Below are 110,487 nucleotides of genomic sequence, written 5' to 3'. Positions count from 1 at the left end.
CGATCGCTCTCAAATATGGGCAAGAATTCAGGTAGGCGCGCTCGAACATTTGCCCATAAGCGCCATGACGCTGAGTCCGAAATTGGCCCATCGCGACAAATCTAACATCCCGATGAGGTCCGCTCTCAGGCGAAGCCGACTAGATTTGCTCGTCGCAAGTATTGCGGCTCGTGACCCTTAACGGAAGTCGGCCTCTTGGCAATGGTGCGTCTAGTCGTGTCCCCTTCCGGCCATCCACCGTTGGCAGATATCGGACACCATTCGGCGGATCAGATGCCTCGCGGGTCGGTGCCTCGGTTCGAGGCAACGTAGTCAATCTCGCCGCGCGTAGTGCCGATATCCTTCAGCTCCCAGTCGCTCAGGTCGCACAAGGCGGTTCGTACCCTCTGGCGTTCACGCCGCTCCAGAAGCGCACCCCAATATCTATTGAAAAAGCTGAAGATGCGCCGCGTCGATGCGGTCGTCTGCCCCAACCCTGTTGCACCATAGGTTGTGCTCATCGCGGCATCTCCTGGGTGTTGCTCTACCCCGCCGAGGGTGCCAAGGCCTGACCGAGCGCGCTTAACATTCGGCTTACATTTTCCTCACCGGCGGCTTATTCTTGGTGCCCACCCAAGGGATCCGCAGCTTGCGCTATCTCTTCGAGGAGTACGCATTCGACACCGACCGGCGCGAATTGCAGCGCGGCGCGAACGTCGTCTCCGTCACGCCACAGGTATTTGACCTGCTCGATTATCTGATCCGCAACAGGGAGCGCGTCGTCAGCAAAGACGACCTCATCAACGCCATTTGGAACGGGCGTGTCGTGTCCGATGCGGCGCTTACGACGCGTCTGAATGTCGCCCGGAGCGCGATCGGCGATTGCGGCGAGGAACAGCGCCTCATCAAGACGCTGCCGCGCAAAGGCTTCCGTTTCGTTGGGACAGTGCGGGAAGCGCGGAGGCCCGCAGGCCCGGAAGTCGCCGAACACCCAGAAGAATCGCCGAAACCCGCTCTTGCACTCCCCGATAAACCCTCCATCGCCGTGCTGCCGTTTGAGAACATGAGCGGCGACGTTGAACAGGAATATTTCGCAGACGGCATGGTGGACGACATCACTACTGCACTCTCGCGATTCAAGACGCTGTTCGTCATCGCGCGCAATTCGAGCTTTAGTTACAAGGGAAAAGCCGTCGATATTAAGCAGGTCGGACGAGAGTTGGGTGTTCGCTACGTTTTGGAGGGCAGTGTTCGGAAGGCGGCGGGGAAAGTCCGCATCAGCGGGCAACTGATCGACGCCACGAATGGGGCGCACCTTTGGGCGGATCGCTTTGAAGGTAACCTAAGCGATATTTTCGCACTGCAAGACATGGTCACGGAGAGCGTTGTTTCCGCCATTTGGCCCCAATTGCTTCGAACCGAAATCGACTTGGTGTCGCGGCGGCGGCCTAATGATCTCAGCGCCTACGATCTCGTTATGCGCGCGACTCCGCACTTTAATTCAATGACGCTGGATGGCTTGGCTGAGGCCGCGCGGTTGTGCCATGCTGCTTTGAAAATCGACCCTCGGTATGGCCTTGCTGCGATATTGGCAGGCTACTTCCACATCGTAAATGCTATCCGCAGCCGGGCAATTGATCCGAAGTCGGAGATGGCAGAAGGGATGCGACTTTTACAATTGGCACTCAGTATCGACGAGAATGACTCGAATGCGTTGAGCTTAATGGGCCGCGTATCGGTTTTTCTGTACGGCGATTTCGATGCCGGGATAGAGATGGTGGACCGAGCGGTCGCGCTTAACCCGAATCTAGCCTTTTCCTGGGACCAGCGAGGTTGGACTTACTATTTTGCATGCCGGGGAGAAGAGGCCATTCGGAGTTTTGAGCGTGCCATTCGCCTAAGTCCAGTAGACCCGTTGATCTTCTCATCATTTACGGGAATGGGGCTTGCATTCCTCATTCTTGGTCGATTCGATGAGGCGGTTGCAGCAGCCAAGAAAGCCATCCATAAGAACCCGCAACTTCCGACACCTTATCGGTGCCTAGCGGCAGCGTTGGCTCATCTAGGTCGCGAAGGAGAAGTGAGAGATGCGGTGGCTCGATTGCTTGATCGTCGTCCCAATTTTCGCATTTCTGAGTGGGCGGCGGGCCACCGACCTGGAAGGCCTCACCAGTTGTATGTCGATGGTCTCGTCAAGGCAGGCCTTCCGGAATGACGCGGCCGCACTCCCGTTGTTGGCCCTTTTCGGACCTCACGCAATTAAGACTTGAGTCCGGAATGCGCACCAAAGCGGACGTCGGCCGACGTACTCTGATTTTATGGGTTCACGCCCTAGCCCTTTGAATTGAGCACGACCGGCGGCGGCATAGGTGGCACAGGCGGAGGCGGACGGACCGAGCCTTCGAGCTTCAGCCGCTCCTCGACAACGGCAGGACCCGGCTCCATCACGGTGCAGCCCTTGTAGCGCTGCAGATCCGCCAGCGCATCGAGCCGCCTGCGTTCATCGATGAGCTGCTTGGGCGCATCGAGCGGATAACGCTCGTAGCCGTAGCCCGCCAGCGGCCCCGCCGCCAGCCAGTATTCCAGCCGGGCGGCGCGCCGCGCCGCATAACGGAAGGACGCCGCGATGCCGCTGCAGCTCATGGATTCATCGACCGGCAAAACGGCATAGGGCGGCGGTGGTTCGACGATTGGATAGGCATAGGTCACGCAGCCGGCCAGCGAGCAGGCCAGGCTCGCCGACAGCGAGAAATTCCTCAAACAGGTTGCGGCTCGCTTCCTCACTGTGACGTTATCCGCTGAAAGGTGTTGGCCGGCGTCCGCTCGCGCGACGTCGTATGCGGCATGTAGACATGCATCTTGCGCCGGTACTCTTCGGTCACGAGGCGGCTTTCGGTGCCGTCGCGGACCACCTTGGGGGTGATCAGGATGACGAGCTCGGTCTTCTGAACCTGATCGCCGCGGCTGGAGAACGCGGCGCCGAGCCCGGGGATGTCGCCGAGCAGCGGGATCTGGTTGCTGGTCTTGTTGGCCTGTTCCTGGATCATGCCACCGAGCGCGAGGACCTCACCATCATTGACAACGACGGTGGTCTTGACGCGGCGCTGCTGGATGGTCGGCGAGTCGATGCCGGATGACGTGGTCTTTACGACAGCGCTGACTTCCTGCTCTATCTCGAGCTGTACTCTGCCGCTCTCGTTGATGCGCGGCGTCACCGAAAGGATCACGCCGGTATCCTGCATGGTGATCGAATTGACGATCGCCGTTTGCGCCGTCACGACGCTGGTCGCGGTCTGCGTGGTGATCGGCACTTGATCGCCGATCTGCAAGCGGGCCGTCTTGTTGTCGAGAACCATCAGCGATGGTGTTGAAATCACATTGACGCGCGTAAGCGCGTTCAGTGCGCTGAGCGTCGACGCGATGCTGGCGGCGTTGACGGCATAGTTGAAGCCGGGAAAGACCGACGCCACGCCACCGGTGAGGGCATTCGTAAAAGTGGCCGTCGGCGTACGATTTTTCTGTAGCTGCCATTGCACGCCATATTGCAGCTTGTCGTTCAGCGTCACTTCGGCGATGACGGCTTCGATCAATACCTGGCTGGCGACGACATCCAGCCCCTGGATCACGCGAAGCACGCGCTGGTAATCCCGGTCATTGGCCATGATGAGGAGTGAATTCTTGGTCTCGTCGGCCACGATCTTGAGCGGCGGCTCGCCGTCCGGTGTACTACCGCTGGACGACGGAGGCCGTTCCATCGGATCCGCCGTCGGTGCATCCGGCTCGTTGTTCAGCGCACGCTGCAGGCTCTGCAGATCATTGTTGCCGGGATTGACACCACCACGAAGCAGCCCGGCTGCTGCGCCCTGATCCATGTCCGTCACCGAGCCGCCCGGTCCGAGCGGCCTGGCCGAGCTTGCCGAAAAGCTTGCCTGCCTCGACCGCGGTGAAACGCTGCGCGTCGGCTGCTTCACCACTTTCATTTCGTTCGAGAACATCGATTGCAGCACGCTGGCGAGCTCGGCGACGGGCCGGTTCTGCACCTGATAGACGTGAAGCTGCCGCTCGGAGCCGGCGGCCTTGGCATCGAGCCGCCTGATCCAGGTCTGCGCGCGCGGCAGGTAGCTCGGCTGCGACGTCACGACCAGGATAGCGCCGAGCCGGGTGTTGGCGATGAACCGCACGCGCCCCTTGAGCGGCCCTTCCTTTTCAGCCGCGAAGATCGCCTTCAATTCGTCGACCATCTTTTCCGGCTGGGGGGTTTTCACCGGGACCACGGCGAACGACATGCCCTTCATGACGTCGACATCGAATACCGAAATCGAGTCGAGCATGCTTTCGATCTCCGCCGGAGAGCCCTTGAGCGCGAGAATGTTGCGCTGGTCGTCGGCCTGCACGATGGCGCCTTTCGGCACCATCGGCTCGAGCACGCGGGCGACTTCGGTGGCGGAAACGTATTTCAGCGAAACCACGCGAATGCCGTTGCCGGCGATGGCGCTATCGGCCGGACCGTCGCCGGTCGCGATCGCGCCCGTTGCGGCCTGGTCGGCCGGCGCAATCCGGTAGGTGCCGCGGCTTTGCACCAGCACCGCGCCGATCGGCACCAGCGCGGTCTGGAACATCTCCAGCGCCTCGGCCTTGCTGACCGGTCGCGTTGTCTGCACGGAAATGACGCCGTCGACGCGGGGATCGACGACGTAGTTCACGCCGATCATGTCGCCGAGGACGGTTTTGGCCGCTTGCTGCAGTGGAACGCTCGCCAGATTGAGAACCACGTTCCCGTCGGCGCCGGCGGCCTTCCGCTTCGAATAGGTCCCGCCGATCATGCTGCCGCTGCCGCCGTCCATGACGGCAACCGCCTGCGACGAGGGTGACGGAAGCGGCACGGCCCCGGTTGGACCGCCGGCCTGGGCGTAGGTCTCTTCCAGAGACACCGGCTGGCCCGAAGTCAGCCTGGGTTGCGACACCGTCGTCAGGGGCGTCGCGATGGGGGTGGTGGTGCAGCCCGACACAACGAGTATTGCCGCCCAGCAGGCGGCTAATCTCGTCGCGAGGCTACGAGAAAACGACAAAGGAAAACCCCCAAACAAACTTCGCGCCCTGAAATAAAATGGCGCGTAAATAATCGGTAAAACATCATGGTTAATCGACAGTAAATCGGGGCCGCGCTGCGGGAGAGGCGCGAATCTGCAACGCCGCCGAAAGCATCTAGGCGGAGAGGAAAATCAGGGGGAGCAATGGACCCGTTTCGACCGAATAATATACACCCAAGGTAGAGTGAATATTTCGGCTTTTACCTCGGCGAGCGCCTGTGACGCTGGCTGGATCAGGACAAAGCTGCTACATTTAATTCCGGCTTTTGAGCCTGAATGTCAGGGATGACGGTATGACGAACCTTGTCGCAGTTCCCGTGAACGAGACCTTCTCGATCGTTGGAACGTGCATCAACTGCACCGCGCCGGCCAGCCTGCTGGCGACGATGACCATCATCGCCATCGGTGTTACGCTGGCCCTTCGCGCCGAGCGTCGCAGCGGCTTGTCCCGCAGCACCTGAGCGATCGGCCAAACTTTCAAGTGAGGTCGTCGGGCTCGTATTCGACGAACTTCTTGTAGATCCAGCGCCTGCCGTCGTGGCGGCGCCATACCTTGCCCCACAACAGCCGCCCGGTAATCGAGCGCCTCGGCACCAGGACTTTCCAGAGATGCCAGGTGTCCGCCCACGCCCGCTCCGGACTGAACGACGTACTCTGAAACAGATTGTAGCGGCTCATCGGAACTAACTCCGGCACAAAAGTGCAGGCCGCGCCGGCGCTGGCGACGGCGTGCTCACGCCTCAATTTGTCTGGAACGAAGGGAAGACAGCGCGGCTGTAATGCATTCGAGTTTGCGCCGGAGCTCGCACACTTCCCGATATTTTTTCGCGAGATCCTCGGGCCGAGTCCGCGATTTACGTTTTGTGACAACCTTCTGTTGCGGGCGATTTCGCTTCATGCTTCATCATAGCTCCGTCCGTGAACGGTTCAATTAAAGCCGCAGATTAAGCTAACCCATCAACCTTACCTGGCTGCATTCAACCTCAACGCGCACGGTCCCGGCAATCGATTTATGCGTCTCTACCGCGAGGGAACCCCGCAAATTGACGGGCGAAATCAAATAAACCATTCTGCCACGAAATGACGACACGGCCTCGCGCCCTTTCCTCATTTCATGTAGTGATACCGGTAAACCCATTAATCTCAACGAATTGAATGGCAAATTAATGCGCGCTGTATTGCTGGCCGGCGGCCTGGGAACCCGGTTTGCCGAAGAGACCGACATTCGCCCCAAGCCGATGATCGAAATCGGCGGCAAGCCGATCCTGTGGCACATCATGAAGATCTACTCCAGCCACGGCATCAACGACTTCATCATTTGCCTTGGCTACAAGGGCTACGTCATCAAGGAATATTTTTCCAACTACTTCCTGCATCAGTCGAACGTCACGTTCGACCTTCGCGAAAACAGGATGGAGGTTCTGCAGAAGCACGCCGAGCCGTGGCGGGTGACGTTGATCGACACCGGCGAAGAAACCATGATCGGCGGCCGCATCAAGCGGATCCTCCCCTACATCGGCGATGACGACGCGTTCTGCCTGACCTACGGCGACGGCGTGGCCGATATCGACATCACCGAAAGCATCGCCTTCCATCGCCGCGAGGGACGGCTTGCGACCGTGACCGGCACGCAGCCGCCCGGCCGCTTCGGCGCCATCAACCATCAGGGCCCCCGCGTTACCGGCTTCCAGGAAAAGCCGCGCGGCGACGGCAACTGGATCAATGGCGGCTTCTTCGTGCTTTCGCCCAAGGTCGGCGACTACATCGAAGGCGACGCGACCGTGTGGGAAAAGGAACCGATGACAAATCTGGCGAATGCAGGCCAGCTCAGCGTGTTCCTCCACGACGGATTCTGGCACCCGATGGATACATTGCGGGACAAGCGATATTTGGAAGATCTTTGGTCAAGCAATAAGGCTCCCTGGAAAAAATGGTAAAGAAGAAAGATTCCATGCGTATTCTTATTACCGGTTCGATGGGCTATGTCGGCCCTATCCTGACGCGTCACCTCCGGCAGAAATTTCCAGGCGCCGAACTGATCGGCTTCGATACCGCGTTCTTCGCCCACAATCTTACCGGAACGACCAGGCTGCCCGAGTCGCTGCTGGATCGCATACACTTCGGCGATATCCGCAACTTCCCGCCGGAGCTGCTCGATGACGTCGACGTGGTCGTCCATCTGGCTGCGATTTCGAACGACCCGATGGGCAAGGAATTCGAAGGCGTCACCGAAGCGATCAACGAAAAGGCCAGCGTCGCGCTTGCGCAGATGGCCGAGCAGCGCGGCGTCGGCCGCTTCGTGTTCGCCTCGAGCTGCAGCATCTACGGCGCCGCCGAAGGCCGCCCCAAGCGCGAAAGCGATTCGCTCAATCCCCTCACCGCCTACGCACGGTCCAAGGTTGCGATGGAAAATGCGCTTCGCGCCAGCAACGCGGGCGAGATGACGGTCACGTGCCTGAGATTTGCGACCGCCTGCGGCATGTCGGACCGCTTGAGGCTGGACCTCGTTCTGAACGACTTTGTTGCCGGTGCGCTCGCCACCGGCGAGATCACCGTGCTCAGCGACGGCACCCCGTGGCGGCCGCTGATCGACGTGGCCGACATGGCCCGCGCCATTGAATGGGCAATCGGTCGCGAGGCCGACCAGGGCGGACGGGTCCTCGTGGTCAACGCTGGCAGCAACAAGGGAAATTATCAGGTCCGCGATCTGGCGGAGGTCGTGGCCGCGGAATTGCCCGGGACAAGGGTGAGCATCAACACCGCGGCGCCGCCGGATTTGCGCTCCTATCAGGTTGATTTTTCGCTTTTTGCCGAACTGGCTCCGGCGCATCTGCCTGCGGTCCCGCTCGCACAGTCCGTCCGGAATCTCCACGCCGGGCTGAACGGCATGAAGTTCTCGGACAAGGAGTTCCGCACATCCTCGCTGATGCGACTGAAGACGCTCAAGGACCACATTGCGGTGGGGCGCCTGTCCACCGACCTCCGCTGGCAATAATCCTCGAAAGGCTCTCATCGTGAAGTTTCACCCTACGCCGCTTCATGGCGCCTACACGATCGAACTCGAAAAGCGCGGTGACGACCGGGGCTTTTTCGCGCGCTTCTTTTGCCAGAAGGAATTTGAAGCGGCCGGCGTGCCGATGTCGATCGTTCAGATCAACAACTCCCTGAGCGCGAAAGCCGGCACCCTGCGCGGGATGCATTATCAACTGGCGCCGGCCGCGGAGATCAAGGTAGTGCGCTGTATTCGCGGCGCGCTCTACGACGCCATCGTCGATCTGCGTCCGGACTCCCCGACCTTCGGCAAATGGTTCGGCGTCGAGCTCACAGCGGAAAACCGAACGATGATCTTCGTTCCGCAGGGCTTTGCACACGGCCTTATCACGCTCACCGACGACACCGAGGCTTTTTATCTGGTGAACGCGTTCTATTCGCCCGAGCACGAGCGCGGCTTGCGCTTCGACGATCCACGGTTTGGCATTGAGTGGCCGCGGCAGCCGGTGGAAATTTCGGACAAGGACCGTAGCTGGCCGGACTTCGACCCCGTCTTCCATGGCATCGAATCCCTGCGAGGCCTGACGTGAGAATCCTTCTGACCGGAGGCAGCTCGTTCACCGGTCTGTGGTTTGCGCGCAGCCTTGCCGCGAAAGGCCATGCCGTCGTCGCTCCCCTCAGGGGCAGCGACTATTCCGGGCTGCGCGGCAGTCGCGTTGCCGAGCTTCGTCGTGTCGCCGAGGTCATCGAGGACTGTCCGTTCGGCTCGGACCGCTTTCTCGATCTCGCTGGCACCGGCTCATGGGACCTGTTGTGCCAGCATGCGGCTCAAACAGGCGACTACCGCAATCGGGACTTCGACGTCATCGGCGCCGTCACCGACAACACAAAAAATCTTGTTGCGGTCCTGAAGAAGATGATGGATCGCGGCCCGGTGGCCGTTGTGCTCACCGGCTCGGTATTCGAGCAGGACGAGGGAGCGGGAGATACGCCGCTCAGGGCTTTCTCGCCCTACGGACTGTCGAAGGGCCTTACCTGGCAACACTATCGCTTCCTGAGCGAGACCTTGCATTTCAATCTCGGGAAGTTCGTGATCGCAAATCCCATTGGCCCGTTCGAGGAGCCGCGGTTCTGCAACTATCTGATACGCTCGTGGTTCAAGGGCGAAGTGCCGGCGGTACGAACTCCTTTGTACGTGCGGGACAACATTCATGTCGATTTGCTGGCGCAAGCCTACGCAGATTTCGCTGAGCGCGTGCCTCTGCGTCAGGGCATAACGAAGCTCAATCCGAGCTTCTATGTCGAGAGCCAGGGCGCGTTCGCGCAACGCTTCGCCGCCGAGATGTCATCCCGCCTTGGGGTCCCCTGCCCCGTCACGCTGCTGCAGCAGCAGGAATTCACCGAACCGATGGTCCGGATCAATACCGATCGGACTGACGGGGCGGAATTCGGCTGGAGCGAAGCGTCGGCCTGGGACGCCGAGGCCGAATTCTACAAGCAGGCCGCAAGATAGTTGCGGACGTCGCGTTCGCCCCGGGGATGTCATTGCAACGAACCTGTTACTTGCTCCGGCAGCTCTCCCGGCAGGTCTGGGCCTGGCTGTCACAGGCGCTCTGGCAGGGCGCGCCGAGCGTGGTCGGACATACGCGCTTGCAGGCGTCGTTCTGGCTGGCGCAGTTGGCAAAGCAGGCGTCACTGGCGGCATCGGCCAGGCGCAATTTGCCGATCGAGACGTTGCCTTGGCCTGCAGCGGCGGTTCCAATCAGCAGCAGGGACAACGCGGCACAGAGCGCGAGCTTCATGGAGACCTCCGATGATCCGGCGTGCGCGGCCGCCAAGGACGCCTATGCGCGGCGGCGGCGAGAACCGTCGCCGCTGCCTTCCGGCTTGCCAATCACGAATTCCTCGATCTTGTGACCGGTCTTGAGTGCGGCTGTCAGCCAGCGAGGCTGCTTTCCGCGACCCGACCAGGTTTCGGAAGGCTCGTCCGGATTTCGATATTTCGGGAATACGCGAGGATATTTCCGGCGCTCGCGCGGCGCACTTCGCGCCTCCGCCGATTCCGGCTGCCGCATTTCCTTCTCGCGCCGAAGTTGCGCCAGCCGCTTCTCCAACTCACGCTTTTCCGACGTCAATCGAACCGACAACACCTGACTGAGCTCCTCATGGAGCTGCCACAACTCGTCTACCGACATTCCATCGAAATTTGGCTTCTTGTTCATCCCGCTCGCGACCATCACGATTCGTAATGAACTATAAGTCCAGCGCCGGGCCTTTCCAGCAAAATTGTAGATTCGGCGGAAAATCTCCGCAGAACGCGAATTAACCGAACGTCGAGCCTAAGCCTTTCAAATATCTCTCAAATCGCGATATACGTCGGGAACTTTGCTTAAGACTTTCCTCAATTTTCGCAAGCGCAGCGATAATCACTAGACCGCAGGTAGCAAAGTTTCCTTTCGCTATCCTTCGGAACCAGCCAGTGTTTGAAAAGTCGTCAGCGAGCGCCCGGCACCTCACTTCGATCAATATGCGTTGCGCTTACGCAATACCTCGAAAAAGGTCTTGATCACGATCTGGATGTCCAGCCACAGGCTCCAGTTGTTGATATACCAGAGATCTAGTTTTACGCGTTCGGAAATGTGCTCAATCGTAGGTGTACCGCCCCGCGCTCCGTTACATTGCGCCCAACCGGTCATGCCGGGCTTGACGTGATGCCGGAAAGCATACTCGCTCAGCACCGTCTCGAAATAATTGTCGTGGGCCAGCGCATGCGGCCGCGGACCGATCAGCGACATATCTCCCTTGAGGACATTCAATAGCTGCGGCAGTTCATCGATGCTTGCCGATCGCAACAGACGGCCGATGGATGTCACCCGGGGGTCGTCGCGGGTGGCCTGCACGACAGCGGGCCCGTTTTCCTGCACGATCATGGTGCGGAACTTGAACATCATGAATTGCTTGCCATTAAATCCCTTTCGGAACTGCCGGAAAATAACCGGCCCGGGACTGTCAAGCTTGATGGCGATCGCCGTGAGCGCCATGATGGGCAGAAAGAACACCAGCGCCAGCGATGCGATGACAATATCCATCACGCGCTTGACGAAGCGCTCCGCGGCACTGAGCGGCGCGCGCTGAATTTCGATGGCCAGGACGCGCTGACGCGCCGATGACGCGTAATTCGTCAAGGTCCGAACCCGGATGTCGGGCAACAGCCGTACCGCAACCGGAAGCATCTTGACGTGCTCGCGAATGAACTCCAGCCGGCCCGCATCCTCCCAAGGCACAGCAAGCATAACTTCCCGGCAATTGTTGCGCCTGATGAAGTTTGCGGCTGCGTTGATGATGTTGACGTCGGTCGACTCCCGCGTCTCGTGGTCGTCGTCCGAACTGAGCGTGAAGCGACTGACTTCAGACGTTCCGAAGAAGACCAGGAGATCCCGCGGCTCCAATGCCGCGATCTCCTCGAAATCGCCGATCAGCACAATGTCCCGTCGGCCGATCACCCCGCGTGACACGGCGGCCGCCAGGGCCAACTTGGTCCCCTTCCTGACCGCGAGCAATCCCACCGGCGCGACAAAATAAAATACCACAAAGGCGCCGCGCGAATAATCGACACCGATCTTGAGCAGAAACGCAAAGAACGCGAGCAGCAAACCCGTCGTGAACCAGCAAATCAGTATTTCGCCGATCTCGACGCGCGGTTTGGCGCTGTCAGGAAAATCGTAATAGCCGTTCCCGCTCATGCGCAGGATGTGAATGAAACTCGCCAACAACCCGACTGCGCAATGCGGGAGAATGTTCGGCACCGAGTTTCCGACGGAAAGCTGATAACCGATGCCCCCTGCCACACTGGACAGCAGGATCACGAAGGCGTCCGCCGTCGACAAGAGATAGGGCACGGCGTTGCTGGAGAAACGAGTCGGAGGACCGCCAGCGGATTGGTCGAGTTGGCCCACCTTGTTGCCGATATCCGCTCCAATCGACATACGAAAATGCCCGCGCAGTATTACTGAAACCAACTGCCTGATTATCGGCAGGAGCCGATAAATCCGACAGACCTTCAAAGGTCTAAGTAACTCTTCGTTAATACCGGTGACCATACACTCGGCCGGAGTGCAACGCAACATTTAATCAGATTGAATGGGCCTTTAACCGTTACGGAGCGAGTTGACAAATGTTGCCCATCCTCGCCTGCGGTGCCGGCATCTATGTGGGCCTTCATTTTAATATTCTGGCGCTGCTTCCGCTCATTGTACTGGGCGCCGGCGCGTATATCGTCTCGGCCTGGGCCAACGGCCAAGGTTTGCTGGACAGTATAACTGCGGTGCTGCTTCCAATACTCACCGTTCAGGTGGGGTATTTTCTAGGCCTGACCAGTCGGCCGGCATACTTTCATTTGCGATCCCGGCTCAATATTAGGCACTCAGAGCGAGTATAATTCCAGGACTGCGATTTAAAGGCGGATTATCGGCATTTTCCGCGGCAGGCGAGCCTATTGCACCTTGCCGGCGAAATACTGCTTGAAGGCTTCCTGAACGGCGCCCAGGCCCCCCAGCTGACGATCGAGTTCCTGCGTGCGCTTTTCGCCAGTCGCCATCTGCTGTTCGTATTCCTTGATCCTGGCCGCATCCTTGGCGTCGCGCGTCAGATATTCGTCGTAGTCGGTGCCGGTAGCAAAGGCAGCCTGATCGCGCGCCGCATCGACGCGCGCACGCAAGGCATCCCTCTCCTTCCGGATTGAAGCGACCGCGGCCTCGATCGCCGCCGAAATCGAGCCTAGCCGTTCGCTGTCGGTCTGAGCATCGCGCTCCGCGGAACGAACCTTGAAAGCTCGTGCCATATCGAGTCTCCTTAGGCTTAACCGGTCTCGCTGCACTGCTCGCCGGACCGGCAGACCGCGAGACCAACGTTGGAAAAGAAGTTGTGTGCAGCCTACCGAACTGCTGTCCAATCAACAACGTTGCTTTTTTTTGGAAGAACAAAAGGCTAAATTTCCGTATGATTCGGACACTCCGGAATAGCGACGAGCGTGCAAGCGTGTAGGATTTGCCAAGCATATGCCGAGGTGACGACCGGACCGACGCAAGATGAGATTTCGACACACGTTGAAATTTGCTCTCGAACTGTTCGTGCCTGAAAGGCTCATGCACCCAGGCGGGAGCCTTGCGTCCGATCCGAAGCACGAAGCCTTGCAAGCCCCCGCGACAAGTCCCGAGATCGCGGAACACGCACCGAACGGAAAGGCTCGCCGGATCATCGAAGAGCTGGACCACGGAAAATTTGGTGGCCCCTCGTTTGGTCCGCGAACTATCGAACTGATGTCGAAAGCCCTGGAGGATGCCGAGGCTTCGTTGCAGCAACCGGCGTCCGACCACCAGCTTCGCTTGATCGCCGCAACCCTTCTGAAGGTAGCCGGCGATGGCGAGCGCGATCCGATCCGGCTGAAAGCGGCGGCAATGTCCGGCCTCGAGCCGGACGTTGGCGACGCCGATGGAACGCCGTCACCGACGATTGACGCCGAGCGCTCGCCGTAAAGGCTGGCTGCGGAGATCGCTGGTCCCGCGTGGTCAGTCGGGGCGAGTGATTTGCCACTCAAGCAGGTGGCAAGCTATAAGCTGGCCGGGCGGCTGCCTGAGCGTCTCGCCCGCTCAGCCTGGGGACAATCAAAGTGGTTCATCGTGAAGCTCCTAAATCGATCCTGGTTCACGTGCTTTTTGGGCTGAGGAAACTTCTGGGCGTTGCAACCTTTGCCCTGATCGTCGTTCTGCTCGGCCCAAAGCTGTTTGTCCTGTTCGACAATCCAAAGAACGCAACGGTTCCGGCCAAGCTGTTCGAGGCGCGCGAGTACGTCCTTGGTAAATCGGTGCCGGTGCTGCATCGCTATGTGCCGACCAACATTGCCGGCAGCGATCGCTCGGACTGGATCCTGATCGGTCTCGCCATTGTCGTTACCATTTTTTCCGGCGCCGTCGCGCAGCGCGCGCAGACCGCGCAGAACCGGCGGCTGCTGCGAAAATCGGCCCAGGCCTGGCGCCGGAAAGAGGGCGTGAAGCCGGGCTCCAGGCTCGACGCCGAACTGGAAACGACGCTCCGAATGGCGGAAAGCGACAAGGCCGTGAACCGTCAGGAGCTGTTGCGGGTATTCGCCGAAACCAAGAAGAAGCTCGACACCTTCGGCCGCGAAGTGGCTTTCCTGGCCATCGACGTGGTCGGCTCCGTGGGAATGAAGGCCGGCGAGGATCCTGCTTCCATTCAATATGACTTCGAGGAGTATCGAAAGCTCGTCGAGCGCATCTTCCGCGCCAGGGGCGTGTTGAAAACGGCATGGACGCCCGACGGCGTGATGGCATGCTTCGCCCATGTGGAAGACGCCTGCCAGTCAGGCAAGGACGTCATCAAAAGTCTCAAGGTGTTCAATAGCGAGGTAAAGCTGTCGAAAGCGGATTTCACCGTTCGCTGCGGCGTGAATGCGGGCCTGGTCTACTTCGACGATTCCACGCCGCTCGAGACGATCTCGGACCGCGTCATCGACGTCGCCGGGCACATGCAGAAAAATGCCGAGCCGAACACCGTGCTGGTGGCGCGCAAGATCATCGAGCCGTTGCGTCAGCTCGAGGAGTTCACCCACACCTCGCAAGTCATCGACGGCTACGAGGCCAGCGTCTGGCGGGATAAGGCGGCCTGAGCGAAGTCGGAGGCCGATACCGGCAAAGCCCAGAAATCATGATCGCCCCCGCCTGGACGGCCCCGAGGGCGGCCGATGGCCTGCAATAGAAGCGCATTCCCGCCTAATCTCCGCAGCCGCGATTTAAATTGAAGGCCCGCTTCGTAGAGGCGTTCTTTCCTGGCGCGCACATCAGCGCTGACCGAATGCGATGGATGAGAGCCCGGAAATATCGGCTGGAAAGAATGCGCGAGCAGCGCATTCGCGCGACCAAGAGCTGGACGATCGAACACCAACAGCATCATTAAAAATACATTCACGTGTCATATTAAAACACTAGATCGGTTGGGGGCTGGCAAACTTCGAATAAGAGCTCAGGCCAAGCCTCGGGATGCAGTCATCTACCGAGCCGTAGCGGGCCATTCAGCGCCGCCGCAGGTTCTCAACTGGAGCATACTTAAATGGTTGGCACTATCGCCAAACTATCTTGCGCTGTTCTTCTTGTTGTATCCACCGTGCCAGCCAAAGCTGTCGAGGTGACCACGAACGGCGACTTTCAATCAGGTCTGACGGGATGGACCTCGTACACCACCGCGAATGGCACGATCGCTGAGAATCCGAGCATGCCGGGCGCTCCGCAGCCGCAGAGCGCCTCTGTCGTCTCTTTCAACACGACGGGCTCCGGCGCGTCGAACGCGTTGTTCCTGAACGCGGGCAAGATCAATGGTCCCTACAATTCCTTGCCCCAAGAAGGTGGTGGCGTCTTCCAGACGTTCACGACGGCAGGCGGCTTGGCAACGTTCTCTGCCGATATCGCGCTACTTTACACCCGCACGAGCGGCACCTTCAGCCTCGGCTTGATGAGCGTCCTGCTCGACGGTGTCGTGATGGACACCTTTGACTTCGGCGCAGTCAGTTCCGGGCCGGCCACGCTGCGCAACACGCTGGACTTCACCACCAACCTGACATCAGGCCAGCACACCCTCTCGCTCCAGGCCACGCGTCTCTTCGCTCCGGCGCGTGGCGTTACCTCGCAGTACTTCGATAACGTATCGCTGGACGTGACGGCCCCCGTTCCGGAACCCTCGACCTGGGCGATGTTGATCCTTGGCTTCGTTGGTGTGGGTTTCGTGGCTTATCGCCGCCGCCGTGGCGCAACTCTTGCGGCCTGATCAGCGCTCCGATCGGGATTGAGAAGCCGCCGCACGGCGGCTTCTTTTTATGGGCCGGACGCGGCCGCGCAGCGGGTCGGGGTCGCGCCGTCGTGCCCCGCCAAATCCCCTCAGACCATATAAAAATGGCGCCATGCCGGGGTTTTACGGGGGTAACCTCCTAAAATCGCTCAAGACTTTCAATTGTGGCACATTGACCGCCGTAATATTATATTCTAGCTTTAACCTTTAATTGTTTAATTCTGTTTCCAGCGGTGGCGGCCGTGGATACCAAACACAGTTCCGATTTGAGGCGATTGCGATACGCTCTTGAGGCAGTTTCGGCGGATTTGGACGCCATTGAACAACGGCCACACCCCTCCCTGCGCATGGCTGCTGAAAACCTCGAGGGAAACCGGCGCGACGGGCTCGAGACATTCGTCAACCACTTTGTCTTCGCGGTAAAGAGCGGCGGCGTCCTGCGGTAAACCACCGGCAGCCAGCAAAGCATCGACCCTTCCACCGCCCTCGCGAAAGCGACGAAAATCCGCGGCAAGCCCCATTTCATGGCATGGCATCTTGGGCCATTACCGGTTTCCTGACTGCGCTGGGACCCGACCAAGGGGGCGGGTCCAGGCTGTTCGGTTGAGATCACCCTATGCCGGTCGATATTGTAGATATCTACCTTGAGATTCAGCAGCTTCGCAAAGCTGTCCGCAAGGCGGAACTTGACCTTGTGATTTCGCGCGCGCGTCCGCCTGACCGCTCGCTTCACACCCAGCCCGTGGATGTCCGGGGTTTGCAGACGACGGGTTCACAAACGCTTCCTTCAAAGCGGTGGATTAACTGACTGGGCTCTGGTGCGAGATCCGCCGCCGCACCGAGCTCGAAGCCTCCACTGCCAGAATGGCTTCCAGCCCGATGGTTAAACATCATACGCAAGCCGAAAAGAGCCTGCGCCAGCATTTACCATGCATCCAAGTCCGGCTCCGCATTTCCACGGTAATCTCTGAAAATCCATTTAAATCAATTGTCTGATTTAGGGTTGCGAGCTAGATTGCCGCCGATTTCTAATCGTGCCGTCCGGGCAGGGATGATGGGACGGGTATTTCGGTTGGTATTTCGTGTCGTGGGGACGATGCGATCTGTTTTTGAAAGCAAGGTATGCATCACCCTCGCAGAGAGCATTTCAGCCAGTCGACCCCTGTCCGCACCTTTGTCTTCGTCGTTGGTACCCGTCCAGAAGTCATCAAGGTGGCCCCCATCGTCCGCCGGCTGCGCGAAGCCGAATGGGCGGTCGTTCGGGTCGTGACATCAGGCCAGCAGAGCGACCTTCTCGACAGCACCCTCGCCGAATTCGACCTCCGCCCGGACCTCTCGATCCGGCATCGCAGCAATTGTCACACGCCGGCGGCCCTCGCCAGCCAGCTCCTTCGCCGGCTCGACCGCTATTGCGGGCAGGTTCGCCCCGATTGCGTTCTCGCCCAAGGCGATACGACGACCGCCTACGCGGCGTCGATCGCGGCGTTCTACCGCAAGATCGCCTTTGTGCATGTGGAAGCCGGATTGCGCACGCCAAGCCTTGACGCGCCCTTCCCCGAAGAATTTCACCGCCGTTCGATTGCCGTGTCGACATCACTTCACTGCGCGCCAACATCGGCTGCGGCACAGAACCTCGTGCGCGAGAACATTGCGCGGGAGAAGATCATCGTTTCCGGAAATACGGTGATCGACTCCTTGCTGGAAGTCGCGGCCTCGAAACCGGCGCTGCCTGCCGATTTTCCAAGGCTGCGGACCATCCTTCTCACGGCGCATCGGCGCGAGAATTTTGGCGAACCGCTGCGCGACGCATTCACCGCGATCAGGGCCTTCGTCGATCTCACCCCCGACGTCGCCGTGTATTTTCCGGTTCATCCCAATCCAAATGCACGCGAAACGGCGATCGAGATCCTTTCGGGTCACCCCCGGATCAGGCTGGTCGATCCGCTCGGCTACCGCGATGTCGTCGCCGCGATACAGAATGCCTGGTGCGTGGTGACCGATAGCGGCGGCCTTCAAGAAGAGGCGCCCGCGCTTGGCAAGCCGGTTCTGGTGTTGCGCGACGTGACCGAGAGGCCCGAGGCAGTAGCATCAGGGGTTGTCGAACTGGTCGGGACCTCACGCGATCAGGTATTCGGCGCGTTGTCCGAGTTGAACAAGAACAGCGCGAAATACACCCGCATGGCCAGGCCGGTATTTCCCTATGGGGATGGCCACGCCAGCAAGCGGATCGTCGAGGCGCTCTACCGGCAATTCGTCCTGCCGCCGCAAATGCGCTCCGCCGAAATCATCCAGCTTCACCACGCGTCCTGAGAAATGACACAAGCCCCCGCCTTCATCTTCCAATACCTCTATGTCGTCGAGATTCTGATGTTGATCGCGGCTGTGATCATCACGATCTCCAGCTTCGACGATCTGTTCGTGGACCTGCTGTACTGGACCAGCCGGCTGATGGGCACGGCGGATGCCAAGTCGAGGGAATTGCCGAGCGTGGAGATTCTCGAGCAAATCCCGGAGCGACCGATCGCTATCATGGTGCCGTGCTGGAAGGAGCACGACGTCATCTTTTCGATGCTGTCATCGAACTCCCGGCTCGTGCGCTACGAGCAGTCGCACTACTTCGTCGGCGTCTATCTGAACGATCCCCTCACCCAGGCCGAGGTGCGCAAGGCGCAAGCGCTGTACAAGAACATCCACATGGTGCTGGTGCCGCATGACGGCCCGACCAGCAAGGCCGACTGCCTTAACCAGACGATCTCGGACATCTTCATGTACGAGGCCGAGCACAAGATCAGGTTTGCGGGAATCGTGATGCACGATTCCGAGGATCTCATTCATCCGCTGGAGCTCAAGCTCTTCAACAAGCTGGTCGACGTCTACGACTTCATCCAGTTGCCGGTCTACTCATTCTCCCGGCCGATCACTTCGATGATCGCGGGCCTCTACATGGATGAGTTCGCCGAGATGCACACCAAGGACCTCGAGGTCCGCCAGCGCATCAGCGGCGTCATTCCATGTGCCGGCGTTTCCGCATGCTTCAGCCGGGAGGCGATCCAGCATCTCAACGATCAGAACCAGGGCGAGGCATTCCGGACATCGTCGTTCACGGAAGACTATGACATCGCGTTCCGCGTCTCGGAGCTCGGATTCAAGTCAGCGTTCATCGCCTATCCGGCCAGCTACGCGATCGACATCGATATCGACAGTGGCAACCCCGGCATTCTGCACCGGACCCTACCGGTGGCGACCCGCGAATTCTTCCCGTCAGGTCTCGAGGCCGCCTATCGCCAGCGTGCGCGCTGGTTGCTTGGCATCGTGTTCCAGGGCGCGCAGGAGCACGGCTGGAAAGGCTCGCTCGGGACCAAGTATTTTCTGGCGCGGGACCGAAAGGGCGTGATCACCAGCCCGGCCGTCATGCTCGCCTATTTTGCGCTCGCCAATCTGACCATCTTCGAGCTCTATCGGGCGGTGTTCGATCCCGAAAGGCAGTTTGCTTATACGCTGTTGAACCAGAACTGGGCGATGTGGCTGTTCTTTGTGAACTTCCTGTTTCTGGTCTGGCGCCTGTTCAACCGAATGACGTTCACGGGCATGATCTACAATTTACGTCACGCCCTGATGGCCGCGCCGCGACTGGTCGTCGGAAATTTTGTCAACTTCTTCGCAACCTGGCGCGCCGTGCGCATCTATATGAGTCACCGGATATCCGGCACAGCGCTGGTGTGGGACAAGACTTCCCACTCCTACCCGGTGCACATGGGCGACCTCACCCTGCCCCGGCCGGCCGTGGCTGCTGATAGCGCGGGAGCCGAATAGCCTAAGCCGCCAGCAGCGGTTTACCTTCGCGCTGCTGCGCAGCGGCCGGGCTTGGACCAAGGATGAGACGCGCGAACGAACGCGTTCCCAGGAAAGCTGCGCACACCGCGAATGCAACGAGCTGAAGGCTGGGGTAGAAAACAACCGCGCCGAGAACCAGCCAGCCCGCGGCGATGGCAAGGAAGTCGGTCAGCCCGGAGCTTTTCCCCTTGGGGGAGTCCAAACCCTGATCGAGCGCATTGGCGATCGCATCGAAGCCATCGATCGCATCCCTGCTGGTCGCACCGGCCAGTTCACGTGAAAACATCAGACACCCCCAAAAGAGCCTCTTGCGGGCTCCGGGGGCATTTGGCGGGGAGACTATTGCCCGTCGCTCAAACCGACCGTTACAGTTTTATCCAACTAGCACTTTCGCGTGCGAAGGCATTGCGCCTCCCGGGGCATGAATAATTCCAGCCCAACGCATTCGTTAGGATTTTAATAATGGCCTCCTGGAGAGGATCCACCTGATGCTCCTGGGCTTCGCCGGTGTTGGCTTCGCATATCGCCGCCGATCAAGGCTTGCCGCCGCGGCAGCCTGAGCTCTGGCTGCCTGGATTTGCGTTGATCCTCGCAGCCATCGTCAGCGGGCTAGTTGCCGGTAGATGGCCGGAAGCGCCGCCGGCAAGCGGCTGATGTTGCCGACGATGGCGTAGCCGCCGCGCCCGAACAGGGCGGGAAAGTAGGATTGGGCGCCGGCGTCGACCGTGACGCCGAACACCGCAACGCCTAGCCGCCGGGCCTCACGCACCGCCTTGCGAGTATCTTCGACCGCAAAGCGGCCTTCATAGTGATCGACGTCGTTCGGCTTGCCGTCCGTCAGCACCAGCAGCAGCTTCTTGCGCTGCGGTTGGCCGGCAAGCTCGGCGGCGGCATGGCGGATGGCCGGGCCGATACGCGTGTAGTAGCCCGGCTTGAGCGCACCGATCCGTCGCTCAACGGCAGCTCCCATCGGCTCCTCGAACGACTTAACCCCCTCGATGCGTACCCAGGATCGCCGCCGCGATGTGAAGGTCAGGATGCTGTGATGGTCCCCGCAGGCGGAAAGCCCATGCGCCAGGACGAGCAGCGCTTCCTTCTCCACGTCGAGAACGCGGTGACCATCGACCCACGTATCCGTGGAAAGCGAGACATCGACCAATAGCGTTGCCGCGAGGTCGTGCCGCTGCGGACGCATCGCCAGATGGACCCGATCGATCGATCCGCTGCCCGCCCGCAGATCGCATCGGGCGCGGACGAGCGCATCGATGTCCAGGTCGAACCCGTCTGCCTGGCCACGCATCACGTCGTGCTGCGGCCGCAGCGCCTCGAAGCGCCGCCGTACATGACGGACGTGCCTCAAAATGTTCGCATCCGGGGTCCAGCTCTCGCCGATCTCCGCCGCCTGCCCCGTCAAAACCCGGCAATGGTCCGGCAGATAAGTGCCGGTGCGATAGTCCCATTCCGGATAAAGACGACCGCTGTCGAGGCGCGTGACGTCGATGGTTTGCGGCGGCAGATCCAGGTCGAATTTCAGCCTTGTGGCAGGCTTGCCGCTGCGGCGGCCGATCGCAAGCTCGTCGAGATCATCGGCCGCCTTGCGCGCATCCTCGTCCTCACCATCGTCCGAAGGGCGATCGACATTCACCATTTCCGCCATCGCGAGTATCTTCTCGAAGCGGTTCAGGATGAACGGATCGCGCTTTCCGCCGTCGTCGGCCTCGCGGACAGCCCTGCGCTTGCGCGTATCGGGCAAGTCCGTCCCATCGCCTGGCACAGGCGCATCGTCATCCTCGACCTCTGCAGGAACGGTCGCGCGTATCCAGCAATCGCCCCACAACGGACAAGGCAGCATTGGTCGGTATCCGGGCGGCGCTTTTGCCGGCAGATCGCTGGTGCCGATCACGACTGGCCACGGCTGGCCTTGAGGAGGCGCATCGGCGTCAAGCAGCGCCAGCACGACGCGCTCTACTGCCTGCTCTACCAGCGGCAGCGATCTGCGCGGGCGCGCTTGCGCGGTTGCCGCCGACAGACGCTCGTATGAAAGGACGAGGCCAGGAAACAGCAGCTTTATTTTTTCGACCGTCTCGCGGGCACGCCGCAAGGTCACGAGATCGCGCCGCAGCGGATCGGTCTCGTCGATCGTCATCACCGGCGCTGTGGCAAACCACGCCGCCAGCCAGCGGTAGAGCAAGGCGTTGAGCTTACGGTCCGGAAACAGGGCGATGCTCTCAGGCAGAAAGACGGTTGCGCGATCGCGGCCGGGATGGTCAAGGCTCTCGTCGCCAAGGCCGATGCGCTGTCGCCAGTTGAGCCGATGGCCAGATTTTCGTGACTTGGCGCCAGCGATCTGCACGCCCGCCTCTCCACCCAGCGCGCGGAACATGACCGCAATCTGTCCCTGCACTTCCGCAAGCGTCGCGGCTTTCCCGTCATGAACGGGATAGCTCGCCGTGGTCCCCACCAGCCGATGCCAGGCGCGGCCAACCGTCTCCTCCAGTTCGAGGAAGTCGAGCATGGCTCATCCGATCACGGCTCGGGCCACGTCGAGGAGCGCGGCCTTGACATCTGCATCATCCGTGAGCGGCTCGATCATGCCGGCAAGCACGGCATCCACGATCGGAACTCCGGCTGCAATCAACGCCGCGCAGTAGACGATCAGGCGCGTCGATACGCCCTCTTCGAGATCCTGTCCCTTGAGCGCTCGCAGCCGGCCTGCGAGCGCCACCAGCGGACGCACGCGCTCCGGCGCAAGTCCGCTCTCGGCAGCGACCACCTCGATCTCCTGCTCAGCCGGAAGAAAGTCGAATTCGATCGCAACGAAGCGCTGCCGCGTGGACGGTTTCAAAGCCTTCAGCAGACTTTGATAGCCGGGGTTGTAGGACACGACCAGCATGAAGCCCGGCGGCGCGACCAGTTCCTCACGCGTGCGCTCGAGCGGCAGGATGCGGCGATCATCCGTCAACGGGTGCAGCACCACGGTAACGTCCTTGCGCGCTTCCACGACCTCATCGAGATAGCAGATGCCGCCTTCCCGCACGGCGCGGGTCAGCGGACCGTCGGTCCACACCGTATCTCCGCCCTTGAGCAGATAGCGTCCGGTAAGATCGGCCGCCGTGAGATCGTCGTGACAGGCGACAGTGTGCAGCGGCAAGGAGAGCCGAGCCGCCATGTGGGCGACGAAGCGGGTCTTGCCGCAGCCGGTCGGTCCTTTCAGCAGAACCGGTAGACGCCGCCGCCAGGCGTGCTCGAATAGGGTGCACTCGTTGCCGCTTGGGACGTAGGCCGGAATCTTGAGTGGCGCTCCGACGGCGTGAAGTACGGCCTTCATATCAAATCTCCAGCATTAAAGCGGCGGCCGGCCACGTTTATGACCGGCCGCCTGAAGCCTATTCGGCGGGTTGGAGTGCACCGGGCGCGACCGCCGGACGTTGGCGGCCCGGCACCAGAACCGCCCACACGAACATCAGGGCCGAGATCAGAACGAACACGCCGGAGCCGAGCCGGACCCAGTAGAACACCGCAAGCTGGTCCTGCACCTCCATGAAGCCCTGACCCAGCACGCGTTGCAGATGAACCTGGATCACGCCGGCGAAGGTCAGCGCGAAGGTCATCGTCATCATGGCGGTGCACATGATCCAGAAGCTCGCCATGCTGAGCCACTGATTGTACGGCGCTCTCTGGCGCAGTTGCGGGATCGCGTAGGCCATGACGGCAAGGTTCAGCATCACGTAGGCACCGAAGAACGCAAGGTGTCCGTGCGCCGCCGTCACCTGCGTGCCGTGCGTGTAGTAGTTTACCGAGGACAAAGTGTGCAGGAAGCCCCACACGCCGGCGCCGAGGAATGCCATCACGGAGCAGCCAACCGACCAGAGCAGCGCGGCCCGGTTCGGATGTTTGCGGCCTGCCTTCCAGGTCATCTGCACGGTGAAGATGACCATGGTGAAGAACGGCGCGACCTCAAGCGTGGAGAACAGCGAACCGATCCACTGCCAGTAGCCGGGCGCGCCGATCCAGTAGAAGTGATGACCGGTGCCCAGGATGCCGGAGAACAGCGCAAGGCCAATGATGACATAGAGCCACTTCTCGACCACTTCGCGATCGATTCCGTTGAGCTTGATCATCAGGAAGGCCAGCACGGAAGCCATGATGAGCTCCCAGACGCCTTCGACCCAGAGATGCACGATGTACCACCAGTACATCTTGTCGACCGCAAGATTCTTCGGAGTATAGAACGCAAACAGGAAGAAGATCGCGACGCCCCAGAGGCCGAACAACAGGATGTTGGTGACTGTCGTCTTTCTTCCCTTCAAGGCCGTCATCGTCACGTTGAAGAGGAACATGAGGCAGACGACGACGATCCCGATCTTGATCACGAACGGCTGTTCGAGGAATTCGCGGCCCTCGTGGTAATGGAAGAGATAGCCGACCACGGCGGCGCCGGCAGCGCCGAAGAACATCCAGAACTGGATCTTCGCCAGCAACGGGCTATACAGTTCGGTCTCGGTCTCCTCCGGCAGAAGATAGTAGGTCGCTCCCATGAAACCGATGAGCGACCACACGATCAACGCGTTGGTATGTATCATCCTGACGATGTTGAACGGCAGGAGAACGGACAGGGTGTTCGGAAGGACGTAGATGGTGCCGGCCAAAACGCCGAACAGCACCTGAGCAAGGAAAAGCGTCAGCGCGCCGTAGAAATACAGCATCGCGACTTTCTGGGTTTCGTATCTCATCGTGAGGTTTCCTACGGGCTGTCGGGTGGGATACTCAGCCGGCCTTGTTCGGCGGCCAGTTCTGCGTCTTGATCTTGTTGGTCCATTGCAGGAAATCGGCGAGATCGTTGAGTTCCTGATCGGTGAGGTTGAACTGCGGCATCTGCCGGCGGCCGGGCGCGCCCGATGGCTGCGCCTGCATCCACGACTTCAGGATTTCCTTGGCGGTGGCGGGATCTTCATTGCCGCCCCAGCGATCCCAGACGTTGCCGATCTCAGGCGCGAAATACGCGCCCTCGCCCAGCAGGGTATGGCAGTTGATGCAGGAGTGTTTCTCCCAGACGTGCTTGCCGCGCGCCACGGAGTCGGTCAGCGTCTTCTCGTCCGTCGACGTGGTGACCATGTAATAGTGGCTGTGCGCCGTCAGCCCGAGGAAGATCGCGAAGAAAAAGGCCGATCCGCCGTAGAAGACGTTGCGGGCCGCCGACTTGGTAAGGCGTTCAGCCATTACGGGTCCTTTCCGGTTGGTGTGCTGAATAGTTGAGCGGTCGCGTCAATCTATTCACCCGCGTCCGGCGCTCTTTGTGCCGGCGCAAGGATCCCGACGATCCCAAGCCGTTCGCGGGATTTCTCAATCAGGACAACAGGACGGAGACGGCGGAGACCGACCAGGCGAAGCCGACGATGAGCATCAGCCACGCGGTTATTAGCCCGCGCCAGATCGGCGGTGCGGTCCGTAAATCGAGATAATCGAGCAGGATTCTCCGGCCCTTGATTGCCGCAATGGCGAGAACGGTTCCATTGGCGAGCGGCAGGCCGTGGGCAGCGCCTGTGAGTGCCATGGTCGCGAAGGCGAGCGCGATCAGCGCAAGCAACGTGAGGTCCAGGCGGTCGGGCTGATACCGCATGCTTCAGCGCACCAGGTAGACGATCGGAAACATCACGATCCAGACCAGATCGACCATGTGCCAGAAAATCGTTCCCGTCTCCACATGGACCGGATCGGCTTGGCTGCACACAACCGCAAGGATGATGATTCCGAGGCAGACGTGCAGCAGGTGAAAGCCGGTCAGGAGGAAGTACAATGTGAAGAACATGCTTGTCTCGAGACCGATACCGCTGCCGATCTCGTGCGCATATTCGAAAAACTTGATCGTCACGAAAGAGCCGCCAAGCACCATCGCGAGAAGGAGCCAAAGTCGCGCATGACGGCGCGCATTCGCGCGCGCCGATGCCACTCCCTTTGCCGCCGCCCACCCGCTCGTCACCAGGACAATCGTGTTGTATCCGGCAAGCGTCGCATCGAGTGAGGTCTGGCCCGAGGCGAATATGGCAGGCTTGACCGCGTGGGCGACGATGAACGCGCCGAGGAAGAGACCGAAGGCCACGAGTTCGCTGAAGACGAGAACCCACATCATCGGGTCACCGGGGAGTCCTTCAAAGACACCCCACCCCGCCTCTTCCTGTTCGCAATCCGCAATAGACATTCGATCTCCCGATCGACGCCTATCACATCAGGCAGCACGTGCTCTTTGTCGCCGAGCAAATACGGAGACTGGACGCGGCTCTCGCAAACGCTCCTTGCGGGAGCGCAACGTCAACGGCCCATCATGGCCGCTAGATACGGCGAACCTTGGAACAATGAGGACGGAGCGCCATGAGCGACGCACAATTGAGCCTGCTGACCGCCGCACCCATCATCATCGCCTTTGCCGGCGCGCTCAGGGCGATGGGCGTCCTGTCCACGACGGCGACCGCATCTGCCGTCGGGCTGTCGGTCGCAATCGCCCTGGTGCTGTTCACGACGCAGTAGCGTCGTGTCACTCGATGAGTATCGGGGCGGCTATATCGACCCGGTCGTCCTTCGCAAGGTCGATGCCGAGCGACAGCGACCACTTCCCGCTCGCCGCGGCCGTCAAGCGGACGCGCCAGCTATCCGCTGCCACGCGCTCGGCCGCCGCGGTGACGGAGGCGATATCCTTGTCCGGATTGGACAGGGTCACGGCAAGCGCATCGACCGCAAGCGGCTTCTCATCGCTATCTTCGAGCTGCACCAGGACCTCGATCGGCCCGCTGCGGCCAGGTGAGACCGTGATGTTGGCCATCACGCGCGTTCCGCAGATATGGGTGAAGAAGGCTTCGTCGGTTGCCGCGGCCGGCGCGCGAGACGCTGCTGGCGGTCCCGGCTCCGTCGAGGCGACCTGCAATCGGGGCCCCTTGGCACCGACGCTGCCGACCTCGAAGCTCGCATCGATCTGGCCGGCGCGCTCGAAATTGAGCGAACGGGGACGCGTTGCCCTTCCTCCAACGGCGCGATCAGCCCGACAAACATAATGTGGTCCCCTCCCGGCACGAGCGTCATTGTGGCGTCAGGAGGGATCACCAGGCCGTCGTCGAGAGCCCGCATCGTCATGATGCCGTCCTGCAGGCCCATCTGATGGATCTCGACCTTGGCGGCTGCGTTGCTCGACGCCGAAAGCAGCCGGTCAGGCTGGATTCCGCGGTTCTCGATCGAGAGGTATCCGCCCGCGACTTTCGCCCCTTTCGGCGTTGCGCGGCTCCAGGCCTGCTTCACGGCGATGTCGTGGGCGGCAGCCGGCGAGGAGCCGACGAACGTCGTCAGAGCGGCGGCGATCAGCGCGATTTTGCTGAGGCGGTAAAGCATGGTGGAATCTCCGATCAGGCCGGGTTACTGCGCAAATATGGCAAATCCCGGTTTCCCTCACTTTGATCGGGCGCAAGCTGTATGGCGACAATCGCGGCGACTTTTGTCTGCCTACACACACCGACCGCACTTCAGCGTTCAACGAATCGATCCTTTGCAGAGAGAATCGTGGTGCCGGTCTCGTCGCGCGCGGTGAACACCACGTCGGCTTCCCGCGGGCTCATGGCGGTAAGCGTGACCCGGACGGCTTCGGAGCCGTCGGCCGGCACCTCGATCGGAGCCAGGCCGTCGTTGCCGACGATGGCGATCTTGGCGTCCACGCCGCTGACCGAAAGTGCATAGGTGCGCGCGACCGACGACTTGTTCAGGAGCTTGACCGTGTAGGCATTGCGTACTGATCCGTCAGAAAGCCGGACCGCCAGGGGATCGCGATCATGCTGTACCGAAAGCGCGGCGTCGGTCCTGGCCATGAACGAAAAGACGATCGCCGCCGTCAACACCAGGCACGCCACCGTCAGCCCGACAGTCTTCGGACGCACCAGCCGATTGACCGGCGGCTCGGCGCGGCGGCCGCGCTCGATATTGTCCCAGCTTTCGTAGTCGATCAGGCCGCGCGGGCGGCCAAGCTTCGACATCACGCTGTCGCAGGCGTCGACGCACAGTCCGCAATTGATACAGGCGAAGTTCGGTCCTTCGCGGATGTCGATACCGATCGGGCAGACCGTGACGCACAGATTGCAGTCGACGCAGTCTCCCGCCGGCTTGCCCTGCAAGCGGAGCTCGGCCGCCTTCTTGGCCGACATCCGCTGCTCGCCGCGATAGTCCCGGTAGTTGACCGTGAAAGCTTCCGGATCCCAGATCGCGCCTTGCAGGCGCGGCCATGGGCACATGAAGGTGCAGACCTGTTCGCGCGCGAAACCCGCCAGACCATAAGTGGTGCCGGCGAAGACGGCGATCCAGCCAAGCGCATTAGCCGAGACGTCGCCGCGCGCAAAGCTTCGCAGGAGTTCCGGCGCGTCCGTGAAGTAGAAGATCAGCGTGCCGCCGGTCGCGAATGAGATCAGGAGCCAGGCCGAATGCTTCGCGACGATCTGCATCACGCGCTTGACGCCAAGCGGCGCGTCCAGGTTCTTCAGGCGCTGGCGCCTGTCGCCCTCGATCAGCCGTTCGACGAGCAGAAATAGGTCGGTCCAGACCGTTTGCGGACAAGCGAGGCCGCACCACAGCCGCCCCGCCAGCGCGTTGGTAAGGATCAGGATGGTCGAGGCAAGAACGAGCAGCCCCGTGACCAGATAGAGGTCCTGCGGCCAGATCTCGACGAAGAAGAAGTAGAGTCGTCCATGCGCGAAGTCGAGCAGCACCGCCTGATCCGGCGCGTTCGGCCCACGGTCCCACCGCAGAAACGGCGTGATGTAGTAGATCGAGAGCGTCAGCAGTAGGACGACCCACTTGATGCGACGAATCCGTCCCTTGACGGCCTGCGGCACGACCGGTTGGCCCGTCGTTGCTGCAGCAAGCCTGCGCGTCTTCGCGTGGTCGATCTCGATGGTAAGCGCCATTTTTCCGGACTTCAATTAACTGCGGCAAAACCAAGCGAGGCCCGGACCACCGGCTCGATGCAGGAAGGTGTCCACAGAGGCTCGAACGTCATCACGATGTCGATGGAGCGGACGCCTGGTACCCGTTCGGCAGCGTTCGCTACGCCTTCCCTTAGGAAATGGATCGCGGGACATCCAGGCGTAGTCGCGGTCATCATGATGCGAACGGCGCCGTCGAGGACCGAGATGTCGTAGACGAAGCCGAGATCGACGATGTTGTAGCCAAGCTCGGGATCGATCACGACACGCAGCGCGTCGCGGATCTGCTCAACGAGTTTGTCCGTCATGGCGCCCTGACGGTCAACTCGTACGTAGCGCCATCCGGCGAAAACCCGCCAAGCCAGCGATATCCGCGCTTCTCGAGTTGCGGGAACAGGAAGACGGGCTCGCGCCGGAGCAGCGCCGACAGCGTTTCACCCGGCGCCAATTTCTCGGCAGCCGCGAGGATGCGTACCATCGGCTCCGGCGGCTCGAGGTCGCGATTGTCGAGCTGGACCATCGGTTCAGGCCAAGCGTCGAAGGTCGATGCGCGGGGGACGAACGCGGTCTGTTGGGTTTCCGCCGGCGTGAACAGCACTTCCCACTCCCCGGCATCGAGCGCCTGTGCAGAATGCGCAAATCCCTTGTCCGCCATCACGGCGAACAACGGCACTGGCTTGAACGTGGCGTAGAGGCGAAGCCCCTGCCCGGGTTCGAGCCGTTCGAGCGCGGACATGATGACCGAGAACGGCTCGCCACCTGCGCGCAGGATCGGACGGACGTCGACATCGATATATTCAATCATGCTTCCTCCTTTCGTTTGATCGTCAACTTCTGGCAAACAGCAGATGCGGCGCGCAGGCGCCGTCCGGCAGCCGCAGCGGACTCTGGACGTCCGCAAGCTGGCGCGTTCGGATCACCTCGCGAATAATGCCGACGATGCCGATCATCATCATCGCCGAGGCCGCGCGGAATGCCCAAGCTTGATCGGCGAGCAACATCAGCGTGCCGAACCACACAGCCATGTGGTAGATTACGAACCACTTCGATGCCCTCTCCTCCGCAACCAGATCCTGAACGCGCGGTGTTGGCGCGCGTCCCATCACGGGCCCGTAGGTCTCGAGCCAGGTCAGGAACGCCACGATCTTGTAGAGCTTGGCAAGGACGAGACCCGACAGCCAGCCAAAGACAACGAGAAAGACGAAAGCGCCGACCTGCGCGGCGAAAGCGCCGGTCAGGATGAGCAGCACACCCAGCAATGCCGTCGCCGCGAGACTGACGAAGGACAGTACGGCCATCCGCGTGTTAAGCTCGAGTTGACGCCGCTTGCGGCTGCGGAAGATTCCGCTCACGTCGCGCCCATATAGAGCAATCGTCGCGAGGCCAAGGGCTGCGACCACCGACAACACGGCGTTCAATCCGGAAGAGAGCCAGATCGCGAAGATGCCTCCGACCACCGCGACGGTGATGGCAAATACACCGGCTGCCAAGGTCCAACTACTATTCCTGTCGTCGACATCGGGCGCGAGCATGAACATGGATAGCAGCCGATAGCTCACACCCATCGCCGTCAACGTCAGCCAGCCGCCAAGGCCGGCGATCGCATGCAGCGGAACCCCGCTCGCCAGTATCGTTTCCCCGATCGAGCCCGCCCATCCCGCATGCGCAAATGCGAAGATCGCGCCGAAGGTGACGGTGGCACAGAGCGAAGCCAACCCTGCCAGGACAAAGCGTGCCGGGCCGGCCGGCCGCTGCCATGCCGTCAATCCGAGATCGACAACGATCAGGCCGAACCCGGCGGTCAGCAGCACGGCGCCAACCGGTAGAAGCCAGTGCCAGGCGGGAAGCCGGCCGCCCAATCCCAAAAAACCCGCGAGCAGCGCGACCAGACCCGCGGTCAACAGGCCAAGCGCCGGCAATGCCCACTTCTCCGAATACAGCGGCTTTGCCACGAGCACAGGCACGAACTGGAGCAGCGCGCCGCACATCGCCAGGCTGAGCCAGCCGATGCAGACCACATGTACCAGAACGAGCGTATCGGGCGATGCCAGATGCGCCGCCGGAAAGCCGACGCGCGCGACCATCAGCGCCAGCGCCACGAACAACCACGCGAGCGCCATCGCGAAGTAGCTCATCGTCCATCGTGATATGCTGGCGCCGATCATCGTACCTCTTCAGAACTTGCGCGCGCGGCACAACAGCGGGGCGTAGACGACCGCGAAGCCGAGAAACGCCCCCGCCCAGGCAACGCCCGCAACCATCAAAAGCGGAATCGCATGGCTCGGTTCGAGCGCCGCACATATCCGCGCCAGCGCGGCGACGACGATCGACGCGTAGACGAGCTGGGTAGCGACGGACGCCGAAAGTGCCTGGCCCGTGTGGCCGAGCGATGCACGGGTCATCACCGCGATCGTCATCGAACCGATTGCGCCGCCGGTCCAGGCATGGATCCCGACGCTCGGGGCGACGAGGTCCACGGCAGCCAGCGCCGCGAGAAGGAAACCGGCCGGTACGAACGCGTAAGCCACATGTAGGATCAGCACGAGGCGGTCTGACACGGTGCGATGGCCGGCCCAGCGCGCCAGGCGCACGAGGTGGAGCAAACCGGCGCCGCCGAGCACGGCTGCGACGAAACGGTTCGAAGGCGCCGCGACCCACGCGATCATGGCGCAGACGCCCACAACCATCGTGATCGCATCGAAGCGATCGAAGGGCACGGGCAGCCGTCCCGGTTCACGGCGCGCCAGCCAATTGCGCGTAAAACTCGGAACGATCCGCCCGCCGATCACGCAGACCAGCGTGACCACGAGGCCGACACCGAGGCGCGTGGAATATTCCGTCACACCACCAAGATGCGCCTCGACATGAAACGCGATGTTGACGATGGCCAGCAGCGAGATGATGCCGACCACCTTCAGATTGTTCCACTTGCGGCCGGCAACGATCTCGCGCGCGGCCGCGCCAGCGAGCAACGCGAGAAAGGCAGCATCGACCGCCAGCGCGATTTCCCAGCCGATCAAGCCGGAGAATGTCACAGCCAACCGCCCGGCGAGCCAGGTGGCAAACAGGATCGCAAGCGGAACACCCTGGATCGGAAGCCAGCCCGTCCAGTTCGGCACCGCCGTCAGAAGAAAGCCCGCGATCACGGCGCCGACATAGCCGAACAGCATCTCATGGACATGCCAGTCTCGCGGCGTGAAGGCGCTCGGCAGCGCGACATGGCCGGCGAATACCGCAAGCCACAGGGGAACCGTCGCGCCGGCATAGATGGCGCCGAACAGAAAGAACGGCCGGAAGCCGTAGGAAAACAGCGCCGGTCCCCGATAGGCCCTCAATTTCTGCATCGTCGCCATGGGTGATCTCTGTTCATTCGCCGTAATCATAAGCCGTTCCGGCGCCCGCTCTTTGTCGAAGCACAAATTGCAGCATTGTTGGGCGGGGTGTTTGATCTCCGACAAAGACCGCACTGCTTCCCGCCTGCATTGTTGGTTCCACGATCAACGGAGGATGCGATGCGGATTTTCGAGAGATTGCGAGGGCGAAGTCGGAACGATAGCGCTATCGAACGCAAGCTTTTCGAGGTCATCACCGACGACCTTCTCCGGAAGCTGGAGGACGAAACCTCGATCCCGCCCCATGCCGGGAGCAAAGCTGATTGCTGTTCCTGTTGCTCGGCCGAAACGGGGGCGCCTCAGCAAGTGACCTTGCGCTAGATCAATATGCGCCCGCTGCTTCGGCGACAGATCATCGCCGATGTGCAGCGCTGCCTTGCGCGACGGCTGGCTTCCGATTGCGCTTGCCCCCGATGACTGCGACCTCGATCTCGGCCAGGTCTGCACCGCCGGGATCGAGGCGCTGCGTTTTCCATGCCGACGCAAATCAGGCATCTGGTACAATGTCTGGACGGATGAGCCCCTGCTCATCCATCCGACCCATTGGAAAAGCTGGCGCGCGTAGACCGCTATCTGGACGCGGTCTTGCTGGCCTCGAGCGTGTCGAACAGCTTCGCAAATACCTGCTTAGCCTTGCCGACCTGCGGAACAGCCTTGGCCTGATCGACGTTGCCGGGCTTACCGACCACGACCAACGCAACCATTCCCATGCCGTAATGAGGCAGGCACTTGATGCCGTAGACGCCCTCCTGCTCGAACTTGACGGCAATATCCTCGTTGTTCTTGCCGACGAACAGCGCTGCCCCCTCGGGCAGCATACCCTTGATGGACTCCGCGTTGTGGCCCTTATCCGTGGACACGAACTTGACGGTGTCGCCGGGCGCAATCTTCACGAAAGCCGGCTCGAACACCATCACTGCGCCGTCGCTTCCCTTGTTGAGAAGCTTGACTTCGACCTCCGCCGCCCGGGCGCCCCCGGTCAGAACCAGAGCAGCCGCCGCCGCGGCCAACATCGCAATCTTTCTCATGTTTTCCCGTTTCTTTCCGTTTTCCTGGAACCTGGCCCGGCCTCTACCGGGCTCCCGGGGATCAGATATCGCCGCCCGGTTTTGCCGATATTGCGCTAGCGCAATCTTCGCGCCGAATCCTGGATTAAGAGATTGGCAAGCCGTTGAGGCTTGCCGCGGCCGCGGATACTCTCCGCAGGCCTTGAAACGAGGATATCGATGGCCTCCGTCGACCGCTCCCTGGTCGCCAACTTGCCGATGTTCGCCGGCCTTGCGCCCGCCGAGCAGGACGAGCTGCTGCGCGAAGCGCGCTCGACTCGATATCCGAAGGGAAGCGCCGTGTTCGATCAGGGCGCGAAAGCCGATCACTTCTACCTTCTGCTTCACGGCCATCTTCGCGTCGAGAAGGTCACGCCGCAGGGACACCAGTCCGTCGTGCGCTATGTCTCGGCCGGCGAACTGTTCGGCGTCGCCCAGGCCATGAACCTGACGCACTATCCGGCAACCGCCGTTGCCGCCGTCGACAGCATCGCGCTCGCCTGGCCCTCATCGTCCTGGAATCGCCTGCTCGCCAAATACCCGAGCCTCGCCGCAAGCGCGCTGCAGACCGTCGGCAGCCGTCTGCAGGATACGCAGGCCCGCGTCATGGAGATATCGAGCGAGCAGGTCGAGCAGCGCGTCGCCCATGCGCTGCTTCGGCTGGCCAAGCAGGCTGGAAGGAAGGTTGCTGCCGGCGTCGAGATCGACTTCCCCATCAGCCGGCAGGACGTCGCCGAGATGACGGGGACGACGCTGCACACCGTCAGCCGGATTCTCAGCGCGTGGGAGCAGCAGGGATTGGTCGAGGGCGGCAGGCAGCGCATCGTGCTTCGCGATACGAGCAGGCTGCACGTCCTTGCTGAAGACGAAGCGGCCAAGCCCAGATCGAAGCTCTAGGCCGCCGCTTTCGTTTGCTGAAACTTCGACGGCCTTTCTCATGGAACGACGGTAACCCAGCGACGTCCAGCGCTCTTTGCTCCTGCGCAACTTTCCGAACGATCCGCTTCGTCGGCCAACAAAGCGTTTCTCCTTGTTCCAGCACAAAGAGCTTCGCGGCCGCGTCTCGCATGATGCATCCATCGAATTGGGACATTACAACGCGATGGAGAGCATCATGCTGACGAGAAGGACTGCTTTAATGGGCGCCGCAGTCGCGGCACTGATAATGGCCGCACCGGCCGTGGCGGGACCGGCAGACGATCTCAAACTGCCGCGCCAGAAAGTCGAACTGGTCGCCCCGCCTTTCGTCCACGCCCACGAACAGGCGACCAAAGCGGGACCGAAGATCGTCGAATTCAAGCTGACGATCCGCGAGCAGGAAGTCGTCATCGACGATGCCGGCACGAAATTCCACGCGATGACGTTCGACGGATCGATGCCGGGCCCGATGATGGTGCTCCACGAGGGCGACTACATGGAGCTCACGCTGGTCAACCCCGCGACCAACAGCATGCCGCACAATATCGACCTGCACTCGGCAACCGGTGCACTCGGCGGCGGCGCACTGACCCATGTCAATCCCGGTGAACAGGTAGTGCTGCGCTGGAAGGCGACGCGGCCCGGCGTCTTCGTGTATCACTGCGCCCCCGAAGGCATGATCCCCTGGCACGTCGTCTCCGGCATGCACGGCACGGTGATGGTGCTGCCGCGCGAGGGCCTGAAGGACGCCGAAGGCAAGGCGCTGCGCTACGACAAGATCTTCTACATCGGCGAGAATGACCTCTACGTGCCGAAGGACGAGAACGGCAAGTACAAGACCTACGAAACCATCGGCGAATCCTTTGCCGACACCACCGAGGTCATGCGCAAGCTGATCCCGACCCACGTGGTTTTCAATGGGCGGGTTGGATCGCTCACTGGCAAAAACGCCATGACGGCAAAAGTGGGCGAGACCGTCATGCTCGTGCATTCGCAGGCCAATCGCGATACCCGGCCTCACCTGATCGGCGGGCACGGCGACCACGTCTGGGAGGCCGGCAAGTTCAACAATCCGCCGCAGAAGGACCTCGAGACCTGGTTCATTCGCGGCGGCTCGGCCGGCGCTGCTCTCTACACCTTCCGCGAGCCCGGCATCTACGCCTACGTCAACCACAACCTGATCGAGGCGGTCGAACTCGGTGCCAGCGCGCATATCAAGGTAGAGGGCAAGTGGAACGAAGACCTGATGAAGCAGGTCTCGCCTCCCGGTCCGACCCCGCCTGACAAGGTCGGTGCCGCCGACCCGGTGGCCGTCACCCGCTAGGTAGCGCCGAAAATGACGGCCCGCGGTTATCGCCGCGGGCCGTCGCACGAAGAGGAGGTTATATCGTGCTCATCGTGATGAAAGTGAAGGTGGCAATGCTCGCAGGCGCGCTGGCCACGCCGATTGCGGCAACCACCTTTACACCCGCTCCATCTCCACAAGACCTGGACGGAGCCCAGCGCCTGGTGTCTACATCCTTCAGCTACCGCGCCGCCGGCGATTTCTCACGGAACGGCCGACCGGTCGAAGGACCGTTGCACGAACTCCGCCTGCCAGCTGATCTCGTCATCATGAAACGGCAAGTCACGGCCGCCGAATACGCGCGCTGTGTCGACGAAGGGGCCTGCCCGCGCGTCAGCACTTCCGCTGGTGCGCCGAATCTTCCCGTCGTCGGCGTCAGCTGGCACGATGCCTCGGCTTACGCCGCCTGGCTGTCGCGCAAGACTGGCGCCACCTATCGTCTGCCGACCGACGAAGAATGGACATTCGCGGCCGCCGAAAAGTCGCGCGACGAAGCTATGCCTCTGGTGGATCCCACTGATCCCGCACAGGCCTGGATCGCCCGCTATGAAACCGAATCCGCCCGCGACAGGCCCACCGCGACGGCCGCGCAGCCCGGTGGCACGTTCGGGACCAACAGCAACGGACTGGACGACCTAGCCGGCAATGTCTGGGAGTGGACGAACAGCTGCTTCGTTCGCGTTTCGCTCGATGGCGTACAGGAGCGCACCACCAACAGCAATTGCGGCGTCCGCGTCGTGCAGGGCGCCCATCGCTCCTACATGACCGACTTCATCCGCGATCCAAGATCCGGCGGCTGCGCAGCGGGCGTCCCGCCGGCCAATCTCGGCTTCAGGCTCGTCATGGAACCGTCTCAGCCGACCGTGACCGCGGCCGCCCGCAACATCGCGAAGCTGCTGCGGCGGAGCTAGCGGTTTGGCGACAGACCAGCGGGTTGAGCTAGAACAAAGTCCTTCCGCGCCAAGTCCGGTAGTTGATCTGAAGACGGAAGGAGAACAGCAGATGCGATCGGACTTGGCGCAATCCTACGGGCAGGACAGACTCCCGCGCTACACCAGCTATCCCACGGCCCCGCATTTCTCGCCGACAATCGGCGAAGAGGAATATCGGAGATGGCTGAAGTCGGTGCCGGTCCAGCAGCCCGCCTCGATCTATTTGCATGTGCCGTTCTGCCGGTCCATGTGCTGGTATTGCGGTTGCCACACGTCAGTCACCAAGCGCGACGATCCGATCGCAACCTATACAGCAGGCCTGCGCACTGAAGTACGGCTTGTCGCGGAAGCGATCGGTCAGAGAATGCCCATCTCGCACGTTCACTTTGGCGGCGGCACGCCGACGATCATGCCGCCCGAAACCTTCGTGGATCTCGTCGGCACGCTACGCTACTCGTTCTTCGTGCTGCCGGATGCCGAGATCGCCGTCGAGATCGACCCACGTACGCTGACGGAGCCGATGACGGAGGCGCTCGGCTTCAGCGGTGTCAACCGCGCTAGTCTGGGTGTCCAGAGCTTCGACCCTGCCGTGCAGCAGGCCATCAACCGGCTGCAGAGTTTCGAGCAAACCGCGGCCTCCGTCGAGCGCCTGCGCCGGGCGGGTGTCGGCCGGGTCAATTTCGACCTGCTCTACGGGCTGCCGCAGCAAACGGTCGACTCGTGTCTCGATACCGTCGCCAAATGCGTCGAGCTCCGACCGGATCGCTTTTCGGTGTTCGGCTATGCCCACATTCCCACGTTCAAGAAGCATCAGCGCAAGATCGCAGAAGCCGCCTTGCCTGACAGCGTCGAGCGGCACCTTCAGTCTGAGGCGATCGCCGAAGCATTGCTGGACGCAGGCTACGTCCGCATCGGCCTCGATCATTTTGCCCTTCCAGGCGACAGCCTGGCCATTGCCAGACAGGATGGCAGGTTGAAGCGCAACTTCCAGGGTTATACGGACGATTCCGCCGACACACTGATCGGCCTCGGCGCCAGCGCCATCGGCCGCATGCCGCAAGGCTTCGTACAGAACGCGGTTTCGACCCGCGACTACCTCGCGCGCATCGCCAAAAGCCGGTTCGGCACCGCCAAGGGATATGCGTTCACCAGGGAAGATCGCTTCCGCGCCGACATCATCGAGCGAATCATGTGCGATCTTGCCGTCGATCTGCCCCTCGTATCCCGGTTGCACGACCGCGACCTGCGGTCCGCGATCGTCGATCGGTCGCGGATCGAGAGCCTGATCGCCGACGGCGCCGTGACGATGATCGACGATCGGCTTTCCATCAGCGACGGTGCGGAATTCCTGGTGCGAAGCGTTGCATCGGCGTTCGATGCTCATCTCGCCCATTCCGCGGCAACACATAGCCGCGCGGTCTGACCCGAACATTCCCATAGCGCTTGCGGCCGCATTCACTCGACCCGCCCGTACGCCCCCTGCGCAACGGCTGACGCCCTCGGCCACATCTCGAACGGCAATCCACGCGATCGCCGTTGCTCCGTTCTCTCATTGACGTCAGCCCTGGCCGGTGCAGCCTCGAAACCGGCGCTGACAAGCATCCGCGCAAGTTGCTTGCGTGCGTAGAACATCCGGCTCTTTACGGTAGCACAAGGAATGCCTGCGATCCGGCTGGCTTCGGCGACGGAGTGTTCGTGATAATAGATCAGCTCGATGATTTGACGTTGCGCCGGAGACAGCTGGTCGATGCATGAACGTAGCATCGCGCTCGCTCTTTTGCGATCGAGCGCGGCTTCCGGCGTATCCACGGCATCGGCGATCCCGACGACATCGTCTTGATCGATATCCTCATGCTTTCGTTCCCGCAGCGAGTACAATGCCTTGAGACGGGCAATCGAGAATAGCCACGTGGTAACCCGCGCGCGGTTTTCGAACCTGTTTGCGGATCGCCAGACATCGAGGAATACCTGGCTGACGAGATCTTCGGCAATGGCTGCATTCCGAACGATCCTCTGAATGAAACGAAACACCTTGGTGCGGTGACGGGCGAACATGATGTGCATCGACGCCTTGTCGCCTTCCGCAACCCCCTTCAGAAGCATCTCGTCGGAAACACCCTCCTCCGCTTCCGTCGCGCTGCCGACAGCATAGGCCAGCTTGTCCTGGCACCGAACCGGCCTCGTCACTCCCTGCCGACACTCGCACATCTTTCTCTCCCACTTCCATTGACGAGATTGCGTCAATGATGCGTCGCGCGGCGTGGTCCGGGCTACCCTACGGGAGGATCGGATTTCTAATCCGCTGGTCCAGGGTGAATTCGCCTGAGGGCGGAAAGACGGGTTCGCTGCCGGGGTTGCCGGGGCGCATGGTGCCTCGCGGATGGGCAGCCGGCAGCAGGATCGGACAAGGCCTGATCGTTTTGAGGAAGACACAGGGTCTGTCCGGCGCAAAAACGCACATCGAACGCTCACGCCCAAGATTTCAGCATGTCCGAGTTCCCAACCGGCGCCGCCACACTCGCCTCCATCGTCGACGCCCTGAAAGGGGTAGCCGGCGATCCGAAGGCGCGCGCGAGCTTTGCCAAAGGCCGGTGCGTTCGCGGCACCTATGCCGCCTCGGACCGGGCGAAAGAGATTACAAATTCCCACAGCTTCACCAGGCCATCGCGCGTGCTGGCGCGCTTTTCGGTTGGCGGCAGCGATCCGCGCGTGGCCGATACCGACAGATTCGTGCTGCGCGGCTTGAGCTTCAGGCTCGGTGACGAATACCATCGCTCGAATATCCTCCTGCAGAGCGCACCGGTCCATTTTGCGAGGACGCCCGACCAGATGCTGGCTTTCCTCAAGGCGCGCATGGTGGGGACGAACGGCAAGCCGGATACGGCAAACATCATGGCATTCTCTGCCGCCAATCCCGAAACGCTGCATCAGGCAAACTATATTGCCGCGCATCCGCTGCCCGCGAGTTTTGCGGCCACGACCTATTGGGGCGTGCACGCCTTTCCCGCGACAAATGCAAAGGGCGAGACGCGGTTCATCAAGTTCAAGGCCGTTCCGGTGGGCGAACACCCCACGCTGACCGACGAGGAAGCAAGAGCAAAGCCTGCCGACTTCCTGCATGATGACCTCGAAAGCCGGATCGCTGCAGGTGATGTCCGGTTCAACGTGATGGCGCTGCTTGACCGTCCCGGCGATCCCACCACGGACGTGACCATCCGATGGCCGGATGAGGACAGTCGCGACACGGTGCGGCTGGGAACGATCGTCATCACCGGTGTTGAAGCGGATGACGCGTGCGACGCGTCCGTCTTCGATCCGGCAAATCTCGCCGAAGGCATCGGTCATCCGCCGGATGAGATCTTTGCGATACGCCGGGCCGTCTATGCCATTTCACTGGCAAAGCGCCGCTGACCGGATGAGGCCGGCATTGCCCATAGCGATCTCGAGATAAAGATCCGGATCACGTGTCGCCTTCCGGACCACCCTGCGCTTCGCGGCGCCATGCTCCCGGGCTGACGCCGACCACGGCCGAAAACACCCGCGTAAAATGGCTTTGATTGGCGAACCCGGCCGAGATCGCAATTTCCGACAGCGGCAGATCGCGGACACTCATCAACTGCTTGGCCGTTTTCACGCGCTGGCGAAGCAGCCATTGGTGCGGCGGCAGGCCGGTGGAAGTTCGAAATGCGCGTGAAAAATGGCTGACAGAGAGGCCAAATTCGGCCGCGATCTGCTCCAGCGAAAGCTTTCCGCCGAGATCTGCCTCGAGCCTTTCGCAGGCCTGCTTCGCCTGCCACGGCGCAAGACCGCCGCGGTTCGTCTTATTGTCGGGACGTAGTCCGCCATAGGCCTGCGCGACATGCGCCGTGAGCGCAAGCATCATATGGTCGATGAAAAGCTGGTTGGTCTCGTCCGACCGACGTAGCCCCTGCTGCAGCGTCGCACCGATATGGCGGACGACCGCGTCGTCATGGCCGACGCCGAGTTCACAGGCGAGTTGATCGACGCGCGGCGCGCGGGACTGTTCGGCAAGGCCATCGAGCGCCGAGCGCGGCAGATAGAAAAACAGGGAGTGGAACGGCTTGTTGATCACGTAGCGCGGATCGGTCTTGAGGTCGTACAGATAGGTTGCGCCCGCCGGGACATCGGCTTTCATCACGCACTTGCCGTTCTCCCAGAGTTCGCAGTCCGGGTAATCGTGCAGTTTCAGGCTGACGAGAAAGGCATCCTCTGGGGTGAACGAGCCGGAAAGACCCGGCACGGGGTTGTCATCCCGGGTTTCGGTAACGGCAAGTTCCGCGCCGCGCAGTGAACGCGTGATCAGCGACGGCGGCGCATCTGTCAGGTGCAGGAACTGCCCGAGCCTCTGTACGAAGACGCCCGTCTGGGTCATCGGAATTGATCTCGTGGATGGATTTGGACGGGGAACTCATCGTCGCCCGCGACGCCGTGACGTATTATCTGTCACCAGGGAACCAACGTCTAGGCATACTCGTGAACCGGGAAGCCATTGTGACGGCAACCGGCTCGATCGTGCTGGAACGATTTTCTGAGCGACTTCAATGTGATTAGGCGTTGATCCTCCAGTCGCGAGTTCGGGGCGCCTAGACAGTTCGTATCACAATTGCGCGCTTGCAGCAGGTTCCGACAAATCACGGCGACTTTAGGAAAGACGCCGTACTTGTACGGGGTCTAGAACACGCCCTGAACGATCGACCCGGATGAACGACCGCGACAGACAACGGAGCAGAAGCGAAGGAGGCTACGCCCATGCTTGGTACCACTGCACTCGCTGACTCATCTGCCCTGCCTCCCTTACCGCGCTATCCCATGAGCATCGCTGCCGACAATATCGAGCGGCCTCTCGTCCTGATCGTGGACGATGACGAGGAGATCCGGTCCGCACTCGAAGAGTTGTTGCTGTCGGTGGGAATCGACGCGCGCTGCTTTGGATCAACGCAGGAATTATTGCACGCCGACCTTCCGGAACGCCCGGGTTGCCTGATCCTCGACGTTCGCATGCCGGGGGCAAGCGGCCTCGATCTGCAGCAGCATCTCGCATCGAACGGCAATACGCGACCGATCATTTTCCTCACCGGGCATGGCGACATCGCGATGACGGTTCAGGCGATGAAGGCGGGAGCGATCGACTTTCTGACGAAGCCGGTAAGAGACCAGACACTGCTCGATGCGGTGACAGCCGCAATCGAGAAAGATATTTCGCTGAGAACTGCGGCCCGTCACGTCAAGCAGCATGTCGACCGCTACGCAAAACTGACGCCACGCGAACGCGAGGTTTTGCGCGAAGTGGCAAAGGGCCGGCTCAACAAGCAGATCGCGTTCGATCTCGGCATCAGCGAGGTCACCGTCAAGCTGCACCGCGGCAGCGTGACGAAGAAGATGCAGGCGACGTCGGTCGGGCAGCTCATTCGCATCTGGGAACTGCTGCCTGCGGAGATCCGGGAGGAAAAATCACCCTAGACCAAAGGATGGTTACGATCCGGCCGGCAATGGATCAGATGCGGGGGTGGTCACCCGGCCACTCTAGCGAGAGTCATCGGCTTGTCCAAAGCGCCTATAGTCGCGATCATAGATGACGACGAAGCAGTGCGAGAGGCCCTTTCCGACCTCCTTCTGGTGCTGGAACTATCGTGTCACACTTTCGATCGAGCGGAGGCCTTCATGGCGGATTACGTCCCGGGCAGGTACGACTGCCTGATCACCGATGTGAGCATGCCTGGCCATAGCGGGCTCGACCTGCTGCAGCGACTGCGAGACATCGGCTCCTCGATGCCGGTGATCATCGTAACCGCCGACACCAGGCCGGCGACCCGATCGCACGCGATGAGAGGCGGCGCCTACGCCTACCTGACCAAACCGATAGAAAGTGAGGCGCTGCTTCGGCATCTGCAGTCCGCCCTGAGACGGGAATGAGTGTCGATGTGGACTGACACGCTCAACAGCACGCAAGTACCTGCGGAAGTCATGCGAAAATGGCAGGAGATCGTAGATCTTCTGGCCGATATTCTGAATGTTCCCTCCGCCTTGATCATGAGAGTAGAGCCGCCAAACATCAAAGTTTTCGTTTCCAGCGAGTCCAAGGGAAATCCTTACGAACCGGACGAGGCCGCGTGTCTCAATACAGGTCTCTATTGCGAGACCGTAATGAATACCCGCCGACCATTGATTGTCCCGGACGCCCTGCAAGACGAGGCGTGGAAATCAAACCCTGACATCAAACTAGGCATGATCTCTTACCTCGGTGTACCGATCAGCTGGCCCGATGGCGAGATATTTGGAACGATTTGCGTTCTCGACAGGAAAAGCAACGAATACAGCGAGCTCTACCTCAGGCTGCTGTTGCAGTGGCGTGACGTGTTGCAGGCGGACTTGAGATCCATTGCAACCATGCAGCGAGAGATTGAGCAACGTGAGGCGAAAATTCGCCGCCTCGTCGATGCCAACATCATCGGCATCGTCACCTGGAATGTGGAGGGACAGATTCTTGATGCCAATAGCGAGTTTCTCCGCATCGTTGGGTATGATCAACACGATCTGCTGTCCGGTCGAGTGAGCTGGGTCGACATGACGCCCCCTGAATGGCGCGATCGCGATGCGCTGACGATATCCGAGCTAAAGAACAAGCGAGCGGTCCAGCCCTATGAAAAGGAGTATATCCGGAAGAATGGGGGCCGCGTCCCGGTGTTGATCGGCGTCGAGAACCTTGAAGGGACAGAGGGCCAGGGTGTCGCTTTTGTGCTCGATCTAACCGAGCGTAAGCGGGCAGAAACAGAAGCGCGTGAGAGCGAGCGGCGATTCCGCAACATGCAGACGGAATTGGCCCACGCCAATCGGCTGGCAACTCTGGGCCAGCTTACGGCGTCTATTGCGCACGAGGTCAAGCAGCCGATCACGGCCGCGCTCCTGAATACCCAAACCGCTCAGCGCTTCCTCACTCGCCAGCAGCCAGACATTGAGAAGGCGAAGAAGGCAATAGACCGAGCTGTGCTGAACGGCATGCGCGTCAGTGAAGTTGTCGACCGGACGCACGCGTTGGTCAGGAAGGAGCCCGTGCGAAAGGACCGCTTGGAGATTAATGAAGCCATTTCGGAAGTTATCGGACTGACGCGCGGGGAAGCGTTGAAAAACGGCGTTCAAGTGCGGACCCAACTGGCGGAGGGTTTACCTGTCATTCAAGGCAGTCGGGTTCAGATGCAACAGGTGATGCTGAATTTGATCGTAAACGCAGTCGAAGCGATGAGCCAGATGAGCGACGGCCGTCGGGAATTGCTAATCAGCACCCAGGCTGAAGCTGACTGTGTTCTCGTTGCGGTCCGAGACTCTGGCCCGGGTCTACCAGAAGACGCAATCGAGCGAGCCTTCGAGGCATTTTATACGACGAAGTCGAGCGGCCTGGGAATGGGACTATCCATCTGCCGTTCGATCGTCGAGGATCACGGTGGACAATTGCGAGCGGCCGCAAACGTCCCCAAAGGTGCGGCGTTTCAGTTCACAGTCCCTATTAATTCGGACTGCCCCGCCTGACCCCACGCATTGAGCCTTCAGGCCTCGCGCAATCTTCTCGAAGCACATCACCGTGTCCTCAAAGCTTACCTCCCGCGCTTCCCCGGATGATAGGCGACCGGGCCGCGATGACACGCTCCTATCGGTACTATCCCAAGGTACAGGTCCATCTATCCGCCGAACCTGCCAGACCAGACTCGCCGCATGATTCCGTCTGGCGACGCTGGCCGTCATTATCGCGAGCACAGAGGCAGCAGTGGCGCGCCTCATTGGTTCTGACGCCTGGCGCCACAACGTGAGCACAAGTCGATGACCAAGCAAATCTTGCGCGATCCGTCGGAAAATCTGCCAGCCGCGCCGGGGGCGCGCCAGAACGAGCTGCCACGCGCCGACCCACGTGCCGCAGACGCAGAGATGGCGCGCGTGCTCAAGACCGCACCGCTCCGCATGGCTTCCGACCCGTCCAACGGCGCGATTGCTCACTGGAAACATGGCGCCCTGCATGACGTAGTCGAGCCCATGACAGATCACGTCATCATGACTTACCCGACCGGCGTACAGCGGCTCGAACGGCGCAGCGGGAAATCAGCTGCGATTGGAACGGCGCGTTCCGGGGTCGTGACGATCATTCCGGCCGGCTCGAGCGCGCGTTGGGATATTCCCGGACCCGTCAACGTCGTTCAGCTCTACCTTCCGCACAAAACGCTCGAATGTGCTGCCCTTGAAGCCGGCGCGTCAGCTCCCGGCGATCTCCTGGAAAGAACGGGGCATACCGACATCATTACATCCCGATTGCTCCTGAGTGCGGCGGATGCGCTCGAGGGTAGCGCGGCCCTGGATGCACTGTTCAGGCAGCAGCTGACGGATCTTCTTGCCACGCGCCTGTTGGCGTCGCATACCGGTTCGCCAACCACGTTCCAGCCCACCCTCGGTGGCCTCTCGCCGACGGTGCTGCGCCGCGCCGTCGAACGCCTGCGCTCGGACAGCGATGCGGACGTCTCGCTCGGTGCGCTGGCTTCTGACGCCGGCCTGTCGCGCTTCCATTTCTGCCGCGCCTTCAAGGAAAGCACCGGGCTTTCGCCGCATGCCTGGCTGCGCCAGCACCGGCTCGAGCAGGCCATGAACATGCTGCGCGACGCCGACGCATCGGTCGTGTCGGTCGCAGCCGCGCTTGGCTACTCCTCGCAGACCGCGTTCGCGGCGGCGTTCAGGAAGCTGACCGGTGAAACGCCGAGCGATTGGCGACGGCGCATTCGTTAGCAGCAATTGCTCTACAGGTACGGCAATCGCTCTGGGGCGGATGACCATGTAGTTCGGTAAATCATCGCAGTGTCCACACAATGACGTACGGAGCCGGACGATGGACTGGAGATGCCTTGCAATTGCGCCACGACGACGAACCGTCGCGACCGCACTCATGTACGGACTTTCATTGACCGTGCGTTTCACCTCACCAACCGGCGAAGAAGTGCCGGTCCAAGGCAATCCAGGTGCCCATCCCATGACTTCGATCATGATCAACAACGGCGCCCCTGCAAGGCCCTCGCTGCCGATCGCCTTGCGCGGCTGGCCGCTGGCGCCGAGAAGCTGCAGCGCGACATGTGAAGGCCCCGCGCTGATGTTGTCACTGCCGAATTGCGCTGCCCCGTAAGGACCGCCGGCCCTCGTTTCAAAGTTCGCGTCATCGTCGATCGCAATGCTCGGCCGCCAACAGCGGCGGCGGTAACGCGTGCGCGCCTAGAAAATCCAACCCCAGGAGTAAACCATATGCGACTGATCATCATCGGCGCCGGCTTTGCCGGCATGTACGCCGCCCTTTCTGCCGCCCGCCTGCGCGATATCCAGGGCGTCTCGCCGGAAGAACTCCAGATCGCGCTGATCGCGCCCGAGCCGACGCTGGTCGTCCGCCCGCGGCTCTATGAGCCGAAACCGGAAACGCTGACGGCGCCGCTGCTGGACGTGCTCAAGGCGATCGATGTCGACTACGTGCAGGGCAGCGCGGAGACAATCGACACCAAGGCGCAGACGGTGCAGATCGCGACTCCCAAAGGCACGCGAAAAACGCTTTCTTACGACCGGCTGGTGGTAGCCACCGGCAGCCGACTGTTCCGCCCCAACATTCCCGGCCTTGCCGAACACAGCTTCAGCGTCGACTCGCTCGGTGACGCGATCGCGCTCGACAAGCATCTGCACAGCCTGGTTGACCGGCCGGCCGTGAACGGGCGCGACACGGTCGTCGTTGCCGGCGGCGGTTTCACGGGCATCGAAGCGGCCACCGAGATGCCCTCGCGCTTACGCAAGATCTTCGGCAAGGACGCCAAGACGCGCGTGATCATCGTCGACCGCAATAGCGCGATCGCTCCCGACATGGGCGAAGGCCCCCGCCCGCTCATCGAAGAAGCCATGCGCAAGCTCGGCGTGGAGACCAGGCTTGGGGCCGGCGTCGCCTCGCTCGACAAATCCGGCGTTACCCTGTCCAACGGCGAACACATCGAAACCGAGACCGTGATCTGGGCGGCGGGCATGCGCGCCGCGCCATTGACCCAGCAGATCCCCGCCGAGCGTGACAATTTCGGCCGCCTGCTCGTCGATCGCGATTTACGCGTGCCGACGGCGCCCGGTGTCTTCGCCACCGGCGATGCCGCAAGAGCCGCATGCGACGATGACGGCAACTACGCGCTGATGTCGTGTCAGCACGCCACGCGCATGGGCGCCTTCGCCGGCAACAATGCCGCCGCCGAGCTCCTGGGCGTTCCGACCAAACCCTACCACCAGAAGGGTTACGTCACCTGTCTCGACCTCGGAGGAGCCGGCGCGCTGTTCACGCGTGGCTGGGAGCGCGAGGTGTCGATGGTCGGCGACGTCGCCAAGAAGACCAAGCAGGAGATCAACACCGTCTGGATCTATCCGCCGAAGGCCGAGCGTGCCGCAGCGCTCGCCTCGGCCGATCCGGAGCGTGTGACTGATGTGAGCGGCTTCTTCTAGCCCCTTCGCACGAAACGGGCCGCGCTTGCCTCACCGAAGCGCGGTCCGACCAGGATCGAGCGCCAAGTTCGAACGTCAAGATCGAGCGCAAGAGTTTTCAAGGATGGATCAGATGATCCGCAACACTCGAGAGGAGACAAACATGAACTTGCACAACGCCTCACACATGAGTCTCGACAACCCCTCACACCTCGGTCGACCGGGACACGACGAGCTGGTTCCGTCGCGCTACGCGGTGGGTATCGGCGAGATTGACGTGCTGGTGATCAGCGATGGGGTGCTGTCGCTGCCAACCAAGATGTTGGCACACGACACCGACCCGGCCGTCCGGGCGGCCTGGCTGGAGGACATGTTCCTGCCGCCGGAAATGATCGATTGGCCGCTGAACGTGGTCGTGGTGCGTAGCGGCGAGCAGACCATCCTCGTCGACGCCGGGCTGGGGGTGAACCCGAACTTGCCGAAGGCCGGGCGGACGGTCCAGCGACTGGAGGCCGCCGGCATCGATCTTGGATCCGTGACCGACGTGGTGCTGACCCACATGCACATGGATCACATTGGCGGGCTGCTCATCGACGGCGTGAAGGAGCGGTTGCGTCCGGATCTGCGGATTCACGTTGCGGCCGCCGAGGCCGAGTTCTGGGCGTTGCCCGATTTTTCACAAACCTCCATGCCGGAGGGCTTCCCGGACGCGCTTCGAGCAACCGCCAATCAGTTCTTGAACGAGTACCGCAGCCAGTTGCGGCTGTTCGAGGAGAAGCACGAGGTGGCGCCAGGGGTGGTCGTCACTCGCACCGGCGGCCACACCCCCGGGCACAGCGTAGTTCGCCTGGCGTCCGGCGGCGACCGGCTGACATTCGCAGGCGACGCCGTGTTCACCGTCGGGTTCGAAAACCCCGACTGGCACAACGGCTTCGAACACGATCCCGAGGAGGCCGCCCGCGTTCGGGGCCGGCTTTTGCGGGAGCTGGCGGCGAGCGGCGAGCTATTGGTGGCCACTCACCTGCCGTTCCCGTCCGTCGGCCGGGTTGCGGTCACCGGCGACGTGTTTCGCTGGGTACCGGTCACCTGGGATTACTGACCGCTCGTTGGCTTAGGCCGAACCAGGGCGCGCAGTAAGCGCTTCATCCGATACGGGCCGCGTTTGCAGCACGCGAGTGCGGCCCGCTCACCTGAAATATTTTGGAGCTCGACCTCGATGAAACACGAGACCCCGCGCGCCTCGCAGCTCAACGGCTGCGCCTTCTGCGTGGACATGCATGTCAAGGAAGTCACCCTCCACGGCGATCGCGCTTCGAAGCCGCGCGACGAGAGCGTGTGATGAACGTCGTTGTCTTTGGTTCAACGGGGTCGACAGGCCGGCTCGTCGTTGAGTCCGCTTTGTCCGCGGGTCACGTCGTCACTGCCTTTGTCCGTGACCCAAAGCGCATGCCTTTGACCCATCCGAATCTCAGGATCGTCAAGGGCGATGCAATGGATCCAGCCGCGGTGGCGTCTGCGGTCCAAGGTACGGATGCGGTCATCTGCGCGTTGGGGGCGATACCTCAGGCGAAAGGGGACCGGGGTCGACGCCAGCCCAGTGTCCCGGTTTGCTCGGTGGGAACCAGGAACATTCTGGCAGCCATGCCTCAAGGCCGTGGCCGACTCATCGTTGAGAGTTCGGTGAGCGTCGGTGAGAGCTACCACACCGGGAGTTTCGGCGCAGGCTTCATGGTCAAGCTCGCACTCGGGGAGGTGATGGCAGACAAGGAGGAGCAAGAGGCAGCCGTCCGGGAGAGTGATTGCGATTGGACGATCGTTCGACCGGCAACGCTGACATTCAAGCGCGCTCGCGGAAACCTGAAGGCAGGGACCGATCTGCGCTGGAACATCATTTCAACAGCCACCCGCGCTGATGTGGCCGAGTATCTGGTCAAGATCCTCGATGACCCCGCGACATACAGGAAGGCCATAACGGTGCGCAACTAGGAGCGCGACCCGCTCACCCAAAACCCTTGGAGCTCGACCTCGATGAAACACGAGACTGTGCGCGCGAGCGCGTTCGCCATGCCGCTGACGAACCCGGCCTTTCCCGCCGGCCCCTATCGCTTCGTCAACCGCGAATACTTCATCATCCAGTATCGGACCGATCCCGAAGCGTTGCGCCGCATCGTGCCGGAACCGCTGGCGATCACCGAGCCGGTGGTGAACTACGAATTCATCCGTATGCCTGACTCCACCGGCTTCGGCGACTACACCGAAAGCGGCCAGGTCATTCCGGTGTCCTATCAGGGCGAGCGCGGCAGCTTCATCCATCAGATGTTTCTCAACGATCATCCGCCCATTGCAGGCGGACGTGAGCTGTGGGGTTTTCCCAAGAAGCTCGCGGAGCCGAAGCTCGCAGTCGAGACCGACACGCTTGTCGGCACCTTGAACTACGGATCGGTCCGCATCGCGACCGGCACCATGGGCTACAAGCACCGCGCGCTCGACGCCTCAGTCGAAGCGAAAAAGCTCGCCGGACCGAATTTCCTGCTTAAGGTCATCCCGCATGTCGACGGCACGCCGCGGATCTGCGAGCTGGTGCGCTTTCACCTCGAAGACATCACGGTGAAGGGCGCATGGACCGGGCCGGCCGCGCTGGATCTCTTCTCCCATGCCCTGGCCCCCGTCGCCGATCTGCCAGTCCTTCAAGTGCTGTCGGCGAAACACGTCGTCGCCGACCTGACGCTCGGGCTTGGCACCGTGGTCCACGACTATCTCGCCTCGAACGCGGCTGTGCGGCGACACGGCTCCGGGTCCGAAATCCTGATCGAAGCGAATGCCGGCTGACCGGATCAGTCGCAATGCAAGGAGTATTGGCAATGCTGAACGTAATACGCGAGCAGACTGATCCTGTGCCGCAGCCGCACAACAAGGCGCTGCTGCCTTATGATGTTGTCGCGCTGGTGCTGCAAGGCGGCGGCGCGCTTGGCGCCTACCAGGCGGGCGTCTATGAGGGCCTGCACGAAGCCGGCATCCGGCCGAACTGGCTGGCCGGCATCTCGATCGGCGCGCTCAATGCCGCCATCATCGCGGGCTCGCCCGAAACCGAACGCGTCGCGCGGCTGCGCGAGTTCTGGGAAACCATCTGCGCTTTCTCGATAGAGTGGCCCGCCGGCGAAGGGCTGGCAAATGCCCTGCCGTTCGCGTTCGACATCAGCTCGGTGCGCAACGCGCTGGCGGCGGCGAAGGCGTTGGTCCATGGCCAATCCGGCTTCTTCAAGCCGCGCTTCCCCTCGCCGCTCTGGTCGCCGTTCTCGGGTGACGCCGCGACCAGCTTCTACGACACGGCACCGTTGCACCAGACCCTGGAGCGGCTCGTCGACTTCGACCGTCTGAACTCGGGCGAGGTGCGCGTCAGCGTCGGCGCGGTCAACGTCCGCACCGGCAATCTGACCTATTTCGACACCGCCGAGCGCCGGCTGGGGCCGAAGCATTTTATGGCTTCCGGCGCGCTGCCACCGGGATTCCCCGCCGTCGAAATCGAGGGCGAACACTACTGGGATGGCGGCGTCGTTTCGAACACGCCTCTCTCCCGCGTACTGTCCGGCGAGCCTCGCGACACCCTGACATTCCAGATCGATCTGTGGTCGGCCAGGGGCCGCGTTCCCTACGACCTGATGGAGGTGTCGAGCCGGCAGAAGGACATTCAATATTCAAGCCGCACGCGCGCCGTCACCGACCAGGCACTGCGGATCCAGAAGATGCGTCAGGCACTGCAACGAACCCTCGAGAAGCTGCCGGCGAGCGCAAAGAGCGATCCGGAACTCCGTGCGATCGCGGACCTCGCCCGCCATCGCTCCTACAACATCGTCCACCTGATCTATCAGTCCAAGGTCCATGAGGGCCATTCAAGGGACTACGAATTCGGGCTGAGCGCGATGCGCGCGCATTGGCAGAGCGGACTGGAAGACATCCGCCGCACGCTGGCCGATCCGCGGCGCCTGGATCCGCCGGCTCCCGAAGTCGGCATCGTCACCCATGACATCCATCGCCCGGAATGAACAGCGACTGATTTCACTTCCCAGAACATCGAAAGGACTTCCCATGTTGAAGGGCAAGGTAGCCATCGTCACCGGATCGACCAGCGGCATTGGATTGGGAATCGTCAGGGAGCTGGCGAGGGCCGGCGCCGATCTGGTGTTGAACGGTTTTGGCGACGTCGGCGAGATCGAGGCGATCCGCCGCGGGATCGAGCGCGACCACGACGTCCGTGCCGTCTACGATGGCGCTGATATGTCCAAGGGAGAAGCCGTGCGTGGATTGATCGCCGCGACGGTCGAGAAATTCGGACGCCTCGACATTCTGGTGAACAATGCCGGCATCCAGTTCACGGCGCCGGTGGAGGAATTCCCGGCTGCCAAGTGGGATGCAATCCTCAGCATCAATCTGTCGGCCGCGTTCCACGGCATTGCCGCCGCAGTACCCCAGATGAGAAAGCAACGCTGGGGACGGATCGTCAACATCGCCTCCACCCACGGCCTTGTCGCCTCGACCCACAAGGCTGCTTATGTCGCGGCCAAGCACGGGCTGGTCGGCCTGACCAAGGTGGTCGGCCTCGAGACCGCCGGAAGCGGTGTCACCTGCAATGCCGTGTGTCCCGGCTGGGTGCGAACGCCCCTGGTCGAAAAGCAGATCGGCGATATCGCCGCGCAACGCGGCATCAGTCAGAAGGAGGCCAGCGAGGAGCTTCTTGCCGAGAAACAACCATCCCTGCAGTTTGCTTCGCCGGAGCAGCTTGGCGGCACCGTTGCGTTCCTGTGCTCCGGCGCGGCGGATCAGATCACAGGCACCACCATCTCCGTCGATGGCGGCTGGACAGCGCGGTAGGCAAAACCATGAGCATTCTCTCGCCGAAAACGAGAAAGATGATCGGCCTGCTGCTGTGCCTCGGCGCGGTGGCGGTCGTCGCGGCCGGATGGACCTGGGTTCATTCCGGCGGCGAGGCATCTACCGATAACGCATATCTCCGTGGGGACGTGACCTCGCTCGCGCCAAAGGTTGCGGGCTACGTCATGGCCGTAGAGGTCGAGGACAACCAGACCGTCAAGGCGGGTGACGTCCTGTTCCGGATCGACGATCGGGACTATCGCGCACGGCTTGCGCAGGCCGTGGCCAATGTCGAAGCGGCACGAGCTCGCCTTACCAATGTCGATGCCGACATGCAGCTTCAGCATGCCGTCATCAGGCAAGCCGAGGCGCAAAAGCGCTCGAACGTTGCCGAAATGATCCTGGCGACCAAGGCCTCCGATCGCCGTCGTGAACTGATCCGCACCAGCGCGGTCAGCCAGGCTCAGGTCGACGAAAGCGACGCCGCGCTGGCGAGAGCGGAGGCCGGCGTATCGGCGGCGTCGGCAACGGTAGAGGCTCAGCAACAGCGCATCGCCGTGCTTGCTACGCAGCGCGAAGCTGCCGTCGCCGCCCTGGCGCAGGCAACGGCCGCGCGCGATCTCGCCCAGATCGACCTCGACAACACCGTCGTACATGCGCCCGTCAACGGCGTCATCGGCAACCGCCAGGTCCGCGTCGGCCGACTTGTCGCGCCGGGCGCCTCCCTGATCGATATCGTGCCGGTAAACGACGTGTGGGTAGTCGCGAATTTCAAGGAAACCCAGATCGAGCGTATCCGGCCCGGTCAGCGCGCCCGCATCACCGTCGACGGCTATCCGAACCAGACGCTGGAAGGCGTGGTGGACAGCTTTGCGCCCGGCAGCGGGTCTGCCTTCAGCCTGCTGCCAGTGGACAATGCGACGGGGAATTTCATACGCGTCGTTCAACGCGTGCCGGTGAAGATCCGGTTTGCCGGCAATCCATTGCCCGGCCGTCTCGTGCCCGGACTGTCTGCGCGTGTCGAAATCGATCTGGGGAGCGGCTCATGACTACGGCCGTCGCCGCCACGCCGAGCCACGCTGGACCGGCGACGGGCTCCCTTCTCGTCGCGGGCGTTGTGGTTGCCGCCCTGACCGAGGCAATCGCCAGCACCGTCCTGTCGCTCGGGCGCAACGATATCATCGGCGACACCTATGCAACGCCGGACGAGTTTGCCTGGCTCGATATCGGATACACCGCGCTGAAGCTGATCGGGTTCATGACCGCCCCCTGGGTTATGAGCCGTGTCAATCCGCGCAGCCTGATTATCGGCGCAACGCTGATCATGGGCACGGCATGCGGCATCGCCGCCATTACAGCCCGGTTGGACGTGCTGGTCGCGCTCCGCATGATACAGGGCTTCTCCGGTGGCGCCTTGCTCGTCGGGGGCCAGGCCATCATCTTTCTCGTCTATCCGCGATCCCACCAACCGATCCTTCAGGCTCTGTTCGCAATGGGATCGGTCGTCGCTCCGGCGACGATCGCCCCGGCTCTCCAGGGCTGGTTGATCGACAGCCAGTCCTGGACATGGATTTTCTTCAGCGTTGTTCCGGTGGCGCTGGCGGCTGTCGGACTGCTGGTGATCGCCGATGGCCCGAGCCCCGTCCCGACCGAGCGCCGTCGGTTTGACTGGATCGGCTTCTCACTGATTTCAGTCACGCTCTTCTGCTTCACCTATGTCCTCAGCCAGGGCAGCCGATGGCTCTGGTTCGACGAACCCCGCATCCTCTGGCTGACGGTGATCGGCGCGGCCGCACTGCTGGCATTTCTTGGCCAGCAAGTGATGGCCAAAGGCCAAGGCCTTCTCGATTTCACCCTGTTCAGATCCGAAGACTTTTGCTTCGCCTTCATTGTCAGCTTTGTCGCCGGTGCCGCGTTGTTCGGCAGCGCATTCCTGATTCCGTCGTTTGCCGTATCCGTTCTCGCGTTCAGGCCTACGGACGCCGGCCAGCTCTTGCTGCCGAGCGGCGCGTTTTTCATCGGCACGCTCCTGATAGCCGCCTTTCTCATGCAGGTCCGCCGCGTCCCTCCGGTCGCCACCGTGCCCGTTGGCATCCTGATGATCATGGTTGCGATGTGGATGCTATCGGGCTCGACCAGCGAAAGCGGTGCGCACGACATGATGGCGGCCATCCTGTTGCGCGGCCTGGGCCTCGGCTTCCTGTTTCTGTCGATAACCCTGATCGCTTTCAGCGAACTCAACGATCGCAACCGCGCGTTCGGGATAGGTCTCTTCGATACGGGCCGCCAATTCGGCGGTCTCATGGGAGTAGCCGGACTGCAGACGCTGATCGACCATAACGTCACCGGCAATGTCGAAGTGCTCGGCGCCAGCGTCACCGCAGGCGTTCCGGCGGTCAGCGAGCGGCTGGCGGCGACGACGGCTATGCTGACCGCAAAAGGAATGGACGCGGTGGCCGCCAGCCGGGCTGCCACGAGCCTGCTTGGCAAAGCCGTGACCGGTCAATCCACGGTGATCGCATTCGACACGGCGTTCAATGCCGTCGCGCTCCTCTTCGTAGTCGCCGCGCCCATCCTGGTCACCATCAAGATTGGATTGGCCCGATACGCGAAAGCGCACGGCGCGCACCACCCTGGACCGAGGAGCCCCGACATGAGACATCCTACGCCCAACCCCGCTCGGCCGGACGGTACTCAATCGAGGCCAGACGTCCGCACCTCAGACCCCGCTGGCCATCAGCCGAACGTCGCGGCACAACGAGATGCCGGTCACGGGGAAGCGCTGAAGGCCTTGCTGGCTGGCAAACAACCGTCGGCAGCCTGAAGATACCAAGACAGTCAAACACGCAGAATGACGGGGTCAAGACGCGCCTGATAGATCTGGCAGGCCCTGGCGCTATTCCTCGCGAAACGCGCGACTGATCTGATCCCGCAGCGGCTTGACCAGATAGGAGATGACCGTTCGCTCGCCGGTCTGAACAAATGCCTCGGCCGGCATCCCCGGCACCAGCGCGAGCTTGCCGAGCCGCGCGAGTTCCTGCGGTGGCACGGCAATGCGAACGACATAATAGGATAATCCACTCTTTTGATCCTGCGTCAGATCGGCGGCGATGCGGCTGACCTCACCGTTCAGCTCCGGCGTGGTTCGCTGATTGAACGCCGACATGCGCAAAACCGCCCGTTGGCCCGGCCGGATCTGGTCGATATCCTGCGGCTGTATCTGCGCTTCCAACGCCAGTTTGTCGCTATCAGGCACGATCAGCATGATCGTATCGGCCGGAGAAACGACGCCGCCCACCGTATGAACTGCAAGCTCGTGCACCAGGCCGCTTTGTGGCGCGAGCAGATCGATACGCTTCAACTGATCCTCGGCAGCAACCTTGCGTTCCACGTACTCGGCGGTTTGCGCTTCGATCTCACGCAGGCTGTTGGCCACCTCGCTGCGGAGGTCCTGATCGATCTGGATGATCTGCAGCTGCGTCTCCGCGATCTTGCCGCCGGACTGGGCTTGTGCCGCCGCGAGCCGGCCGCGCTCGCCGTCCAGATTGGTGCCTTCACGCTCCAGCGCCATCATGCGTTGGATCGGCACGAGCCCCTTCTCCCAGAGTTCACGCACACCCGTGAGCTCGCGCTCAATCAGCGCGATGCTCCGTACCTTGGCCCCTTCCTGGGAAACCAGGCCGCGAATTTCCTTCTCGTACTGAAGGATGCGTTCGCGCAACTGCGCCTTCTGTCCCAATCGCGCTTCGCGGCGAAGTTCGAACAGCCTGCGTTCTCCCGCCAGTAGCTGTGCGATCTCGCTGTCGCCTGCGCGCATCACCAGCGCCGCGGGAAACGAGATCGCCGGCGCTTCGTCGCGCTCGGCTTCCAGCCGCGCGCGCCGCACGGCGAATTCGTCCAGCCGCTTGGTGACGATGGCGAGATTCGACCGCGTTTGCGTCGCATCCAGCCGCATCACGATGTCACCTGCCGTGACGCGCTGGCCGTTGCGCACCAGGATTTCACCAACCACGCCGCCGGTCGGATGCTGCACCTTCTTCACGTAGGAATCGACGACGAAATGCCCTCCCGCGACCACCGCGCCAGCCAGGCTGGTTGCCGCCGCCCATCCACCGATGCCTGCCACGAGAAACAGACTTGCGAGGCCGCTGACCAGGAGATGGCGCCGGATCGAGCGCGCGAGGCCCGCGTGATCAGCGTTCGACATCGGCTTGTTCCGTGTGCTGGTCAGGTGATCCCGTGGCCTCCGGTTCGGCCGCAGCGGTTGCGACAACGCGAAACGGGGCGGTAGCCCGGAAGCCGGTTGAGTAGCCCGCGGTCGTTGTCATGGTGGCTGGTGGAGGGCTTACACCTTTCAACGCGCGCGACAGTACCTCGTCACGCGAGCCGAATGCCTTCATTCTTCCTGCCTCGATGACGGCCACAAAATCCACCACGCCAAACGCGCTGGGACGATGCGCAACAACGACGACGATGCCCCTGCGTTCGCGCACGGACGTCATCGCCCCGACGACGGCCTTCTCGCCTTCCGCATCGAGGTTCGCGTTGGGCTCGTCGAGCACGACGAGAAACGGATCGCCATAAAGCGCGCGAGCAAGACCGATGCGCTGGCGTTGCCCCGCCGACAACGCCGAGCCTGCCTCGCCAATCCGGGTCTCATATCCGCTATCGAAGCGAAGAATGAGATCATGCACGCCAGCCGCACGAGCCGCAGTGACGATAGCGCCCGCATCTGCGTTTGCTTCAAAACGGGAGATGTTCTCGGCAATGGTACCGTCGAACAGTTCGACACCTTGCGGCAGATAGCCGATGTGGCGACCGAGCGCTTCCCGATCCCATTGATCGAAGCTCGCACCATCGATGCGCACCTTGCCGCTTACCGGCGCCCAGACCCCGACCAGCGCGCGCGCGAGCGTTGATTTTCCTCCGCCGCTGGGCCCGATGATGCCAAGCGCACTTCCCGCCGGGAGCGCAAAATTGACGCCCGTGAGGGTGGGCTTTTTCTCACCGGGAGGTGTGATGCTCATCGCTTCCGCGCGCAACTCGCGTTCCGGCTTCGGCAGCGCCATGACCGCGCCGTTCTCAGGCATCAGCGCGAACAGTTCCACGAGCCGGTCCCAGCTCTGCCGCGCCATCAGGAACGGCTTCCAGCTGGCAATCGCGAGATCGACCGGCGCCAGCGCACGACCCATCATGATGGAGCTCGCGATCATGACGCCCGCGCTCGCCTCTTGCCGGATGACGAGATAGGCCCCAACGGCAAGCATGCCCGATTGCAAAACCATACGCAGCGATTTGGATACGCCGCCGAGCCCGCCGGCGATATCGCCGGTGCGCCGGTTTGCGGCGAGATAGTCCGTATTCGCGGCCTGCCAGCGTTCCGCTGCACGAGCGCCGAGCCCCATGGCGCGAACGGCTTCGGCGTTGCGGCGGGCAGCCTCCATCAGCGCATTGCGGGCCATTGCGTGTTGCATCGCCGCGCGCGTCGGCCCACGCGACAGAATATCCGTGACGACCGTAAGCGACACCAGCACGATCGCTCCCACAAGTGCGGTGATTCCGATCCAGAAATGGAACAGGAAGCAGATGCCGAGATAGAGTGGCATCCATGGCAGATCGAACAGCGCCGTAGGCCCCTGCCCGGACAGGAAACCGCGGACATTGTCGAGATCCCGCAACGGCTGCAGGCCGTCGCCCGGCATCCGGGCCTCGAGTGGCAGACGAACGATCGCTTCATGCACGCGACCGGATAGTTTGCGATCGACGGTTTCTCCAATCCGCAGCAGGACGCGACCTCGGATCACATCCAGCATCGATTGAAATGCGAACAGAACTCCGGCCAGCATCGCAAGGCCGACCAGCGTGGACACACTGCGGCTCGCCAGCACGCGGTCGTAAACCTGGAGCATGAACAGCGGCGACGTCAGCGCCAGGATATTGACCACGCCGCTGACCACCGCAATTCCGGCAAGCGCCGGCGCCAGCGGCGACACGACCGCCGCAGCCAAAGGCTGCGACGGCTGGCGATGCGGGATCTTGAGCACGGACCGCTCTCAGACCACGATATTGCCGCAGAGAATCAGGCGGGCAATGTCGGTCCCGACGTACCCCTCCAGCTCAAGGGTGTTTGCGCCATCGGAGATGGTGAGAACGCCGCTATTGTCCCACCAATTGCTGTGGTTGAAGAGCAGATCGACATAGTTCGAGATGCCGGTCACCCCCTGCAGATCGATGACATCGTTATTCCCGGTGTCGGTGCCGAAGTCGGCGATGACGTCGTCGGCCCAGCCGTCGGCAAAAGTGAACGTATCGTCACCGAGATTGCCGGTGAACGTGTCGTCGCCGGCAAAGCTCAGCATGACATCGTTGCCGACAGTGCCGTTCTGGATAGTCCCTTGCTCGGCAAAGTAGCCGTAGAGGCCAGTCAGGCTGCCATTCTGCGACAGATCGGTGATCGCAGCATCGAAAGCCGGCGTCAGCGTCGCGCCGCTGAAGTTGATCGACAGGCCCTCATCCTGCACCCACTGATCGGTAGACGAAACGTAAGCGAGGTTGCTACCCAGCGTGAGCGTCGAGACCGCGCCGTCGACGACGCCCGGCGTGTAGCTGAAATCGTTTCCGTTCACGATCACGGACGACTTGCCATTGTCCACGCCGCCGACGGTACGCGTTCCAGCATACCATTGGTCCGACACGTTCCTGACGGCGTTGAATCCGCCCGTGCCGCGGTACTCGAAATTGTCGACCCAGTTGTCGAGGAACGCGGGAAGGTTGCTGCTCGCGCTCGTGTAGTCCAATACCAATGCCATTCTCTAACTCCTCGGATATTCTTGACGACGATGATCGAAATTATTGCAGGCTCCGCCGCGTTCACGGATGAACGCGGCGCTGCCTTCAGAAGTCGTGGAATCCCTCACGCAAACTCGAAGTTCGTGACCGTCAGACCCGTCACGCCCGTCACTTTGATAATGTCGGTGAAATCCGAGCTGCTGACATAGGTGTCGCTTCCGACGGTAGAAATCGTCAGATCACCGAGCCCCGTCGCACCCCATGCCGACACGTCAAGGACATCGGCAGCAAGATCGAAGCTATTGACGGTGTCGAAAGCAGACCCGTCCTGAAACACGAACGTATCGGTCCCGCCGAAGCCGAGCAGCGTGTCGTTCAGCCCGAGATTTCCGACCTGGGTCGTACCTTGCTCGGCAAAATAGTCCGTCAGCCCCGGGAAGGTCCCCAAACCGTCGACCGCTCCGCCATGCGACAGGCTGTAGATCGCATAGGCGAACGTGGTCGTATCCGGCATGTAGCCGCCGCCCTCATTGGTGATGATGAGTTCTTCATCCTGCACCCAAAGGTCCTGGCCGGCGTCATATTCGAGGTTTCGGCCGAGCGTGAGCGACGTGACGTCGCCATTGAACAGGCCCGGCGAATAGCTGTAGTCGTTGATCTCCATGATGACCGAGGGAATGTTGTTGTCGACGCCTTCGGTATCGAAGCCGGCGGACCACTGATCCTGGCCGGAAGAGAATGACCGGGAGAACCAGCCATTGCCGTTGTAGGAGAAGTTCGTGTCATAGGCGGCCAGATAGGACGGGAGGTTGCTGCTCGCGGCGGTCAGTTCAATTAACAGCGTCATTTGTCGTTCCTTTTGCCTGTTTCATCGTTCGCCCGAGAGCGAACCTCGCATCCACGGCCAGCGACCGCGGAATTCCTAGAATTTGTAGTTGAGGGATACCGTGGCCGTTCGTCCGGGCGCGGCGTAGAAGTTGGCGCCGACGGCGGGAGCGTAGGCCACGTCGGTGAGATTGGTGACCGCGAAGCGCAGCTTCGTCATCGGATCGAAGGCATAGGATCCGTAGATGTCGTAGACCCGATAGCCGGGCATGTCGTAACCGCTTCGAAGAGAGCCAAGTGCCGGCTCCGTCTTCGAGACGTCGGTGACGCGGGCGCCCAGCGTCAGCCTTTCCTCGAACAGACGCACACCCGCATCAAGCGTGACGCGCAGTTTGGGCTGCTCGAAGATGATCGCAGCGCCCTGCCCGCTATTGATCGGCGTGCTTCGGCCGGAAGGCGACGTGAAGCTGTCGGCGAACTCCGTATCGATGCGCGTGATTGTCCCGCCGATATAGAGAAACCTCGCATCGTAGTTGGCCTCGACTTCGATCCCCTTCATGCGGGTGATGCCATCGAGGTTCACATATGAGGTATAGTTGAACGTGTTGCTTTGGGCGTAGCGGATCTTGCCAAGGCTGATGTAGTCGACGATTTCCCTGTAGAAGCCCACGGCCTTGAACCGAAACGTATCTCGCTCGGTCAGAATTCCGTTGCTCGAGACGTTTGCGCCCAGCTCGTAGGTTTCGCCCCGTTCGGGCCTAAGCGCCGGGTTCGGCGCATATTCATTGATGCTGTTTCCGTCGTGCCCGCCATTGAGAAACGACTCCATGATCGTCGGCGGCCGGTAGCTCTTCGAGTATTTGACGAAGGGCTGCAGCCATTCGAACGGCTTGACGGCAATGGTCACCGACGGCAGCAGGGCTCCACCGGACTTGTCGACATGGGTGTCGTATCTCGGGGTATACTCCGGACCGTAGATCGGCTGGGGTGCTGTTCCCGGAAAGCAGATACCGGGCGGAAACGGCGGTGACGGCAAGCAGGTCGGGGGCGTCCCGGGAGTATAGCCAATGATGTCCCGCGTCGGACTGCCGTAGACCACCGCCGATCCCACGGCGTGATACCAGTCGTAGCGCAAGCCGCCCGAGATGGTCAGCCAATCGGTCGGCGTATACTTCGCATTGCCGAAACCACTAACGATGTCGCGCTTGCCGCTCGGCGTGCCGCCCGAAAGCGTACTCGAGTAATCGGTGCCGTCCGCTGCTACAAAGCCACGGGTGAGCATGGTCTTGCCGTCGTCGTTGAAGGCTTCCATGCCGTAGTTGAAGGCGAGACCTCCCAATCCGGTGGCGAAGCTGCTGGTGTTCTCGACGCTGCCGCCGAGCGTCCCCATGACGTAGTTTGACGGACCCGTTGACAGGACCGAACCTTGCTCGACCCTGTTGTTCCTGAGGTTGTTGTAATAGAAGCGCGCCTTCAGATCGATCAGCTCGCTGTCCGGCTTCCAGTCGAGCGCGGAAGTGTAAGTATTGTTGACGACACCTTCCGTCGCTTTCACCAGATTGCCATTGCTCAACACGAAATCGTAGTTTCCGGTGTTGAACCTGGAATCGTTCCTAACCCACCCAAGCGTGACCTTCACATCTTCCGTGGCCTGGGCTTCCGCTTTGAGAATGCTGGAACGAACCTCCTGGCCGGAGAACAGCAACACGTCGCCTGCATAGGTCGCTGCACTGTTGATGGTGCCGTTCTTGCCGATGTCATAGGCGCCGATATTCTTGTAGCTGATGCCGCCGAGAACGGAGAACCGGTCGGACAAGCGTACCGCCGCCGCCGTCGAGCCGTCGAAATTGAACTGGTTCGTTCCGGTGGTGACGTTGACTTGCCCGCCGTACTGCTTGCCGGGTGCGATCAGGTCCTCCGCCAGAAGCGTCCGGAAATTGACCGAACCGCCCAGCGCGCCGGCGCTGCCGACGCCGGATGTCGTGCTTTTCTCTATGTCGACGGCACGAACAAAAGCCGTGTCGACATAAGTGCGCTGCGTGGCGCCATGCGCGCTGCGCTGAAAGCTCTGCCGCGCGCCATCGATCATGGTGGCGATACGATCCTGATCCTGAAGACCGCGGATATTGACGCTGATGCCCGGGTTCTGCGCTTCCGATCGGTTGGCATAGACGCCGGCGACATTGTCGAGCAGGTCGCGCGCGTTACGGGTTGGACTGCTCTCGATCGCCTCTCGCGAGATCACGCTCACGGCCGCGGGCGCCTGATAGACCCAGTCCGGCGTACCCTTATAGCCGGATCCCGAGATGGCGTTACGTCCGCCCGACACTTCCAGTGTGTCGAGCTGGATTGCGCCGGGGACGGCCGCATCCGGAGCCGGTGAGGCCGTCGCTCCGATAATTGCTGTCCGATCGGCTGTGACGCGAAACGTGACACCTGTATTCCGCAGCATCAGCGACAGCGCCTGCTCCGGCGTGAAGGTGCCGTTGACGGCATTTGATGTCAGCCCGCGCGACGTTGCCGCGGATAACGTTACCTGCAGACCGGCCTGACGGCCGAAAGCATTGAGCGCGAGGCCAAGCGGCTGCGCAGGAATGTTGAAGTTTCGTGGCGCCGCGGCGTCACCGCCCTGGACTTGAACCATTCCAGACCCGGACGACGCCTGCGCGAATGCATGCGAGCCACCATCCGCGGCGACTAACGCCGCAACAAAACACACAATACGCGCGGCGCTCTCAGTCCTTTTGTTTGTTTGATTAAAAATAGCCCTATTCAAAACGCACATTACAGCCCCGTACTTCAGTCTGCCGCCGCGCATTTTCTTTTCGAATGCGCTTCCCGACTAAAGACGATCGGCTCAGTAGTTTTTTTCAGGATTGTCGCGCATTCGGTGCGCGAAATGGCTTCGCAATTTTAGATTCGAATTAAAGTCGTGAAACGATGCGAGCGAAGCGGGAGACCTCGTGAACCTTGCCACCGTGCGGTTGCACCAGCGCACGCAACGCGCGGTCGGGGTCGCGCAGGTCATAAAGACCGGTAACCGTTTGCTGCGCCAGCGTGATGTCAGGAACGGCGATCCATGCAGAGTGATAGCGCTGTATCTGTTCGACGACGGCGCCGATCGTTGCGTCATTGACGAACAATCTTCCCTCGCGCCAGGCGCCAATATCTTCGGGTGCGATAACGCTCTTCGTCATCGCGCCCGAGTTGCGATCGACGACCAGCATCTGGCCCGGCGTCAGCACGGTTGGGGATGCCTGCTGCGCCCGCTCGAAGGAGACGCCCACGGCTCCCCGTGCGAGCTCCACCTGCGTCGCCGACGACGAGAGACGGACATCGAAGGCCGTTCCCGTCACCTCGACCTTCACGCCGCTCGCATCGACGACGAACGGTCGCCCCGGATTGCGTATCACATCGAAGAAGGCTTCTCCCGCAAGCAAACGGACCTGACGCCGGCTTGCCGAAAAGTCCGTCTTGATGGCGCTGCCTGCGGCGAGATAGACGGTCGTCCCATCTTCGAGCGTCACCAGCCGGCTCTGTGCGGTCGTAGTGAGATGGTCTGCCTCAAGCCGCACGAGAAGCGAGGGCACGCTGATAACAAGGAGACAGGCGGCGATCGCCGTGGCTGAAACTGGGACCGCCCACCGCCAGCGCCGCCGCGGGACACGAGAACGCCTGCCAGCGCCGGACGACGGCGCCTGCACCGACTGAGGCCGCCAAACATGCTCGTATACCGGCCTCCCCTCGCCCAGCAGTTGCCAGCTCTCCCGGACCCGCTGCCACGCGGCGCGGTGCTCACTGGAGCGCGAAAGCCATGCGCTGAAGTCCTCCTGCACGCGCGGGTCATCCGCTGCTTCGCGAAGCCGCAGCAGCCAGTCGGCCGCCTCGTCCAGATAAGCCTGGGGCCTGCCTCCACCCTTGTTCAGCGACATCCCGCGATCCTCGTCCCGAGCCTCATCCCTAGAGCACGCGAGTCCCGTGCCGCCTGCTTTTGAATAGACGAACAAGCGGGGATTCTTTTTCACACCGGGAGAATTATGTCACGTTTGGTCGCGACCGGTCCGCTTCGCAATATCCACCAAAGCCGTATGGATCATGCGGTGCACGGTTGCGACCGAGAGACCGAGATGGGCCGCAATGTCCTGAAGCTTGTGGCCACCAAAACGATGCATCTCGACGGCGATCCTGGTTTCTGTCGGCATTTCAGCAAGGATTGCTGCGATCTGGCGGATGTCATCGCGCAACAAGGCGTTCTGTTCCGGCGAGGCCTCGGCGCGCGGCACCGCCCAATAGGACGTTTCGTCGAGCGGATCCCGGCTTTCCAGCTTTCTGCGCCGCAGAAGATCGAGCGAAAGATTGCGGACGATACGGTAGAGATAGGCTGCGGGCTGCTCGGGCGCCTCGGTCTCCGGCCGGGGCGGCACGAATTTCAGGAATGCTTCCTGCACGATGTCTTCGGCGCTCTCGCGCGAACCCAGGATCGGTGTCGCATAATCGATCAGAGCAGCGCGATGGGCGAGAAAAATCACGCTGCGGCTATCGCTCCTCTTCACGTCAAGCGCTCCCCAGACGACCGGCGTGGTCCGATTGCAGCGTTGCGAGACGGTCACGCAAGCCGCATTCCGGATGCAACGTTCAGCACACGTGCGATCCGTCACAACAGGTGCTGGCCCCTCTCATCCCTGCCCGGACGTCAAAGCCTGGAACCACTTCCTCTCTAATAGCGCCTCCTGCGTTTCACAACTGTGGATGTTTAGATAGGCTCCAAGCAGTGCCAGCCGATCCGACCACTCGCCGCTTTGAGTGACTCAGCCTGTACTCTGTCATCGATGAGATGACACGGACGGGCGCCAAATGTGTTGTCCACTTCACTGGCCGTATCGGATGGGAAGGGAGAGCTCGATGGTGCTGCCTGCGACATCCGGCGGTGGTGCCGGCACTGGACTGGCGCTACGGGGCGTCGAAACGGCCTTCGCGTCCAACACTGGATCTCCGGAGCTTCGGACAAGGCGCGAGTTTACGACGCTGCCCGAGCGGTTGATGGTGAAGGCAACCACGACGGTGCCCGCCGCTCCATTCGGGTTTCCGCCTTTATGGCGAATGAGGTGAGCGTTGACACTGCTCTTCCATGTGGCGGGTGATGTCGAGGGATTGAAGGCCGAGCTCGACGACGGCGCGGCAACCCGTTCCGCCCGGGGATTTGGCGTCGCCAAAGGTGCAGTGGTGCGATCTATCTTGCGGTCCTCCGGCTTCTTACGCTCCGCCGCCTTTTTGGGCGGCGGCTTCCTGGCGGCTTTCGGCTGCGGAGGTGGCGGCATCAACGTGGCTTCCGCGTTCGCAATTTCAGGCAATTTCAGCGCCTCGATTTCCGGCGGCGGCGTCAGCGGCAGAGCAACGTTCTCCACGGGCTTCTTTACTTCTGCGACGACCGGCTCCGGCTTCTCCTCCGTCAATTCAACCGGCTTGTCGGTCGTTTCCTGCTCGGGAGAAGGCTGCGCCTCGGTCATTTGCTTGTCGGGTGGCAGTTGATCCGGCGGCGCTTCGGGCGCAACGGCCAGTGGCGCCAACTCCATCATCACAGCGGCTGGCGGTTCACCTGCTACCGAAACTTCTTCCCGATGAAGCGCCAGCCAGATCCCGCCCGCATGCAAGCCTGCAACTGCCGCGCCCGCCAGTGTCCACCGAAGAACGGAGCGCCACGCGACGCTGTCCGGCCGCGCGTCGGGATCACGCCAGCCGAACCTCATGGCCGCGGCGCCGGCGCAGCCTGTTGCGCGGCGGATGATGCGCCGGGCAACTGTCCGCCGATCGCGCTGCCCTGCCCGGTATCTTCCAGCCCGACCAGCGCGACCTTGAGATAGCCCGCGCCGCGCAGCAAATTCATCACGCCCATCAAGTCGCGATAGGCGACCACGCCGTCAGCCCGCAGGAATATCCGCTGCTGGCGATCGTTGTTCGTCTGCCTGTCGAGCGTCGCCTGTAGCGTTCCACGCGGCACATCATCGTTGCCGAGCGCCAGGGTGAGGTCCGGCTTGACGCTGAGAAAGATCGGCTTGTCCGGCCGTGCCTGCGGCGGCGCGCTGGAAACCGGCAAATCGACCGCGACATCGACGGTCGACAACGGAGCGGCCACCATGAAGATGATCAGAAGGACCAGCATGACGTCGATGAAGGGCGTGACATTGATCTCGGAGAGTTCGGCGAGATCGCCATCCTGCGGGTCCCTGAGCGAGACTGCCATGATCGCTCACTCCGCCGCCGATGCGACCGCGCCCATATTGTGAACGGCCCGGATGGTTCTTGCAGGCACAATGCCTTTCTCCTGCCGCTCCAGATCGCGCGACATATGCTGCAGGATTTCGCCGGATGCGTCCGACAACAATGCGCGATAGCCGGCAATGGCGCGGGCAAATACGTTGTAGATGATCACCGCGGGAATCGCCGCGACAAGGCCGATCGCGGTAGCGAGCAGTGCTTCGGCAATGCCGGGCGCGACGACGGCAAGGTTCGTCGTCTTCGATTGCGAGATTCCGATGAACGAGTTCATGATACCCCACACGGTGCCGAACAGGCCGACGAACGGGGCCGTTGCGCCGATCGTCGCGAGAAGCCCGGTGCCCCGCGCCATGTCGCGAGCAGCTTTTGCTTCGATACGAGACAGCGCGATCGCCAGGCGCTCCTTGATCCCTTCAGCGGAAAGGTCGGTCGAGCGCTCCAGCTCCCGGAATGCAGCGTTCACAAGATCGGCGACGCGCCCATTCCTGGTCCATCCGGCATCGATCTGCCGTGACGCGTCTGCAAGGCTGCCGGCATCGCTCAGTTTGCGCGTCGCGCTACGTGCATTGCGTTTGGCGCCGGTGAGTTCGACGCCCTTGGCCAGCCACACCGTCCAGGTCAATAACGACGCGAACGCAAGGCCGACCATCACGGCTTTCACGACCATATCCGCCTGCATGAACATGCTCCATGGCGACAGATCATGCGGAAGCGTCGCAGGGCCAGCCGCCTGAGCAGCGGCCGGCGCGTTCGGAGATACAGGCGCAGCGGCCGGCGGCTCGGCCGTTGCCGATGATCCTTGCGGCATCGGCGCCGCCGATACCGGCGCGTCCGCGCCAACAGATGTCGCGGGCGCTGATGGTGCATCCGCACCGGGTACGGAAGATGCAGGGGACGACGACGGCGCCGGCAATGCGGGTTGCGTCTGAAGCGACGGTTCCGCCTGCTGGGCCGCCATCGGCCCGGCAACACCAGCCGTCACGACGAGCGCCGTCAACGTCATCTGCGCAAGCCAGCGCCCTGCCCTCATGGCTTCGGCCAATTTCGTCATCACACCTGCCATCGCCTCAATCTTTCGTCTTCGATCGCTCACGCACGGTCATGAGGCGCGCGCCTCTCACCGCCGGCTTGCTGTCGCAATAGTCCCGCCAATCGCGGCCTTGCGGCACTTCCAGGATTAAGACGTTTAAGGGCGATGTTTTTCCCACCAGGAGAGTACTATTTGCGAGCAGCCGCCATTCGGCTACCGCACACGCGCGCCTGTTCTGCGCACCCTGACTGCACTTAGGCTTCGCGCCAGACGAAATTAGAAGCTCTCAAAACTGACGAAACAAACGAACGCGCTGGATTATGGCGCTGACGGCGCCGCACGAAGTCCCGTTCGCACCGGCCGCGAACATGGCCCGGACGCCCGGAGCGCGGGCGTCGCACGCACGATGGCTTATGCCCGCCCGACAGCCTGCATGACACGGAGATCAGCAGAGGGGACCGCTTCCATTGACGCAGCCAGTGCGGCCTGCAGAACCGCAATGTCCGTACGCCGATTTGGCTGCCAGCCGCAGGGACAAACGCCGTCAGTGCCATGTTGATCGGCGACTTCCTTGTAGACGGCCCCGAGCGCGGACGCGGCAAGCTTCATCACCGTCATGGGCGGAAGCTGACTGGCACGAAGAACATCGCAGAAGGCGGTCATGATGGATCGATGCATTTCAGCGCCGGCAGATTCGCTGTCAGTATCTGGCTGCATCACGGCTCGCGTCCTCTTCTTTAGTTACGCCATGCCCAGGGCGGTTACGCCCTGACGCAGCCGCCATCAAGCCATCGCGTGCTCATTGCAATTTGAAACATTCGAAATCCGGAAGCCCGCGTGCCTTGCCGTTACGTGTCGCTCCTTAGACAACTTCCAAGTTCCAGTTCTGCTTTGCTGGACGGATGGGCGCTCCGCCGCCGACGGCCTAGCCGCACGATCAAGCGCCGGCGCCAGCGCGGACACGCGGAATGTTCGATCGAGAGCAGCGTCAGCGCCGGCGGCAACAGATCAATCCGGCCGGCGGCAAGAGGCCCCTGGCTACGAGGGCAAGAGGCGGAGTGTGACAAATTTTGATGCGGTGCCGGCGCTTGTGCTCAAATGCGCGATTGTCCGTTCATTGGGCGTCACTCCCAACCTCCGATCGCGTTCCACCAGCCGTGGAGAACACGAAAGTAGTCGGCCATAGGCGCTCGACGGGCTGCGATCAGATTGTTAAGCCCGCGTCCGCTGAGGAGACTTTGAGTCGGGACATGACCGTTGCGATCGAGATGGGACAGACGACGGCGGGCGCCCCGGCCAACCTCGACCTTGAGGAACTGCTGGCGACCCGCCTGCTGGTGCAGGGCAATTCGGGCTCCGGCAAATCCCATCTGCTGCGCCGGCTGCTGGAACAGAGTGCGCCCTGGGTACAACAGACGATCCTGGACCCCGAAGGCGACTTTGTGACGCTGGCCGACCGTTTCGGCCACCTCCTGATCGATGCGGAGGACCATACCGAGCGGGGCCTGGAGGTCGCCGGCGAGCGCGCGCGCATCCATCGCGTCTCCACGGTGCTCAATCTCGAGGGGCTTGACGCGGAGAATCAGATGCGGCGCGCCGCCGCCTTCCTCAGCGGGCTTTTCGAGGTCGCCCGCGATCACTGGTACCCGATGCTGGTGGTGGTCGATGAGGCGCAGCTGTTCGCGCCGGCAGTCGCCGGCGAGGTTTCGGACGAGGCGCGCAAGCTCTCGCTCGGCGCCATGACGAACCTGATGTGCCGTGGCCGCAAACGCGGGCTTGCGGGGGTCATCGCCACCCAGCGACTGGCGAAGCTCGCCAAAAACGTCGCGGCCGAGGCGTCCAATTTCCTCATGGGCCGAACCTTCCTCGATATCGACATGGCGCGCGCCGCCGATCTTCTGGGCATGGAGCGGCGACAGGCAGAGGCCTTCCGCGATCTGGAGCGCGGGCAATTCATGGCGCTGGGACCGGCCCTCTCCCGCCGTCCGCTGGGACTGCGTATCGGTCCGACGGACACCACGCCGCGCAACGCGACGCCGCGCCTGATGCCTCTGCCGGAAGCGACACCGGACGCGCACGCCATCATCCTGGCAGCACCGCCGCCCGAGAATAATCGGCCCCAGCGCCGGTCGCCGCCGCCAGACCTCCTCGGCCAGCTCATGGCGGCAAAAACCGCCGCACTGGAGATTCGTCCCGAAGTGGTGGAGCAGCCACTCAGCGCTGAGGAACTGGCGGAGCGGCGCGAGCGGGTCGACCGTATTCTGCGCGCTATCATGGCGGAACCTGACGCGGGGTTCCGCGCCATCGGCGTCCTCTATCAGGAATTCGTGGTCCGCTGCCGAATAGAGGGCCTCGGTTCGGACGTGCCTGATCTCGGTGACTTCCGTCGCATGCTGACCCGCGCCCGCGCCGGGCTCGGCTCCGATATGGCAGAGGATGACGGATGGCAGGATGTCTCCGTCCGCGCCTCACTTCTGCCGGAGGATATGCAGGGCGTCTTCATGATGATCGCCCGCGCCGCCAAGGAAGGCTGGCCCTGCCCCGGCGATGCAGCGATTGCCCGCGCCTACGGCTCACATTCGTTGCGCCGCGCACGGCGCCTGCTGACCTACATCGAGGAACAGGGCCTCATCGTCTGCCAGCTCGACGGTGCTGGCCGGCGGATCGTGACCCTCGTCGAACTGGCCTGGGCGACGGCGCCGGGCGATCCCAATGCCGAGGAACTGCCGGCAGAGCAAGGCTGCAGCTCGGCTTCATGATGCGACGGTAACTTTTGATAATGCGCCCGCCTCGCTCGGCGGTATATGATTCGCAGAAGTCGTTGAGCGTAGGGCTAAAATTCCTTTGACGTGTCCGCGCTCTTGTCGCCGGCCGCCTTTTGCATATCTCGTTTAAAAGGAGTTTTGAGCTTGAGCGTTGCCTTCACCAAGGAAGACAGTGCCGAAACGGCGTCGGAGACCTTGCTCCCCGACCGCCCGGTTTCGCCTCACCCGAACCTTGTCACGGAAGCCGGATTGAAGGCTCTGGAGTTTCAGCTCCAGCAGGCTCGCGAGGCATACGAGTCCGCGCAGAAGATCGAAGACGTGAATGAACGACGGCGGCAAGCAGCCATCCCTTTGCGTGATGCGCGCTATTTTGCCGCGAGAGTTCGGACGGCTCAGGTCATCCCCAATCCGACGTCGACCGACACCGTTGCCTTTGGGAGCACGGTGACCTTCAGGCGAGTCGACGGGCGCGTGCAGAAATATCGTATCGTGGGAGAGGACGAAGCGGATCCCAAGGCCGGTTCTATCTCCTTCGTATCGCCGGTGGCAGGGCTTCTGATGGGCAAGGTTGTCGGGGATGAAGCCGGCGCGTCCGGTCAGGAGCTTGAGATCATCTCGATCTCGTAGCACGCCCCGCACCGGACGAAGCTGGAAGGCCCTAAATCAAGCTATGCACGCCGATACATCGGCCCTTCCAAAAAAGGTGCCCGTTGCTGCAAACTGCGCCCCGTATCTGCGATTCGCAGACGTCTTGAGGGGCCATGAACGAGACTCTGATATCCGCCTGCACGATGTTTCTCGTTCCAGCAACGCTTTTGTTCGGCGCCTTGGGCGTCGCAAACTCGTCCTTCCTCAAAATATTGGTGTGCTTGCTTGGCGCGGCCACGACGGGACTGTGGCTTTACCGGGTATGGTGGTGGACAGGCCTGTCTTTGATGGATCGCAGAACGGCCCTTGGTCTCGCGGGCATGTATGCCTTTGCGTGGCTGCTGACATTCCTGGTGCAGTTGAAGAACATATTCTCGTCGCGGTGACCAGAATCACGTGAGAGGGTCACTGGCCTAACCTTCTTCGTCCATTATGCGAAGCTTTTCGACCCGGCGACGAAAATCCTCATCGGTCGAAAATTCGGCCGAGAGGTATGCCGCGATCAAATCCTTGGCGAGCCAGGAGCCGACGATCTGGGCGCCGATGCACATGACGTTCACGTCGTCGTGCTCCACGCTTTGATGCGCCGAATGCACGTCGTGGCAGACCGCAGCGCGGATGCCTTTCATCTTGTTGGCGGCAATCGAAGCACCGACGCCGGTGCCGCACACCATGATGCCGCGTGCGACCTCGCCTGACGTCACCTTCTTTGCCACCGCGCGCGCGATGTCCGGAAAATCGACCGGCTTGTCGTCATAGGAACCGACGTCGATGACCTCGTGACCGAGTTCGCGGATATGATCGATAACGGTTTGCTTGAGCGGCCAGCCGGCGTGGTCCGATCCTATGACGAGGCGCATACGGTTTCCTTTTCCATTGTCTTGGGACCGTGACAGCCATTGCCGGCTGTCACGGCACTGTTTCGCTCAGCCACGCATATCGGTCGGCAATTCGACCCCGTGGAATTTCTTGTAGATGGCGTTGAGCTTGCCGTTCTTGATATTCTCGGCAATCCAGGCGTTGAGCTTTTCCATGAGTCGCGGCTCGCCCTTCTTCAAACCGACGGCGAGGTCGAACGTGGCGAGCGGTATCTTGGACTCGAAGGTGCGAGCGGGATTCTTGACGCCGATCTGGTTGATGATCGTGGCCGATGTGCCGACGCAATCGACCTGCCCGGAAACCGCGGCAGTTACCTCAGTGGCATCGTCATCATAGCGCGCGATCTTCAATTCCTTGTCCTTCATGTTTGACAAGGTGGTATCCTGCGTGGTGCCACGCGCGACGCCCACCGTCTTGTCTTTCAGGTCCGCCCAATCCTTCACATTTAGCGACTTCAAGCAGCCAATATCGGATTGCAGCGTCGCGTAGCGTTTGGAGAAGTCGATCACCTTGGCCCGTTCGGCGGTGACCGACAATGTCGAGATGATGATATCAGCCTTGCCGGTCAGTACGTTGGGGATGCGCGTCGCGCCGGTCGTCTGGATGAATTCGAGTTCAAGACCCCAATCCTTGGCGAGCAACTGGGCCACTTCGACATCGGAGCCGGTGGCCTTCATGCTGGCATCCATCATGCCGGACGGCGGGATGGCGAGGTCCGTCGAGATGCGGATCTTCTTGGCCTGCATGATGCTGTCGAGCAGATCGGCCCGCACCGGCTGTACCGCCAACATGAAAAGGCAACTTGCCATCACGGCAGCGCCGAGGAATTTTCTGTTCTTCATCCTTGGTTCTCCTCTCTTGTTTTATGATTTCAGGTCAGCCGTCCCGACGAACTGAGCAAGCTCTGGCGTCGTTGGGGAAGTCAGGATCGAGGCAGGTCCAGTTTCGTGAACCTTGCCCCGGTGCATGAAGACGATCCGGTCTGCGATGCTCTTCGCAAAGCCCATTTCATGGGTCACCATCACCATCGTCATGCCGTCGGCCGCCAACCGCTCGATTACCTTCTGCACCTCGACCGTCAGTTCAGGATCGAGCGCCGAAGTAACCTCGTCGAAGAGCATGACCTTCGGTTGCATGGCGAGCGAACGGGCAATCGCGGCGCGTTGCTGCTGGCCGCCTGAAAGCTGTTCGGGATAGGCGTGAAGCTTCTCTTCCAGCCCAACCTGTGCCAGCACCTTGCGCGCCAGATCTTTCGCCTGCGACAAGGCCATTCGCTTCACAGAACAGGGCGCAAGGGTGATGTTCTGCTCGATGGTGAGATGCGGAAACAGGTTGTAGCTCTGGAAGACGATGCCGACATCCTGGCGTAACGCCCGGAGATTGACGTCGGGAGAATCGACCCTGTGCCCGCAGACAATTATTTCACCGTGATCGACCCTCTCGAAGCGATCGATGCAGCGCAAGGCCGTGCTCTTGCCGGAACCGGACCTGCCAATGATGGCAAGGACCTCGCCGCGTTCGACAGTGAAACTGACGCCGTCGAGCACCTTCAGCGAGCCAAAACTTTTTTGCACGTCGCGAAGCGACACGATCGATGCGGATGGAATGTCTTGCTGCATGTCAGGCCGGAGCGAGGTTGAACTTGCCACGTCCCATGCGTCGCTCCAGCCGCTGGCTGTACAACGAAATGGGATAACACATGGCGAAGTAGACGACGGCGATGATCGCGTAGATCGCGAACGGCTCGAACAGCGAGTTATTGACAATCTGTCCCGAGCGCATCAGCTCGACAAAGCCGACGACCGAGGCGAGCGAGGTATTCTTGATGATCTGCACCATGAACCCGACAGTTGGCGGCGTTGCGATGCGGATCGCCTGTGGCAGGATCACCTTCATCATCCGCTGAGTCCGGCTCAGCGCCAGACCTTCCGCCGCTTCCCATTGCGGCTTTGGCACGGATTCGATGCAGCCGCGCCAGATCTCGCCGAGATAGGCGGCGACGTAGAGGGTGAGCGAAGCTCCAGCGGCGGCGAGCGGTGACAGCTGGAATCCGACTGCGGCCAGCCCGAAATAGCCGAGGAACAGGATGACGAGCAGCGGTGTCCCTTGAATGAGCTGCACATAGATGGCGCTGAGGAGGCGCACGGACTTGAGCGAAGAAACGCGTGCAAGCGCAATCACGAAGCCTGCGACACCTCCGCCGCCGAGCGCGATCAGCGAAAGTCCGATCGTCCACAGTGCACCATGGCCGAGGAAGAGCAGATGATTGATATTGAGATGTCCGCCCAATCCGCACCTCACAAAGGCGTGCCGAGCCGACGCCGGCGCGGAAACAGGACGAAGCCAAGTCCCCAGAATCCGGCGCGCATGACAAGCGACAGAAAGATGTAGAGGACGGCGATGATGATGTAGGTTTCGAACGCCCGATAGGTGTCGGACTGAATGTAGTTTGCGACGGCCGTGAGTTCTTCGGCCGAGATCTGCGAGCAGACTGACGAGGCGAGCATCAGCAGCACGAACTGGCTGGTGAGCGCCGGATATACCCTCTCGACGGCCGGCAGCAGGATGATGTGCCAGTAGATCTGAAGGCGCGAGAGGGCGAGCCCTTCGGCCGCCTCGAGCTGCCCGCCTGGAATAGCGTCAAAGCCTGCACGCATGATCTCCGCGGTGTAAGCGCCGACATTGATTGTCAGCGCGGCCACCGCGACCGTGAAGGCGGAGAATTTCAGGCCGATGCTGGCGAGGCCGAAATAGACCAGGAAGATCTGGACCAGCAACGGCGTGTTGCGGATCGCTTCGACATAGACTTTACAGGCGCGCGCGATCAGTGAGCTATGTGAGCGGCGACCGACGGCCGCGAGCGTGCCGAGAGCGGCGCCCAGCACGGTTGCGAAGAACGCGAGCTCCAGCGTGAGGATGGCGCCATCGAGAAAACTCGGCCATCGCTCCAGCACTGCGGGAAAATCGAGTTCGATGCCCATCGAGAAAGGATCAGTCGGTGACTTGGTTGGTTATGCGATCGTAGACCCGGAACAACGCCTGATTGCCGTTCGCGCCTTCCCCGTGCGCACGCGCATCGACATACTGGCTGGTGACGAGCGCGGTTCCCGGCAACGGCACATTCAGAGCCTGGGCATGTTCCTGCACGAGCCGGAGATCCTTGAGCATCAGGTCGATGCGAAAGCCGGCGGCAGCATCGCCCGCGATCATGGCCGGGCCGAGCTTGTCCAGCATCCAGGATGCGGCCGAGCCGCCCAGCAGCACGCGGCGGAGCAGTTCGAGATCAACGCCGGAAGCCCGCCCCAGTGCGAGCGCTTCGCAAATCGCCTGAATGTTGATGCCGCAGATGAGCTGATTGCAGAGCTTGACCGTTTGCCCGGCACCGCTGGCGCCTACATGCGTGATCGTAGTGCCCATCGCCTGGAAGAATGGCTCGGCCTTGGCAAAAGCCTCGGGCTCGCCGCCGGCCATGATCGAGAGGGCCGCGTTCTTCGCACCGAGCGGTCCGCCCGAAACGGGCGCATCGATGAAGCTCACGCCGATTCTCCGTAAATCCGCATGGATGCGGCGGACCACGACCGGCGAGATCGTGCTCATGTCCACGATCAGCCTGCCGGCAGGCGGCGACTTCAGGAGCCCCTGCTCGCCATAGATCACCGCCTCGACATGCGGCGTGTCGGGCAGCATGGTGATGGCGATGTCAGCGTTTCGTGCAGCGTCGGCCGGATTTTGCGCGCCAAGGGCGCCCGCTTTCACGACATCCGCGACCGCGGCCTCACTGATATCAAAGACACTGACCGCATGCCCTGCTTGCAGCAGGTTGCGCACCATCTCCCGGCCCATCGTACCGATGCCGATGAAGCATACGCTCCCCTTGCCGTCCCGTCCCATTTTTCTGCTCGTCTTATTGTTGTTTGGTCTACTTGCGTTCAGCGCGATACTTTGCGGCTCTCTTTCTCGCCGACGACGGCGCGCCTTCTGTATTCATCTCCGATCTCAAAATGCTTTCGCAGGGTCGCGTCCGCGCGCTCAGGATCCCGCGCGACCACGGCCTCAAAGATGCGTCTGTGATCGTCGATCAAATAGGTCTTCATCGAGGGGAAGGCCTGAACCAGTTCGCGGCGTGTGCGATGGGCCTGCGTAAGCAGGCCGGCCATTGAATTGTGCAGCACGACCAACGTCTCAGACCGGGATGCCAGCACGATCGCGCGATGGAATTCGAAGTCCGCAATCCCTCCGGCATCCGCCTCATCAATCGTTTCCGCGATGCGCGCCAGCTCGCGCTGCAGCCGCTCGAAATCGGTAATGGTGGCGCGCTCGCAGGCAAGCCGAATGGCCTGGCATTCGATCGCGATGCGGGCCTGCATCACGTCATCCACCATGCCGGCCTGCTGGGCGAGCGCGAAGGTGAAGAAGTCGTTGAGGACGGAAATGTCCGGACGCGTAACCACAGTGCCGATGCGATCGCGGATTTCCACGATGCCAAGCATGGTGAGCGCCCGCAGGGCTTCGCGGACGATGGGTCGGCTGACGCCAAGTTGGCTTGCGAGTTCACGCTCGGCGATCAAGCGGTCACCGGGCCTAAGCGACCCCGCGATCAGACGCTCGCGCAGAAAGGCGAAAACCTTCTCGAAGCCCTTTTCGCCCTCGGCTGTTCGCTTGATTTCCATCCCCGGGCCCTACTGACCTTACCTTGGTAAGACCAATAGGATGACCAACCAGCATCGTCAAGCCGTCTGCTGCGTTTTGCGGCGTCGCGGCTTGCCTGGAACGTGCGGCTTGATCTCCATGCCAGCGGTCAAGCCGGGGCTAGGACAGGTATTGTTTCGCCGCCGTACGTAAAACCGACGGCCTTATCCGCCGTGACGCGAAGGAAGCGGCGCGATCAGAGCCGGCTGCGCATCCGCACCGCAGCCGCGTCACCACGCGCCTGTGATTTGAAGCTTCCATTTGGTCAGTGTTGTGCGCTCGTCAGGCGGCCCTCACCACTCCATGGCGCTCACAAATTATTCTGCAAATACTCGAACACGTAGTCGGCATCGTTGCTCGAATTGAAATTGACCTCGTAGTCGATCGAGCCATCCTTGAGCACGACCGTGCGCTGCGGTCCAAAACTGCAAGTCAGGCTCTTGATCTTCTGTTTGACGGCTTCCTTGCCGGCTTGGGAATCACACACGCGCCGCATGGCCTCGAGAGCTGCGCCGCAGTAACCGTAGGCGCTATAGATCTTTCGCTCCTCCGGCGCCGGCGGCTTCAACCAGTCGAACTTCGCTGTGAGACTGTTGCCGCACCGCTCATTGGTGGTGGCGACCTCTCCCGCGAGATATTTCTCCTGGTCCGCGAAGTACTCTTTGTCCTTCAGCGATTGCGCGAAAGCGATCGAGGAGAGGATCGAGAGTCCGACGAGGGCGAGACCGACGTGGATATTCATAGCCATAGCAGACAACTCCGAATTAGATGTTCATGCACGCATCCGTGCGGGCACGGCATCCGGCATTGCGACCGACCCAGGGATAGACGGACAGCGGCTGCGATTTTCGCAGCGCCATCGCAGCACCTATCTTGATTGAAACACTTTGAACAATGAATGCGCCGCATTCAACATGCGTGCCGGCCGCAAAAACTCCGTATTTACTTCTCACTTCTCCCTGCGCTCATCAGCAGTGCCGCATCCCGCGGATTGTCGTGATGCCGTGAGGTCTACCATGTCCGGACGTTTTCAAATGATCGTCGGCGCCGCCCTCACCCTGATCATCAGCCATGGCGCCCTCGCCGCGGAGAACGGCCCGCGGCTTCGCATCGGCCATTACAGCACCGGTAGCGGCTTGATGGGTTTTGTGATCGATCGCCTGGGAACGCCGATCAAGCTGCGCTTCGACGGCTCCGACGAAATCCTGGCCCTGACCGCCGAGCAGGCTCCCTACAATTCGATCACGCTCAAGCGCGACGACGGCGTCTCGGTTCTCCGGATCTATGAAACGGGCCGCATCCTCGTATTCGGCGACAAATTGTCGGGCGGTTCGGCTGACGCGTATCGCGACCAGGAAGCCGAGCCGCTCGTCGTCAAGAAGGCAACGAAAGAGCAAGCCGAGACCGGGGCCGAGTCCCTCGGGCGCAGGCTCCGGAGCGCAGGCGCCCCGGAGCTCGCGATCTCGCTCGACGCGCCACGCCTTTCCGATGACTCCGCCGCATGGTCCGCCATGGCGGACGCAATCGCGGTCACCGGAAGCACGCTGGAGGAGATGCTCACCTCACCGATCGCACGCGAGATCATCGCGGCGAAATTGCGGCGCGTCGTCATCCGCGACGCCGACCAGGTTGACGTCAAGCTGGCCGGCGACGCTCTGATCGTCGAGGTCAAAGCGAAGGAGGCGGTTACAGGCCGGCCGTCCTCGGCGCGCCTCAAATCTGCGATCGGTGATCTCCTGTAGCGGAATCTTTTTGCCCGGGGACGCGAATTTACGGCAGCCGGCGCGGAGAAAAATCCTCGCCGGTCCGTCTCTCTATCGTGATGTGGTGGCGACGGCCGCAGGCCGTCTGGAGATATCACCGCAATATGGTGCGCTATCTGTCAAGAAAGAGAGGAATCCAATGTCGGGTCTGATTACTGGGCTGGTTCTGCTTGCGCTCGGCGCCCTGGCGGCCGCTTCGAGCATCGTCGCGAGGCGTCCGGACGCGCAGGCGTATATCGAACGGATGGTGCCTTACCAGGGATGGTTCGGATTTATAACCTGCCTGTGGGGTGCCTGGATCATCATCAACGCCATCATCAACCTGAACTGGTTCAGCTACGTGCCGGTCTGGTGGGTGACCTACCTCGCGACCGGGCTGCTAATTGCCTCGCTCGGCCTGCTACTCGGCTATGCCTTGCTGACGAAGTACGTTCTCAACCACAGCGCTGAGGCGGCCCAGCGCGGCGAGCAGATTCGCGCCATGATTGTGCCCTATCAGACCATGCTCGGCTATGCCGCGATCGTCCTCGGCCTATGGACGATCGTTGCAACGTTTCTCTATCGTATCGTCTAGAGCGCGATCCGGAAAGCCCGCCCCGCACGTTGTCGCAGGGTAGACACCGGACTTCCTTCGCAGCAGACGCGGACCGCGTTTGCGCGGAGATCATGCTCAAAGAACAGGCAAGAGCGCGATGACGATTCATCTCGAACTCATCGCGCTCTGGCGGTTGCTTAAAACTCATTTCAAACGCAAACATAACGAAATTCCGTGACGAACGAACCGAAATCGGATCAGGAGCAATGCTCTCCTTTTCACCGGCATAACGCTCAACCGATGCTTTTGTCCTGCTTTGTCCTGCGGAGCCGACCTGCCCATCGTCGCTTGCAGCCGGCACAGCATGCCCATCATCCCGCCACAGAGCCCGCCAACAATGAGTTGGCGAATAATGGCGCTCAAGCGCCGAACGGTTTGACCAGCCGGCGGAGACAGCCGCTCCATCAGCCCGCCATAGCATCGACGAAAGCATTCATGTCGAGAAAACACTTGTGCCTTGCGATCCTCGCGCTGAGCGTCGCGATAAGTTTCGCCGCCCCCGCACGCGCGGAGAAGCGCGTTGCCCTGCTGGTCGGCAACAACGCCTATGAGAACATTCCGCGGCTGCAGACCGCCGTCAACGACGCGCGTGCGGTCGGCACCGTACTGCGCAAGCTCGGCTTCTCGGTGATTTCCGTAGAGAACCAGTCGCGCCGCGCCATGAGCGAGGCCATGCTCGCCTTCGACAAGGCGGTCGAGCCTGGCGACACCGCCCTGTTCTTCTTCGCTGGACACGGTTTCGAGATCCAGGGCCAGAACTACCTGCTGCCGACGGACCTCCCGGAGGTCCGCGAGGGACAGGAAGAGTTGGTCCGCGATTCCGCAATTCCAGCCGGCCGGATCATCGACCGGCTGCAGTCGCGCGGCGCCCGCACTGTGGTGCTCGTGCTCGACGCTTGCCGTAACAATCCGTTCGAGCGACCGGGCGGGCGCGGGCTCAAGGGCAGCGGCGGTCTCGCAGCGATGACGCCTGCCGAAGGCGTGTTCATCATGTTCTCGGCTGGCGCCAAGCAAACCGCGCTCGACCGGCTGTCCAGCACCGAGCGCGCCTCTAACTCCGTGTTCACGCGAAACCTCATACTCCGGCTGGCGGAGAAGGACCTGACGCTGGTGCAGATTGCCAAGCGCCTGCAAGTCGAGGTCCGGCAGCTGGCGGCGAGCGTCGGTCGTGACCAGACGCCGGCCTATTACGACCAGGTCGTCGGCGAGATCGTGCTCAACTCAAGCGGACAGCCCACGCCAGCCGACCGGCCGACACCACAAACCGCGGCTCTGCTCTCCGACGTCGACAAGCGCGCAGCCGAGGCCGTGCCGGCTCCCCCGATCGATCCTGCGATCGCCGAGCTCGACGCGCTGGCGGCCGCGAAGAGCTGGAGCGAGCTCCGCGACCACCTGACAAAGGTGAGGCCGACGGCGCGCGACGCACACTGGGCGTCGTTGGCCGAACAAGCCGCGATCGGTGAATTGACTCCGCTTGCAACGTCGGCACATCCGTTTGCCGGCCGCCTTGCGGCGCTAGAGCACTATGCCACGAGCTTTCCGGTCCTGAACGACAATCCGAAATTCCTGGTCCTGCGCACGTCGATTGGCCTGTCCGCGTTTGGCGACTGCCTAGAGCAGGCCTACGCCGTCGATTGCCGCCGGCAACTGGAGAGCTTCGTGCGCACAACGCCCAAGAACGCCGGCACAGTGCGCGTCGATCTCGCGCGCGACGCTGCCCGTCTCGTCGGACGCAAGCTCAACCGCTCCGCCGCCGCACCGTTTTTCGCCATCGCGATCGAGGCACCGGCCGAAGCGAACGCGGCGGTCTGTGCGGATCCGGATCTGGCGGTCGCCGTCATTGCCGCGCTCGGCCGGCCTCCCGACTGGGACGAGGCCAAGGCGGCGGGAGCGCTCACGGAAGCCTGCTGGAACACACTCAGCACCGCCGTCGTGGCGCAAGTCGCGCGCGAGAACGGCGACAGCTATTACCTTGGCAATGCCTGCCCGATACTGCTGCAGCGCGACGCCTTGACAGGACTGCGCGCGGCCCGCTGTCAGGAAATCAAATCGCGACAGGCGAAATAGTCGCATCAGTCGCGACTATAACACGGTCAGAATACTTCCCTGGCACCGCCCTGCTTTCGAGACAGCCGCCGGCAACAGCCGCTATGTCGCACCAAGAGCGCGACGGGCTCAGGATCGTCATCGCGCTCTGGTTGCTGTCCCAGGCGTGATCACCGCCCAATCGCGACTCTCGCGAGGGAAGACCGGTATCCCACCCCGCAACAAATGCGGGGCAGGTTTTTCCGGATCATGCTGTGCGAAATGACCTCCAGGTCATCTGCTTCGACATGCGCTTCAGAAGGATGGGACGAATGGACGCCCACGCCTTCCTGCCCATGCAGCTATATCAGAACGAGCAGCCGAAGCTTTGCAGCGACGTCTTCATCGCGTCCATCGTCTGCTTGCAGCTCTGTTCCATCGCCGGCTTCGTTGACGGGTTCTTGGCCATGTCAAGCCACGTCTTGCGGGTCTGGTCGAGCTGTGCCTTGTAGGTCGCGCGCTGCGCCTCCGGAAGCTTCGACGTCACGCAGGTATCGTATTTCGTCAAGAAGTCGTCGCAGGCGGCGATGCCGGTATTCTGCGCACGCGCAGGCCCGGCGACGGCAATGACGAGCAGAGCAGCGCCTGCCATATGCAAGAGCGGCAACGCGCTGCGCATGCTCAAGCGTGATTCGATCGCAGCTTTCGTCGTTGTGTGGCGCATTACATTCTTCTCCTTTAGAACGTTAGTTTGTACGGCAACACTGGAGAAGACGGACAGAGTTTCAATTTTGGTTCGTCGTCAACTGTTGTGATGTCTCTTTCGAATCCGTCCTTGTGATTAGAGCACAACGTACCGTCCGCAACCGAGATGCGGTCCGAGCGACTTAAGCGTCGAGTTCAGGTCAGTTCGATCCTGCGGAAGCGGGGCGCTCTTGCTTGCCGGCTCCCGCCGGCTTTGGCCCGCATGGATCATTGTCTTTGGTGGGCGCCTCACCTCGAGGACGCTCAGTCCAGTCTGTCGTCGACTTCCTGGCCTGCCCGTTCGCGTCAATGCACGACTGAGCATCTTTCTTCTTGGTCGGACTGGACGGGATCGCCACGATCCCGCGGCCCATCGCATCACCGACGTCGTCCGGCTTGACCGCGGTCGTTGTGCCGTCTCCAACCATCTTCACAGCAGTCGGGATCGCGATCACAGCCAGGGCGGCCAGAGCGAAGCCGGACCACACAACCGAACGCCGGTACTGAGCAACCGGAGCGACCGGCACGGCCGAAACCTGCGGCCGGTTCTGTTCCGACGCAGCAAGAACGCCGGCCGCCTGCGCCATCAAAGCCGCAGGAACTGTCGCGGGCCGCGCCTGGATTTCGTCCAGTAGTTCCGCCGCGGCAGCCAAATCCGCGCGGGCCGCCGGGTCGTTGGCAAGTCTCGCGGCGACAGCGTCCCAATCTGCCCGCGACAAGGAGCCGTCAAGGAACGCGGCGATCTCTGCGTTGTCGATCTCGCTCCATTGGCCTGCTGCAACGGAGCCCTGCCCCACCCCCTCGGAAATGATCCGCGACAGTTGCGCGCGAAGCAGCTCAAGCGTCTGCAACCGGTCGGAGCGACCGTCGTCCTCGGCGGGTACAGACGCCGGTTCGTGACTGAGGCGTTCAATCATCGGACAGAGTTCCAATACCCATGTTTAGACGGACATATCGGAATTCTTTTCCAATTGCACCGTAATTTCTTTTAGCCATTTCTGGCTGCGCTGCTTCAAACGATAGACGTCCTCGACCGGACAACCCATCAGCCGCGCAATGCCACGTGCCGGCAACGGCTCATTGGCCGAAAATACAATCTGAAGGTACAGCCGTTCATCGGAAGGAAGCTTTTCCGCTGCCGCAGTGATGGCGGCGACGAGGGTTGCGCGACGCTCTTCCTCCTCAAAGAGCAGCAACCGGTCCTCGGGCGTTGGCGATGAATCCGCGATCGAAATACTTCCGCCTTCGCCAAGCAATGCGTCGAGCGAGACGGCCTCGGTCGCAGGCTGTGTGCGCTCCAGCTTCACGATGCCGGTAAGGCGCGCGATCGACTCGGCGATGTCGGCAGCCGTCGGATCTTGCGTCAGTTTGCCGCGTAGTGCAGCGGCAAGCCGATCGACGTCCAACGGACATCCCTCCCACACCACAGCCGTATAAATCGCCTGGTCGAGCGGTGGCGAACGGAGAATCGCCGCCGGCATACGCCGCCGAGGCGTTTCGCGCCGCACGAGATCGATCAAGATGCGATCGACCACCGTCAGAATATAGCCCGGGAAGCTGCCGCGCCCCCCGTAAGAGCGGATACGATGGAAATCATTCTCGATCAGCTTGAGGCATACTTCCTGATACGCGTCCTCGCGGCCGGCTCTACCAAGTTTGCTCGGTAATTGTTTGGCGATTCGGCTGCGAATGTCGGCCTCGAAGTAGCGCGAGAATCGCTCCCACGCCTCGCGCGGCGTTTTGCTGAATTGCCCCGCCAGTTGGTCGGCGAGAACATCGCGAGCGACAAGCGACAGATAAGTCGTAATCCGTGAACGCCCGTCGAACCCCCGCAGCCGCGCATAATCGTCAGCCTTCAGTGACGCCACGATGTGAAGGAATGCAGCCTCCGCGTCGGCTCCATCGCCTACCAGCTTCACGACGATCGACCACAGCGTCGTCGAGATGTGTTCGAGGAATCTGCTCGCTGCGCCGACCTCACCGGAGAGGACGGCATTGACGAGCGCGTGCTCAAAGTTGCCACTCAGCGGCGGCGCAACCTGCATTTCGGAGGAGACCGTCCGTTCGGCGACCGCACTGGCACGGTCGGCATCGTCGTCATCTGGCTTGGCCTTTTTTGGGACCAACAGATTCTGGACCAACAGGCTGGGCGACCACATGACCTCTCTCCTGACAAACAGTCGAGCTACCGAACGACAGTTGAACAGCCAGAGACTGCGGCCTTCCCAAGTTGGCCCTTTTTGTCGCCAAACAACTGGTTTTTGTCGCCGCACAAGTGGTCTTCCAATCTGGCGAGATTATGAATTGCAACAATGCAGCGGACGTTGAGACTGCAGATGAATGATGCGTGGCCGGTCCAGAACTAGGACTCCACGTGCGGCGCAGACGACATCGGCCCGCCGTTCTGCCCCGATATTGCACCAAGTTTGTCACAACTATGCGCCCACAAATACGACAAGCCGCGTTGCGACGATCGCCGGGTCTACGGACCCATTGAAACTGCAGACTTATCGCGGTCGGCATCAGCAGCGATGCGCGCAGAGGATCGGCAACACGATCCCAGGGCTCGATACAACCAGGATTTGAACTTTATAATTTCTCCCTGTGATTGCACTCTTTGCCTGGTGTGACCAAGGCGTCACGGTCGGCAAAAATCAGCAATCGTCCGTCTTACGAGTTGAATACGCACTGCCCAATTCATGGCGATCTTCATCGGTCAAGCACGGCGCCGCGGTCACTGGTCCTGGGCACACAGGCTGACTGCTGTGCGTCGGGCGACTGGCTTCGCTCAGATGGGGCGCGGCGATGCGAGCGGATGCTGCGCGGCGTTATGCCCGATCGTTCGGCGTCGATTTCCGCTCACTCGGGAAACCATCGTCCGGAATCACAATCCGTTCGATTATTCAACGACTTCGAGGCGCATTTTTAAAATGCGCGCTCAACGCTCACGGAGAGCGCGGCTCATCTGATCGGTGAACGGCTTCGCCAGATAGGAGGCTACTGTTCTTTCCTGGGTTGAAACAAACACTTCTGCCGGCATGCCGGGGACCAACCGCATGCCATTGACTTTCGCAGTTGCTTCCTCGGATGGAAGCAGATTGACGTATGCAATGTAATGTTCCTGGCCGTTGGTGGGATCGCGCGCCGAGGCCGGAGAAACCATGACGACGGTCCCCTTCATCTCCGGCGTCGTATTGCGGTTGAACGCGGTGAGGCGAATTCGGGCAGGCTGCCCTTCCCTCACCTGATCGATGTCAGCAGGTGAGATCCTGATCTCAAATTTCAGTTCAGCATTCTGGGGAACAATAGTCGCGATCTTCGCCGCGGGGGTAATGACGCCGCCGACGGTGTGAACAAAAAGCTCATTGACGTAGCCCGAAACCGGAGCCCGGATTTCGGTGCGCGACAGGCGATCCTCGATCGCTAACCTTCGTTCGCTGAGTTCGGCAATACGGGCGTCCACAGTCCGAAGCTCGCGCTGGGCTTCCGTACTGGCATTCTGGTCTATCGCGATGATCTGGACCCTGATTTCACTGGCGCGGACCTTGGCGCGGGCAATTCCGGCGGAAATCTCACCGTGTTCTCCGAGTATCCGCGCCCAGTCACGATGTGCCGAATACACTCGGGTATACTCGACGATTTTCTTCTCGTAGAGAGAGTCGAGCTTCTCGCGCTCCGCACCTACCAGTTTGATCTCGTGCTCCTTGGCAGCAAGTCGTGCCTCCATTCCCTTTATCTCTTCCAGGGTCTGGCTGATGCTGAGTTCCAGTTGCTCCTTCTGGCTGTCTCTCCCCAGCTTGTTACCTGCAAACAGGCGCTTCTCTCCGTGGATCACGACGTCCGCGGCGTTTGACACACGTCCGAGGTCGGCCGGAAACTCAATCAGAGAGAGGTTGTCACGCTCTGCCATCAGGCGCGCCTGGCGGCCCAAGGCTTCACCCAACTGCGACCTGACGATAAGGAGTTCTGCCTTGACTTGAACGTCGTCCAGCGCTGCCAGGACCTGTCCCTCCCGAACGAGATCGCCTTGGCGAACGGAAAGCGCTTTCACAATACCACCATCCCGGTGTTGGACCTCTTTCAGGTTCTGGTCCACTTTTACGGTCCCGGCGGCCACGACCGCGCCTTCCAACCTCGCAATTACCGCCCATCCGCCACATCCGATCACCAACAGGACTGCAAGCCCCAGACCACTGAGTATTCTTGGCCAAAGCCGGAAGGACCGCTCGGTGGCGGCGCTCGACGGTGACGCGACAGCAAACGCTTTCCGATCATAATGCTTCATGGCCGACTTCCTTGATCGCCTCAGCTGACGGCGACGGTAAACTGAAGATGATGATGTCCGACGAGTTCTATTGTGAAGAACTCATTGGTGTCGGGCCTGTCGTGGACATCCACGAACGTCCTCTTGTCGTCTTCGATCTCCTCAAACCGGAAGCGCACCGGTCTCCTGTCTCCACCCGTCGAGAGGTAGATATCTTCAAACATGTCGGAGATTGCCTCCTGGAGGTCATCGTCCTGGAGGGAACTGATCTCGAAGGTCGCAGCTACAATCTTGTCCCCGACCGTAAAATCGGTGATCTTGCCAACTGTCATCGGCTGCTGACAGTCGCCCTCGCCGCCAAACTCGAAAGTGTCGTCGCCAGCACCGCCAGTCATCGAGACCCAAGTTGAACCAGCGACGATATGGTCGTCGCCCGACCCGGTAATGACTTTCTCGAAGGCTGCAATCAGATCGTACCCGACATCGACACCGTCGGCGCGGCCTCTTCCAAGGTCGACCGTAACGCTGATGGTCGCGGTCGAGTAGTCGAGCGTGTCCGTTCCAGTGCCTCCGTCATAGCAGTCATTGGTCGCGTCCGCGGCTGCTACGACATGATCGTCACCATCGTTAGCGGAAATCGTGTCACATCCCGCGCCATCGGAAACAGTATCGTTTCCGAGACCGCCTTCGAGGGTGTCATCCCCCTCGCCGCCGCTTATGCTCACGCCAGCCGTTGTCGACGACGCGATGATCGTGTCGTCGCCGCTTCCGCCGATAATCTCCTCGAATCCTGAAATCACATCTTGACCGGTCTCCTGACCCACGGCGATCCCGTTTCCTAGATCAGCGTTAATGGTCTTCGTGGCCGCGGAGTAGTCGAGAATGTCCGTCCCGGTGCCACCCTCGTAAGTGTCGGCGGCGGCGTCGACGGCTGCTACGACATGGTCGTCCCCGGTGCCGCCATAGGCCGCGTCACTGCCTGTTCCGTCAGCCAGCACATCGTTGCCGTCACCTCCCACCAGGAGATCGCTACCGGCTCCTCCCATTACTACGTCGGTCCCGGCGCCTCCGGCGAGATGATCATCGCCATCTCCACCATCAAGCGTGTCATTGCCCGCATCGCCTTGAACGGTATCGTTGCCGGCGCCAGCCAGCAGGATATCCGCTCCCGTACCACCCGAAATGAGATCGTCGCCGTCCTCACCCTCGATGATGTCGTCCCCTTCTTCACCATGCAAATGGTCGTTGCCGGAGCCACCGAAAACGATGTCGTTCCCTGCGCCTGCGAACACCACGTCGTTGCCGGCTCCAGCGTGAACGACGTCGTTGCCTGCCCCCGCAATGATGTGGTCGTCACCCGCTCCGCCGATGATCACATCATGGCCTCCGCGGGCGTCGATATTGTCATCGCCGGCCCGACCATCGATCGTTTCACCGCAGTGCGAGCCGAGGAGATTGTCGTCTCCGGCGGTCCCGATAATCGGAGGCGACTCGACGACATTGAAATAAGCTGTCTGCAGAACGAATGCCTTGCCGTCGCTGATCGTGTAGGCCAACCTGACTTCCCCGAGCACGCCCTCGTGACGCGCGAATATCCAGCCGCTGCCGTCCTCGGCAGGAGTCAGTGTCCCGGAGGATGACGTGAGGTTGGCTATGGCAAGCTTGTCGCCATCCGGATCGGTGGCGCCGGCCAACAGGGCGGCCATGGAAATGAACAATACCTGGCAACCTACCAGGTCCTGCAGCTGCACCGGCCCGTTGGTTCGCGGCGCCCTGTTGCGAATTGGATCAGTGGGCGGTGTGATGGGTGGATCAGGGGTGCGGGGCGACGGTGGCTTGTCGCCACCACCGCCGCCTCCGCCCCCTCCGCCTCCTCCGCCGCCTCCGGGAGCGCTACTCTGAGAACCTGATGGAGTCGGAGTACGATCGTCAGAGCCGGTTCTGCGCGTATCGCCGATCGGCCCGGTAGCAGCACGCAGCGGGGTTGGCTTCGCGGGTTCAATAACAGCAGAACCGATAGCTGGTTCGCTGCGATCGTCGTAAGCCATCCGGATCGGGACTACATTGTCGGACGACGCCTTGATGTTGCTCTTCGATTCCGCAGCTGCCTCTTCCTCGGTGGCGGCGTGGACTTCCTCATTCGATCTGGGCTCGTCTTGATCTCCATCATCGCGCTTGTCGGACTGTTGCCCTTCCTGGGTTTCCATCTTGACCGGCATGAAGCTCTTCAAGTACGCGGCGCACCCCGTCAGAAGAAGCAGAAAAGCAAGAGGCAGGAATCTTCCCTTCTTCTGATCAGATTCGACATAGTCCTCGCGCTTTGGCTGGCCTTGCGAATGCGAAGTGGGCTTGAATGCTTTGGCCGTGATCATGCCGGCCTCCTTGCTTGCGTTTGGAGTTCGCCTGGCCCTGTTCGCGCTACGGACTGCTGCGATGCTGCCGGCTGCTGCAGTCCGGCCGGCGTCATGATATCCTGCTTCTTGCCAAACGCGGCCATGCGGCCATTCTGTACGATCGCAACGAGATCCACCGCGACGAGTGCGCTCGGACGGTGCGCGATAACAATCGCGACGCCCCCTCGCGCCCTGATACCTTCAATCGCGCGAGTGAGAGCTTCTTCTCCCTCGCCATCGAGGTTGGAGTTGGGCTCGTCCATGACGACAATGAAAGGATTCCCGTACAGCGCACGCGCCAGCGCAATACGCTGCCGCTGACCCGCCGAGAGGGCTGTACCCTGCGGGCCGAGCTGGGTTCGGTATCCGTCCGGCATTCTCAGAATCATGTCGTGAACACCGGCCGCCTTCGCCGCCTCGATGACTTTCCTGGAGTCCGGATTGGGCTCGAAGCGGCAGATGTTGTCTTCGATCGTCGCATCCATCAGGCTGACTTCCTGGGGGAGATAGCCGACGTGCTTTCCGATTTCGTCCTCGCGCCATTGAATTAGATCAGCGCCATCCATACGGATGCTGCCGCGCAGCACCGGCCAGATGCCGGTAAGAGCACGCACAAGGCTCGTCTTCCCGCCGGCGCTGGGTCCTATGATTCCGAGCGCCTGGCCGGCTTCCAGATCGAAGGCAACATCGCTGAGGATGATCTGTCCGGACCCCGGCACCGCGACCGTAATCTTCTCCACGCTCAACCGCTGTTCCGGCGCGGGCAACTTCATCGGAGTTTCGGCGGCCGCAAGCGCAACGACCGTATCGCGAAGCCGTTGGTAAGCCATACGCGCCGCAACAAATGGTTTCCAGTTGCCGATCGCCAGATCCACGGGCGCAAGCGCGCGAGCGGAGGCCACCGAGCATGCGATAATGGCACCGGCGGTGAGTTCGCCCTTAATTGTGAGATACGCACCGAGACCGAGCACCGCCGATTGCAGCAGCATGCGAAGCACGCGCGACACGGCGGCGAATGTCCCTGTGATGTCGTTGGCCCTGGTCTGCAACTCCAGATGTTCGCGATTGGCATCATTAAAGCGTTCCACGGCACGCCCCGCAAAGCCCATCGCCTTCAGGATCTCCGCGCTACGTGCGTTGCTATCAGCAATCGTATTGCGCACCATCGCCGCCTTCCGCGTGGAAAGGCTGAGCCGTTTCGTCAATATCTCGCTAACGACGGTCAGGACCGTCAGCACGAACGCGCCCGCGAACGTCAACGCACCGAGAGCCGGGTGCAGAAAATAGATAAAGGCCAGATAGATCGGCATCCATGGCAGATCGAAAAGCGCGGCCGGCCCCTGACTGCCGAGAAAACCGCGGACCGTGTCGACGTCCCGTCCGCGTTCAAGGGCTTCGGACGTCGAGAAACCGAAACGCGGCATGTCGATCGCCACCCGATGCGCCAAGGGCGCCACCTTTCGGTCGAGCCGCGCGCCGACCCGCACCAGCACCTGGGAGCGAATGACATCGAAGCCGCCCTGGAAGATATACAGGGCTATGACCAGACTTGAGAGCACGAGAAGCGTGGGAATGCTGCCGCTGGTCAGCGCCCGGTCGTAAATCTGCATCATGTACAGGGAGCCGGTCAACGCCAGTACGTTGATCGCCCCCGAGATGAGAAACAGGAAGAGCACGATGCCACGGAAGCCGCGCGTCAGCTCGGCAAGGTTGCGGCGCTTTGCGGGAGACAGCTCTTTTGAATTGGCCATGTAATGCGCCCTGCAGAAACTCGGAGAGGGAAGCAATTGCACGGGAGGCAGACGCATCTGCCTCCCGCGGTATTCCGGGCGTTCAGAGACCGAGATTCGCGTTGGTCAGATTGTGATGACCTGCAATCTCGACCGTGAACTCGGCATCAGCGTCGCCATCGATGTTGCCCTGGACAACCGTGAAGTCGCCGTCGACACGCGTTTCAAGCGTCACTGAGAGTTGCCCTGCCGCAGTGAAGGCACCGGAGACCAGCGAGAAGCTTTGGTCGCCGGTAGAACCCACGTTGGCATCGATGGCCGTCAGATCGACGCGGTCACCAGCCTCGAAAGTGAGAATGGTGTCGCCGTCGGCCGCGGAAGCCGATGTGAACTTGTAGGTATCGTTGCCAGCACCGCCATTCATCACGTTCACCGCGCTGCTTGCGGTGATGGTGTCGTTGCCGGAACCGGTATTGACGTTCTCGATTCCCCAGATCGTGTCGTTACCCGTCTGGGAACTCGACGCGGCGCCGTTTGACAACGGGCCGGTTCCGAGGTTGACGGTGACGTTTGCACTCGCCGCCGACATGTCGAGCGTGTCGACGCCGGCACCACCGTCGCTGTCATCGCCGAAGTAGACATCGTTGCCATCGCCGACCTCGGCCACGATCAGATCGTCGCCGGCGCCGCCGAACACCGAGTCGTCACCTGCCCCGGCATTGATGAGGTCGTTTCCTGCATCGCCGAAGATGCGGTCAGCTCCGGCATCGCCGTAGATGATATCAGCGTGGCCGCCGCCGAACACCTGGTCATCGCCGGCGCCGGCGAAGATCACGTCGCGTCCGTCGCCGCCGCTGACGAAGTCGGCGCCCTCACCGGCCGAGATCGCATCGGCACCGTCCTCGCCCGTGACAACGTCGTCTCCCGCAAAGGCGACGATATTGTCAGGTCCCACCGTTCCGGTGAGCACGTCCGCCGAGGGCGTACCCATCCGGACCACCCCTACCGCGGATGCCGGCGGCATGGGTCCACCGGTCGTGGCATCATCATCGTCGTCACCGCCGCAGTCGTCGTTATCGTCGTCGTGGCCGGTGTCGTCGTCTTCATCCTCCTCATCATCGTCGCCGACCTGTGGCAGGCCGTCGGGAGCCGTGAAGGTCACGGAGTGTGTGCCGTTGGTCATGGTGCTCACACCATTCGCATCGGTCGTTGTGGTGTAGTCCGCGGCGGTCGCGCCATCGGGCAGTTCGATCACATCCTGGGGACGCAAGGTCCCGATGATGGTGTCATTGCCGCCGTTCGACCTGAAGACGATGCGGTGCGCTGACCCGAGCGACGAGATATCGACCGTGTCGTTGCCGGCGTCACCATCGATCGTGATGGTGTTGGGACGCAGGCTCGTGCCGGAGAAGTCGCCGATGATCTGGAAGGTATCGCCAGCTCCTGCTCCGCCACTGGCACCCGAAGGGTCGATGCCGTTGATACGGATTTCTTCGATCTCGCTCAGCTCGGCGATGATCGAGCCTACGGTGGTACCGTTCCGCGTCACGACGATTTCCGTCGCCGCATTCAGCGCTGCCCCCGCGTTCACAGCCAGGAATTCAGCGCGGGTATAGATGCGGAAGGCTTCGCCGGAGGCGTTGCCGTTGATGACGAAGGTGTCGCCGGCACCGCCTTCCGTGCCGCCATTGACCACGTCACGACCGTCTGTCGGCGCCAAGGAATTGGCACTCCAGATGATCGTATCGTCGCCGGCGTCACCGTTGATCGTGTCCACACCGGCGTTGAGGCCCGGAGCCGTCACGCTGATATTGACGTTGTCGATGTAGAGGTTCTCGTTGTCTTCGAAGTTGCCGACCGCCGTGAAGCGGATCTGCGAGTGGGCCGCCGTGAGGTTTGCACTGAAGTTCAGGCTCGCGCCGTTGCTGTCACCGCCCAAGGTACCGAGGTTGACCCAGGTAGTTCCGTTGAACGCTTCGACGACAACCGTCTCACCCGCGTCAAGGTCATCGGGCTCGTAGGTGAAGGTCAGCTGCGCTGCGGTTGCTCCGGCCAGGCTGAACGAACGCTGGATGGACTCGCCACCGTCGGTGCCTTGCTCAAAGCGGAGGCGGCCACCGGTGATGTCGATGTCGCCGGCCGTTGGACTGCTCGTGCCGTCATTGGTTTCGGTCCACCCACCGGTGAACGCGACCGAGCCATTGTTGTTGGTGTAGGACGTCGACCCGAACTCATCGCGGAAGTTGCCGGTGTTCGCACCGATGCCGCCCGACAGGGTGTCGTTCCCGTCACCCCCGTTCAGGATATCCGTACCTTCGCCACCGTTGACGACGTCGTTGCCGCCGGCAGCGTTGACCGTGTCGTTGCCACCGTTGGCATTGATGAGTTCAGCCGCAGCCGTCCCGTTCGTCGTCTGGCCGGTTTCGGCACCATTGATGACGATTGCCGGACCAGTCGCCAGCGTGAAGTCGTTAACGTCGATCTGCGCGTTGGTGACATTGTTGATACGGATGGTGCCGATCGCGTTACCAGCCGCGTCGCTGATGGTGAGAAGTGTGTTGGTCGCTCCGCCGATCGTCGACTCTGCAACACGGGTATTAAGGTTGGCGGCCGTGATCCCAAGAGCGCTGAGATCGATCTTGTCTTGGTTGGTAGCAGCACCACCATCAAAATCGAAGCTGTTGATGGTATCGTTGCCGAAGTTGGTCGAGTTGTAGACAATGGTATTGAAGCCACCGCCCACATCGATAATGTCGTCGCCTTCACCGCCGATGACGGTATCGTTGCCGTCACCACCGTTCAGCGTGTCGACACCGCTGCCGCCATCGAGCAGGTCGTTGCCGCCGTTGCCCGAGATGGTATCGATACCGGCGCCACCGAACAGCTGGTTGCCGTTGTTATTGCCGATGATCGTGTTGCCGAGCGCATTGCCGGTGCCATTGATGGCATCACCACCGGTAAGTGTCAGGTTCTCAATATTCGCTCCGAGAGCATAAGTTATTGAGGATTCGACTCGGTCTGTGCCACCGGTCGCAAGGTCGGCATTGGTTTCCGTGACCGTGTCGCCGGCATCGTCGACGTCATAAACATCATTGCCGTCGCCGCCCGTCATCGCGTCGGCCCCGGCACCACCTTCGAGTTGGTCATTGCCGATTCCGCCGTTGAGCGTGTCGTTATCGTCGCCGCCGTTCAGCGTATCGTTGCCGTCGCCGCCGAGGAGGCTGTCGGCGCCGAGCCCGCCATTCAGCGTGTCATTGCCGGCGAGGCCGCTCAGGGTGTCGTCGAGATCGCCGCCGCTGATCGTATTGTTGAGGGCGTTGCCCGTGCCGACGAAGGGATCGGCGTCGACGCCCGTGTACTCCAGGTTCTCGACATTATCGATGAGCTCGAGGGAGAAGGCAGCGAGATCCGTCTCCACCTGGTCGGTACCGGCGTTCAAGGCTTCGACGATGATGTCCTCGACGTCGGTCATGATGTAGACGTCGCTGCCGGCGCCACCCACCAGGGTGTCGAGGCCAACGTTGCCGTCCAGCTCGTCGTTGCCGGCGCCGCCGACGAGGAGGTCGTCGCCGTCACCACCGTCAAGCGCGTCGTCGTCGTCGTGACCGAACAGCAGATCGTTGCCCGTATTGCCGGTCAGCGTGTCTTCGCCGGTAGTGCCGACGAGGACCGTGTTCACCAGCGGCGTGTTTGCCGTCCGCGGGTTCGAGTCGTCTGTGCTCAGGGCATAGTCACCCTCGAGCAGGTATCCATAGACCGTGGCGCCATTGAAGTTGACCGCTTCGACAGCCTCGCCCGCCGTGTCGAAGTGATCGGTCACGGTGATGCGGTCGGTCGCCCCGCCGTTCAGCGAGATCACCAGGTCGTCGTTGCCGCCGCCTGTCGTGATCTCGTTGAAGTTGAGGTCGGTCAACGCACCGGAGATCGAGATGCGGTCGTTTCCGCTGGTCTCGTTGATGACATCCGCCCCATCGCCGATCGCGAAGACGTAGGTGTCGTCACCGGCACCGCCGTTCAGCGTATCGACGCCGGCATTGAGCGTCGGACTGGTGAAGTTGATCACGAGGTTGTCGATATTGACGACCTCGGCCGTGTTGTTGATGGCGCTCGCAACGAAACGGATCGCAGCAGCGGGGAACGGACCCGTAGCGTCGAACGTATAGTTCTGCGACGCGCCGTCTCCCGTGATCGTCGCGATGTTCACCCAGGTGGTACCGTCGGACGTGAACTCGGCGAGTACGGACTCGCCGGCATCAAGCCCATCGGGATTCGCGGAGAAAGTGATCGTCGCCGCAGTGGCGCCGACGAGGTTCACCGCGCGGGTGATGGTGGCTCCGTCGGAGGTCGCGCCACCAACGATACGCAGGGTATTGTTGCCGTCATCGATGCGGATCTGGCCAGTGGTGACGCCACCGCTGTCGTTCGCCTCGACCCAATCCGGATCCCAGGCTGCGGTACCGGTCGAGTTGCCAAAGCTGTTGTTGTCAAAATTGTCGGCATAGGTGGCCTGCTGGCTACCCAAACCGCCAACCAGGATGTCGTTTCCGTTATTGCCGTTCAACGTGTCGGCACCGGCGAAGCCCAGGATCAAGTCGTCCTGCGGCGTTCCGTTGAGGGTGTCGTTGTTCGGCGTCCCGACGATGATATTCAGCGAACCGTCGAGGAACTCGACCCTCTCCATGTTCCGGAGCTTGTCCGATCCATCGAGCGAGTCTTCGATCGCATGGGTAACCTGGATCGTGCCGTCGGCATTGCCGGCAAAGACGTACTCCGCGCGGTTGCCCTGATACTTGGCCGTATCGATGTCGCCGGTTCCGTTTGCGGTCTCGATCGTGCGCACGATCTCGAGCTGGCCCGGGTTGATGTCACCGTTGAACATGCGGGCCGCGAGCTCTGTCATGCTGTTGACACGCTCAAGAATCCCACCCGTGGGAAGTCCGGTGACGGGGTCCACTCCCGCATGAATGGCGATCTCCACGTTCAGCCACTTGTCGCCGTCGATGATATCATCACCGCCACGGCCCATGATCGTGTCGCTGCCGTCGCCGCCGAGGATAATTTCGCCGGCGCTGTAGACGTTCGCATTGGCAGCGAGCGCGTCGAACTGCGCCAACGTCAGACCGAGGACCTCGCGCAGGCCTTGGATCCGCGCGATGCCTTCCTTCGTGAGGAAGCTGCCGCGATAACCCTCAGTGCCGCCCTGCGCGAACGGAAGGCGCTCTTCCGCGGTCACGTCGGAGCCGGTCAAAGTGTCGTTGAAGCTCGAACCCGACAGGCCCTCCACCGCTTCGTAGGCGTCTTGCGTTCCAAACTGAGGCGGCTGCGGATTTTCGTCGAAGACGATCCCTCGCGTGAAGTCGGCATCAGCCGCGAACGTGTTGTCCTTGTAGGTTACCCAGTCGAAGCCGGACATACCGACCATCTTGCCGCGGCCAAGACTGCCAACCATGATGTCATCGCCGCCTTCGGCGATGAACTCGTCGAAGCCGCCGTCGCCCAGGAACACGTCATGTCCGTCGATGCCGTCTTGGGCATAGATTTCGTCGAAGTTGTCGCCTGGAGCGCCGTCGAAGGTACCGGTTTCGATCCAATCATCGCCTTCATTGCCCAGGATGCGTTCGGCGTTCTTGTGGCCGTAGATGAAGTCGTTGCCTTCGCCGGCGAATACTTCCGAACCCATGTCGGTGCCGAGGAAGATGAAGTCCTGGCCCTTGCCGCCCATGACCAGGTCGAGGCCCGGCCCGGCATGGACCACGTCATTGCCGTCTCCGGCCTTGATGTTGTCGTCGCCGCCGCTGTCCTTGATGATATCGTCACCGGCGCCACCGTTGATGATGTCGTTGCCGAAGCCACCCTCGAGCCGATCGTTGCCGCCGTCACCGAACAGCGTGTCGTCGCCAATGCTGGCGATGAGGGTATCGGCCTGTGCGGTGCCTCCGAGCAGGACGTGATCGGCACCGGTGTAGCGCAGGTAGTTGGCCTCCGGGCCCGCCGTGGCGGGATTGTCTCGCAACACGAGCGGAGTGATCAAACTCGTTCCGGTCGGGTCGGTGCTTTCGAGAGTTCCGTCCCCGTCTAGGTCGTTAAACTGCTTGGTTGGGTCCACTTCGAGGATCAGATTCGGGGTTGAGAACACGTCCGACGGCAGATGCGTCGCATCGGTGTTCCGCATGATCATCGCGGCGAAGGAGTTGTTCTCCATCTCGCCAAACAGATGCAGGCCGTCGAGGCGCTGCAGGTAGTAGAAGCGATCGCCGTTCTGCAGCTTCTCCATTTGCACTTCGAAGACGAAGTTGAACGTCGAGCCCAGCGAGCCGCCGAACGGCATGATCTCTTCCGCCAGGCCGCCAATCCAGAGATCGACGTTCTCGAGGCCGCCAAGCGAACCGCCGGCGTAGGCGCCCGTCGCGTTGAGGAAGGCGAGTCGGTCAGCATGGAATGCAGCCAACTCGACAGGATCTGTCGGAAGCACGAAGCTGCCGAATGCGGTCCCGGTGATGAGTGTCAATGCGGCGTCGCGCTTTTCCTCAAGGGTATCGGCACCCGTTATCAGCGAATGCGTCCCGTAAGCGGCGACAAAGTTGATGATCGACGCCTCGTGCTTGAGGTGGGCGGCGAAGTCGGCCCAGCTCTCGTAGGGCTTGAGCAGCACATCCTGGTTGGTCGCGTCGTAGAATTCGCGACGGGCGGCGTTCAGGGAGGGTACGCCGGTGTCGCGGCCGCGCGCCAGGTTGATGGTTGCGAGGTCGAGCGGCAAGCCGAGCAGATTGTTGCGCAGTGCGGTCGTTACGAACTCGTCGATCTCGTTACCCACCTGACGGGTCATACCGCGGATGATGGCACCGGCGGCGATGTCGTCGGTGATGGCGTGATTGTTGTCGAACTGGATCGGGTTGAGGAAGCCCTCGATCAGGCCGATATGGCTTTCGGCGAATGCCGGGCTGAAGCGGTCGATCGACTCCGTCAGCATGGAGTGCCCAAAGCGATAGACCACGTGGGCGAACTCGGCCACGATCGACGGATTGATCGTCGAATCGAACCCGTCCGGAACCACGAACACGTTGATGTTCGGCTGAATCTTGCGAGCGAACTCCTCGAACACCAGGTGCTGATACTGCATCTCGGTGCCGAACTTGGCAGCCTGGAACAATCGTTCGCCGTCCCACACAAGGTTGGTTACCTGGGCCGGTGTCGGCAGGGCGAGAAGATCGTCCACGAGCCATTCGTTGATGAACGCAAGATCGTTGGTCGCGAGCACCTGTTCCTTCGTGTGCTCGACAAGGCGGTTATGCTCGGCATGGAACACATGATGCACCGCCGTCAGGCCGATGTTTTCGTTCACACGACCATCGCCGGCGATGAAATGAGCGTCGAGCAGTTCGTTGTCGTATTCGGTATCACCATTGCCCGGGTTGCCCAGTCCGATCGTGATGTCGCCATCGGCGATCTTGCCAACGGGCACCGCCTCGTGAGCGATGTCGGCGAGGAAGGCATGGCTCGTGCGGATTGCGCCGGTCGTGAAGACTCCTTGGGGGACGCCAAAGCTGTCGGGATTTGCGTTCGGATCGCCTTCGCGAACGATGTCGTCGATCGTGTTGGGAATGCCGTCGGGGCCAATTCCAATGATCAGTTGCGGAAAGCCGTTATCCCCGGGAATGAAGTTGCCGTATGCATCCGTCCGAAGTAGCGGCACGCTGCCGACGTCATTGTCGGTCAGGTTGATGCCGAGCACCGTCCTGGCTTGCTCCTTGACTTCAGCCCACGTCGCCATGCCGCCGTTCTCGCCCTCGATGAGCTTGCCCGTGGCGACCGGATCGCCGGCTGCGTTGAGCACGTACTGGCGCAAGAACACCTGGTGCGATGGATGCGAGGTATAGGTCTGGTTCTGGTCGACATAGGAGGTCGTGGTGTTCACCGGCCTGACATCGTCGGACGTATTCATCACGCCGTCAGGTCCGGCCGAAACCGTAGCGCGGGTCAGAACCATGAAGTTTGTGTGGCTGCCCTGGACATAGAGCGGATCATCCGGCTGTAGCGGGATGAACACGGTGCCGCTGCCGCCCTTGTTGACGAGGTCGAGACCGTGATCGAAGAACTGGCCGAACAGCGTGAACCACGAATTGAAAGGCGCCGAAAGACCTTCGTCGGGCGCGACGTTCGGCAGATGGACGTTGTCGCCATCCATCGCGATGCCGAAGGGCTCAAGCGCGGTATTGCGCACCGCGCGCGCCTCGTCCAGTGCCGTCACCGTTGCCGCATGGTCCGCAGTCGCGGCGGTCCAAGCGTCGATCGCCGCCTGCTCTTCGGCGGACGGGGGCGTGAGGGGATCGCCGTCACCGAGTTCTTCGGCGGCCGCCTTGGCATTCTGCATGACCACGCGCGCCTGATATTCCGCGTCCCACGCGGGCTTGAAAACCTGGTAGATCGCAGTGACCTGCGGGAGATCGGCCATTGGATTCTCAGAACCCGCGCGCTCCAGCGCCGTCAGGATGGCGGCGGGGTTACCCAGCGTCTGGTCGACGAGCAGGTTGGATATGGTGCGCAGGCTCGAGTCGAAGACGAGCGAGTTGGGATTGTTCGAGGGGTTATAGTTGAGCGCTGTCGGCATTGCGGGAGCCGGGCCCATGGGCCCGTCCGGATCGAAGAGGGTGCCGTCGGCCGGCCTGTAGGCAGGATTCAGCAGACTTGGGAACTGACTGTCGCCCGCGCCCCACCTCTCCTGCCCGGCGATCAGGTGGTTGTAGGTGCCGTCGACGGTGCGCAGGCCCAGGGACAGGTTGTAGGCCGGCACAAGGCCGTTCGTTCCGAACAGCGGCTGACCGGCTGCATGTGCCTCCGCAATCTTGATCTGTGCCAGAATGAATTCCAGATCGCTCTTGATGTAGACAACCATGACACCCTCACCCGTTGGACCAGACCGCAGCGGCGGCCAGGCGGTTGAAACCGACATTGATCAATTGAATGGAACTGATGCGCGGGCCTTGGGCGACAACGGCGCCCGAAAGGCCGCGGCGGCCCTGACGATGGGTCAAACTCGATATCGTCTCGTAGTTGGGACAACTCATCCAGCCCGGCCGCCTCTTGACTACCGACACCGACGCCTTGACGCACTCGGCATCCAGGCCCGCTCTACGATGTCATCTGAGAATTTTCGGAAGACGCCGATAAGGGGACAAGGTCCCAAGAAACGCGAGTATCAAGGTCCTAAGCCTGGCGAGGATGAAGGTCCCGGCAGTAGTTAGGACCAAGGTCCCGAGCAATCCGTGCGGTGATGCCGCTTGGTTCATTGAGGGCGCGTGCCGTTAGCGTTAACGGGGCCCAAAGTGACACGGACGCTGTTCACGTCGTCTGATGTGCTATACGTTGGAACACTGAAGACGATCTATTCGACGAACTTCTTAGATCGCTCGGGGATTTTCAAACGCTGCTCCTCGCGTTGCGCAAGGACACGTAACAATGGTTTGGCCGCCCGGCACGATCGGCTCGAGGACAACCTTCGGCCTTGTTCATCAATTTGTTCTGGCTGCTGCCGCAACGATAGCTGTTTCAATGGGATTGCTTGCGTTTGCAATCTCGCAACGCATCGAAACCAGCATGATGCAAACAGCCGCCGAAGAAGGCGCTCTTTTCACTGAGCTCTTTCTCAGCCCGGCGGCGCAAGACCTGGTCACTTCCCGGCGCCTGCCGCCAGAGAATGCGAAAAGGCTGGACGATCTGCTTGCCGGAATGCTTGGCGAACGGCTGGTGTTAGTCAAGCTCTGGTTGCCCGACGCCACGCTCGTGTACTCGACCAGCAAGAAAGGCATCGGCGATCGCTTCCCCTCGCGTCATATCGATGCAGCGGTAGCAGGCAAGGCGACGGCCGAGTTCGATTATCTGCACGAGGCCGAAAATGCCAATCACAAACATCTGCAGGTTCCGCTCGTCGAAATCTACGCCCCTCTGTTTCGTTCGGGAACCCGGGAAGTCATTGCCGTAGGCGAAATCTACAGTGATGGCCGGAGACTTGCTGCCGACCTGGCTTCGATCAGGTTTACGTCCGTCGGGATCGTTGGCGCGGCAACTGCACCGATGATGCTGATACTATTCTTTATGGTCCGTCGTGCTTCAAAACTGGTCAACGAGTATCAGTCAAGCCTCATGCAGAACGTGGTCGAGGCTACGAACCTCGCTGCGCAGAATGACAGGCTACGCCGCGTGGCGGACAATGCCCGACTGGAGGCGGCGAGTTCCAACGAAAACCTTCTTGCCAGGATTGGACAGGATCTGCACGACGGCCCGATCCAACTTGTCAGCCTCTTGATGCTCAAGCTGACGGACCCGACGGCCAAGAAGTCGGATCCATCTGGATTCACTCATGCTCATGATCCAACCATTGAACCTCTGACAAAACGGATATTGGCCGAACTCCGCAATATCTCCACCGGCCTTGTACTGCCTGAGCTTGATGGATTGTCGCCCAATCAACTCTTGCTGCTGGCCGTTAAGAATCATGAGGAAGCGACGGGAACAACGGTTTGCTGTCAAATTGGTGACCTGCCCGCAGACCTTTCACCGCTGATAACAATTTGCCTGTACCGGATCGTGCAGGAAGGGCTGAACAATGCATTCCACCATGCAAAGGCAAAAGGACAGCGCGTGGAGGTTGTTGCAGATCCTCAATCGATCTTGATCACAGTAAGTGATAGCGGCCCGGGGGCCGTCGACAAGGATCACGAACACAGGCGCAGCAGGAGAGGCCTCGGCATCGCGGGTCTACGAAATCGCGTGGAAGCGCTCAAAGGCACCTTCGAATTTGTTTTGCAGCGCGGCATCGGAACGCAAATCCGAGCCACGATCCCGATCGCCCACGCACGGAAATAGATCATCGATCGAGGGTAGTGTCGATCTCAAGTTGCACATTTTTCCTTGAAGCGAGTTGGCTCGCGCGGCTTCCGACGAGCTTGGGCGTAAAGGTTAAAATCTACGGGATTCTACGGGTTTAGTAATTCAACATTTACAATGGTCAATTGATGGAGCTATATTTTCTTCCCGCTGATTTTTAATGGTGGGATTTGTAGCGTTTTTATTGCGTTGGGGGCCTCATATGGTTTCCGTTGGTTTAGTCGATGACCATCCTTTGATGATTGAAGGTATCGTCACGCTGCTGTCTCGCACTCAGGGACTGGAAGTACTATCGACGGGTTCATCAGCAAGAGACATTGTTGATATTTCGTCGCGCCTGCGTCCGGACGTCATCATTGTTGATCTGAGCATGGCGGGCGACGTCTACGCCGCAATTGCATCTTCAATCAAGATTTCGCCGAACACAAAGATCGTCGCGTTTACTGCCGCGACCGGAGTCGATTCCGCGATCCGCGCCCTCGATGCCGGCGCGAATGGATACGTCCTGAAGGGGAGCAGTGCGCAAGAACTGATACAAGCGGTGGAAGCGGTGCGACATGGCGAAACGTACATTACGCAAAGCTTTGCGAGCCAGGTCATTGCAGCCCTGAGAAACGCGTCGGTGCGTCGGGTAGCAGCTGAAGCCGTCAGGTTCAGCATCCGCGAAGACCAGATCGTACGACTGTTGCTGCGCGGTTATACCAACAAGGAGATCGCTGCATCTCTCAGGATAAGCGAGAAGACCGTCAAGAACTACATGACAATCCTGATGCAGAAACTGAACGCGCGCAATCGTCTCGAAGTCGTTATCGCCGCACAGGCCCTTGCTGAACAGGAGACGAACGATTCCTCCAGACCTGAGCAACGACAGTCGCGTCAACTCTCCTGAGCCCTTGCCGTAAGTACCTCCTAGCAATATCCCCGCGTTAGCCACCACATCGGTTGTCGGCGCCTCGACCTCAACCAGACCCGCCTCGCGGTGTCATGCCTGAGCTCCCTTGGTCCCACGCGTGACGACCACGACAATTCTAAGTGCCGCATCGGAGAAATAAGCACGGCAAGTGAACCGCGCTCGATGTACGGCTTCCGTCGAGGTCACATCGAGATCGGCTAGTGCCCCGACAAATAATGAGCGCGAGCGGGCGCGGTCCCCGATGGCGGCACGTCGAGGCGTACGGCAACGCCCTCCCATTCCGGACCCGGCGCCGGATAAAGCTTCATGACAAGCGGATCATGGCCGGGAATGATGTGGCTCTCGTCCGGCGCCAATGCGAGCAACCGGTCGAATCCCTCAAGCATTTCGCCGATATGAAGGGCGGTCGTGAACGGCCGCTCACTCGCCATGTTCTCGTAGAAATGGCTGACATCGGAGGCGAGCACGACGAAGCCCCGGCGGGTCCTGACGCGAACGAACTGCAGCCCGGCCGAATGACCGCCGGCCGCATGGATCGTAAGGCCGGGAGCGAGCTCGGCATCACCATTGTAGAACAGTACCCTGCGGGCATAGTTGAGCCGCACAATCCCGCAGATATCCTCGACCTCGAAGGAGTGCGACAGCCGCGGATACCGCATGAAGCGGCCGGTGGCATAAGCCAGCTCGCGCTCCTGGAGATGGAAGCGTGCACTCGGAAACCGGTCGAAATTCCCCGCATGGTCGTAGTGCAGATGCGTGAGGACCACGTCCTCGACCGCGTTCACATCGATGCCGAGCGCGTCGAGGGTCTCGACCGGACAACGCAGGAACGTCCGATTGCGCTTCTTCGATACTTCCGCGTTGAAGCCGGTATCGATGACGAAGACACGTCCCCCTCCTCTCGCGACCCACATGAAGTAGTCCATCGGCATCGGCCCGTCGTGCGGATCGCCGCCGATGAAATGATCGCTGCGCAGCGCATCGCGGGTCGCATAGCGAATGGCGAAGAGTTCGTATTCCTGCTCAGCCATGCGATCCCCCGATCGTTCGTCGCTTCACTACTTTGTCTCGACTTCGTTGAACGCCTCGCGCGCGTTGCGGAAGGCATCGATGCCGGCTGGCACGCCGCAATAGACCGCCACCTGCAGCAGGATTTCCTTGATCTCGTCCTTGGTGAGGCCGTTCTTCAGCGCGCCCTTGACGTGCAGCTTCAGTTCGTGCGGACGGTTCAGCGCGCCGAGCATCGCCAGATTGACGATGCTGCGGGTTCTCCGGTCCATTCCCGGCCGCGTCCACAGCGCCCCCCAACAGAATTCGGTCGACCATTCGGCCATCGTGCGGGTGAATTCATCGGCCCCCGCGATCGATTTGTTGACGTAGTCCTCGCCGAGAACTTCCTTGCGGACCTTGAGGCCTTTTTCGAACAGTTCGGTTTTGGTCATGGATCGTCCTTTCGGTTCTGGAGAGAGCAATTTCGGTTAGATCGATGATTCGAGGTTGCGGCGGTCTGCGCGCAGCATCAGGCCTGCGATATCATCGCACGTGTCGAGCTGCCAGATCGCCTCGATGATACATTCGCCGTCCCAGCTACTGCCGCCGGTCCGCACGCCATCACGCAGCTTGGCTTCAATGTCGCGATCTCCGAGCGGATCGGCAAGACTGCCTCGCGGAGACATCACGGTTTCGGTAACGGTGTCTCCCGATGCCAGCCGGATGCTGACGCGCGCCGCACCATCAGGCATGGAGCTGTCGAGTTCTGCCCGCACTTTCTCGCGAAACTTTGCAATGTTCGGCGCCAACACCGTTTCACGCGCAAACTCGGACACGCCGGCGGCGCCGATCAAGAGCGCGCAGGCGACACAATGATGAATGCTCACCCGGGCATCGCGCTCGTTCCGGACCGGCCGGTCTCCGCGCGCGAGTAACAGCGCAGACCCCTGCACCGTAACCAGTTCGATCTCGTCAATCCGTCCGATGCGGCCGCGCAACCCGAGACAGGCATCGATGACGGCGTGAAACACGATGCCTGCCGGGTAAGGCTTGTAGGTATTTTTGGATATCTCCCAGGTCTGACCGAGGCCGCCGAGCAGGCGTTCGAGATCGGGATCATCGCCCATGGCACGCGCCCAGCCGAGAGGCCCCTCGATCGCTCGTGGCGCGGCTTCATAGCCCTGTTGCGCAAGCAATGCCGCGAACAGCCCGTTCCTCGCCGCGTTGCCGACGCTGACATTCTTGGCGGCCGTCGGCAGATTCTCGACATTGCCAGCCGACTGGCTCGCGGCGATGCCGATCGCATTGGCGATTTTGTCCGCAGATAGCCCGAGCAGTTTTGCGCAGGCCACCGCAGCACCGAATATCCCGCAGGTCGATGTGATGTGCCAGCCGCGTGCATAATGGTGCGGAGAGACGGCATTGCCGATGCGGCATTCGACCTCCACCCCGAGGATGAAGGCCGTCAGAACGTCGCGCCCTGGCAGTCGGCGGGCTTCCGCAAGCGCCAGCACGGGAGCCGCGACCGGCGCCGCCGGATGAATGATCGTCTCGGGGTGAGTGTCGTCGAAATCGAGAAGGTTCGCCGAGATGGCATTGACGAACGCCGCGCCCATCGCATCGAGTTGTTCGGCGCGACCGATGATTGTCGAGGTCGAGGCGCCGCTGAACGGCGACAAGGTCCGCAAGGCGATGGTGACCGCGGGATCGCAGGCCGAGCCGAGGGCGGTGGCGAAAAAATTCAGTATCGACCGCTTGGCCTCGTGCTGCTGCGCCGCGACATCCGCCCATGACGTGGCGGCAACCAAATCAGCCAGCGTCCGGCTGACGCTTGAAACTTCGCTTTGCGGCACTGGGACGCATTCCTCGCTTTTCCGAAGCTTAAGCCGACCTGCGGCCAACTGTCGACCTCAAAATGTTCAGCTTGACAGATTGACTGACAATCTGAACAAATGTGACGGACAGTGCCGGAACCGGTGCCGCGACGACGACAACGAATAGCGACGACAAGTCGAACAACAACAGCGCGCTCGCCTTCGAGACGCGCGACAGGGAGCAAGCGATGGCGGGAGAGACGCTCGGCGTAATCGGCACGGGCCGCATGGGCGGACCTATGGCAGGGCGGCTGCTGGACGCCGGCTACTCGCTGGTCATCTACGATACCCAGGACGAGGCCATGCAGCCGCTGCTGAAGCGCGGTGCGCAACAAGCCAGATCGCCCGCCGACGTCGCTTCCCGTGCAGAGATTGTACTCGCCAGCCTGCCGACACCTGACATCGTCAAGGCGGTTGCACTCGGCTCCGACGGGATCAGCAGCGGCAACCGCGTGCGCATCGTGGTGGATTTGTCGACCACTGGCCCCGGTGCGGCCAAGCTGGTGGCCGAAGGCCTGAAGGCCAAGGGCATGACGCTGGTGGATGCTCCCGTGAGCGGCGGCATCAAGGGCGCCGTCAACGGCACGCTCGCCGTGATGGTGTCGTGCCCGCAGGCGACCTATGACACCGTGCAGCCGATCCTGAAGAATTTCGGCAAGCTGTTCTACACCGGCGACAAGCCCGGCGTGGCCCAGACCGCCAAGCTAGCCAACAATTTGATGGCGGCGGCGGCGCTGGTCATCACCTCGGAAGCGGTTGCGATGGGCGTCAAGGGCGGCGTCAACGCCAAGGTCCTGATCGACATCATCAATGCCAGCAGCGGCCGCAACAGCGCGTCCGAAGATAAATTCCCGCGCGCCGTGCTGCCCGGCACCTTCGATTTCGGGTTTGCGACCGGGCTTTCCTACAAGGACGTGCGGCTCTGCATTGACGAGGCCGAAGCCATGGGCGTGCCGATGGTTTGCGGCGCGGTGGTGCGACAGATGCTTGCGATCACCAACGCCAAGTATGGCGCCGCATCCGATTTCACGTCGATCGCGAAGGTCGTCGAGGAGTGGGCCGGCGTGCAGATGCGCGGCTGACCGGCAGACAACTCAGGGAGTGGTGAGCGCGATGGCGATCGGCGCATCCGGATCCGGCAACGAACCGCTGGCGCGGCGAATGGCGCGGTCGGCGCTTGCCGTCGAGCTTGCGGATTTCGGTCCGGACGTGGTCGCGAAGGCCAGGCTCTGCCTGATCGATTTCCTCTCCTGCGCATTCGAGGCCGGCGATCACCCCTGGAGCCGTCAGGCCATTGCAGCAGCCCATCCCGTCAGCAATGGCGCGACCATCATCGGAACCTCTCGGCGCGCATCTCCGGCAGACGCGGCCTTTGCCAATGCCGTGATGGGACATGGCCTCGTGCGCGAAGACATGCACGCGGCCAGCATCTCGCACCATGGCGTCGTGATCTGGCCGACCCTGCTCGCCCTCTCGGAACAGGCTCCTTTGCGCGGCACCACCCTGCTTGCCGCCGCCATCATCGGCTATGAAGCCGGCGCACGGATCGGCCGCGCGCTGTTCAACTCCGACCTCGCCCGGCTGTATCGACCGACCGGCCTGGTGGCGCCGCTTGGTGCCGCCCTGGCCGGCAGTTTTGCACTCGGCCTTTCCGAGCAAGTCGCAACCAGTGCCGTCGCGATTGCCGCCAACACATCCAGCGGCCTCAACGAGTGGCCGCATGGCGGCGGCTCGGAAATGTATTTTCACCCCGGCTTCGCGGCAGCCAATGCGCTGAGGGCGATCGCCCTCGCCGCGGCCGGCGCGCTTGCATCCGAAACCATCCTGGAAGGCGAAGCCGGCCTGTTCGCCGCCTACCGGCGACAACGCGCACCTGATGAAATCCAACTATTCCCCGGCGGCGAGGCGGAAATCATGGCCGTCTACAGCAAGCCCGCGCCAGCCTGCAACTTCGCGCAGACCGCATCGCAAGCCGCGCTCCGCGTCTCGCACGAGCTTGGCGAAACCGAATCAATCGAGCGCATCATCATTCGCGCGCCCGAGGCCGCAGTTCGCTATCCCGGCTGCGATGCCAAGGGGCCTTACCGGAATGCGTTACAGGCCAAGATGAGCATTCCATTCAGCGTGGCGGCGACGCTTGCCCGGGGCGAGATCGACGAGGACAATTATGCGTCCCTCGATGATCCGGAAATCCTCCGCCTCATCGCCGCAACCGATCTTGAGAGCGATGCCGCCCTCACGACCGCCTTCCCCGCCAAACAAGGCGCTGATGTCAACGTCCACCTGCGAGATGGCAAGACGATCAAGCATAGCCTTTCCGACGTCGTCGCCGCGACCCCGGCAGAAATCCGAAGTCGTTTTCGCGCCGCCGCAGCGCGCGTGATCGGTGAGGATCGCGCGCGTCGGCTGGAACAGACGATCGATGGCTGCGAGCAGCTTGGCGATGCCGGCGTCATCGCCGCGGCATGCCGGCTCGAGCCGCCGGGGCAGATTTTGCGAACAGCGTCCTAAGCGAATGTCGGGGGAATCGTGAGCCAGGAAACCAGCATTGCCATAACCGGGAGCGGCCGCTGATGGAGGGCTTTCTGCAAGCGCTTGCCGCCGGTCTATTGATCGGCGCCGTCTACGGCCTGATGTGCGTCGGCCTTGGCCTGATCTTCGGCGTCATGCGCGTCATCAACTTCGCCCATGGCGACTTCATGATGCTCGGCATGTATGTTGCCTTCTACCTCTTCACGGCTGCCGGCGTTCAGGCCTTCTTCGGCAACGCCGTCGGACCGTTCGTCGCAATCCTGCTCGCCGGTCCGGCGCTCGCGATCTTCGGCTACTTCGTTCACCTCACCCTGATCTCGCATGTATCGGGCACGCGCACCGCTTCGCTCGAGGGCGAAGGCCATTATGCCCAACTCATCCTCACGCTCGGCATCGCGTTGATCCTTCAGAACGGCGGGCTCATCATCTTCGGTTCGGTGCTGGCCTCGATCCGTACGCCGCTATCGAGTTCGGCCTGGGAGCTTGGTATTCTCTCCGACGTAAGCGTCTTCATCAACAAAGCGCGCGGCATCGATGCCGTCGTCTCACTCGTGATCATGACGTTGCTCAGTCTCTTGATCACACGCTCGCGAATCGGCAAGTCGTTGCGCGCCGCGGCCGATAATCCGACGGCCGCCACCTATATGGGCATCGACGTCGATCGTGCGCACCGGGTCGCCTTTGCGCTCGGCTGCGGCATCACCGCTATCGCCGGCGGCCTGCTCGCCACCAACTATCCGTTCCATCCCTTCGTCGGCCTTGAATATGTGATCGTGATGTATGCCGGCGTCGTGCTCGGCGGCATGGGGAGCATCATCGGCGCATTCTGGGGTGGCATGACGATCGGCCTGGTCCAGCAGATGTCGACGCTGATCCTGCCGACACAACTGCAGAACGCAGCGATCTTCGTCGTCTTCCTCCTGATCATCTTCTTCCGTCCGCAAGGCTTCTTCGGGCGCATGGTCGAGAGGACATGACCATGCCCCAGTTGCGCTCGCTGCTTCCTGCGATTCTCTTCACTATTGCCTATGCGGCGGTCTCGCTCAGCGTCACCAACTCCTATTACCAGTTGGTGCTGACGCTGGTTCCTGTGTGGGCCGTGTTCGGCCTGTCCTGGAATTTGCTGAGCGGATACACCGGCCTGATCTCGTTCGGCCACGCCGCCTTCTTCGGGATCGGTGCCTACACGACTGCGCTCGGCCAGATCTATTTCGATCTATCCCCCTGGCTCCTGATTCCGATCGCAGCGATGCTCGGCGGCATTGCCGGGCTCCTGATCGGCTTTCCGACCTTCCGCCTGCAGGGCCACTACTTCGCGCTGGCCATGCTCGCCTACCCGCTCGCCATCCTCTACGTCTTCGAGTGGCTTGGCTTCCAGGAAGTCACGCTCCCGATGAAGCGCGATGCGCCGATCGCCTATATGCAATTCGGCGATCCTCGGCTCTACACGTTGCTGGCGCTGGCCATCATGCTGGCCACGATCGTGCTGACGCGGATCATCGAGCAGTCCCGCTTCGGCATGGCGCTGCTCGCCATCAAGCAGAACGAGGCCGCAGCCGAGGCGGCCGGGATCAATACGCTGGCGTGGAAGCTGCGTGCGATCACATTGAGCGGCGCCATCGCCGCCGCGATCGGCGCCTTTTACGCCCAGGTCCTTCTGGTCGTTACTCCGCAATCCGTGTTCGGCATGCTGGTGTCGGCTCAAGCCCTGACCGTCGCCATGTTCGGCGGCGTCGGAACGGTATGGGGACCGGTGATCGGATCGGTGATCCTGATCCCGCTGGCCGAGATACTGCACGCAGAAGCCGGCGATCGCTTCCCCGGCATCCAGGGCGTGATCTTCGGCTTCGCCATCATCTGTGTGATCCTGGTTGCTCCGGAAGGACTGTTCTGGAAGCTACGCGACCTCCTGCGCAAGCGCTTCCCGCGGAAGGCCAATGCTGCGCCTGACGCATCGCAGCCGGCAACGGCCACCGTGACGCCCTTGCACACCGAGCCTCGCAAGCGCGCCGCAGGGTCCGAAGTCGTGCTCGAAGTACGCAATCTCTCGCGCTCCTTCGGCGGATTGAAGGCCGTTCAGAACGTCAGCTTCAAGCTGCACAAGAACGAAATCCTCGGCATTATCGGCCCGAACGGCGCGGGCAAGACCACGCTGTTCAATCTCCTCAATGGTTTCCTGCGGCCCGATGAGGGCGAAGTCCTGATCGATGGCCGCAACATGTCGGGCGAGCGGCCGCATACGATCTGCGAGGCCGGTATCGGCCGCACCTTCCAGGTCATGCGTCCGTTCCTGCGCATGTCGATTCTCGACAACGTCGTGGTCGGCGCCTATGTGCGCGCAAAGACCGAGGACGAAGCGAGGAAGCTCGCCGCCGACGCCGTTGCGCGCGTCGGCCTGTCTGACGTCGCCGATCGCGTTGCCGGCGAACTGTCGACCAAGGAATTGCGCCTGATGGAGCTCGCGCGCGCCCTCGCCGGCCAGCCGCGAATTCTGCTGCTCGATGAGACGCTCGCCGGGCTCGGCCATGGCGAGGCGGACGAGGTCGTCGCCGTCATCCGGCAACTCGCCCGCGACGGCATCACGATCGCGATCATCGAGCACACCATGCAGGCGATGGTCCGCCTGGTCGACAGTTTCGTCGTCCTCGACCACGGCGCCGTCATTACCGAAGGAGAGCCCGAGGTCGTCACGCGCGACAATCGCGTGATCGAGGCTTATCTCGGCAAGAAATGGGTGGCCCATGCTCCGCATTGAAGGATTGAGCGCGGGCTATTCGGCCAAACCCGTTCTGAACGGCGTGTCGATCAATGTCGAGGCAGGCCAATTCGTGGCGATCGTCGGACCGAACGGCGCCGGCAAGACCGCGCTGTTCAAGACCATTTCCGGCATCCTGCAGCCAAGCGGCGGCCAGATCATGTTCGGCGACGCTGACCTCCTGATGGTGCCGCCGGCGCAGCGCGCCCATCTCGGCATCGCCCACGTGCCCGAAGGCCGCCAGGTGTTTCCGTCGCTCACGGTGATGGAGAACCTGGAAATGGGCGCAATGACCGAAAGCGGCCGACGCGACTGGAAACAGAATATCGAGCGCATCTTCGAGTGGCTGCCGGTGCTGGCGGAGCGCCGCGGCCAGTTCGCCGGCACACTGTCAGGCGGGCAGCAGCAGATGCTGGCGATCGGCCGCGGCCTCGCCTCCTCACCCAAGCTATTGATGCTGGACGAGCCATCGATGGGGCTCGCGCCGTCGACCGCTGATTTCATCTTCGAACGGCTGATCGATATCCGCAAACAATCCGGGCTGACCATGCTGCTTGTCGAGCAACGCGTCGCGGAAGCGCTTGAATCCGCCGATCACGGCTACGTCCTCGAAGCCGGACGGGTCGTGCTCGAGGGCAACAATGAAACGCTGCGCGCCGACGACAGGGTCCGCAAGGCCTATCTCGGCATGTGACCAGTTCTAACGAACAAAGAAAAACAGGGAGAAACAAGATGAACAAGAACCCCAAAGGGCTGACGCGCCGCACCGTCCTTTCTGGCGCTGCTGCTGTCGGCTTCTCAGGGCTGGCCCGTGCGCAGCAGCCGGCCGAGGTCAAGGTCGGCCTGATCGTCCCGCTGTCCGGTATCTACACCCGTCCCGGCCAGGTGATGAAGATGGGCGCCGAAATGGGCATCGATCACATCAACAAGCAAGGTGGCATCAAGGCGCTCGGCGGCGCCAGGATGAAGCTGGTGGTGATCGATTGCGGCGACACCACCGAGAAGGCAAAGAACGCGGCGCAGCGAATGGTGGCGCAAGAGACTGATCTCGTTGCCGCGACCGGCGCCTATCTCTCCTCGTTCACGCTGGCGGTGACCGAAGTGACCGAGCGCGCTGAATTGCCCGTGCTGACGCTTTCCTATTCGGATCTGCTGACCGAACGTGGCTTCAAATATATCTTCCAGACCGCGGCTCCCGCCAGCCGGCAGTCCGAACTCGGTCTGCCGACGCTGATGAAGCTTGCCGAATCCGCATCCGGCAAGCGGCCGAAGACGGTGGCGATGTTGATGGACAACACGGCGACCTCCATCGCGACAGCGAAGGCCCTGAAGGAAAAGCTGTTCGCGCAGGAGGGCCTCCAGTTCGTCGTGGAAGAGATCTGGACACCGCCGCTGTCCGACGCCACCCCGTTGATCCAGAAGGTCCGCT

At 61.6% G+C, this 110,487-nt stretch carries 100 protein-coding genes and 1 pseudogene (1 of these 101 running past the window's edge); 46 read left to right on the top strand and 55 right to left on the bottom strand.

What is annotated here, in order from left to right:
- Window positions 1-269: 269 nt before the first annotated feature.
- Complete coding sequence (locus CQ12_RS25100) at window positions 270-500, bottom strand: DUF1127 domain-containing protein (protein ID WP_057837970.1); 231 nt, start codon at window positions 498-500, stop codon at window positions 270-272.
- 128 nt (window positions 501-628) lie between these two features.
- On the opposite strand from CQ12_RS25100, the gene CQ12_RS25095 reads away from it, so the two are divergent.
- A complete protein-coding gene (locus CQ12_RS25095) occupies window positions 629-2,194 on the top strand; it encodes a winged helix-turn-helix domain-containing protein (protein WP_057837988.1) in 1,566 nt (521 codons plus the stop codon).
- A gap of 116 nt (window positions 2,195-2,310) precedes the next feature.
- On the opposite strand, the gene CQ12_RS25090 is transcribed toward CQ12_RS25095, so the two are convergent.
- Both CQ12_RS25090 and gspD read right to left on the bottom strand, forming a co-directional pair.
- Window positions 2,311-2,763, bottom strand: coding sequence for a hypothetical protein (locus CQ12_RS25090; protein ID WP_057837969.1), 453 nt, complete (start codon window positions 2,761-2,763; stop codon window positions 2,311-2,313).
- A complete protein-coding gene (gspD, locus tag CQ12_RS25085) occupies window positions 2,760-5,048 on the bottom strand; it encodes a type II secretion system secretin GspD (protein WP_157088475.1) in 2,289 nt (762 codons plus the stop codon). Before gspD ends, CQ12_RS25090 begins: the two co-directional genes overlap by 4 nt.
- Window positions 5,049-5,362: 314 nt before the next feature.
- Between gspD and CQ12_RS44170 the strand changes: the two genes are divergently transcribed.
- Window positions 5,363-5,530, top strand: a complete 168-nt coding sequence (locus CQ12_RS44170) for a hypothetical protein (RefSeq protein ID WP_157088474.1) — start codon at window positions 5,363-5,365, stop codon at window positions 5,528-5,530.
- Between the two features lie 16 nt (window positions 5,531-5,546).
- Here the strand turns inward: CQ12_RS44170 and CQ12_RS25080 are convergent, their stop codons facing one another.
- Window positions 5,547-5,747, bottom strand: a complete 201-nt coding sequence (locus CQ12_RS25080; protein WP_057837967.1) for a hypothetical protein — start codon at window positions 5,745-5,747, stop codon at window positions 5,547-5,549.
- Window positions 5,748-6,235: 488 nt separating this feature from the next.
- On the opposite strand from CQ12_RS25080, the gene rfbF reads away from it, so the two are divergent.
- The 4 genes from rfbF to CQ12_RS25060 are packed head-to-tail and all read left to right on the top strand — an operon-like array spanning window position 6,236 to window position 9,573.
- Complete coding sequence (gene rfbF / locus CQ12_RS25075) at window positions 6,236-7,006, top strand: glucose-1-phosphate cytidylyltransferase (protein WP_057837966.1); 771 nt, start codon at window positions 6,236-6,238, stop codon at window positions 7,004-7,006.
- 14 nt (window positions 7,007-7,020) lie between these two features.
- Window positions 7,021-8,064, top strand: a complete 1,044-nt coding sequence (locus CQ12_RS25070) for an NAD-dependent epimerase/dehydratase family protein (protein ID WP_057837987.1) — start codon at window positions 7,021-7,023, stop codon at window positions 8,062-8,064.
- The gene (gene rfbC / locus CQ12_RS25065; protein ID WP_347337443.1) at window positions 8,024-8,650 is read left to right on the top strand and encodes a dTDP-4-dehydrorhamnose 3,5-epimerase; all 627 of its coding nucleotides are present in this window, start codon (window positions 8,024-8,026) and stop codon (window positions 8,648-8,650) included. Before CQ12_RS25070 ends, rfbC begins: the two co-directional genes overlap by 41 nt.
- Window positions 8,647-9,573: an NAD-dependent epimerase/dehydratase family protein gene (locus CQ12_RS25060; protein ID WP_057837964.1), complete on the top strand. Its 927-nt coding sequence runs from the start codon at window positions 8,647-8,649 to the stop codon at window positions 9,571-9,573. Before rfbC ends, CQ12_RS25060 begins: the two co-directional genes overlap by 4 nt.
- A gap of 46 nt (window positions 9,574-9,619) precedes the next feature.
- Here the strand turns inward: CQ12_RS25060 and CQ12_RS25055 are convergent, their stop codons facing one another.
- The 3 genes from CQ12_RS25055 to CQ12_RS25045 form a co-directional block, all read right to left on the bottom strand.
- Window positions 9,620-9,862, bottom strand: coding sequence for a hypothetical protein (locus CQ12_RS25055; RefSeq protein WP_063799811.1), 243 nt, complete (start codon window positions 9,860-9,862; stop codon window positions 9,620-9,622).
- A gap of 42 nt (window positions 9,863-9,904) precedes the next feature.
- The gene (locus CQ12_RS25050; RefSeq protein WP_057837986.1) at window positions 9,905-10,282 is read right to left on the bottom strand and encodes an H-NS histone family protein; all 378 of its coding nucleotides are present in this window, start codon (window positions 10,280-10,282) and stop codon (window positions 9,905-9,907) included.
- Window positions 10,283-10,582: 300 nt separating this feature from the next.
- Entirely contained in the window at window positions 10,583-12,046 is a 1,464-nt protein-coding gene (locus CQ12_RS25045) for an undecaprenyl-phosphate glucose phosphotransferase (protein WP_083519474.1), read from the bottom strand.
- A gap of 188 nt (window positions 12,047-12,234) precedes the next feature.
- On the opposite strand from CQ12_RS25045, the gene CQ12_RS25040 reads away from it, so the two are divergent.
- Entirely contained in the window at window positions 12,235-12,498 is a 264-nt protein-coding gene (locus CQ12_RS25040) for a hypothetical protein (protein WP_057837962.1), read from the top strand.
- Between the two features lie 54 nt (window positions 12,499-12,552).
- On the opposite strand, the gene CQ12_RS25035 is transcribed toward CQ12_RS25040, so the two are convergent.
- Window positions 12,553-12,900, bottom strand: coding sequence for a hypothetical protein (locus CQ12_RS25035; protein WP_057837961.1), 348 nt, complete (start codon window positions 12,898-12,900; stop codon window positions 12,553-12,555).
- A gap of 478 nt (window positions 12,901-13,378) precedes the next feature.
- Between CQ12_RS25035 and CQ12_RS44165 the strand changes: the two genes are divergently transcribed.
- From CQ12_RS44165 to CQ12_RS25020, 3 genes are all read left to right on the top strand, one after another.
- A complete protein-coding gene (locus tag CQ12_RS44165) occupies window positions 13,379-13,594 on the top strand; it encodes a hypothetical protein (protein WP_157088473.1) in 216 nt (71 codons plus the stop codon).
- A 134-nt stretch (window positions 13,595-13,728) separates the two neighbouring features.
- The gene (locus CQ12_RS25025) at window positions 13,729-14,745 is read left to right on the top strand and encodes a hypothetical protein (RefSeq protein ID WP_157088471.1); all 1,017 of its coding nucleotides are present in this window, start codon (window positions 13,729-13,731) and stop codon (window positions 14,743-14,745) included.
- Window positions 14,746-15,185: 440 nt separating this feature from the next.
- Window positions 15,186-15,896 (top strand): PEPxxWA-CTERM sorting domain-containing protein, encoded by a 711-nt coding sequence (locus CQ12_RS25020; protein WP_083519473.1) that lies wholly within the window; start codon window positions 15,186-15,188, stop codon window positions 15,894-15,896.
- Between the two features lie 236 nt (window positions 15,897-16,132).
- Here the strand turns inward: CQ12_RS25020 and CQ12_RS44160 are convergent, their stop codons facing one another.
- The gene (locus tag CQ12_RS44160) at window positions 16,133-16,438 is read right to left on the bottom strand and encodes a hypothetical protein (RefSeq protein ID WP_157088470.1); all 306 of its coding nucleotides are present in this window, start codon (window positions 16,436-16,438) and stop codon (window positions 16,133-16,135) included.
- A gap of 601 nt (window positions 16,439-17,039) precedes the next feature.
- On the opposite strand from CQ12_RS44160, the gene wecB reads away from it, so the two are divergent.
- Window positions 17,040-18,227: a non-hydrolyzing UDP-N-acetylglucosamine 2-epimerase gene (gene wecB, locus CQ12_RS25015; RefSeq protein ID WP_057837957.1), complete on the top strand. Its 1,188-nt coding sequence runs from the start codon at window positions 17,040-17,042 to the stop codon at window positions 18,225-18,227.
- Window positions 18,228-18,230: 3 nt separating this feature from the next.
- The gene (locus CQ12_RS25010) at window positions 18,231-19,730 is read left to right on the top strand and encodes a glycosyl transferase family protein (protein WP_057837956.1); all 1,500 of its coding nucleotides are present in this window, start codon (window positions 18,231-18,233) and stop codon (window positions 19,728-19,730) included.
- A 1-nt stretch (window position 19,731) separates the two neighbouring features.
- On the opposite strand, the gene CQ12_RS25005 is transcribed toward CQ12_RS25010, so the two are convergent.
- From CQ12_RS25005 to CQ12_RS24975, 7 genes are all read right to left on the bottom strand, one after another.
- Window positions 19,732-20,037 carry a hypothetical protein gene (locus CQ12_RS25005; RefSeq protein ID WP_057837955.1) on the bottom strand — a complete coding sequence of 102 codons (306 nt, stop codon included), beginning with the start codon at window positions 20,035-20,037 and terminating at the stop codon, window positions 19,732-19,734.
- A gap of 315 nt (window positions 20,038-20,352) precedes the next feature.
- A complete protein-coding gene (locus CQ12_RS25000; protein WP_057837954.1) occupies window positions 20,353-22,266 on the bottom strand; it encodes a nitric oxide reductase activation protein NorD in 1,914 nt (637 codons plus the stop codon).
- Between the two features lie 3 nt (window positions 22,267-22,269).
- Window positions 22,270-23,079 carry a CbbQ/NirQ/NorQ/GpvN family protein gene (locus CQ12_RS24995; RefSeq protein ID WP_057837953.1) on the bottom strand — a complete coding sequence of 270 codons (810 nt, stop codon included), beginning with the start codon at window positions 23,077-23,079 and terminating at the stop codon, window positions 22,270-22,272.
- A gap of 58 nt (window positions 23,080-23,137) precedes the next feature.
- On the bottom strand, window positions 23,138-24,484 hold the full coding sequence (locus CQ12_RS24990) for a cbb3-type cytochrome c oxidase subunit I (RefSeq protein WP_057837952.1): 1,347 nt from the start codon (window positions 24,482-24,484) through the stop codon (window positions 23,138-23,140).
- A 34-nt stretch (window positions 24,485-24,518) separates the two neighbouring features.
- Complete coding sequence (locus CQ12_RS24985) at window positions 24,519-24,971, bottom strand: c-type cytochrome (RefSeq protein WP_057837951.1); 453 nt, start codon at window positions 24,969-24,971, stop codon at window positions 24,519-24,521.
- Between the two features lie 127 nt (window positions 24,972-25,098).
- Entirely contained in the window at window positions 25,099-25,371 is a 273-nt protein-coding gene (locus CQ12_RS24980) for a cytochrome C oxidase subunit IV family protein (RefSeq protein ID WP_057837950.1), read from the bottom strand.
- Window positions 25,372-25,374: 3 nt separating this feature from the next.
- Complete coding sequence (locus tag CQ12_RS24975) at window positions 25,375-25,950, bottom strand: cytochrome c oxidase subunit 3 family protein (RefSeq protein WP_057837949.1); 576 nt, start codon at window positions 25,948-25,950, stop codon at window positions 25,375-25,377.
- Window positions 25,951-26,120: 170 nt separating this feature from the next.
- Between CQ12_RS24975 and CQ12_RS45225 the strand changes: the two genes are divergently transcribed.
- The gene (locus CQ12_RS45225; protein WP_198164252.1) at window positions 26,121-26,276 is read left to right on the top strand and encodes a hypothetical protein; all 156 of its coding nucleotides are present in this window, start codon (window positions 26,121-26,123) and stop codon (window positions 26,274-26,276) included.
- A 7-nt stretch (window positions 26,277-26,283) separates the two neighbouring features.
- Here the strand turns inward: CQ12_RS45225 and CQ12_RS46645 are convergent, their stop codons facing one another.
- The 7 genes from CQ12_RS46645 to CQ12_RS24940 all read right to left on the bottom strand — a co-directional run bounded on the left by CQ12_RS46645 (window position 26,284) and on the right by CQ12_RS24940 (window position 32,058).
- Entirely contained in the window at window positions 26,284-26,568 is a 285-nt protein-coding gene (locus CQ12_RS46645) for a hypothetical protein (RefSeq protein WP_057837948.1), read from the bottom strand.
- On the bottom strand, window positions 26,568-27,128 hold the full coding sequence (locus CQ12_RS24965; RefSeq protein ID WP_057837947.1) for a copper chaperone PCu(A)C: 561 nt from the start codon (window positions 27,126-27,128) through the stop codon (window positions 26,568-26,570). The genes CQ12_RS46645 and CQ12_RS24965 overlap by 1 nt, the downstream gene beginning before the upstream one ends.
- A 131-nt stretch (window positions 27,129-27,259) precedes the next feature.
- Window positions 27,260-28,687, bottom strand: a complete 1,428-nt coding sequence (ccoG, locus tag CQ12_RS24960; RefSeq protein WP_057837946.1) for a cytochrome c oxidase accessory protein CcoG — start codon at window positions 28,685-28,687, stop codon at window positions 27,260-27,262.
- Between the two features lie 11 nt (window positions 28,688-28,698).
- Window positions 28,699-29,013, bottom strand: coding sequence for a metal-sulfur cluster assembly factor (locus CQ12_RS24955; protein WP_057837945.1), 315 nt, complete (start codon window positions 29,011-29,013; stop codon window positions 28,699-28,701).
- Complete coding sequence (locus CQ12_RS24950; RefSeq protein WP_057837944.1) at window positions 29,010-29,510, bottom strand: DUF2249 domain-containing protein; 501 nt, start codon at window positions 29,508-29,510, stop codon at window positions 29,010-29,012. Before CQ12_RS24950 ends, CQ12_RS24955 begins: the two co-directional genes overlap by 4 nt.
- Before the next feature lie 22 nt (window positions 29,511-29,532).
- Entirely contained in the window at window positions 29,533-30,840 is a 1,308-nt protein-coding gene (locus CQ12_RS24945; RefSeq protein ID WP_057837943.1) for a hypothetical protein, read from the bottom strand.
- A 39-nt stretch (window positions 30,841-30,879) separates the two neighbouring features.
- Window positions 30,880-32,058, bottom strand: coding sequence for an NnrS family protein (locus CQ12_RS24940; protein WP_057837942.1), 1,179 nt, complete (start codon window positions 32,056-32,058; stop codon window positions 30,880-30,882).
- A 415-nt stretch (window positions 32,059-32,473) separates the two neighbouring features.
- Between CQ12_RS24940 and CQ12_RS24930 the strand changes: the two genes are divergently transcribed.
- On the top strand, window positions 32,474-32,662 hold the full coding sequence (locus tag CQ12_RS24930) for a hypothetical protein (protein WP_245310114.1): 189 nt from the start codon (window positions 32,474-32,476) through the stop codon (window positions 32,660-32,662).
- Between the two features lie 4 nt (window positions 32,663-32,666).
- Here CQ12_RS24930 and CQ12_RS24925 read toward each other — a convergent pair whose 3' ends face one another.
- Window positions 32,667-33,125, bottom strand: a complete 459-nt coding sequence (locus CQ12_RS24925; RefSeq protein WP_057837939.1) for a pseudoazurin — start codon at window positions 33,123-33,125, stop codon at window positions 32,667-32,669.
- 198 nt (window positions 33,126-33,323) lie between these two features.
- Here CQ12_RS24925 and CQ12_RS24920 point away from each other — a divergent pair, with 198 nt between their 5' ends.
- From CQ12_RS24920 to hemN, 4 genes are all read left to right on the top strand, one after another.
- Window positions 33,324-34,040 (top strand): Crp/Fnr family transcriptional regulator, encoded by a 717-nt coding sequence (locus tag CQ12_RS24920; RefSeq protein ID WP_057837938.1) that lies wholly within the window; start codon window positions 33,324-33,326, stop codon window positions 34,038-34,040.
- A gap of 217 nt (window positions 34,041-34,257) precedes the next feature.
- Complete coding sequence (gene nirK / locus CQ12_RS24915) at window positions 34,258-35,385, top strand: copper-containing nitrite reductase (protein ID WP_057837984.1); 1,128 nt, start codon at window positions 34,258-34,260, stop codon at window positions 35,383-35,385.
- Between the two features lie 65 nt (window positions 35,386-35,450).
- Complete coding sequence (locus CQ12_RS24910) at window positions 35,451-36,317, top strand: formylglycine-generating enzyme family protein (protein ID WP_057837937.1); 867 nt, start codon at window positions 35,451-35,453, stop codon at window positions 36,315-36,317.
- A gap of 91 nt (window positions 36,318-36,408) precedes the next feature.
- Complete coding sequence (gene hemN, locus CQ12_RS24905) at window positions 36,409-37,761, top strand: oxygen-independent coproporphyrinogen III oxidase (RefSeq protein WP_057837936.1); 1,353 nt, start codon at window positions 36,409-36,411, stop codon at window positions 37,759-37,761.
- A gap of 143 nt (window positions 37,762-37,904) precedes the next feature.
- Here hemN and CQ12_RS24900 read toward each other — a convergent pair.
- Window positions 37,905-38,495, bottom strand: a pseudogene (locus CQ12_RS24900) (sigma-70 family RNA polymerase sigma factor); the annotation flags it as partial.
- A gap of 330 nt (window positions 38,496-38,825) precedes the next feature.
- On the opposite strand from CQ12_RS24900, the gene CQ12_RS24895 reads away from it, so the two are divergent.
- Window positions 38,826-39,749 carry a catalase family peroxidase gene (locus CQ12_RS24895; RefSeq protein WP_057837935.1) on the top strand — a complete coding sequence of 308 codons (924 nt, stop codon included), beginning with the start codon at window positions 38,826-38,828 and terminating at the stop codon, window positions 39,747-39,749.
- Between the two features lie 49 nt (window positions 39,750-39,798).
- On the opposite strand, the gene CQ12_RS24890 is transcribed toward CQ12_RS24895, so the two are convergent.
- Window positions 39,799-40,731 carry a helix-turn-helix domain-containing protein gene (locus CQ12_RS24890; RefSeq protein WP_057837934.1) on the bottom strand — a complete coding sequence of 311 codons (933 nt, stop codon included), beginning with the start codon at window positions 40,729-40,731 and terminating at the stop codon, window positions 39,799-39,801.
- Window positions 40,732-41,168: 437 nt separating this feature from the next.
- Here CQ12_RS24890 and CQ12_RS24885 point away from each other — a divergent pair, with 437 nt between their 5' ends.
- The 13 genes from CQ12_RS24885 (at window position 41,169) to CQ12_RS24825 (ending at window position 54,519) form a co-directional block, all read left to right on the top strand.
- A complete protein-coding gene (locus CQ12_RS24885) occupies window positions 41,169-41,819 on the top strand; it encodes a response regulator transcription factor (protein WP_057837933.1) in 651 nt (216 codons plus the stop codon).
- Window positions 41,820-41,900: 81 nt separating this feature from the next.
- Window positions 41,901-42,272, top strand: coding sequence for a response regulator transcription factor (locus CQ12_RS24880; RefSeq protein WP_063799806.1), 372 nt, complete (start codon window positions 41,901-41,903; stop codon window positions 42,270-42,272).
- A gap of 6 nt (window positions 42,273-42,278) precedes the next feature.
- On the top strand, window positions 42,279-43,883 hold the full coding sequence (locus tag CQ12_RS24875; protein ID WP_057837932.1) for an ATP-binding protein: 1,605 nt from the start codon (window positions 42,279-42,281) through the stop codon (window positions 43,881-43,883).
- A gap of 288 nt (window positions 43,884-44,171) precedes the next feature.
- Complete coding sequence (locus CQ12_RS24870) at window positions 44,172-45,122, top strand: helix-turn-helix transcriptional regulator (RefSeq protein ID WP_057837931.1); 951 nt, start codon at window positions 44,172-44,174, stop codon at window positions 45,120-45,122.
- Between the two features lie 507 nt (window positions 45,123-45,629).
- Window positions 45,630-46,847, top strand: a complete 1,218-nt coding sequence (locus CQ12_RS24860; protein WP_057837929.1) for an NAD(P)/FAD-dependent oxidoreductase — start codon at window positions 45,630-45,632, stop codon at window positions 46,845-46,847.
- Between the two features lie 103 nt (window positions 46,848-46,950).
- On the top strand, window positions 46,951-47,925 hold the full coding sequence (locus CQ12_RS24855) for an MBL fold metallo-hydrolase (protein ID WP_083519472.1): 975 nt from the start codon (window positions 46,951-46,953) through the stop codon (window positions 47,923-47,925).
- A gap of 117 nt (window positions 47,926-48,042) precedes the next feature.
- Window positions 48,043-48,165, top strand: coding sequence for a carboxymuconolactone decarboxylase family protein (locus CQ12_RS46640; protein ID WP_245310112.1), 123 nt, complete (start codon window positions 48,043-48,045; stop codon window positions 48,163-48,165).
- Entirely contained in the window at window positions 48,165-48,812 is a 648-nt protein-coding gene (locus CQ12_RS24850) for an NAD(P)-dependent oxidoreductase (protein WP_057837928.1), read from the top strand. Before CQ12_RS46640 ends, CQ12_RS24850 begins: the two co-directional genes overlap by 1 nt.
- Window positions 48,813-48,854: 42 nt before the next feature.
- Entirely contained in the window at window positions 48,855-49,655 is an 801-nt protein-coding gene (locus CQ12_RS24845; protein WP_057837927.1) for an acetoacetate decarboxylase, read from the top strand.
- Between the two features lie 32 nt (window positions 49,656-49,687).
- Window positions 49,688-50,869, top strand: coding sequence for a DUF3734 domain-containing protein (locus CQ12_RS24840; RefSeq protein ID WP_057837926.1), 1,182 nt, complete (start codon window positions 49,688-49,690; stop codon window positions 50,867-50,869).
- A gap of 43 nt (window positions 50,870-50,912) precedes the next feature.
- Window positions 50,913-51,695: a 3-hydroxybutyrate dehydrogenase gene (locus CQ12_RS24835; RefSeq protein WP_057837925.1), complete on the top strand. Its 783-nt coding sequence runs from the start codon at window positions 50,913-50,915 to the stop codon at window positions 51,693-51,695.
- Between the two features lie 8 nt (window positions 51,696-51,703).
- Window positions 51,704-52,744 carry an HlyD family secretion protein gene (locus CQ12_RS24830; protein ID WP_057837924.1) on the top strand — a complete coding sequence of 347 codons (1,041 nt, stop codon included), beginning with the start codon at window positions 51,704-51,706 and terminating at the stop codon, window positions 52,742-52,744.
- Window positions 52,741-54,519 carry a DHA2 family efflux MFS transporter permease subunit gene (locus CQ12_RS24825; RefSeq protein ID WP_245310111.1) on the top strand — a complete coding sequence of 593 codons (1,779 nt, stop codon included), beginning with the start codon at window positions 52,741-52,743 and terminating at the stop codon, window positions 54,517-54,519. Before CQ12_RS24830 ends, CQ12_RS24825 begins: the two co-directional genes overlap by 4 nt.
- Window positions 54,520-54,591: 72 nt before the next feature.
- On the opposite strand, the gene CQ12_RS24820 is transcribed toward CQ12_RS24825, so the two are convergent.
- The 11 genes from CQ12_RS24820 to CQ12_RS24770 form a co-directional block, all read right to left on the bottom strand.
- The gene (locus tag CQ12_RS24820) at window positions 54,592-55,902 is read right to left on the bottom strand and encodes an HlyD family type I secretion periplasmic adaptor subunit (RefSeq protein WP_057837923.1); all 1,311 of its coding nucleotides are present in this window, start codon (window positions 55,900-55,902) and stop codon (window positions 54,592-54,594) included.
- A complete protein-coding gene (locus CQ12_RS24815; protein ID WP_157088466.1) occupies window positions 55,889-57,739 on the bottom strand; it encodes a type I secretion system permease/ATPase in 1,851 nt (616 codons plus the stop codon). The genes CQ12_RS24820 and CQ12_RS24815 overlap by 14 nt, the downstream gene beginning before the upstream one ends.
- A 9-nt stretch (window positions 57,740-57,748) precedes the next feature.
- The gene (locus tag CQ12_RS24810) at window positions 57,749-58,504 is read right to left on the bottom strand and encodes a hypothetical protein (protein ID WP_157088465.1); all 756 of its coding nucleotides are present in this window, start codon (window positions 58,502-58,504) and stop codon (window positions 57,749-57,751) included.
- A 104-nt stretch (window positions 58,505-58,608) separates the two neighbouring features.
- Window positions 58,609-59,331 carry a hypothetical protein gene (locus tag CQ12_RS24805; RefSeq protein ID WP_057837921.1) on the bottom strand — a complete coding sequence of 241 codons (723 nt, stop codon included), beginning with the start codon at window positions 59,329-59,331 and terminating at the stop codon, window positions 58,609-58,611.
- A 75-nt stretch (window positions 59,332-59,406) separates the two neighbouring features.
- A complete protein-coding gene (locus CQ12_RS24800) occupies window positions 59,407-61,953 on the bottom strand; it encodes a TonB-dependent receptor (RefSeq protein ID WP_157088463.1) in 2,547 nt (848 codons plus the stop codon).
- Window positions 61,954-62,233: 280 nt separating this feature from the next.
- A complete protein-coding gene (locus CQ12_RS24795; RefSeq protein ID WP_057837920.1) occupies window positions 62,234-63,241 on the bottom strand; it encodes a FecR family protein in 1,008 nt (335 codons plus the stop codon).
- A 108-nt stretch (window positions 63,242-63,349) separates the two neighbouring features.
- Complete coding sequence (locus tag CQ12_RS24790; RefSeq protein WP_057837979.1) at window positions 63,350-63,862, bottom strand: sigma-70 family RNA polymerase sigma factor; 513 nt, start codon at window positions 63,860-63,862, stop codon at window positions 63,350-63,352.
- 315 nt (window positions 63,863-64,177) lie between these two features.
- On the bottom strand, window positions 64,178-65,056 hold the full coding sequence (locus CQ12_RS24785; protein WP_057837919.1) for a TonB family protein: 879 nt from the start codon (window positions 65,054-65,056) through the stop codon (window positions 64,178-64,180).
- Window positions 65,053-65,550 carry a TonB system transport protein ExbD gene (gene exbD, locus CQ12_RS24780; protein ID WP_057837918.1) on the bottom strand — a complete coding sequence of 166 codons (498 nt, stop codon included), beginning with the start codon at window positions 65,548-65,550 and terminating at the stop codon, window positions 65,053-65,055. The genes CQ12_RS24785 and exbD overlap by 4 nt, the downstream gene beginning before the upstream one ends.
- A 6-nt stretch (window positions 65,551-65,556) precedes the next feature.
- Window positions 65,557-66,636 (bottom strand): tonB-system energizer ExbB, encoded by a 1,080-nt coding sequence (gene exbB, locus CQ12_RS24775; RefSeq protein WP_083519471.1) that lies wholly within the window; start codon window positions 66,634-66,636, stop codon window positions 65,557-65,559.
- A gap of 390 nt (window positions 66,637-67,026) precedes the next feature.
- Window positions 67,027-67,335 carry a hypothetical protein gene (locus CQ12_RS24770; protein ID WP_157088461.1) on the bottom strand — a complete coding sequence of 103 codons (309 nt, stop codon included), beginning with the start codon at window positions 67,333-67,335 and terminating at the stop codon, window positions 67,027-67,029.
- 530 nt (window positions 67,336-67,865) lie between these two features.
- Between CQ12_RS24770 and CQ12_RS24765 the strand changes: the two genes are divergently transcribed.
- The 3 genes from CQ12_RS24765 (at window position 67,866) to CQ12_RS24755 (ending at window position 70,414) form a co-directional block, all read left to right on the top strand.
- Entirely contained in the window at window positions 67,866-69,374 is a 1,509-nt protein-coding gene (locus tag CQ12_RS24765; protein WP_057837916.1) for a helicase HerA domain-containing protein, read from the top strand.
- Between the two features lie 150 nt (window positions 69,375-69,524).
- Window positions 69,525-70,007: a transcription elongation factor GreA gene (gene greA, locus CQ12_RS24760; protein ID WP_057837977.1), complete on the top strand. Its 483-nt coding sequence runs from the start codon at window positions 69,525-69,527 to the stop codon at window positions 70,005-70,007.
- A 134-nt stretch (window positions 70,008-70,141) separates the two neighbouring features.
- Entirely contained in the window at window positions 70,142-70,414 is a 273-nt protein-coding gene (locus CQ12_RS24755; RefSeq protein ID WP_057837915.1) for a hypothetical protein, read from the top strand.
- Between the two features lie 27 nt (window positions 70,415-70,441).
- Here CQ12_RS24755 and rpiB read toward each other — a convergent pair whose 3' ends face one another.
- From rpiB to CQ12_RS24715, 8 genes are all read right to left on the bottom strand, one after another.
- A complete protein-coding gene (gene rpiB, locus CQ12_RS24750) occupies window positions 70,442-70,888 on the bottom strand; it encodes a ribose 5-phosphate isomerase B (RefSeq protein ID WP_057837914.1) in 447 nt (148 codons plus the stop codon).
- Between the two features lie 66 nt (window positions 70,889-70,954).
- Window positions 70,955-71,749, bottom strand: a complete 795-nt coding sequence (locus CQ12_RS24745; protein ID WP_057837913.1) for a transporter substrate-binding domain-containing protein — start codon at window positions 71,747-71,749, stop codon at window positions 70,955-70,957.
- Window positions 71,750-71,770: 21 nt separating this feature from the next.
- Window positions 71,771-72,526, bottom strand: coding sequence for an amino acid ABC transporter ATP-binding protein (locus CQ12_RS24740; protein ID WP_057837912.1), 756 nt, complete (start codon window positions 72,524-72,526; stop codon window positions 71,771-71,773).
- A gap of 1 nt (window position 72,527) precedes the next feature.
- Window positions 72,528-73,196, bottom strand: a complete 669-nt coding sequence (locus CQ12_RS24735) for an amino acid ABC transporter permease (protein WP_057837911.1) — start codon at window positions 73,194-73,196, stop codon at window positions 72,528-72,530.
- A gap of 8 nt (window positions 73,197-73,204) precedes the next feature.
- Window positions 73,205-73,888: an amino acid ABC transporter permease gene (locus tag CQ12_RS24730; protein WP_057837910.1), complete on the bottom strand. Its 684-nt coding sequence runs from the start codon at window positions 73,886-73,888 to the stop codon at window positions 73,205-73,207.
- 10 nt (window positions 73,889-73,898) lie between these two features.
- Complete coding sequence (locus tag CQ12_RS24725) at window positions 73,899-74,798, bottom strand: NAD(P)-dependent oxidoreductase (RefSeq protein ID WP_057837909.1); 900 nt, start codon at window positions 74,796-74,798, stop codon at window positions 73,899-73,901.
- 38 nt (window positions 74,799-74,836) lie between these two features.
- Window positions 74,837-75,577 (bottom strand): FadR/GntR family transcriptional regulator, encoded by a 741-nt coding sequence (locus CQ12_RS24720; RefSeq protein WP_057837908.1) that lies wholly within the window; start codon window positions 75,575-75,577, stop codon window positions 74,837-74,839.
- A gap of 329 nt (window positions 75,578-75,906) precedes the next feature.
- On the bottom strand, window positions 75,907-76,344 hold the full coding sequence (locus tag CQ12_RS24715) for a hypothetical protein (RefSeq protein ID WP_157088459.1): 438 nt from the start codon (window positions 76,342-76,344) through the stop codon (window positions 75,907-75,909).
- 268 nt (window positions 76,345-76,612) lie between these two features.
- On the opposite strand from CQ12_RS24715, the gene CQ12_RS24710 reads away from it, so the two are divergent.
- The 3 genes from CQ12_RS24710 to CQ12_RS24700 all read left to right on the top strand — a co-directional run bounded on the left by CQ12_RS24710 (window position 76,613) and on the right by CQ12_RS24700 (window position 80,021).
- Window positions 76,613-77,338: a DUF4908 domain-containing protein gene (locus CQ12_RS24710; protein WP_198164251.1), complete on the top strand. Its 726-nt coding sequence runs from the start codon at window positions 76,613-76,615 to the stop codon at window positions 77,336-77,338.
- 160 nt (window positions 77,339-77,498) lie between these two features.
- A complete protein-coding gene (locus tag CQ12_RS24705; protein WP_057837905.1) occupies window positions 77,499-77,933 on the top strand; it encodes a hypothetical protein in 435 nt (144 codons plus the stop codon).
- A gap of 456 nt (window positions 77,934-78,389) precedes the next feature.
- A complete protein-coding gene (locus CQ12_RS24700) occupies window positions 78,390-80,021 on the top strand; it encodes a caspase family protein (protein WP_083519470.1) in 1,632 nt (543 codons plus the stop codon).
- A gap of 325 nt (window positions 80,022-80,346) precedes the next feature.
- Here the strand turns inward: CQ12_RS24700 and CQ12_RS24695 are convergent, their stop codons facing one another.
- The 7 genes from CQ12_RS24695 to CQ12_RS45215 all read right to left on the bottom strand — a co-directional run bounded on the left by CQ12_RS24695 (window position 80,347) and on the right by CQ12_RS45215 (window position 98,003).
- Window positions 80,347-80,703 carry a hypothetical protein gene (locus CQ12_RS24695; protein WP_057837903.1) on the bottom strand — a complete coding sequence of 119 codons (357 nt, stop codon included), beginning with the start codon at window positions 80,701-80,703 and terminating at the stop codon, window positions 80,347-80,349.
- A gap of 181 nt (window positions 80,704-80,884) precedes the next feature.
- A complete protein-coding gene (locus CQ12_RS24690; protein WP_057837902.1) occupies window positions 80,885-81,640 on the bottom strand; it encodes a hypothetical protein in 756 nt (251 codons plus the stop codon).
- A gap of 24 nt (window positions 81,641-81,664) precedes the next feature.
- Complete coding sequence (locus tag CQ12_RS24685) at window positions 81,665-82,882, bottom strand: sigma-70 family RNA polymerase sigma factor (protein WP_057837901.1); 1,218 nt, start codon at window positions 82,880-82,882, stop codon at window positions 81,665-81,667.
- Between the two features lie 779 nt (window positions 82,883-83,661).
- On the bottom strand, window positions 83,662-85,008 hold the full coding sequence (locus tag CQ12_RS24680) for an HlyD family type I secretion periplasmic adaptor subunit (protein ID WP_057837900.1): 1,347 nt from the start codon (window positions 85,006-85,008) through the stop codon (window positions 83,662-83,664).
- 20 nt (window positions 85,009-85,028) lie between these two features.
- Window positions 85,029-87,359: a calcium-binding protein gene (locus tag CQ12_RS47275; RefSeq protein ID WP_057837899.1), complete on the bottom strand. Its 2,331-nt coding sequence runs from the start codon at window positions 87,357-87,359 to the stop codon at window positions 85,029-85,031.
- Entirely contained in the window at window positions 87,356-89,131 is a 1,776-nt protein-coding gene (locus CQ12_RS24670; protein WP_057837898.1) for a type I secretion system permease/ATPase, read from the bottom strand. Before CQ12_RS24670 ends, CQ12_RS47275 begins: the two co-directional genes overlap by 4 nt.
- Window positions 89,132-89,213: 82 nt before the next feature.
- The gene (locus CQ12_RS45215; protein ID WP_057837897.1) at window positions 89,214-98,003 is read right to left on the bottom strand and encodes a peroxidase family protein; all 8,790 of its coding nucleotides are present in this window, start codon (window positions 98,001-98,003) and stop codon (window positions 89,214-89,216) included.
- A 563-nt stretch (window positions 98,004-98,566) separates the two neighbouring features.
- Here CQ12_RS45215 and CQ12_RS24660 point away from each other — a divergent pair.
- Both CQ12_RS24660 and CQ12_RS24655 read left to right on the top strand, forming a co-directional pair.
- A complete protein-coding gene (locus CQ12_RS24660) occupies window positions 98,567-99,973 on the top strand; it encodes a sensor histidine kinase (RefSeq protein WP_063799804.1) in 1,407 nt (468 codons plus the stop codon).
- Between the two features lie 223 nt (window positions 99,974-100,196).
- Window positions 100,197-100,883, top strand: coding sequence for a response regulator (locus tag CQ12_RS24655; RefSeq protein ID WP_083519469.1), 687 nt, complete (start codon window positions 100,197-100,199; stop codon window positions 100,881-100,883).
- Between the two features lie 221 nt (window positions 100,884-101,104).
- Here CQ12_RS24655 and CQ12_RS24650 read toward each other — a convergent pair whose 3' ends face one another.
- Genes CQ12_RS24650 through CQ12_RS24640 form a run of 3 tightly spaced genes read right to left on the bottom strand, consistent with a single transcriptional unit; the run spans window position 101,105 to window position 103,750 of the window.
- Window positions 101,105-101,938 carry an N-acyl homoserine lactonase family protein gene (locus tag CQ12_RS24650; protein ID WP_057837895.1) on the bottom strand — a complete coding sequence of 278 codons (834 nt, stop codon included), beginning with the start codon at window positions 101,936-101,938 and terminating at the stop codon, window positions 101,105-101,107.
- 27 nt (window positions 101,939-101,965) lie between these two features.
- Window positions 101,966-102,349 (bottom strand): carboxymuconolactone decarboxylase family protein, encoded by a 384-nt coding sequence (locus CQ12_RS24645; protein ID WP_057837894.1) that lies wholly within the window; start codon window positions 102,347-102,349, stop codon window positions 101,966-101,968.
- 36 nt (window positions 102,350-102,385) lie between these two features.
- Window positions 102,386-103,750, bottom strand: coding sequence for an MmgE/PrpD family protein (locus CQ12_RS24640; RefSeq protein WP_057837893.1), 1,365 nt, complete (start codon window positions 103,748-103,750; stop codon window positions 102,386-102,388).
- A 101-nt stretch (window positions 103,751-103,851) separates the two neighbouring features.
- Here CQ12_RS24640 and CQ12_RS24635 point away from each other — a divergent pair, with 101 nt between their 5' ends.
- The 6 genes from CQ12_RS24635 to CQ12_RS24610 all read left to right on the top strand — a co-directional run.
- Entirely contained in the window at window positions 103,852-104,853 is a 1,002-nt protein-coding gene (locus CQ12_RS24635; protein ID WP_283807408.1) for an NAD(P)-dependent oxidoreductase, read from the top strand.
- Window positions 104,854-104,884: 31 nt separating this feature from the next.
- Window positions 104,885-106,282 carry an MmgE/PrpD family protein gene (locus CQ12_RS24630; protein WP_057837892.1) on the top strand — a complete coding sequence of 466 codons (1,398 nt, stop codon included), beginning with the start codon at window positions 104,885-104,887 and terminating at the stop codon, window positions 106,280-106,282.
- Between the two features lie 62 nt (window positions 106,283-106,344).
- Window positions 106,345-107,280: a branched-chain amino acid ABC transporter permease gene (locus CQ12_RS24625; protein ID WP_057837891.1), complete on the top strand. Its 936-nt coding sequence runs from the start codon at window positions 106,345-106,347 to the stop codon at window positions 107,278-107,280.
- On the top strand, window positions 107,277-109,058 hold the full coding sequence (locus CQ12_RS24620; protein ID WP_057837890.1) for a branched-chain amino acid ABC transporter ATP-binding protein/permease: 1,782 nt from the start codon (window positions 107,277-107,279) through the stop codon (window positions 109,056-109,058). The genes CQ12_RS24625 and CQ12_RS24620 overlap by 4 nt, the downstream gene beginning before the upstream one ends.
- Window positions 109,045-109,752, top strand: a complete 708-nt coding sequence (locus CQ12_RS24615) for an ABC transporter ATP-binding protein (protein ID WP_057837889.1) — start codon at window positions 109,045-109,047, stop codon at window positions 109,750-109,752. The genes CQ12_RS24620 and CQ12_RS24615 overlap by 14 nt, the downstream gene beginning before the upstream one ends.
- A gap of 38 nt (window positions 109,753-109,790) precedes the next feature.
- Window positions 109,791-110,487, top strand: the 5' portion of a protein-coding gene (locus tag CQ12_RS24610; RefSeq protein WP_057837888.1) for an ABC transporter substrate-binding protein. 539 nt of this gene lie beyond the right edge of the window; the window shows 697 of its 1,236 coding nt (coding positions 1-697); it begins with the start codon at window positions 109,791-109,793; its stop codon lies beyond the right edge, outside the window.

It is taken from the genome of Bradyrhizobium jicamae, assembly GCF_001440395.1.
In the GTDB taxonomy this organism is placed as follows: domain Bacteria; phylum Pseudomonadota; class Alphaproteobacteria; order Rhizobiales; family Xanthobacteraceae; genus Bradyrhizobium; species Bradyrhizobium jicamae.
The sequence above is the reverse complement of the archived record's forward strand: the minus strand, read 5'-3'. Positions and strand labels throughout refer to the sequence as shown.

Excerpts from the sequence above, each read along its gene's own strand:
- CQ12_RS25100 (WP_057837970.1), bottom strand. The coding sequence starts at position 500 with ATGAGCACAACCTATGGTGCAACAGGGTTGGGGCAGACGACCGCATCG.
- CQ12_RS44170 (WP_157088474.1), top strand. The coding sequence starts at position 5,363 with ATGACGAACCTTGTCGCAGTTCCCGTGAACGAGACCTTCTCGATCGTT.
- CQ12_RS25080 (WP_057837967.1), bottom strand. The coding sequence starts at position 5,747 with ATGAGCCGCTACAATCTGTTTCAGAGTACGTCGTTCAGTCCGGAGCGG.
- rfbF (WP_057837966.1), top strand. The coding sequence starts at position 6,236 with ATGCGCGCTGTATTGCTGGCCGGCGGCCTGGGAACCCGGTTTGCCGAA.
- CQ12_RS25070 (WP_057837987.1), top strand. The coding sequence starts at position 7,021 with ATGCGTATTCTTATTACCGGTTCGATGGGCTATGTCGGCCCTATCCTG.
- CQ12_RS25055 (WP_063799811.1), bottom strand. The coding sequence starts at position 9,862 with ATGAAGCTCGCGCTCTGTGCCGCGTTGTCCCTGCTGCTGATTGGAACC.
- CQ12_RS25050 (WP_057837986.1), bottom strand. The coding sequence starts at position 10,282 with ATGAACAAGAAGCCAAATTTCGATGGAATGTCGGTAGACGAGTTGTGG.
- CQ12_RS25045 (WP_083519474.1), bottom strand. The coding sequence starts at position 12,046 with ATGTCGATTGGAGCGGATATCGGCAACAAGGTGGGCCAACTCGACCAA.
- CQ12_RS25040 (WP_057837962.1), top strand. The coding sequence starts at position 12,235 with ATGTTGCCCATCCTCGCCTGCGGTGCCGGCATCTATGTGGGCCTTCAT.
- CQ12_RS25035 (WP_057837961.1), bottom strand. The coding sequence starts at position 12,900 with ATGGCACGAGCTTTCAAGGTTCGTTCCGCGGAGCGCGATGCTCAGACC.
- CQ12_RS44165 (WP_157088473.1), top strand. The coding sequence starts at position 13,379 with ATGTCGAAAGCCCTGGAGGATGCCGAGGCTTCGTTGCAGCAACCGGCG.
- CQ12_RS25020 (WP_083519473.1), top strand. The coding sequence starts at position 15,186 with ATGGTTGGCACTATCGCCAAACTATCTTGCGCTGTTCTTCTTGTTGTA.
- CQ12_RS44160 (WP_157088470.1), bottom strand. The coding sequence starts at position 16,438 with ATGGGGCTTGCCGCGGATTTTCGTCGCTTTCGCGAGGGCGGTGGAAGG.
- wecB (WP_057837957.1), top strand. The coding sequence starts at position 17,040 with ATGCATCACCCTCGCAGAGAGCATTTCAGCCAGTCGACCCCTGTCCGC.
- CQ12_RS25010 (WP_057837956.1), top strand. The coding sequence starts at position 18,231 with ATGACACAAGCCCCCGCCTTCATCTTCCAATACCTCTATGTCGTCGAG.
- CQ12_RS25005 (WP_057837955.1), bottom strand. The coding sequence starts at position 20,037 with ATGTTTTCACGTGAACTGGCCGGTGCGACCAGCAGGGATGCGATCGAT.
- CQ12_RS25000 (WP_057837954.1), bottom strand. The coding sequence starts at position 22,266 with ATGCTCGACTTCCTCGAACTGGAGGAGACGGTTGGCCGCGCCTGGCAT.
- CQ12_RS24995 (WP_057837953.1), bottom strand. The coding sequence starts at position 23,079 with ATGAAGGCCGTACTTCACGCCGTCGGAGCGCCACTCAAGATTCCGGCC.
- CQ12_RS24990 (WP_057837952.1), bottom strand. The coding sequence starts at position 24,484 with ATGAGATACGAAACCCAGAAAGTCGCGATGCTGTATTTCTACGGCGCG.
- CQ12_RS24985 (WP_057837951.1), bottom strand. The coding sequence starts at position 24,971 with ATGGCTGAACGCCTTACCAAGTCGGCGGCCCGCAACGTCTTCTACGGC.
- CQ12_RS24980 (WP_057837950.1), bottom strand. The coding sequence starts at position 25,371 with ATGCGGTATCAGCCCGACCGCCTGGACCTCACGTTGCTTGCGCTGATC.
- CQ12_RS24975 (WP_057837949.1), bottom strand. The coding sequence starts at position 25,950 with ATGTCTATTGCGGATTGCGAACAGGAAGAGGCGGGGTGGGGTGTCTTT.
- CQ12_RS45225 (WP_198164252.1), top strand. The coding sequence starts at position 26,121 with ATGAGCGACGCACAATTGAGCCTGCTGACCGCCGCACCCATCATCATC.
- CQ12_RS46645 (WP_057837948.1), bottom strand. The coding sequence starts at position 26,568 with ATGGCCAACATCACGGTCTCACCTGGCCGCAGCGGGCCGATCGAGGTC.
- CQ12_RS24965 (WP_057837947.1), bottom strand. The coding sequence starts at position 27,128 with ATGCTTTACCGCCTCAGCAAAATCGCGCTGATCGCCGCCGCTCTGACG.
- ccoG (WP_057837946.1), bottom strand. The coding sequence starts at position 28,687 with ATGGCGCTTACCATCGAGATCGACCACGCGAAGACGCGCAGGCTTGCT.
- CQ12_RS24955 (WP_057837945.1), bottom strand. The coding sequence starts at position 29,013 with ATGACGGACAAACTCGTTGAGCAGATCCGCGACGCGCTGCGTGTCGTG.
- CQ12_RS24950 (WP_057837944.1), bottom strand. The coding sequence starts at position 29,510 with ATGATTGAATATATCGATGTCGACGTCCGTCCGATCCTGCGCGCAGGT.
- CQ12_RS24945 (WP_057837943.1), bottom strand. The coding sequence starts at position 30,840 with ATGAGCTACTTCGCGATGGCGCTCGCGTGGTTGTTCGTGGCGCTGGCG.
- CQ12_RS24940 (WP_057837942.1), bottom strand. The coding sequence starts at position 32,058 with ATGGCGACGATGCAGAAATTGAGGGCCTATCGGGGACCGGCGCTGTTT.
- CQ12_RS24925 (WP_057837939.1), bottom strand. The coding sequence starts at position 33,125 with ATGAGAAAGATTGCGATGTTGGCCGCGGCGGCGGCTGCTCTGGTTCTG.
- CQ12_RS24920 (WP_057837938.1), top strand. The coding sequence starts at position 33,324 with ATGGCCTCCGTCGACCGCTCCCTGGTCGCCAACTTGCCGATGTTCGCC.
- nirK (WP_057837984.1), top strand. The coding sequence starts at position 34,258 with ATGCTGACGAGAAGGACTGCTTTAATGGGCGCCGCAGTCGCGGCACTG.
- hemN (WP_057837936.1), top strand. The coding sequence starts at position 36,409 with ATGCGATCGGACTTGGCGCAATCCTACGGGCAGGACAGACTCCCGCGC.
- CQ12_RS24895 (WP_057837935.1), top strand. The coding sequence starts at position 38,826 with ATGTCCGAGTTCCCAACCGGCGCCGCCACACTCGCCTCCATCGTCGAC.
- CQ12_RS24890 (WP_057837934.1), bottom strand. The coding sequence starts at position 40,731 with ATGACCCAGACGGGCGTCTTCGTACAGAGGCTCGGGCAGTTCCTGCAC.
- CQ12_RS24885 (WP_057837933.1), top strand. The coding sequence starts at position 41,169 with ATGAGCATCGCTGCCGACAATATCGAGCGGCCTCTCGTCCTGATCGTG.
- CQ12_RS24875 (WP_057837932.1), top strand. The coding sequence starts at position 42,279 with ATGTGGACTGACACGCTCAACAGCACGCAAGTACCTGCGGAAGTCATG.
- CQ12_RS24870 (WP_057837931.1), top strand. The coding sequence starts at position 44,172 with ATGACCAAGCAAATCTTGCGCGATCCGTCGGAAAATCTGCCAGCCGCG.
- CQ12_RS24860 (WP_057837929.1), top strand. The coding sequence starts at position 45,630 with ATGCGACTGATCATCATCGGCGCCGGCTTTGCCGGCATGTACGCCGCC.
- CQ12_RS24855 (WP_083519472.1), top strand. The coding sequence starts at position 46,951 with ATGGATCAGATGATCCGCAACACTCGAGAGGAGACAAACATGAACTTG.
- CQ12_RS46640 (WP_245310112.1), top strand. The coding sequence starts at position 48,043 with ATGAAACACGAGACCCCGCGCGCCTCGCAGCTCAACGGCTGCGCCTTC.
- CQ12_RS24850 (WP_057837928.1), top strand. The coding sequence starts at position 48,165 with ATGAACGTCGTTGTCTTTGGTTCAACGGGGTCGACAGGCCGGCTCGTC.
- CQ12_RS24845 (WP_057837927.1), top strand. The coding sequence starts at position 48,855 with ATGAAACACGAGACTGTGCGCGCGAGCGCGTTCGCCATGCCGCTGACG.
- CQ12_RS24840 (WP_057837926.1), top strand. The coding sequence starts at position 49,688 with ATGCTGAACGTAATACGCGAGCAGACTGATCCTGTGCCGCAGCCGCAC.
- CQ12_RS24835 (WP_057837925.1), top strand. The coding sequence starts at position 50,913 with ATGTTGAAGGGCAAGGTAGCCATCGTCACCGGATCGACCAGCGGCATT.
- CQ12_RS24830 (WP_057837924.1), top strand. The coding sequence starts at position 51,704 with ATGAGCATTCTCTCGCCGAAAACGAGAAAGATGATCGGCCTGCTGCTG.
- CQ12_RS24825 (WP_245310111.1), top strand. The coding sequence starts at position 52,741 with ATGACTACGGCCGTCGCCGCCACGCCGAGCCACGCTGGACCGGCGACG.
- CQ12_RS24820 (WP_057837923.1), bottom strand. The coding sequence starts at position 55,902 with ATGTCGAACGCTGATCACGCGGGCCTCGCGCGCTCGATCCGGCGCCAT.
- CQ12_RS24810 (WP_157088465.1), bottom strand. The coding sequence starts at position 58,504 with ATGGCATTGGTATTGGACTACACGAGCGCGAGCAGCAACCTTCCCGCG.
- CQ12_RS24805 (WP_057837921.1), bottom strand. The coding sequence starts at position 59,331 with ATGACGCTGTTAATTGAACTGACCGCCGCGAGCAGCAACCTCCCGTCC.
- CQ12_RS24800 (WP_157088463.1), bottom strand. The coding sequence starts at position 61,953 with ATGGTTCAAGTCCAGGGCGGTGACGCCGCGGCGCCACGAAACTTCAAC.
- CQ12_RS24795 (WP_057837920.1), bottom strand. The coding sequence starts at position 63,241 with ATGTCGCTGAACAAGGGTGGAGGCAGGCCCCAGGCTTATCTGGACGAG.
- CQ12_RS24785 (WP_057837919.1), bottom strand. The coding sequence starts at position 65,056 with ATGAGGTTCGGCTGGCGTGATCCCGACGCGCGGCCGGACAGCGTCGCG.
- exbD (WP_057837918.1), bottom strand. The coding sequence starts at position 65,550 with ATGGCAGTCTCGCTCAGGGACCCGCAGGATGGCGATCTCGCCGAACTC.
- exbB (WP_083519471.1), bottom strand. The coding sequence starts at position 66,636 with ATGACGAAATTGGCCGAAGCCATGAGGGCAGGGCGCTGGCTTGCGCAG.
- CQ12_RS24765 (WP_057837916.1), top strand. The coding sequence starts at position 67,866 with ATGACCGTTGCGATCGAGATGGGACAGACGACGGCGGGCGCCCCGGCC.
- CQ12_RS24755 (WP_057837915.1), top strand. The coding sequence starts at position 70,142 with ATGAACGAGACTCTGATATCCGCCTGCACGATGTTTCTCGTTCCAGCA.
- rpiB (WP_057837914.1), bottom strand. The coding sequence starts at position 70,888 with ATGCGCCTCGTCATAGGATCGGACCACGCCGGCTGGCCGCTCAAGCAA.
- CQ12_RS24745 (WP_057837913.1), bottom strand. The coding sequence starts at position 71,749 with ATGAAGAACAGAAAATTCCTCGGCGCTGCCGTGATGGCAAGTTGCCTT.
- CQ12_RS24740 (WP_057837912.1), bottom strand. The coding sequence starts at position 72,526 with ATGCAGCAAGACATTCCATCCGCATCGATCGTGTCGCTTCGCGACGTG.
- CQ12_RS24730 (WP_057837910.1), bottom strand. The coding sequence starts at position 73,888 with ATGGGCATCGAACTCGATTTTCCCGCAGTGCTGGAGCGATGGCCGAGT.
- CQ12_RS24725 (WP_057837909.1), bottom strand. The coding sequence starts at position 74,798 with ATGGGACGGGACGGCAAGGGGAGCGTATGCTTCATCGGCATCGGTACG.
- CQ12_RS24720 (WP_057837908.1), bottom strand. The coding sequence starts at position 75,577 with ATGGAAATCAAGCGAACAGCCGAGGGCGAAAAGGGCTTCGAGAAGGTT.
- CQ12_RS24715 (WP_157088459.1), bottom strand. The coding sequence starts at position 76,344 with ATGGCTATGAATATCCACGTCGGTCTCGCCCTCGTCGGACTCTCGATC.
- CQ12_RS24710 (WP_198164251.1), top strand. The coding sequence starts at position 76,613 with ATGTCCGGACGTTTTCAAATGATCGTCGGCGCCGCCCTCACCCTGATC.
- CQ12_RS24705 (WP_057837905.1), top strand. The coding sequence starts at position 77,499 with ATGTCGGGTCTGATTACTGGGCTGGTTCTGCTTGCGCTCGGCGCCCTG.
- CQ12_RS24700 (WP_083519470.1), top strand. The coding sequence starts at position 78,390 with ATGTCGAGAAAACACTTGTGCCTTGCGATCCTCGCGCTGAGCGTCGCG.
- CQ12_RS24695 (WP_057837903.1), bottom strand. The coding sequence starts at position 80,703 with ATGCGCCACACAACGACGAAAGCTGCGATCGAATCACGCTTGAGCATG.
- CQ12_RS24690 (WP_057837902.1), bottom strand. The coding sequence starts at position 81,640 with ATGATTGAACGCCTCAGTCACGAACCGGCGTCTGTACCCGCCGAGGAC.
- CQ12_RS24685 (WP_057837901.1), bottom strand. The coding sequence starts at position 82,882 with ATGTGGTCGCCCAGCCTGTTGGTCCAGAATCTGTTGGTCCCAAAAAAG.
- CQ12_RS24680 (WP_057837900.1), bottom strand. The coding sequence starts at position 85,008 with ATGAAGCATTATGATCGGAAAGCGTTTGCTGTCGCGTCACCGTCGAGC.
- CQ12_RS47275 (WP_057837899.1), bottom strand. The coding sequence starts at position 87,359 with ATGATCACGGCCAAAGCATTCAAGCCCACTTCGCATTCGCAAGGCCAG.
- CQ12_RS24670 (WP_057837898.1), bottom strand. The coding sequence starts at position 89,131 with ATGGCCAATTCAAAAGAGCTGTCTCCCGCAAAGCGCCGCAACCTTGCC.
- CQ12_RS45215 (WP_057837897.1), bottom strand. The coding sequence starts at position 98,003 with ATGGTTGTCTACATCAAGAGCGATCTGGAATTCATTCTGGCACAGATC.
- CQ12_RS24660 (WP_063799804.1), top strand. The coding sequence starts at position 98,567 with ATGGTTTGGCCGCCCGGCACGATCGGCTCGAGGACAACCTTCGGCCTT.
- CQ12_RS24655 (WP_083519469.1), top strand. The coding sequence starts at position 100,197 with ATGGTTTCCGTTGGTTTAGTCGATGACCATCCTTTGATGATTGAAGGT.
- CQ12_RS24650 (WP_057837895.1), bottom strand. The coding sequence starts at position 101,938 with ATGGCTGAGCAGGAATACGAACTCTTCGCCATTCGCTATGCGACCCGC.
- CQ12_RS24645 (WP_057837894.1), bottom strand. The coding sequence starts at position 102,349 with ATGACCAAAACCGAACTGTTCGAAAAAGGCCTCAAGGTCCGCAAGGAA.
- CQ12_RS24630 (WP_057837892.1), top strand. The coding sequence starts at position 104,885 with ATGGCGATCGGCGCATCCGGATCCGGCAACGAACCGCTGGCGCGGCGA.
- CQ12_RS24625 (WP_057837891.1), top strand. The coding sequence starts at position 106,345 with ATGGAGGGCTTTCTGCAAGCGCTTGCCGCCGGTCTATTGATCGGCGCC.
- CQ12_RS24620 (WP_057837890.1), top strand. The coding sequence starts at position 107,277 with ATGACCATGCCCCAGTTGCGCTCGCTGCTTCCTGCGATTCTCTTCACT.
- CQ12_RS24615 (WP_057837889.1), top strand. The coding sequence starts at position 109,045 with ATGCTCCGCATTGAAGGATTGAGCGCGGGCTATTCGGCCAAACCCGTT.